Annotated in this window: 112 protein-coding genes and 4 pseudogenes (2 of these 116 running past the window's edge); 52 read left to right on the forward strand and 64 right to left on the reverse strand. The window is 68.0% G+C overall.

What is annotated here, in order from left to right; all coding sequences use genetic code 11:
- From BN2156_RS08265 to BN2156_RS08335, 16 genes are all read right to left on the reverse strand, one after another.
- Positions 1-901: the 5' portion of a hypothetical protein gene (locus tag BN2156_RS08265; RefSeq protein ID WP_090512248.1), read on the reverse strand. Its footprint begins 584 nt before the window's first position; 901 of the gene's 1,485 nt are visible here — the first part of the coding sequence; it begins with the start codon at positions 899-901; the stop codon falls past the left edge of the window.
- A 3-nt stretch (positions 902-904) separates the two neighbouring features.
- Entirely contained in the window at positions 905-1,858 is a 954-nt protein-coding gene (locus BN2156_RS08270; protein ID WP_090512251.1) for a hypothetical protein, read from the reverse strand.
- A gap of 28 nt (positions 1,859-1,886) precedes the next feature.
- Entirely contained in the window at positions 1,887-2,390 is a 504-nt protein-coding gene (locus tag BN2156_RS08275) for a hypothetical protein (RefSeq protein ID WP_090512253.1), read from the reverse strand.
- A 14-nt stretch (positions 2,391-2,404) separates the two neighbouring features.
- Positions 2,405-3,673 (reverse strand): hypothetical protein, encoded by a 1,269-nt coding sequence (locus tag BN2156_RS08280; RefSeq protein WP_090512256.1) that lies wholly within the window; start codon positions 3,671-3,673, stop codon positions 2,405-2,407.
- Complete coding sequence (locus BN2156_RS08285) at positions 3,670-5,394, reverse strand: baseplate J/gp47 family protein (RefSeq protein WP_090512257.1); 1,725 nt, start codon at positions 5,392-5,394, stop codon at positions 3,670-3,672. Before BN2156_RS08285 ends, BN2156_RS08280 begins: the two co-directional genes overlap by 4 nt.
- A complete protein-coding gene (locus BN2156_RS08290) occupies positions 5,391-5,936 on the reverse strand; it encodes a GPW/gp25 family protein (RefSeq protein ID WP_090512259.1) in 546 nt (181 codons plus the stop codon). The genes BN2156_RS08285 and BN2156_RS08290 overlap by 4 nt, the downstream gene beginning before the upstream one ends.
- A gap of 4 nt (positions 5,937-5,940) precedes the next feature.
- The gene (locus tag BN2156_RS08295) at positions 5,941-6,342 is read right to left on the reverse strand and encodes a PAAR domain-containing protein (RefSeq protein ID WP_090512261.1); all 402 of its coding nucleotides are present in this window, start codon (positions 6,340-6,342) and stop codon (positions 5,941-5,943) included.
- Entirely contained in the window at positions 6,342-7,670 is a 1,329-nt protein-coding gene (locus BN2156_RS08300) for a phage baseplate assembly protein V (protein ID WP_090512263.1), read from the reverse strand. The genes BN2156_RS08295 and BN2156_RS08300 overlap by 1 nt, the downstream gene beginning before the upstream one ends.
- Positions 7,670-8,347, reverse strand: a complete 678-nt coding sequence (locus BN2156_RS08305) for a hypothetical protein (protein WP_131725144.1) — start codon at positions 8,345-8,347, stop codon at positions 7,670-7,672. The genes BN2156_RS08300 and BN2156_RS08305 overlap by 1 nt, the downstream gene beginning before the upstream one ends.
- Positions 8,344-9,402 carry a hypothetical protein gene (locus tag BN2156_RS08310; protein ID WP_090512269.1) on the reverse strand — a complete coding sequence of 353 codons (1,059 nt, stop codon included), beginning with the start codon at positions 9,400-9,402 and terminating at the stop codon, positions 8,344-8,346. The genes BN2156_RS08305 and BN2156_RS08310 overlap by 4 nt, the downstream gene beginning before the upstream one ends.
- A gap of 8 nt (positions 9,403-9,410) precedes the next feature.
- On the reverse strand, positions 9,411-9,782 hold the full coding sequence (locus BN2156_RS08315) for a hypothetical protein (protein ID WP_090512271.1): 372 nt from the start codon (positions 9,780-9,782) through the stop codon (positions 9,411-9,413).
- Positions 9,783-9,803: 21 nt separating this feature from the next.
- Positions 9,804-11,498 (reverse strand): phage tail sheath C-terminal domain-containing protein, encoded by a 1,695-nt coding sequence (locus BN2156_RS08320; RefSeq protein ID WP_090512274.1) that lies wholly within the window; start codon positions 11,496-11,498, stop codon positions 9,804-9,806.
- A gap of 84 nt (positions 11,499-11,582) precedes the next feature.
- Entirely contained in the window at positions 11,583-11,807 is a 225-nt protein-coding gene (locus BN2156_RS08325; RefSeq protein ID WP_090512276.1) for a hypothetical protein, read from the reverse strand.
- 187 nt (positions 11,808-11,994) lie between these two features.
- Positions 11,995-12,762 (reverse strand): AfsR/SARP family transcriptional regulator, encoded by a 768-nt coding sequence (locus BN2156_RS08330; RefSeq protein WP_131725145.1) that lies wholly within the window; start codon positions 12,760-12,762, stop codon positions 11,995-11,997.
- A 162-nt stretch (positions 12,763-12,924) separates the two neighbouring features.
- Positions 12,925-13,065, reverse strand: coding sequence for a hypothetical protein (locus tag BN2156_RS30675; protein ID WP_159402828.1), 141 nt, complete (start codon positions 13,063-13,065; stop codon positions 12,925-12,927).
- Positions 13,066-13,094: 29 nt separating this feature from the next.
- On the reverse strand, positions 13,095-14,762 hold the full coding sequence (locus tag BN2156_RS08335; RefSeq protein ID WP_407661643.1) for an alpha/beta hydrolase: 1,668 nt from the start codon (positions 14,760-14,762) through the stop codon (positions 13,095-13,097).
- Positions 14,763-14,879: 117 nt separating this feature from the next.
- Between BN2156_RS08335 and BN2156_RS08340 the strand changes: the two genes are divergently transcribed.
- The 5 genes from BN2156_RS08340 (at position 14,880) to BN2156_RS08355 (ending at position 18,959) form a co-directional block, all read left to right on the forward strand.
- Entirely contained in the window at positions 14,880-15,446 is a 567-nt protein-coding gene (locus tag BN2156_RS08340; RefSeq protein ID WP_090512280.1) for a TetR/AcrR family transcriptional regulator, read from the forward strand.
- A 133-nt stretch (positions 15,447-15,579) separates the two neighbouring features.
- Positions 15,580-16,236, forward strand: a complete 657-nt coding sequence (locus BN2156_RS08345; protein ID WP_090512282.1) for a biliverdin-producing heme oxygenase — start codon at positions 15,580-15,582, stop codon at positions 16,234-16,236.
- A 239-nt stretch (positions 16,237-16,475) separates the two neighbouring features.
- Positions 16,476-17,930, forward strand: a complete 1,455-nt coding sequence (locus BN2156_RS08350; RefSeq protein WP_407661644.1) for a PPE family protein — start codon at positions 16,476-16,478, stop codon at positions 17,928-17,930.
- Positions 17,881-18,027: a PPW family C-terminal domain-containing PPE protein gene (locus BN2156_RS31510; protein WP_407661645.1), complete on the forward strand. Its 147-nt coding sequence runs from the start codon at positions 17,881-17,883 to the stop codon at positions 18,025-18,027. The genes BN2156_RS08350 and BN2156_RS31510 overlap by 50 nt, the downstream gene beginning before the upstream one ends.
- 119 nt (positions 18,028-18,146) lie before the next feature.
- Positions 18,147-18,959 (forward strand): hypothetical protein, encoded by an 813-nt coding sequence (locus tag BN2156_RS08355; RefSeq protein WP_090512284.1) that lies wholly within the window; start codon positions 18,147-18,149, stop codon positions 18,957-18,959.
- Here BN2156_RS08355 and BN2156_RS08360 read toward each other — a convergent pair.
- Entirely contained in the window at positions 18,956-20,014 is a 1,059-nt protein-coding gene (locus BN2156_RS08360; RefSeq protein WP_090512286.1) for a 3-deoxy-7-phosphoheptulonate synthase, read from the reverse strand. The two genes, BN2156_RS08355 and BN2156_RS08360, sit on opposite strands and share 4 nt — an antisense overlap.
- Positions 20,015-20,285: 271 nt before the next feature.
- On the opposite strand from BN2156_RS08360, the gene BN2156_RS08365 reads away from it, so the two are divergent.
- Complete coding sequence (locus BN2156_RS08365; RefSeq protein ID WP_090512289.1) at positions 20,286-21,233, forward strand: LysR family transcriptional regulator; 948 nt, start codon at positions 20,286-20,288, stop codon at positions 21,231-21,233.
- A 64-nt stretch (positions 21,234-21,297) separates the two neighbouring features.
- Here BN2156_RS08365 and BN2156_RS08370 read toward each other — a convergent pair whose 3' ends face one another.
- Together BN2156_RS08370 and BN2156_RS08375 are read right to left on the reverse strand one after the other, a co-directional pair.
- Positions 21,298-22,434 carry a TDT family transporter gene (locus tag BN2156_RS08370; protein WP_235625244.1) on the reverse strand — a complete coding sequence of 379 codons (1,137 nt, stop codon included), beginning with the start codon at positions 22,432-22,434 and terminating at the stop codon, positions 21,298-21,300.
- Positions 22,435-22,510: 76 nt separating this feature from the next.
- Positions 22,511-23,671, reverse strand: a complete 1,161-nt coding sequence (locus BN2156_RS08375; protein ID WP_162490832.1) for a CynX/NimT family MFS transporter — start codon at positions 23,669-23,671, stop codon at positions 22,511-22,513.
- A gap of 140 nt (positions 23,672-23,811) precedes the next feature.
- Here BN2156_RS08375 and BN2156_RS08380 point away from each other — a divergent pair, with 140 nt between their 5' ends.
- Positions 23,812-24,474: a FadR/GntR family transcriptional regulator gene (locus BN2156_RS08380; protein ID WP_090512293.1), complete on the forward strand. Its 663-nt coding sequence runs from the start codon at positions 23,812-23,814 to the stop codon at positions 24,472-24,474.
- 10 nt (positions 24,475-24,484) lie between these two features.
- Here the strand turns inward: BN2156_RS08380 and BN2156_RS08385 are convergent, their stop codons facing one another.
- A complete protein-coding gene (locus tag BN2156_RS08385; protein ID WP_162490833.1) occupies positions 24,485-25,828 on the reverse strand; it encodes a sensor histidine kinase in 1,344 nt (447 codons plus the stop codon).
- A 166-nt stretch (positions 25,829-25,994) separates the two neighbouring features.
- On the opposite strand from BN2156_RS08385, the gene BN2156_RS08390 reads away from it, so the two are divergent.
- Genes BN2156_RS08390 through BN2156_RS08405 form a run of 4 tightly spaced genes read left to right on the forward strand, consistent with a single transcriptional unit; the run spans position 25,995 to position 28,298 of the window.
- A complete protein-coding gene (locus BN2156_RS08390) occupies positions 25,995-26,750 on the forward strand; it encodes a Clp protease N-terminal domain-containing protein (protein ID WP_090512297.1) in 756 nt (251 codons plus the stop codon).
- A 28-nt stretch (positions 26,751-26,778) separates the two neighbouring features.
- Positions 26,779-27,204: a PPOX class F420-dependent oxidoreductase gene (locus tag BN2156_RS08395; RefSeq protein WP_090512299.1), complete on the forward strand. Its 426-nt coding sequence runs from the start codon at positions 26,779-26,781 to the stop codon at positions 27,202-27,204.
- Between the two features lie 45 nt (positions 27,205-27,249).
- Positions 27,250-27,783 (forward strand): hypothetical protein, encoded by a 534-nt coding sequence (locus BN2156_RS08400; RefSeq protein ID WP_090512301.1) that lies wholly within the window; start codon positions 27,250-27,252, stop codon positions 27,781-27,783.
- On the forward strand, positions 27,747-28,298 hold the full coding sequence (locus tag BN2156_RS08405; protein ID WP_090512304.1) for a GNAT family N-acetyltransferase: 552 nt from the start codon (positions 27,747-27,749) through the stop codon (positions 28,296-28,298). The genes BN2156_RS08400 and BN2156_RS08405 overlap by 37 nt, the downstream gene beginning before the upstream one ends.
- Here BN2156_RS08405 and zapE read toward each other — a convergent pair.
- Entirely contained in the window at positions 28,295-29,332 is a 1,038-nt protein-coding gene (gene zapE / locus BN2156_RS08410; protein WP_090512306.1) for a cell division protein ZapE, read from the reverse strand. The genes BN2156_RS08405 and zapE overlap by 4 nt on opposite strands.
- A 34-nt stretch (positions 29,333-29,366) precedes the next feature.
- Here zapE and BN2156_RS08415 point away from each other — a divergent pair, with 34 nt between their 5' ends.
- From BN2156_RS08415 to aftC, 3 genes are all read left to right on the forward strand, one after another.
- Entirely contained in the window at positions 29,367-30,134 is a 768-nt protein-coding gene (locus BN2156_RS08415; protein WP_407661646.1) for a pyrimidine reductase family protein, read from the forward strand.
- Positions 30,135-30,156: 22 nt separating this feature from the next.
- Positions 30,157-31,737, forward strand: coding sequence for an alpha/beta hydrolase (locus BN2156_RS08420; protein WP_210436586.1), 1,581 nt, complete (start codon positions 30,157-30,159; stop codon positions 31,735-31,737).
- 69 nt (positions 31,738-31,806) lie between these two features.
- Positions 31,807-33,072: an arabinofuranan 3-O-arabinosyltransferase gene (aftC, locus tag BN2156_RS08425; RefSeq protein ID WP_090512314.1), complete on the forward strand. Its 1,266-nt coding sequence runs from the start codon at positions 31,807-31,809 to the stop codon at positions 33,070-33,072.
- Here aftC and BN2156_RS08430 read toward each other — a convergent pair.
- Both BN2156_RS08430 and BN2156_RS08435 read right to left on the reverse strand, forming a co-directional pair.
- A complete protein-coding gene (locus BN2156_RS08430; protein ID WP_090512317.1) occupies positions 33,064-33,636 on the reverse strand; it encodes a class I SAM-dependent methyltransferase in 573 nt (190 codons plus the stop codon). The genes aftC and BN2156_RS08430 overlap by 9 nt on opposite strands.
- A 72-nt stretch (positions 33,637-33,708) precedes the next feature.
- Complete coding sequence (locus BN2156_RS08435; RefSeq protein WP_090512319.1) at positions 33,709-34,545, reverse strand: helix-turn-helix transcriptional regulator; 837 nt, start codon at positions 34,543-34,545, stop codon at positions 33,709-33,711.
- On the opposite strand from BN2156_RS08435, the gene msrB reads away from it, so the two are divergent.
- The gene (gene msrB, locus BN2156_RS08440) at positions 34,544-34,960 is read left to right on the forward strand and encodes a peptide-methionine (R)-S-oxide reductase MsrB (protein ID WP_090512322.1); all 417 of its coding nucleotides are present in this window, start codon (positions 34,544-34,546) and stop codon (positions 34,958-34,960) included. The genes BN2156_RS08435 and msrB overlap by 2 nt on opposite strands.
- A 9-nt stretch (positions 34,961-34,969) precedes the next feature.
- Here msrB and BN2156_RS08445 read toward each other — a convergent pair whose 3' ends face one another.
- The 4 genes and pseudogenes from BN2156_RS08445 to hemE all read right to left on the reverse strand — a co-directional run bounded on the left by BN2156_RS08445 (position 34,970) and on the right by hemE (position 39,003).
- The gene (locus BN2156_RS08445; protein ID WP_090512324.1) at positions 34,970-35,713 is read right to left on the reverse strand and encodes a class I SAM-dependent methyltransferase; all 744 of its coding nucleotides are present in this window, start codon (positions 35,711-35,713) and stop codon (positions 34,970-34,972) included.
- A gap of 199 nt (positions 35,714-35,912) precedes the next feature.
- Entirely contained in the window at positions 35,913-36,608 is a 696-nt protein-coding gene (gene hemQ, locus BN2156_RS08450; protein ID WP_090512326.1) for a hydrogen peroxide-dependent heme synthase, read from the reverse strand.
- Positions 36,609-36,612: 4 nt separating this feature from the next.
- Complete coding sequence (locus tag BN2156_RS08455; RefSeq protein WP_090512328.1) at positions 36,613-37,968, reverse strand: protoporphyrinogen oxidase; 1,356 nt, start codon at positions 37,966-37,968, stop codon at positions 36,613-36,615.
- A pseudogene (gene hemE, locus BN2156_RS08460) lies at positions 37,965-39,003 on the reverse strand (uroporphyrinogen decarboxylase). The gene BN2156_RS08455 and the pseudogene hemE overlap by 4 nt, the downstream one beginning before the upstream one ends.
- A gap of 111 nt (positions 39,004-39,114) precedes the next feature.
- Between hemE and BN2156_RS08465 the strand changes: the two are divergent.
- Positions 39,115-39,696, forward strand: coding sequence for a DUF3000 domain-containing protein (locus tag BN2156_RS08465; RefSeq protein WP_090512331.1), 582 nt, complete (start codon positions 39,115-39,117; stop codon positions 39,694-39,696).
- A 1-nt stretch (position 39,697) separates the two neighbouring features.
- Complete coding sequence (locus BN2156_RS08470; RefSeq protein ID WP_090512333.1) at positions 39,698-40,948, forward strand: HRDC domain-containing protein; 1,251 nt, start codon at positions 39,698-39,700, stop codon at positions 40,946-40,948.
- A 4-nt stretch (positions 40,949-40,952) separates the two neighbouring features.
- Here the strand turns inward: BN2156_RS08470 and BN2156_RS08475 are convergent, their stop codons facing one another.
- Complete coding sequence (locus BN2156_RS08475) at positions 40,953-41,852, reverse strand: alpha/beta fold hydrolase (protein ID WP_090512336.1); 900 nt, start codon at positions 41,850-41,852, stop codon at positions 40,953-40,955.
- Positions 41,853-41,910: 58 nt separating this feature from the next.
- Here BN2156_RS08475 and BN2156_RS08480 point away from each other — a divergent pair, with 58 nt between their 5' ends.
- A complete protein-coding gene (locus tag BN2156_RS08480) occupies positions 41,911-42,414 on the forward strand; it encodes a phosphate-starvation-inducible PsiE family protein (protein ID WP_090512338.1) in 504 nt (167 codons plus the stop codon).
- Here BN2156_RS08480 and dxs read toward each other — a convergent pair.
- Together dxs and nhaA are read right to left on the reverse strand one after the other, a co-directional pair.
- On the reverse strand, positions 42,411-44,324 hold the full coding sequence (gene dxs / locus BN2156_RS08485; RefSeq protein WP_090515670.1) for a 1-deoxy-D-xylulose-5-phosphate synthase: 1,914 nt from the start codon (positions 44,322-44,324) through the stop codon (positions 42,411-42,413). The two genes, BN2156_RS08480 and dxs, sit on opposite strands and share 4 nt — an antisense overlap.
- Positions 44,325-44,352: 28 nt before the next feature.
- Positions 44,353-45,645: a Na+/H+ antiporter NhaA gene (gene nhaA, locus BN2156_RS08490; RefSeq protein WP_090512341.1), complete on the reverse strand. Its 1,293-nt coding sequence runs from the start codon at positions 45,643-45,645 to the stop codon at positions 44,353-44,355.
- Positions 45,646-45,834: 189 nt separating this feature from the next.
- On the opposite strand from nhaA, the gene BN2156_RS08495 reads away from it, so the two are divergent.
- The gene (locus tag BN2156_RS08495; RefSeq protein ID WP_090512344.1) at positions 45,835-46,923 is read left to right on the forward strand and encodes a GGDEF domain-containing protein; all 1,089 of its coding nucleotides are present in this window, start codon (positions 45,835-45,837) and stop codon (positions 46,921-46,923) included.
- A gap of 20 nt (positions 46,924-46,943) precedes the next feature.
- Here the strand turns inward: BN2156_RS08495 and BN2156_RS08500 are convergent, their stop codons facing one another.
- Positions 46,944-48,167, reverse strand: a complete 1,224-nt coding sequence (locus BN2156_RS08500) for a class I SAM-dependent RNA methyltransferase (protein WP_090512346.1) — start codon at positions 48,165-48,167, stop codon at positions 46,944-46,946.
- Positions 48,164-50,167, reverse strand: a complete 2,004-nt coding sequence (locus BN2156_RS08505; RefSeq protein WP_210436587.1) for an APC family permease — start codon at positions 50,165-50,167, stop codon at positions 48,164-48,166. The genes BN2156_RS08500 and BN2156_RS08505 overlap by 4 nt, the downstream gene beginning before the upstream one ends.
- Before the next feature lie 97 nt (positions 50,168-50,264).
- Between BN2156_RS08505 and BN2156_RS08510 the strand changes: the two genes are divergently transcribed.
- Positions 50,265-50,939, forward strand: a complete 675-nt coding sequence (locus BN2156_RS08510) for a potassium channel family protein (protein WP_090512351.1) — start codon at positions 50,265-50,267, stop codon at positions 50,937-50,939.
- Complete coding sequence (locus BN2156_RS08515; RefSeq protein WP_090512354.1) at positions 50,939-51,607, forward strand: potassium channel family protein; 669 nt, start codon at positions 50,939-50,941, stop codon at positions 51,605-51,607. The genes BN2156_RS08510 and BN2156_RS08515 overlap by 1 nt, the downstream gene beginning before the upstream one ends.
- Before the next feature lie 14 nt (positions 51,608-51,621).
- On the opposite strand, the gene BN2156_RS08520 is transcribed toward BN2156_RS08515, so the two are convergent.
- Positions 51,622-52,215 carry a DUF3159 domain-containing protein gene (locus BN2156_RS08520; RefSeq protein ID WP_090515672.1) on the reverse strand — a complete coding sequence of 198 codons (594 nt, stop codon included), beginning with the start codon at positions 52,213-52,215 and terminating at the stop codon, positions 51,622-51,624.
- A gap of 98 nt (positions 52,216-52,313) precedes the next feature.
- Positions 52,314-52,685, reverse strand: a complete 372-nt coding sequence (locus BN2156_RS08525; protein ID WP_029111028.1) for an OB-fold nucleic acid binding domain-containing protein — start codon at positions 52,683-52,685, stop codon at positions 52,314-52,316.
- 134 nt (positions 52,686-52,819) lie between these two features.
- On the opposite strand from BN2156_RS08525, the gene BN2156_RS08530 reads away from it, so the two are divergent.
- A complete protein-coding gene (locus tag BN2156_RS08530) occupies positions 52,820-53,539 on the forward strand; it encodes an alpha/beta fold hydrolase (protein ID WP_162490756.1) in 720 nt (239 codons plus the stop codon).
- A gap of 12 nt (positions 53,540-53,551) precedes the next feature.
- Here BN2156_RS08530 and BN2156_RS08535 read toward each other — a convergent pair whose 3' ends face one another.
- Positions 53,552-54,355: a DUF3710 domain-containing protein gene (locus tag BN2156_RS08535; protein WP_090512359.1), complete on the reverse strand. Its 804-nt coding sequence runs from the start codon at positions 54,353-54,355 to the stop codon at positions 53,552-53,554.
- A complete protein-coding gene (gene dut / locus BN2156_RS08540; RefSeq protein ID WP_090512361.1) occupies positions 54,355-54,819 on the reverse strand; it encodes a dUTP diphosphatase in 465 nt (154 codons plus the stop codon). Before dut ends, BN2156_RS08535 begins: the two co-directional genes overlap by 1 nt.
- A 25-nt stretch (positions 54,820-54,844) precedes the next feature.
- Between dut and BN2156_RS08545 the strand changes: the two genes are divergently transcribed.
- Entirely contained in the window at positions 54,845-55,324 is a 480-nt protein-coding gene (locus BN2156_RS08545; protein ID WP_090515674.1) for a DUF3093 domain-containing protein, read from the forward strand.
- A 59-nt stretch (positions 55,325-55,383) separates the two neighbouring features.
- Here BN2156_RS08545 and BN2156_RS08550 read toward each other — a convergent pair whose 3' ends face one another.
- The gene (locus BN2156_RS08550; protein ID WP_019344626.1) at positions 55,384-55,686 is read right to left on the reverse strand and encodes a DUF4193 domain-containing protein; all 303 of its coding nucleotides are present in this window, start codon (positions 55,684-55,686) and stop codon (positions 55,384-55,386) included.
- A gap of 165 nt (positions 55,687-55,851) precedes the next feature.
- On the opposite strand from BN2156_RS08550, the gene cei reads away from it, so the two are divergent.
- On the forward strand, positions 55,852-56,502 hold the full coding sequence (gene cei, locus BN2156_RS08555) for an envelope integrity protein Cei (RefSeq protein WP_090512364.1): 651 nt from the start codon (positions 55,852-55,854) through the stop codon (positions 56,500-56,502).
- On the opposite strand, the gene BN2156_RS08560 is transcribed toward cei, so the two are convergent.
- Positions 56,476-57,309, reverse strand: coding sequence for an inositol monophosphatase family protein (locus BN2156_RS08560; RefSeq protein ID WP_090512365.1), 834 nt, complete (start codon positions 57,307-57,309; stop codon positions 56,476-56,478). The genes cei and BN2156_RS08560 overlap by 27 nt on opposite strands.
- Before the next feature lie 159 nt (positions 57,310-57,468).
- Here BN2156_RS08560 and ppgK point away from each other — a divergent pair, with 159 nt between their 5' ends.
- Both ppgK and BN2156_RS08570 read left to right on the forward strand, forming a co-directional pair.
- On the forward strand, positions 57,469-58,290 hold the full coding sequence (gene ppgK, locus BN2156_RS08565; RefSeq protein ID WP_090512368.1) for a polyphosphate--glucose phosphotransferase: 822 nt from the start codon (positions 57,469-57,471) through the stop codon (positions 58,288-58,290).
- 205 nt (positions 58,291-58,495) lie between these two features.
- Entirely contained in the window at positions 58,496-59,944 is a 1,449-nt protein-coding gene (locus BN2156_RS08570) for an RNA polymerase sigma factor (protein WP_235625245.1), read from the forward strand.
- A 98-nt stretch (positions 59,945-60,042) separates the two neighbouring features.
- Here BN2156_RS08570 and BN2156_RS08575 read toward each other — a convergent pair whose 3' ends face one another.
- The 3 genes from BN2156_RS08575 to BN2156_RS08585 form a co-directional block, all read right to left on the reverse strand.
- Entirely contained in the window at positions 60,043-61,482 is a 1,440-nt protein-coding gene (locus BN2156_RS08575; protein ID WP_235625246.1) for a histidine phosphatase family protein, read from the reverse strand.
- Positions 61,483-61,714: 232 nt separating this feature from the next.
- The gene (locus BN2156_RS30535) at positions 61,715-61,918 is read right to left on the reverse strand and encodes a hypothetical protein (RefSeq protein ID WP_159402829.1); all 204 of its coding nucleotides are present in this window, start codon (positions 61,916-61,918) and stop codon (positions 61,715-61,717) included.
- Between the two features lie 80 nt (positions 61,919-61,998).
- Entirely contained in the window at positions 61,999-63,651 is a 1,653-nt protein-coding gene (locus BN2156_RS08585; RefSeq protein ID WP_090512375.1) for a flavin-containing monooxygenase, read from the reverse strand.
- Between the two features lie 335 nt (positions 63,652-63,986).
- Here BN2156_RS08585 and BN2156_RS08590 point away from each other — a divergent pair, with 335 nt between their 5' ends.
- Entirely contained in the window at positions 63,987-64,763 is a 777-nt protein-coding gene (locus BN2156_RS08590) for an SDR family oxidoreductase (protein ID WP_090512377.1), read from the forward strand.
- 5 nt (positions 64,764-64,768) lie between these two features.
- A complete protein-coding gene (locus BN2156_RS08595; protein ID WP_090512379.1) occupies positions 64,769-65,560 on the forward strand; it encodes an SDR family NAD(P)-dependent oxidoreductase in 792 nt (263 codons plus the stop codon).
- 65 nt (positions 65,561-65,625) lie between these two features.
- Here the strand turns inward: BN2156_RS08595 and BN2156_RS08600 are convergent, their stop codons facing one another.
- A complete protein-coding gene (locus BN2156_RS08600; RefSeq protein ID WP_090512381.1) occupies positions 65,626-66,693 on the reverse strand; it encodes an acyl-CoA dehydrogenase family protein in 1,068 nt (355 codons plus the stop codon).
- 143 nt (positions 66,694-66,836) lie between these two features.
- Here BN2156_RS08600 and BN2156_RS08605 point away from each other — a divergent pair, with 143 nt between their 5' ends.
- Positions 66,837-67,727 carry an IclR family transcriptional regulator gene (locus tag BN2156_RS08605; protein WP_235625248.1) on the forward strand — a complete coding sequence of 297 codons (891 nt, stop codon included), beginning with the start codon at positions 66,837-66,839 and terminating at the stop codon, positions 67,725-67,727.
- Between the two features lie 9 nt (positions 67,728-67,736).
- Here the strand turns inward: BN2156_RS08605 and BN2156_RS08610 are convergent, their stop codons facing one another.
- Positions 67,737-68,834, reverse strand: a complete 1,098-nt coding sequence (locus BN2156_RS08610) for an acyl-CoA dehydrogenase family protein (protein ID WP_090512383.1) — start codon at positions 68,832-68,834, stop codon at positions 67,737-67,739.
- A 74-nt stretch (positions 68,835-68,908) separates the two neighbouring features.
- Here BN2156_RS08610 and BN2156_RS08615 point away from each other — a divergent pair, with 74 nt between their 5' ends.
- Positions 68,909-69,910 (forward strand): acyl-CoA dehydrogenase family protein, encoded by a 1,002-nt coding sequence (locus BN2156_RS08615; RefSeq protein ID WP_090512385.1) that lies wholly within the window; start codon positions 68,909-68,911, stop codon positions 69,908-69,910.
- Here the strand turns inward: BN2156_RS08615 and BN2156_RS08620 are convergent.
- Positions 69,860-71,296, reverse strand: coding sequence for a wax ester/triacylglycerol synthase family O-acyltransferase (locus BN2156_RS08620; RefSeq protein ID WP_090512388.1), 1,437 nt, complete (start codon positions 71,294-71,296; stop codon positions 69,860-69,862). The two genes, BN2156_RS08615 and BN2156_RS08620, sit on opposite strands and share 51 nt — an antisense overlap.
- Positions 71,297-71,444: 148 nt before the next feature.
- Between BN2156_RS08620 and BN2156_RS08625 the strand changes: the two genes are divergently transcribed.
- Genes BN2156_RS08625 through BN2156_RS08640 form a run of 4 tightly spaced genes read left to right on the forward strand, consistent with a single transcriptional unit; the run spans position 71,445 to position 75,646 of the window.
- Entirely contained in the window at positions 71,445-73,091 is a 1,647-nt protein-coding gene (locus tag BN2156_RS08625) for an AMP-binding protein (protein ID WP_090512390.1), read from the forward strand.
- Positions 73,088-74,065, forward strand: coding sequence for an alpha/beta hydrolase (locus BN2156_RS08630; RefSeq protein ID WP_235625249.1), 978 nt, complete (start codon positions 73,088-73,090; stop codon positions 74,063-74,065). Before BN2156_RS08625 ends, BN2156_RS08630 begins: the two co-directional genes overlap by 4 nt.
- A gap of 10 nt (positions 74,066-74,075) precedes the next feature.
- Positions 74,076-74,873: an SDR family NAD(P)-dependent oxidoreductase gene (locus tag BN2156_RS08635; protein WP_090512393.1), complete on the forward strand. Its 798-nt coding sequence runs from the start codon at positions 74,076-74,078 to the stop codon at positions 74,871-74,873.
- A complete protein-coding gene (locus BN2156_RS08640; RefSeq protein WP_090512395.1) occupies positions 74,873-75,646 on the forward strand; it encodes a glucose 1-dehydrogenase in 774 nt (257 codons plus the stop codon). Before BN2156_RS08635 ends, BN2156_RS08640 begins: the two co-directional genes overlap by 1 nt.
- 78 nt (positions 75,647-75,724) lie before the next feature.
- Here BN2156_RS08640 and BN2156_RS08645 read toward each other — a convergent pair whose 3' ends face one another.
- The 4 genes from BN2156_RS08645 to BN2156_RS08660 all read right to left on the reverse strand — a co-directional run bounded on the left by BN2156_RS08645 (position 75,725) and on the right by BN2156_RS08660 (position 79,116).
- The gene (locus tag BN2156_RS08645) at positions 75,725-76,777 is read right to left on the reverse strand and encodes an alcohol dehydrogenase catalytic domain-containing protein (protein WP_090512398.1); all 1,053 of its coding nucleotides are present in this window, start codon (positions 76,775-76,777) and stop codon (positions 75,725-75,727) included.
- The gene (locus BN2156_RS08650; protein WP_090512400.1) at positions 76,777-77,973 is read right to left on the reverse strand and encodes an LLM class flavin-dependent oxidoreductase; all 1,197 of its coding nucleotides are present in this window, start codon (positions 77,971-77,973) and stop codon (positions 76,777-76,779) included. The genes BN2156_RS08645 and BN2156_RS08650 overlap by 1 nt, the downstream gene beginning before the upstream one ends.
- 86 nt (positions 77,974-78,059) lie before the next feature.
- Complete coding sequence (locus BN2156_RS08655) at positions 78,060-78,698, reverse strand: TetR/AcrR family transcriptional regulator (protein ID WP_090512403.1); 639 nt, start codon at positions 78,696-78,698, stop codon at positions 78,060-78,062.
- A gap of 43 nt (positions 78,699-78,741) precedes the next feature.
- Positions 78,742-79,116, reverse strand: a complete 375-nt coding sequence (locus BN2156_RS08660) for a DUF952 domain-containing protein (RefSeq protein ID WP_090512405.1) — start codon at positions 79,114-79,116, stop codon at positions 78,742-78,744.
- Between the two features lie 159 nt (positions 79,117-79,275).
- Here BN2156_RS08660 and BN2156_RS08665 point away from each other — a divergent pair, with 159 nt between their 5' ends.
- Complete coding sequence (locus BN2156_RS08665; RefSeq protein ID WP_036444951.1) at positions 79,276-79,467, forward strand: DUF7455 domain-containing protein; 192 nt, start codon at positions 79,276-79,278, stop codon at positions 79,465-79,467.
- A 64-nt stretch (positions 79,468-79,531) separates the two neighbouring features.
- Positions 79,532-80,527, forward strand: a complete 996-nt coding sequence (locus tag BN2156_RS08670; protein WP_090512408.1) for a YihY/virulence factor BrkB family protein — start codon at positions 79,532-79,534, stop codon at positions 80,525-80,527.
- On the opposite strand, the gene BN2156_RS08675 is transcribed toward BN2156_RS08670, so the two are convergent.
- Positions 80,517-80,753 (reverse strand): DUF3039 domain-containing protein, encoded by a 237-nt coding sequence (locus BN2156_RS08675; RefSeq protein WP_003880577.1) that lies wholly within the window; start codon positions 80,751-80,753, stop codon positions 80,517-80,519. The two genes, BN2156_RS08670 and BN2156_RS08675, sit on opposite strands and share 11 nt — an antisense overlap.
- 77 nt (positions 80,754-80,830) lie before the next feature.
- Between BN2156_RS08675 and BN2156_RS08680 the strand changes: the two genes are divergently transcribed.
- The 3 genes from BN2156_RS08680 to BN2156_RS08690 all read left to right on the forward strand — a co-directional run bounded on the left by BN2156_RS08680 (position 80,831) and on the right by BN2156_RS08690 (position 83,250).
- On the forward strand, positions 80,831-81,259 hold the full coding sequence (locus BN2156_RS08680) for a DUF3099 domain-containing protein (protein ID WP_090512411.1): 429 nt from the start codon (positions 80,831-80,833) through the stop codon (positions 81,257-81,259).
- A 117-nt stretch (positions 81,260-81,376) separates the two neighbouring features.
- On the forward strand, positions 81,377-82,366 hold the full coding sequence (locus tag BN2156_RS08685) for a sigma-70 family RNA polymerase sigma factor (RefSeq protein ID WP_255376491.1): 990 nt from the start codon (positions 81,377-81,379) through the stop codon (positions 82,364-82,366).
- Between the two features lie 194 nt (positions 82,367-82,560).
- Positions 82,561-83,250 carry an iron-dependent transcriptional repressor DtxR gene (locus BN2156_RS08690; protein WP_036444961.1) on the forward strand — a complete coding sequence of 230 codons (690 nt, stop codon included), beginning with the start codon at positions 82,561-82,563 and terminating at the stop codon, positions 83,248-83,250.
- 3 nt (positions 83,251-83,253) lie between these two features.
- On the opposite strand, the gene BN2156_RS08695 is transcribed toward BN2156_RS08690, so the two are convergent.
- Positions 83,254-84,321, reverse strand: coding sequence for a DUF4192 domain-containing protein (locus BN2156_RS08695; RefSeq protein ID WP_090512414.1), 1,068 nt, complete (start codon positions 84,319-84,321; stop codon positions 83,254-83,256).
- Between the two features lie 168 nt (positions 84,322-84,489).
- On the opposite strand from BN2156_RS08695, the pseudogene BN2156_RS08700 reads away from it, so the two are divergent.
- The 4 genes and pseudogenes from BN2156_RS08700 to BN2156_RS08715 all read left to right on the forward strand — a co-directional run.
- Positions 84,490-85,467: pseudogene (locus BN2156_RS08700) on the forward strand (FAD-dependent oxidoreductase); the annotation flags it as partial.
- Positions 85,468-85,685: 218 nt separating this feature from the next.
- Complete coding sequence (locus BN2156_RS08705; protein ID WP_090512416.1) at positions 85,686-86,711, forward strand: proteasome assembly chaperone family protein; 1,026 nt, start codon at positions 85,686-85,688, stop codon at positions 86,709-86,711.
- Positions 86,712-86,747: 36 nt separating this feature from the next.
- Positions 86,748-87,770, forward strand: coding sequence for an alpha/beta fold hydrolase (locus BN2156_RS08710; protein ID WP_090512418.1), 1,023 nt, complete (start codon positions 86,748-86,750; stop codon positions 87,768-87,770).
- Between the two features lie 69 nt (positions 87,771-87,839).
- On the forward strand, positions 87,840-88,526 hold the full coding sequence (locus tag BN2156_RS08715; protein ID WP_090512420.1) for a PhzF family protein: 687 nt from the start codon (positions 87,840-87,842) through the stop codon (positions 88,524-88,526).
- 12 nt (positions 88,527-88,538) lie between these two features.
- Here BN2156_RS08715 and nrdR read toward each other — a convergent pair whose 3' ends face one another.
- Positions 88,539-88,994 (reverse strand): transcriptional regulator NrdR, encoded by a 456-nt coding sequence (gene nrdR / locus BN2156_RS08720; protein ID WP_019348288.1) that lies wholly within the window; start codon positions 88,992-88,994, stop codon positions 88,539-88,541.
- Positions 88,995-89,158: 164 nt separating this feature from the next.
- On the reverse strand, positions 89,159-89,578 hold the full coding sequence (locus tag BN2156_RS08725; protein ID WP_235625250.1) for a LysM peptidoglycan-binding domain-containing protein: 420 nt from the start codon (positions 89,576-89,578) through the stop codon (positions 89,159-89,161).
- A gap of 281 nt (positions 89,579-89,859) precedes the next feature.
- Here BN2156_RS08725 and lexA point away from each other — a divergent pair, with 281 nt between their 5' ends.
- Positions 89,860-90,582: a transcriptional repressor LexA gene (lexA, locus tag BN2156_RS08730; RefSeq protein ID WP_090512423.1), complete on the forward strand. Its 723-nt coding sequence runs from the start codon at positions 89,860-89,862 to the stop codon at positions 90,580-90,582.
- Between the two features lie 45 nt (positions 90,583-90,627).
- Here lexA and BN2156_RS08735 read toward each other — a convergent pair whose 3' ends face one another.
- Both BN2156_RS08735 and BN2156_RS08740 read right to left on the reverse strand, forming a co-directional pair.
- Entirely contained in the window at positions 90,628-92,970 is a 2,343-nt protein-coding gene (locus BN2156_RS08735) for an LGFP repeat-containing protein (protein WP_090512424.1), read from the reverse strand.
- Positions 92,971-93,150: 180 nt separating this feature from the next.
- Positions 93,151-94,311 carry an acyl-CoA dehydrogenase family protein gene (locus BN2156_RS08740; RefSeq protein ID WP_090512427.1) on the reverse strand — a complete coding sequence of 387 codons (1,161 nt, stop codon included), beginning with the start codon at positions 94,309-94,311 and terminating at the stop codon, positions 93,151-93,153.
- Between the two features lie 101 nt (positions 94,312-94,412).
- Here BN2156_RS08740 and BN2156_RS08745 point away from each other — a divergent pair, with 101 nt between their 5' ends.
- Positions 94,413-96,701 carry a molybdopterin-dependent oxidoreductase gene (locus tag BN2156_RS08745; RefSeq protein ID WP_090512429.1) on the forward strand — a complete coding sequence of 763 codons (2,289 nt, stop codon included), beginning with the start codon at positions 94,413-94,415 and terminating at the stop codon, positions 96,699-96,701.
- 108 nt (positions 96,702-96,809) lie between these two features.
- Positions 96,810-98,300 carry a PE-PPE domain-containing protein gene (locus BN2156_RS08750; RefSeq protein WP_090512432.1) on the forward strand — a complete coding sequence of 497 codons (1,491 nt, stop codon included), beginning with the start codon at positions 96,810-96,812 and terminating at the stop codon, positions 98,298-98,300.
- Positions 98,301-98,319: 19 nt separating this feature from the next.
- Here the strand turns inward: BN2156_RS08750 and hflX are convergent, their stop codons facing one another.
- The 3 genes and pseudogenes from hflX to BN2156_RS08760 all read right to left on the reverse strand — a co-directional run.
- Positions 98,320-99,729 (reverse strand): GTPase HflX, encoded by a 1,410-nt coding sequence (gene hflX, locus BN2156_RS08755; protein ID WP_090512435.1) that lies wholly within the window; start codon positions 99,727-99,729, stop codon positions 98,320-98,322.
- A gap of 45 nt (positions 99,730-99,774) precedes the next feature.
- Positions 99,775-99,909: pseudogene (locus BN2156_RS30370) on the reverse strand (diaminopimelate epimerase); the annotation flags it as partial.
- Positions 99,902-100,234: pseudogene (locus BN2156_RS08760) on the reverse strand (hypothetical protein); the annotation flags it as partial. The pseudogenes BN2156_RS08760 and BN2156_RS30370, both read right to left, overlap by 8 nt.
- 237 nt (positions 100,235-100,471) lie before the next feature.
- On the opposite strand from BN2156_RS08760, the gene BN2156_RS08765 reads away from it, so the two are divergent.
- Positions 100,472-101,827 carry a DUF349 domain-containing protein gene (locus tag BN2156_RS08765; protein WP_090512438.1) on the forward strand — a complete coding sequence of 452 codons (1,356 nt, stop codon included), beginning with the start codon at positions 100,472-100,474 and terminating at the stop codon, positions 101,825-101,827.
- A gap of 24 nt (positions 101,828-101,851) precedes the next feature.
- Here the strand turns inward: BN2156_RS08765 and BN2156_RS08770 are convergent, their stop codons facing one another.
- Positions 101,852-102,490, reverse strand: a complete 639-nt coding sequence (locus tag BN2156_RS08770) for an Rv2732c family membrane protein (RefSeq protein WP_090512440.1) — start codon at positions 102,488-102,490, stop codon at positions 101,852-101,854.
- Complete coding sequence (gene miaB, locus BN2156_RS08775; RefSeq protein WP_276021071.1) at positions 102,478-104,031, reverse strand: tRNA (N6-isopentenyl adenosine(37)-C2)-methylthiotransferase MiaB; 1,554 nt, start codon at positions 104,029-104,031, stop codon at positions 102,478-102,480. Before miaB ends, BN2156_RS08770 begins: the two co-directional genes overlap by 13 nt.
- A 158-nt stretch (positions 104,032-104,189) precedes the next feature.
- Here miaB and BN2156_RS08780 point away from each other — a divergent pair, with 158 nt between their 5' ends.
- The 4 genes from BN2156_RS08780 to BN2156_RS08795 all read left to right on the forward strand — a co-directional run bounded on the left by BN2156_RS08780 (position 104,190) and on the right by BN2156_RS08795 (position 107,446).
- Complete coding sequence (locus tag BN2156_RS08780; RefSeq protein ID WP_162490839.1) at positions 104,190-104,918, forward strand: amino acid ABC transporter ATP-binding protein; 729 nt, start codon at positions 104,190-104,192, stop codon at positions 104,916-104,918.
- A gap of 24 nt (positions 104,919-104,942) precedes the next feature.
- The gene (locus BN2156_RS08785) at positions 104,943-105,752 is read left to right on the forward strand and encodes a glutamate ABC transporter substrate-binding protein (RefSeq protein ID WP_090512448.1); all 810 of its coding nucleotides are present in this window, start codon (positions 104,943-104,945) and stop codon (positions 105,750-105,752) included.
- Positions 105,753-105,774: 22 nt separating this feature from the next.
- Positions 105,775-106,455 (forward strand): amino acid ABC transporter permease, encoded by a 681-nt coding sequence (locus tag BN2156_RS08790; protein ID WP_090512451.1) that lies wholly within the window; start codon positions 105,775-105,777, stop codon positions 106,453-106,455.
- A gap of 94 nt (positions 106,456-106,549) precedes the next feature.
- Positions 106,550-107,446: an amino acid ABC transporter permease gene (locus BN2156_RS08795; protein ID WP_090512453.1), complete on the forward strand. Its 897-nt coding sequence runs from the start codon at positions 106,550-106,552 to the stop codon at positions 107,444-107,446.
- Between the two features lie 27 nt (positions 107,447-107,473).
- Here BN2156_RS08795 and recX read toward each other — a convergent pair whose 3' ends face one another.
- The 5 genes from recX to BN2156_RS08820 all read right to left on the reverse strand — a co-directional run bounded on the left by recX (position 107,474) and on the right by BN2156_RS08820 (position 110,858).
- A complete protein-coding gene (recX, locus tag BN2156_RS08800; protein ID WP_090512456.1) occupies positions 107,474-108,037 on the reverse strand; it encodes a recombination regulator RecX in 564 nt (187 codons plus the stop codon).
- Complete coding sequence (gene recA / locus BN2156_RS08805) at positions 108,006-109,061, reverse strand: recombinase RecA (RefSeq protein ID WP_090512460.1); 1,056 nt, start codon at positions 109,059-109,061, stop codon at positions 108,006-108,008. The genes recX and recA overlap by 32 nt, the downstream gene beginning before the upstream one ends.
- A gap of 148 nt (positions 109,062-109,209) precedes the next feature.
- Entirely contained in the window at positions 109,210-109,413 is a 204-nt protein-coding gene (locus BN2156_RS08810) for a hypothetical protein (RefSeq protein ID WP_090512463.1), read from the reverse strand.
- 68 nt (positions 109,414-109,481) lie between these two features.
- Positions 109,482-109,676: a DUF3046 domain-containing protein gene (locus BN2156_RS08815; protein WP_090512465.1), complete on the reverse strand. Its 195-nt coding sequence runs from the start codon at positions 109,674-109,676 to the stop codon at positions 109,482-109,484.
- Between the two features lie 9 nt (positions 109,677-109,685).
- Positions 109,686-110,858 (reverse strand): glycosyltransferase, encoded by a 1,173-nt coding sequence (locus BN2156_RS08820; RefSeq protein WP_090512468.1) that lies wholly within the window; start codon positions 110,856-110,858, stop codon positions 109,686-109,688.
- Between the two features lie 41 nt (positions 110,859-110,899).
- Between BN2156_RS08820 and BN2156_RS08825 the strand changes: the two genes are divergently transcribed.
- On the forward strand, positions 110,900-111,287 hold the 5' portion of the coding sequence (locus BN2156_RS08825; protein ID WP_090512470.1) for a limonene-1,2-epoxide hydrolase family protein. Its footprint extends 47 nt past the window's final position; only the first 388 of its 435 coding nucleotides appear in the window; its start codon is at positions 110,900-110,902; its stop codon lies beyond the right edge, outside the window.

A 111,287-nucleotide genomic window follows, 5' to 3' on the forward strand; every position in this document is an offset into this window, starting at 1 on the left:
GCAGCTCACCGCGGAAGTCGGCGGCGGCGCTGCGGGCGGCCTGCACCGCGGACTGGGTCACCTCGTCGATGCGGGTACCGAGCTGGACCTGCATCGCCTCGGTCAGCGTCCGCGCACTGTCCTCGGCCTGGCGTTGCGCGGTGACCCTGGTCTCCTCCAGCAGCTCGGCTTTGACCGCGGCGGTCAGGCGCGCCGGCCGGCTCTTGATCGCGTCGGTGAGTTCCTGCTCGGTCACCAGAGTGGTCTGCAGTTCGGTGAGGCGGCGTTCGAATTCCGCGGCATCCAACAGCGACCCGGTCGGGGTGGTCAGGCGTTGCCGGAGCTGGTCGACCTGGTTCAGGCCATCGAGCAGGGCTGCCGGGGTGATGTCGCCGAGCCCGGTCGCGAACGAGCTGACCGCCGACACAGTCGCGCCGATGGCGTCCAGCGACGAGCGCAGCGCCGCGATCTCGTTGCGGGGGTCCTTCATTCCAGACACGGTGCGGGACAACACCGTCAGAGCCGAGGCCCGGTCCAGATCATTGGTCTCCTGCCGGCTGGTGACCGTCCGCAGATCCCGCACCTCGCGGTTCACCTCATCGAGCCGTCCGCTGACGAGGGCCGCCTGACGTTCGATCGACGTGACCCGCGCGGCAGCCACCGGGTCGGACAGCGGCCCGCCTTCGATCAGTGTCCTCAGCCGCGGATCCAGCCAGCCGAGCGTGACCTGGTCGGGATGGTCGTGGGCGGGCACCGCGGTCTCGGTGCCGTCGGCGACGACCGCGCGGGCGACTTCCAGCAACGCGCCGACCACGGTGTTCCAGTCGGCCGCGGCGATGACTTCGCCGCGCGCCCGCGACGACAGCGGCAGCAGCCGGTCCGTGAGGGCCTTCAGCCGTTCGATGTCGGCAACGCTGGCCATCGCCTAACTCCCCCCGAGCTTGGAGGTGCGCTGAAGGAGGCTGGTGCGCCGATAGGTGTCGAGTTCCTGGTCGGCACTCAGCGCACCGCCGCTGGCGGCGAAGGCCTGCGTGATACCGACCATGGTCTTGACGTTGTCGTTGTTCAGGAACGCGTCGGCGTCGGCGCCCTGCGCCTGCGCGATGTGCTGTACCTCGGCGGCCAGCACTGCGCCTGCATCGGCCAGTTTTGTCGAGTACTCCAGAGTGCTGCTCTGCCGGGCCAATTCGAGGTCCTCTACCCTCTGCAGGATCCGGTCGCGGTCGGCGCCGACGACTCCCCCGACGTCGAGCACCTTGGTGGTGACCCGGCGCAGATTCTGGCTTTCGATATCGCGACGCAATTCCAGCATGCTGTTGCCGAACGACGTGATGAAGCGGCGCAGGTTGCCCTGCACCTCGTCGATCTTGGCGGCGATCTCGGGGTGGTCATGTCCGCGCGGGCTGACCAGGGAGGTGAGCTCGAGCACCGCCCCAGCCACATCCGCCACCGCGTTCACCAACTGATTCCAGTCGCCGGCGCGGATCGCCTCACCGGGTGCCTTGCCGCCGACCGCCGTCGCGCTCGTGCGGGCCGCGGTGACGGTCTGCTGAACCGGTCCCAGATCGGCATCCGGCACATCCTGGATCGGAGTGTCGCGGAAGTCATCTGGCCGGATAGGAACCGGGACGAAGGTGGGCAGTGGCACCGGCAGCGTGGTGACCACCCCGGTGAACAACGGCGAGATCACATTGGGATGTTTGACCGCGATCTGCCACTGGCCCGGATCGAGGTCGCGGACCAGCAGGGTGCCGTCCAGGAACGGTTTACGTTCCAGCGTTTGGCCGGTGACCGGGTTGGTCAGCGTGACCACCGCGTCCCGGTTGGCCGGCGGATAGTTTTGCAGCCTGATGCTGAGGCTGCTCTTGGCGACTGGCATCAGCGTCTCCTTTGTCTCGGTCCGGCCCTCAGCGGGCCAGCCACTGCAGGTCTCCGAACGGGAACTCGACTTCCCAGAACAAGGTCAGGTCGTGGTCGGCCGCCTTGGTCACCGGCGTGAAGACGACCCGGTTGTAGAGCACGTCACCGCCGGCTCTCCGGGACATCAGCGCGGCCTCGCGCAGGGTTCCGACGCCGGCCGCATTGGGCAGGGTGGCCCGCACCTTGACCAGCACCCGGCTGCGCGTCTCGTCGACCGAGGTGGTGAACGCCTCGGCCGGAATCGCCGCGACGGTGTCGCCGGTGATCCCGGGTTGGCCGGTGCCGTCGTCGTTTCCGAGCGCAGCGACGGTTACGGCGGTGGGGTCGGCGTCACTGGTACCGACAGCCATGTGGGTGATGGGAGCGCCGGCGCCGGTGAACAACTCGGCGATCAGCTGGCCGCCGGTGCGCAACACCGTGTTGTGGGCTTGCCGGGTCTGCAGCACGGTCCCGTACCGGTCGACGAGCTCGACCTTCAACTGTGCTCGCATGTCGTCTCCTGTCCCTACTCGTAGGTGCTGTCGTCGTATGCCGTGACGCCGAACAGGCCGCCGGAGTCGGTCAGCCGATCGACGCCCACCGTCCCGATCTCGTGTTGCGCCATCCCGCTGATGCACGTCAGGTGATCGAGTTGGCGTTGGCTGTCGTGCAGCGGCCGGAACCGGACCTCGGCGTCCACCCCGGCCGCGGCCAGTTCGCGGATACCGGTGCCGACCGATCCGCACAGCTGTTCGCGGGCCAGGAGGGCGTCGTCGAGCCGACCGGCGTCACTGACCAGGGCGGTGGCGTCCAAGTCGACCCGGATGGTGGCCGGACGCCGCTCGAACCAGCTCAGGTCCAGGTAGGCGGCCGGATCCAGATAGAACAGTGCGTGATCGAATTGGGATGTGTCCCAACGCCCCTCGGTCAGATCAAGCCCGGCCAGCGCCAGCAGCGCGCGGTCCAATCCTGGGGCGTCGAAATGGGCGACCGGCAGGAACCACAGATCGTTGGGTCCGGGCCGCAGCGTCAGTGCCCGTGGCTCGCCGACATCGGCCGGCGTCCAGGTGGTGCCGGGGACGACCTGGCGGATGCCGTGCAGCTTGGCGGTGACGTCGGATCGGTTGAGCTGCGCGGTGATCGAGCCGTCGGGCCGGGCCCGCAGCCACAACCGATCACCGAGGCGCAGCTCGCCGAGGTAGGCCAGTCCCTCGCCGGTGGTCGCGTTGACCAGTACGGGCACGTATTCACTGTGTTCACCACCGACGCAAAGCACCGACAGCGCAGCTGGATCTAAGCCGCCGTGGCAGACCTGCCGGGTCAGTGGCTCGACCGCCCCGGGACCACCGAGCCGCACCGTGCGCAGCTGCGGCTGGTTCTCGATGAACGCATGCCCGCTGCGGGTGAATTCGGTGGCCCATGTCTCGAACGGCGGTAACACCTCGATGTCGTTCACCCTTTCGAACTCGTCGACGTAGTGCCGGGTGAACGCCATGAGTGCGGGAACGCTGACGGCCCCGTGTTCCAGCCGCGCGGTACGCAACGCATGCAGCCATCCGCGATACTCGCCGAGCCCCTGCCAGGGCTGCGGTGGGATGTCCAGCAACGCACCGAGCGCCGCAGCCTCCGACAGCTCGACCGTGGTGTCGAACCAGTGGGCGCGCTGGATGATCCGCGCGACCTCGTCGACGATGTCCAACTGCAGCCCGGACACTTCGGCCAGCCCGGTGACCAACTCCCCGTCCCGGTACAGGGTGGGCAGGCGGCCGGCGATGGCTTCGGCGTGCGAGGTCATGACAGCGCCTCGTGGACGTCCAGGGTCCGCTGCCGCAACTGCTCCCCCGCGGCCACGATGTAACTACCCTGGCCGTCCAGCAATTGGACGAACTGTCCCGACGACTCGACCACAATGCCGGCCTGTTCGCGGACCACGCCGAACAGCGGGCTGGACTGCAGCGCCGACGCCACCGCGGCCAGCGTCAGCGAGGTGCCGGGACCGAGCGTGGCCAGATAGGCGTCAACCGCCAGCCGGATGGCGATCGTCGCATCGTCGAGCGTGACGCCGGGCTGCAACTGCACCGGCAAGACCAGGTCGACGTCGCCGGTGGTCGCCACGACACCGGTCGGGGTGCGTTCGGCCTGCGGTGTCGGAAATTCGAAGGGACGCAACACATCGAGCACGTCGCCGGACTGCAGGACGACCGGCGCACCGGGTGCGGACGGGTCGGTCAGGGTGATCGCGGCGTCCACGACCAACGGGTCGGCGAGCGCTGCGGCGGTCAGAACCGCGGGTCGGATAACCGCACCGGGTTCCAGCGCGGCGAGCTTGGCCGCAACCCGTTCCTCGACACCTCCGGTCACCCGGTTGAGTTCGGCGCCGCTGACCCCGGTGCCCGCCAGCACCAGCGTGACGTTGACCCGCACGGAACGCCGTCCTGCCGCGCGGGTGTCGACTCGGATCCCGGCCGGTCGCAGCTCGTCGATACGCCGGCGAACCTCTTTCTCGACCGCCGGATCGGGCCGGTCGTAGGCAACGGCGGCCCGGACCACCCCGGCTTGGCCGTCCGGCCACTCGGTGAGTTCGACCGCCTTGACACCGGGGATCGACAAGATGCCGAACCGAAGTGCGTCCAGGGTGCCGCATACGCTGCCGTGCAGCGCGCCCTTGGCGCGGCGGCGCAGCGCATCGTCCGTTTCGGCCGCCGACTCCCGGTAGGCCGCAGCGGGATTGGTCACCGTCGAGATCCCGCCGATGGTGGTCTCCAACCGGTCGAGGGCACCGGCTGCGACCATGCCGGTGTCGACCGCGATTCCGGCGGCCGGCACGCTGCGGGACTGTTCGCCGGCCTCCAGCGTGAGATCGGAGATCGTTCGGTAACGCGCGGGCGGAGTCGCGGCATCGGTGATGACGGTGCCCGTGGGGATGGTGATCTTGCCACCCGTCGTCGCGTTGCGGCCGAACCGGACCTCCACCAGCGGATGGCGGGCGGGCAACCGGGTGACGCCGATGAGCGCCACCACCTTGTCCAGGGCCGCACCTTCGGCGGTGTCCAGGAACGCCGAACGGTAGATGAGATCGAGATACTGTTCTTCCTGGGCGATTTCACGGGCGAACGTCTCCAGGACGGTGCGCACCACCGAGCCGACATTGAGGTCGGTCAGCGGCACCGGCCTGGCGATCTGCACCGGGTAGTAGTTCACCGTCAGGGTGGTACCCGGAATCGGCTTGCGGCCGTTGTCACGGAATACCACGACGTCGGGTTTGCCGTCGTTGTCGGTGTCGGCGAGGTCGAAGTCGGCGTCGGTGAACCGCACCGGCACCGGTGTTCCGCCGACATCGGTGACCCCTTCGAGATGGGAGACGCGCCGAATCGGCCGCGACGCCAACCGGTCCAGCACCAGTGGGCCGGCTACCGGAGCGGTCACCGCTTCACGCACCGTCCCGCCGGTGAGCGTGGTCAGCAGGTCGCGGACGATGTCCGCATAGGGCCGCGGGGTGTACTCCAGGCCGCTCACAGTGTGACCTCCAGCCCCAGCGTGACAGGGTCACCACCGGCGACGGGCACCACCGTGATCTGGACGACGAAATCGTCGAGATGCTCTCGCGCCGGGTCGAATTCGATGGCCAGCGGCTTGTCTTGAACACGGGGTTCTTCACGAACCGCCTCGAGGATGTACGCGCGGCACAATCCCCGCAGGGCTTCGGTCTTGCGCTGCCCGACCAGTTCGCCGAGCCGCGACCCGTAGCCGGCATGGCCCAGGTCGGCCAGCGCCCCCTTGGGGGTCAGCAGTCGCAGAATCATTGCCTGCGCCAAGTTTTCGGGTCCGGCAATGGTGTCCAGATCGGTCAATTCCGTGACCCCGGCCGGTTCCGGCTGCCAACCCTGTGGTCCGGCCGATGCCGGCGTGGCTGCGGCGAAACTCGGCCGGGGCGCCACGCGTTGCACCGGCGTCGGACGGCTGCGCAGGTCCAGGCCGGCGGCATCGTGGGCAGCCATTCCGGGTGGCCCCATCACGACCCGCAGGTCGGTGCCGAGTACGGAATCGGTTGGAGTCATCGGATCAGCCGATCAGCACGGTGGGCACGGTGGCGACGATCTGACCGACCGGCGCCTCGGAGGGGTCGTTGCAGGTGCGGACGGGATCGCCGTTGCGGGCCGCCGGCTGCCCGCCGATCAGCACTCCGCTGCAGCCCATGTGAACGGTGCCGGTGTTGGCCGGCGGTGTCTGGAATGCGACGCCGGGCGGCGTCGGCAGGTGCGGCGGCTGGTTGACCGCGACGGAACCGACAACCGCGGCCGGTTGCCCCGCGATGAGCACGTTGTTGACGAGTCCACCGCAGAATCGCCCGCTGAACGGATGCGGCAGCGGTGTCGGGACGGGTCCGCCCGGTGTTGGCACCATCACGATGTGGGTGTCCACCGCCACGACCGTCGCGGCGCCGTTGGCTGCTGGCTGTCCCATCAGTTCACCTTCATTTGAGGGGCTGAAATGCTCACCGAGCCATCGCCTTTGATGTCGATGTCGGTGGCCCGCAAGCTCAACTTCCCCGACGTCTTGAGGGCGATGTCACCGCGTCCGGTCACCGTCAGGCTGGCATCGCCGATGGTCAGTTCGATGCGGCCGCCGCCCGCCGAATCGACGGTGGCCTCCGCATCGCCGGACTTGACGTGCAACTTCGTATCGTCCGCGGTCAGCTCCACCTCGCCCATGGTGATCGTGAGCACCGGGTCTCCACCGCGCAGCACGGCCCGGAAACTCGGATCCTGCGCGCCGGCCGGCAACGCGAAAACCACGTCGCCGTCGCCGTGTTCGGGTGGCGCGAGGTCGGCGTGATACAGCCTGCCGATCACCACGGGGGCGTTGATGTCGCCGTCGGCGAACACCACGACCACCAGGTCCCCGGCACTCGGGGTGGCGGCCTGTCCCAGGGCGGGCACCGCGATCGGCACTCGCGGCAGCACCAGCCCGGTTTCGCGAAGCTCCACGGTCACCGAATGATCGGCAGGTTCGGCAGTGCCGTCGAACACGTCGACGACCACACCGATCGCCGCGATCGATCGGGCGGCCGCGGCAACGCGGATCGTGTGGGCGTCGGGTCCGGGCGCGGAGTCGGGCAGCGTGCCCGTGGTCTGCAGCGGGGCACGTGCATCCGACGCGTTGCCGGACGGCCCGTTGCCGGTCCACACCACCGCCGACGTGGGTGCTGCGACAGTGACGCCGAGTTCGGCGATCTCGCGGCCGTAACGAAGCGCGACGTCGGCCGGTGGCGACGGAAACGGCCGTAACTCGACGGCGCCGTCGGCCGTGGTGGTGGCCAGTGCGCCCGCCCAGTCGGCGAGTCTGCTGATGTGTTCCCAAGTGGTGCGGCCCTGGTCGGCGGTGTAGCGGGCGAGGTCGAGATCGGCCTCGACGGTGCCGGTGGGCACTCCGGCCTCCTCGGCCAGCGCGGTGATGATCGCGCTGACACCTTGCTGTTCGAAGGTGCTGCCACTACGGGTGCCCGCCAACGCGGCGGCCGTATCGCCGCATTGCACGGTGTTCTGGTCCAGACTGCGGCGCACTCCGAGCACCGTTCCGGTGAATACCGTTGACGGCGTGGATGATTCGCCGGTGAGCGATATCGCCACCTCATCGCCGGGCGTTGCGTCGACGCGCAGGTCACGTGGCAGGCTGATCCGGGCCGAACCTACCCCGGGACCCAGCGACTGCACGATCCGGATCTGGGCGATTCCGGCGTCGTAGCGCAACGAGCCGATGGTGGCGGTGGCACCGAAACTGAGCACGGTCATCAGCCACCACCGAACAATTGACTCAGGGCTTTGGAAACCTCGGTGTAGGTACCGACGGCCGCATCCACACCGGAGACCGCCTTGGTGAGCGGTTGCAGCGGGCCACCCACGTCGATGTCGGCCATGGCGGCCAGTGCGGTGAGCTGGTCGGCCACCTCCATCACCGCGTCGACCGCCGCCGCGACATCGCCGGCCACCGCGGCGAGATCGCCCATGATGTCGGCGTCGAAGCCGAGGTCGCCTACCCCGAAGTCGTCGAGGCCGCCGAAGCCGCTGACTTCGGCGGGCGGTGGCAGCGGCGGACTTTCGACGAGACACAGCTCGTAGCCGACGATGCCGGTGGTCCCGGCGACAGCCTGCGCCCGCAGGTCGGTGACCACCACCTGCTCGAGTTCCAGGGCACTGGTGATGTCGGCGGAGAACGGCACCGGCGTGCCGTCTGCCGCCAGCTTCTGCAGCGCGCCCAGGTTGGCCAGTGCGGCCTCGCCCGAGAGAAGCCCGCGGATCCAGATGGCGTGCGATCCGCGGCCCGCCCGTTGCAGGACGTCGCCGTCCAGACCGGGTACCGCGATCCGCTGGAACCCGGCGCTCATCACATGGTCGATCTGCTGTACCGAACTCAGCGTGATGTCGCCGACGAGGGGCATTGGAGGTGGTGGTGTAGCGGGCGCGGTCATGGCAACAGGCCTCGCAGGTCGGATTCCTCATCCAGTAGTGCGGCAACGAGATTCGCCGTGTCGAACGGATCGGCACCGGTGGCCGCGGGGGCGGCCAGCCGCTCGGCCCGGGGTGCGGTGGGGTCGTCGCGCACGACGTTCGGCGCTTCGGTGACCGCCGCCGCGGAGACCCGGTGGGCCGGTGGTTCGGTTCGCTCGTCCGAGCGCTGATCGGCGTGACCGGTAGGTGGCACCGGGCACTGGGCGGCGTGGTTGTCGACGCCCGGGCCGGCAATCGGCGGCAACCACGGGCCCGCCGCGGGCCACCCGGTTGACCCGGTCGCGCGGATCGGCACCGGAAAGGCCGGCTCCGTGGCCGGATGCGAGGCCGGCCTCTCCCCCGGTTCAGTTGTCCCAGAATGGTTGTCGTCCCGGATTTTCGGCGCCGGCCCGAGGTTCGGAACGGCGGTGCCCGGTGGCTCCGCATCCGCGTGCCGCCCCGGGATCGGAGCCGCGGTACCGGTAGCCGCGCCATCGGCAGCGGCCCGCCGAGAGCCGAGCGGTGGAACTGACTGGGTCCCGGCGTCCGCGCCGGACGGGCACGCGCTGGGCACGTCGGGGTTTGACGGTTCATCGGCTTCGGCCGCAGCGAGCCGGCCCAGCAGGTCGCCTTCGAGAATGCGCAGCGCCTCCGCGGGCGAAACCGGCTCGGGTCCGGTGGTGAGCACGATGCTCGTCCACCCGTCGACGGCACCGCCGTCGGACGCCTCGGTGGTGAGCAGGTCGATCAGATCCGCGTCGGTGTCGAAGACGGCGCGGGAATCCCAGCCCGCCGCCGTCAGCGTCGCCGGGGCGGCCGGGGACTCGGTGGCCCAGGCCAACACCGTCGCGCCGATCCGGTTGCCCCCGTTGACCGCATCGTCGACCACCCGCCACCGTTCACCGAAGCGCAGCGGCCGGATGACACGGTCGCCGACTGCCAGTCCGCCTCCGGGCCGCGGCTGCACCGCCACGGCGACACCGGCGACCCAGGCCCGGCGCGTGGCCAGGTCGAGCGCAACGATCGGATCGGCCATACTCAGCCCTACCGCATCCTGGCAGCGCTGAATGCGTAAACCGCCGAGCCCTGACCGTTGACCGACAGGTCGAACGTCTTCTCGGTCAGGCAGCAATCGTCGAAGGTGACCGTCGCCTCGGTGTCGCCATGCCGCAGGTTGGCGATGATCTGAAACAGTTGCTCGCTGCCGAGCGCATCCAGTTTTGCGCTGGCGGACGTGACCCGGATGCGGCCCTGAACCTCGTAGGCACCCGACACCACACCGACCCGTTCGGTGCTGCCGAGGGCGTAGATGTTGGTGCGCTCGTGGCGGGTCCGGTAGTCGATTCCCTGCACTCCTTCGATGGGATCCCCGTCGACGAGGACGGTGCTCTCGGAGGCGGCGTAGATGGTCGGCATGGTGGAGTCCTCTCGGCCGATCTAGTTCTTGACGCGGATGGTTGCGTAGACGTAGTCGATTGCCCGGACCGGCCGGACCGCGATGTCGACGCGGACGATGCCCTGCGCGAAGTCCTGCTGGGTCGAGTACACGTCGACGATGAACGCCGGGTCGGACCCATCGGTACTCGGCACCAGCGCACCGGAGCGTTCCATTCGGGTGAAGGTCGCAATCAGCTGTTGCTTCAGGGCTTCTCGCGCGTCGGCGGAATTGAGCCGGCCGATGAAGTTCTCGCTGATCGCCTTGGTCTCCCGGATGCAGCGATCGGCCACGCGGGTGACCGAGATCTGGTCACCGATCGTGTTGATGCCCTTCAGGACGATCACCCCGCGCCCCGCACGTTGCTGTACGACGAGCAGGTTCACCGACGGGCCCAGCAGGACGTTCAGCTCGCTCTCGCGGTACCGCGACGGCGGGATTCCGAGTAGTTGCGCCGAGGAGAAGGTGGGCGATATCTCCGGGTTGAGCCGGCCGATGAGCCCGACGACCGCGCCGGTCGCGCCGGGTGGCGCCACCAGAACGAAGCGCCGGTTACGCACCGCGGCCGCGTGGTCGCGGATCGCGTCGAGGTTGGCGGCGTCGGCCGCGCGGATCGAACCGAACGCGATCCGTGGCGCCCCGGCGTCGCTCGCCACCAAGGCGTGCGCGAGCAGAGCCTGGTGAATCGCGATCACACCGGATGTCTCCAGCGCCGGGTCGAAGCTGGCCATCACCAGATCGATACGGGGATCGTCGGCGAGCAGGTCGATGGCGTTGCGGTAGGCGGTGATGTTGGGCGAGGATCCACCGGCGAAGGCGACGGGCGCAGGGGTGGCTCGGGGCAGCCGCAGCGCGGCAGGCAACGAACTGCGTGGCACGGCACGGATGTACCGGCTCTGCCTCGACAGCACGGCGGGCAGGTGGTTCGCCGAATCCGGGTCCATCGTGAGACTTTCGAAGATCTCCTGCCTGGCGCCGTTGCGCAGCACCTCGAGCGTGATCTCATCGTCAGCCCCGCTGATGCGCACCACCACGCCGTCGCCGCTCGCGCCGGGGATCAGCCGCAGATCCATCAGGACCGTGCCGGCGGCACCGTCCTGCTCCACCTCGGCGGTACCCGCGGCGTTGAGCGGATAGTCGCCGGGTGCCGGATCGTCGCCTTCGAAGCCGGGTTCGACCGCCACCACGTAGTTGGACTGCGCGTTGACGACCGAGAACAAGTCGAGCGGCTGGCCCGGTTCGACGATCAAGTCGTCGAATCGTTCCACTTCGGTGTTGTTCTGCAGGATCCGCAGGGTGACCCGGACGACGGCGCCGGTGGCGTTGGTCACCGTCCGCACGTCAGCGGTCAGTTGGTTTGCCCACGCCCCGGATGCCCTGGCGCGCAACCGAACCGCCGGATTGTTCTCGGAATTTACAAGGGTGGCGCTGGCCGCGGCCCCACCGGCCACCGCCGATACGACCAGCTCCCGTGCGCCGGTCGACAGCGCGGCGACGGCATCGGGCATGGACGCCAGGGTTCCGGGGCCGCAGAGATCCTGCAGTTCCGAGACGCGGGTGACGCCGACCAGACGCGGCGCGACCGGGGCCCGATCGACGATGCCGACGACACCCACGATGCCGGCCGCGGCGGGTAGCGGTGGCAGCACATCGAAGTTGGCCTCGACGGATACTCCCGGGACAACTAGAACAGGCATGAAATCCTCCGTGGGGCTTGATGTTCCGCGGGATTGCGGCTCTCGGCGGGCGGCAAGGCGCGACCGGCGATACCGACCGGTCGGTCACTCGGTGCGATGCTGATCATCGATGGCCTTTCCCACGACGTCCTCAATCCAGTTGCGGACTTCATCGGCCAGAGCGGAAAGCTCGGTGAAGCGGCGGCGCTGCTCCGAGATCGGATCGACGAGCTCACCCGTCACTTCCCCGTTGCCCTCGATGGCGACACGCACCACGACGACGAACTGACGTGTGGCAGAAAGCTTGTCGGCCGGGTCACCTTCCGTCATATGTCCTCATAGGATTGATTTGGCAAGTCATTTGTAGCCGTGGGCACTCAGCGGCGGATGAGACTTCGGCGCCCGAGCGGTGAGCCGGCGATGAGGTTCGGCTGAGGTTTCACTGAGGTCCGGTCGGCTGCCGCACACAGCCGAGCCGCGCATGCCTGCGTGGCATGCGCGGCTCCGGTGAGATCGGCTAGATGGCGCCGGGGTCGGTGCGGATAACCGCGAACAACTGCTCGGTGGCCGGCTCGGGCACCGCGTCGAACTCGTCGGCGAGAAGCCGTCGACACACTGAGTATTGACGCAGCGCCTGCGAGCGGGCGCCCATGCGGACACAGGCCCGCATCGTCATCCGGTGAGCATCTTCGCGGCACGGATCGACCTCGAGCAGTCGCGTGGCGTACGCCAGCGCCTGCTCGTAGTTGGCCAATTCGAAGTGTGCGTCGGCCAACCGGGCCAGCGTCGCCAGGCACACCGTACGCAATCGCTCGCGCTCCAACAGGCCGGCAATACCCGACTCCGACGACAGGTCACCGCGATAGAAGTCGACCGCACGCTCGTACGCTTCGATCGCCGCTTCGGTCGCCCCGGTCGACAGCAGGCGGTGGCCGGTGTCGACGGCGGATTCGAACTCCAGCGAGTCGACTTTCAGCCCACCGTCCAGGTTCAGCACGTAGTGACCCTGCCGGTGCACCACCGGCGCCTGGCCGTCGAGCGCATCGGCGAACTGGGTCTTGAGCCCGTGAACCAGGGTGTTCAGGCACTGCGTCGACAGGTCCGGCGAGCTGTCCGGCCAGATCGTCTCGATCAGCGCCTCACGGCCGATGCCGGAGCGGTGCCGAATCGCCAAGCTGCTCAGCAGCTTCTCGGCCTTCCCCCCGGACCGCAGCGGTACCGGCCTGCCCCACTTGCACACCTGGAAGGGGCCCAGCACCCGTAGCGCAACACCGACGTTGTCCATGACCGTCACCCACCACACACGTCGCGAACAGGTGAATGAACCGCTCGACGGTCGGCCGCCCTCGCCACCTTCATCCGCCACCCCACTCGTAGGTACTGGTCGACTGTTCGAATCATCGTCCAATGGCAGCGGCCGCAATAGAGTAGTCGTCTACTCGGAAAATCAATCGTCACAGCGACAGGACCGTGCCGCCCCGTCGATGTGTACCGAATCGGACGCGTCCTCGATCGCCGCGATCTCATCGTCGCTGAAATCTTCGTCCTGCGCGGTGGCCAGGATTGCGTCGCGGTCGTCGGCGAACATCGCGCGGATCCTCCCGTATCCGCAACGGCTCAGCTTCCCGCGATCGCGTCCTGCACCCGCTGGGTCAGCGCGGGATCCCATCCGCGCGGCGCCAGGATGTCGATCCACAGGTCAGCGGCGTCCGGGCCGAAGGCATGCCCGTACCCGTAGGGCACGTCGGCGGAGAAGATCATGTCCAGCGTCACCTGCCAGAACGTCACGAACGGCAGCCAGCGCATGCCCGGGTCCACATCGGGGCCCAGCGGTTCCCGCAGCCAGTCCGGGCGGTGCAACAGCAGGTCGAAGGACCACCAGGTGATGGGGTCGCTGGCGTGCTGCCAGAACACCACGCGCGGAAACTCCCACGGCCCGGCCAGATTCACATCGGAGGTCCTGGATGCGAATCGGATGTGGCGACCCCCGTCGACCACCGGCAGCCGCTCGAGCGAACCAGCGTCCCGGTGGGCAGTGATCCTGCTCCAGGGCTGGGCGAAGTTGGGTGTGCCGACCAGCAGCGCACCGTCGGTGCGGGCGACCATATCGGCACCGGAGGCAAACGCCGACTGTCCGCCGAAGGAGCCCAGGCTCTCGCCGAACACCACGAGTTTCGGCCGCTGCACTTCCGGCAGGGCAGCCCAAACCCGGTGCACCGCCTCGAACAACGCCTGTCCGGCCTCCGGCGGGGTCTCTCGGTCGGCGATGAAAGAGAGGGCGCTGGGCAGGAATGAATACTGCATCGACGCGATCGCGGTATCCCCCGCGTTGACGTATTCGAGGGCCGCCGCCACATTCGGGTTCACCCATCCCCGGCCCGTGGTGGTCACCACGGCCAGCACCTTGCGCTCGAACGCTCTGGTGCGACGCAGTTCGGCGACCACCTGCTCGGCGATACCTTCGACGCTGCCGGCCGAGGTGCGGCCGGCGTACACCCGGATCGGGGTGAGCGCCGGGACGCCGGTCACCGCCGAGATCTGTTGGGCGCTCGGACCGCCGGCCACGAACGTGCGGCCTTCCCGTCCGAGGGTGTCCCACGCCTGCGCCGAGGCCGGCGAACCGGAACGCTCCGGCGCACCGGGCCGTACGACGCCGTCGGCGGTGCTCTTGTCGGCCACCTTCGCCGAACGTTCGGCCATGCTCAGCAGTCCACGATGCAATGCGCCGTCGAGCCCCATCACCGCCAGCACCACCACGATCACCAGCGCGGCCAGCCGTGCCGCTGGAGCGGGTACCACCCGCCCGCCGGTCTGAGCCAAACGATTCGTGGCCCAACGTAAACCGCGCCCGACCGCGAGCAGCGCCACCGCGATGACCACCGCGATCAACAACACCACCAGGTAGAACGACCGCTCGGTGCGCGGCATCCCGATCAGGTCGCGCAGGATCTGCTGCCACCACGACCCCAGCACCAGAAAGGCCGGGACCACCGCCGCGGTGGCGCCGGCCAACGTCCACCACCCGATCCGGCGGGTGCGTGCCGACCACTGCGGGTTGATCCCGCACCGGCACACCGCCCACGCCGTGGCGCACCCCAACCCGTACCCGATGCCGACACTGATGCCGGTGGCAACCGCCTGCAGATACCAGGGCCGCGGCAACAGTGACGGGGTCATCGACCAGGCGAAAAACAGCAGCGCGACGGACAGTCCGACCGGATGAAGGGTCCGCGCCGCCGACACGACGCTCGACGGGATGGGTAAGCCCCGCGAGGCTCGCAGCACGAGGTACCGCCCTTCGTTCAGTTGGGTATCGAGACTGTAGTGGACCGCATGATCGCCGGCCGATTGCTAAGGCTGGACTAACAGCTTCGGATTCCGCAGCGGGCGTTAGAGTCGAGCGTGCCCAGGATCAGTGCCTCATCGGTCGAAGAACACCGCGAGCTGGTCCAACAGCGCATCTTCGAGGCTTTCGCGACACTCATGGCCGAGCACAGCTTCGACGCGATCACGATGGCCAAGCTCGCCGCCGAAGCCGGCATCGGCAGGACCGCGATCTATCACCACTTCCCCGACAAGGAATCCGTGGTGATCGCCTTCGCCTCGCACGAGACGACCCGGTACCTCGACGGGTTGCGCGCCGCACTGTCCGAAGTCGACGATCCCGTCGGCCGCCTCGGGGTCTACATCCGCCATCAGCTCGAGGCCGGACAAGAGTTCCACATGGGCATGGGCATGCAGCTCTACGGCGCACTGTCGACCGAGACAATGCTGGCCATCCGCGACCATGTGGTGGCGGTCGAGGACGTGCTGCGCGACATCCTGGCCCAGGGTGTCGCCGCCGGACAGTTCGTCGTCGACGACGAGCCCGCCACCATGTCGTTGATTCATGCGTGCCTGGCGCCACGCCACCTGCCGGTCGCGGCGATCGAACGATTCGTCCTGCGTGCGCTGGGCGCCACGCCCTAGCCGCGACCAACCCGCCACACCGCGCGGGAAACGTAACCCCCCGAACCCGTCGGCACCGTGTTAGGTTTCCGACAGGTTGTCAGCATCATCCTGACAACCTGTCAAAGTTGAGCCCTACCAAGTGGAGCCGAGAATGCCGCCGAGCGCCGTCGCAACCGAGTCCGTCCGATCGCTGTCCGCGGCGATGCGCCAGGACTCGACCGATCAGCACGATGCCGCCGAGCAGTCGCCGTTCGTCACCGAACTTCTGAGCGGCCGGGTCAACGAGCAGGGCTACATCGACTACCTGTTGCGCTTGCGCGCGATCTACCACGCGCTGGAGAGCGCCGTCCGGGAACACCGCGACGACCCGCTCGTCGGCGCCGTGTACGACCCCGCCCTTGAGCGGTTGGGCGCCATCGACGCCGATCTGGCCCACTGGGCGCCCGGTGCGGATCGCGACGTCGACTCACCGGCGGTGCGCGCCTACTGCGCCCGGTTCACCGATTCGCCCTGGGGCGGAACACTTGTCGCGCATCACTACACCCGCTACCTCGGCGACCTCTCCGGCGGCCAGGTCATCGGCCGCATGCTGGGGCGCTCGTTCGATCTCGACGGTGCGGGGCTGGCGTTCTACGACTTCCCGATGCGCCCCAAGCCGTACAAGGACGCCTACCGCGACCGCCTCGACGGGCTGGACCTGGATGAGGACGAGGTTGATCGCGTGGTCGACGAGGTGAAACTGGCCTTCGGCCTCAACCAGCGAGTCTTCGATGAGCTCGCCGAGAACCTGCCCGCCTACCGGCGCTGAGCCAGCCCGAACCCGAATTGACGATTCCGGCAATACATAGGAAGTTCATACCCCAAATCGGTTGAAGTTAGCTTATGCTAACCATAGTTATTCGGTGGGGGAGCCAAGCGATCGAGAGGAGACGCCGGGCCGCCTGCATGCACTGCACCCCGGACAACGCCGATGAGAATCTGCACCCCGAACCCCAATGCAGCACATAGCGACACCCCGCCGTCGAGCGCCCGTTCAGGCGGTGCGCGATGACCGCCCCGGTCTGGATGGCCGTACCTCCCGAAGTGCACTCGGCGCTGCTGAGCAGCGGCCCCGGACCCGGACCGCTACTGGCCGCCGCCGGCGCCTGGAGCTCCTTGAGCACCGAATACTCCTCAGCGGCAACCGAATTGAGCGCACTGATGGGTACGGTGCAGGCCGGAGCCTGGGAGGGCCCCAGCGCCGAGCAGTACACCGCAGCACACCTGCCCTACCTGGCCTGGCTGAGCCACACGAGCGCCACCAGCGCCGGGGTGGCCGCCCAGATCGAAACCGCGGCTGCCTCCTATTCGGCCGCGCTGGCCGCCATGCCGACACTGGCCGAGTTGGCCGCCAACCGGACGACCCTCGGCGTCCTGGTCGCCACCAACTTCTTCGGCATCAACACCGTGCCCATCGCCGTCAACGAGGCCGACTACGTCCGCATGTGGATTCAGGCCGCGACCACGATGACCGTCTACCAGGCCGCCTCCGAGGTGGCGGTCACGGCCGCACCGCAGTCGACCGCAGCACCCGTGCTCCTGGCCCCGGGCGTCGGGGAAGCCGGATCCGGGTCGGCCACCATGATGCAGTCTGCGACCGTCGCCCGAGCCGCCGAATCCGGCTCATCCCTCAGCCTGAGCGACCTGATCAGTTCCTACGAGGAGTTCGTCAAATGGGTCGAGGCCAACGATCCGATCGGGAACTGGCTGGCCGGCCAATCTGAGCATTTCTATGGGATGTACGACCAGCTACGGGAATTCATCCTCGAGCCCTGGCGCATTCCGCAGGTCCTCGCCGAGATCATCGCCGACCCGTCGCTGCTGTTCACCACGTATATCAACGTGTTCTTCCTCGGTGCGTACGCAGCCGTCTTCGCGGTGCTGGGCACCCCGCTGTATGCCGCGGCGGTCGCAGCGGCCTCGCCGGCGATGCTCGGCCTGCTCGGCATCGTCGGACTGGCGCAGGCCTACGACATTCCGATCGACGCGCCCGCCCCCGAACCGGTCAGCCCGCCCGCCGAGCACCCGGCCCGCGGCGGCGCCGACACCCGGTGCCACACCGGTCACTCCGGCGCCCTCCCCCGCACCGATGGCCACCGGCGCCGAAACCAGCATGTATGCGGTCCCCGGCGCAGGTCCCGGTTTCGGCTTCGGCCCGACCATGCGCCACAGTGCCACCGCCCAGGCCTCGGACTCCGTCGGCGCATCCGCCGCGGCCGCCGCGACGGCGGCCGCGGTCGACAAACGACGAGCACAGGCCCGCAAGCGGCGCGGCGGGACGGCCAAGGACCGCGGTTACCGCTACGAATTCATGACGGCCGACCCAGACACCACCGCGCCGCCGCCCGGGCAACCCGCCGCCACCAGCGCCTCCGGCAGCGGTGCCGGCGACCTCGGGTTCACCGGCACCGCAGTGAAATCCGCTGTCGCCGGGCCGGCCGGGTTGACCACGCTGGCCGATGACACGTTCGGCAGCGGCACCACGACACCGATGATGCCGGGAAGCTGGCAGACCGAGGTCGATGACCGACCGGACCGCGAGCACGAGGCCGGCGTCTAACCGATCTGTGTTGAGGCCGTGAACAATTCATGAGAGTTGGCGTTAGCGGCCCGCCCGGCGCACCCGGTTCCCGGGGCCGCACGGCAATATTGGTGATTCCCGGCAGAAGGGAACACCGCATGACCAGTGACACCGTGCGACAGCCAGATTCATGGGCCGGCACGCTGCCGCAGTTCTCCACGGTGGAGAAGCACGGCCGCATCACGGTGCCGATCATCCGAATTTCGGAGACACTTCGGTTCTTCGCCGGGGTCACCTTCGTGCTGTGGGCGCTCGTCGCCGTCGGCGCAGCGTTCTGGTGTCACAGCATGCAGACCCTCAACCCATCGCCATGGCTGGGCTTCGCAACGGTCCTGGGCTCGTTCCTGCCCGCCATCCTCGCGACCATCGTTGCCGACAGGGCTCGCGACACGTTCGGGCAGCGGTGGACCGCCAACTGGATCGCTCTGATACCCGCATTGTCCGGCGTCGCGGTCGGGTTGCTCGGCGCCGCCCTCTGGTTCCGGGATTTCACCGGCGGAGTCATCGCGCTGGCCAGCGCCGTGTGCTCGGCCGGCACGGCGATCGCCGTACTCGCGGCATGGCGGGGCGTGCGTTACACCCGGCGGCGCCAAGCCTGGCTGGCGGCGCTGCGCAACCACGGCGTCCGGTCACAGGGCGAGCTGCGCGACGTGAAATTCCTGAAACGCTGGACCGCAGACGACCCGCAGTTCACCGTCACCGTCGCATTCGAGGCTCCGACCGGACGTCGGGTGGTGACCGCGAACATGGTCGCCGAGCACGCCCGCGTCCCTCTGGCGGGGTCACGCGTCGTCGTCTTCAGTGCGGCTCACGACCCCGGCGACGACGTCCTCATCGAGCTCGATCCGGCCTGCCCACCCGAGTTCGACCGTGATCCCGGCGGCCGGTACCGCAAGCCGAGTGGCAGTTAGCCGTTGCGACGGGCGAGCTCCCGCAGCACCAGATCGGTGGCATCCCAATCCATGCACTTGTCGGTGACCGACTGACCGTAGGTCAGCGGCCGCGCCTCAGGCGACTGGGCACCGGCCACCAGGAAGCTCTCCAGCATCACGCCGCTGATCGGCATCCCGTCACGAACCAGCTGCGCCACCTCTGCGGCCACCGAGGCCTGGCGAACATGGTCCTTGCCGGAATTGGCGTGGCTGCAATCGATCACGACGCGAGCGGGCAGCCCGGCACCGGTGAGCTTCGCCGCCGCATCGGACACCGAGTCGGCGCCGTAATTCGGCCCGTCGGTGCCGCCGCGCAGGATCACGTGGCAGTCCTCGTTGCCTTCGGTGCTCACCACCGCACCGCGGCCCATGTCGTCCATCCCGAAGAAGACATGCTCGGCGGCAGCGGCTTTCACACCGTCGACCGCGACCTGGATGTTGCCGTCGGTGCCGTTCTTGAACCCGACCGGCATCGACAGGCCCGACGCCAGCTGGCGGTGCACCTGCGACTCGGTGGTCCTGGCGCCGATCGCACCCCACGCCACGGCGTCGGCGATGTACTGCGGGCTGGTCGGTTCCAGGAACTCGCACCCGACCGGCAGCCCGATGTCGATGATGTCGAGCAGCAGTTGCCGGGCCACCCGGAGGCCACGTGCGACATCGTAGGTGCCGTCCATGCCCGGGTCGTTGATCAGGCCCTTCCAGCCGATGGTGGTGCGCGGCTTCTCGAAGTACACCCGCATCACGATCTTGAGGTGGTCGGACAGCTCGTCGGCGACCTTGACCAGCCGACTGGCGTATTCCAGCGCAGCCGCGGGATCGTGTACCGAACAGGGGCCGACGACCACCAGCAGCCGGTCATCACGACCGGCCAGGATGTCGGCGATCTCGTCGCGGTCGCGGGCCACCCGCTCAGCCCGGCGCTCCCCCAGCGGGAACTCCGTCAGCACGTCGTGCGGGCTGGGAATCGCGCTGAAACTGCGGACCCGTCGGTCCGATGTGGCGGGGACGTTGGCGATCTGCGCCAAGTTCATTTTTCAGGTGCCTTCCTGGTGGTGGGCACCTGAACAAAGGATCCGGCGCCCTGTAACGACGAAAGGCAGCGACCGATGGTCACTGCCTGGGCTCCGGGTGGATGCGTGCTTAGTGCTGCGCTTTATCGGCTCCGCCCGGAGCCTTGATAAAGCGCCAATAGCTGGCACACACACCGATAGTCACGTCGGCCAGGCTACACCACCGCCGATGCGGGGCCACAACCGGTGCGTTCACAACCGCGGATTGTGACCACGACCTACGATCCTGGACATGCCGCTCAGTACCCGGATGCCCGAGCTGGCAGCGTTCGAGGTGCTGCTGGCGATCGCGCGGACCGGCAGCCTCGGAGCCGCCGGGCGTGAGCTGGGTCTCACCCAGCAGGCGGTGTCTGCCCGGCTGGCCTCCATCGAATCGCAGACCGGAGTGAGGCTGGTGCAGCGCAGCCCCCGCGGATCACGGCTGACCGCCGCCGGCGCGGTGGTCGCCGAGTGGGCCGACCAATTGCTCGATGTGGCAGGACGCGTCGACGCCGGGCTGGCCGCGATGCGCAGCGAAAGCCACAGCCGGATCACCGTCGCGGCGAGTCTGACCATCGCCGAGCAACTCATGCCGAGGTGGCTGGTATCCCTGCAGGCTGAAGCGGCACGCCGCAATACGGTGGCTCCCCAGGTCATCCTCACCGCAGCCAACAGCGATCAGGTGATCGCCGCGGTGCACGACGGCTCCGCCGACCTCGGTTTCATCGAATCCCCCGGTACGCCGGCCGGTTTGCACAGCCGGGTGATCGCCCATGACGAACTGGTCACCGTGGTGCCCCCGGGGCACAAGTGGGCCCGCCGATCGGCCCCCGTCGACCCCGGCGAACTGAACGCTACCGCCCTGGTGTCCCGGGAAACCGGTTCGGGCACAAGGGAAGCCCTCAGCTCTGCGCTGCGGGGCGCACTGGGACAGTCGAGCCGGCAGGCCGACCCGGTGATCGAATTGTCCTCGGCGGCCGCGATGCGCGCGGCGGTACTGGCCGGCGCCGGGCCGGCCGTGATGAGCCGGCTTGCCGTCGAAGACGACCTCACCCTGGGCCGGTTGCGGGAAATACCCGTCGCCGGGCTGGATCTGCGCCGCGAGTTGCGCGCCATCTGGTCGGGTGGCCGCACGCCGCCGGCCGGTGCGGTACGCGAGCTGCTCAGCCACATCGCCTCGAACAACCATCGCCGAGAGTGACGCAAAGGTCGTTTCCACACCGGGTTGACGACCATGACGTCGCACTCGACGCGAGCGCCGAGCCTCAGCCGCGCAGCAGCCGGCCGGACCGCACACCGCGCACGGTGTTGGTGGCGACCGTCGCCCATGCGCCGAGCAACAACACGTACAACGCGACCGCCAGCCAGGAGATCGCCACCGCACCCGTGGCCGCACCCAACGCGGACGCACCCGTCACGCAGGTACCCACCGGAAAGGTGAAGCTCCACCAGGTCAGGCTGAACGACAACCCGCGCCGCGCGGCGTGCACGGTCAGTGCCGCGGCGAGGCAGAACACGAAGGCCCCGAATCCACCCATCACCAGGCCGTAGACGATGCCGAAGGCATGTAGCGCCGACACCGTCGCAGCATCGGCGAGCACCGAACCCGCATGCGAGGCCAGCAGATTGGCGGCGGTGATCGACTGACCGACGACACCGAGCACGATCCACACCGTGGGAATCGCCTGCACCTGGCTGAACCCGCCGTGCATCAGGCGTGAGTACACCATCGTGGTGGTGATCAGGCCGGCCAGCAGGCTCAAGCCGAACATCGCGTAGCAAGCCACCAGCAAGGTCGTCCCCGCCTGCCCCGGCCCGAGGTGTGACAGCAGCAGGGCGCCGGTGGAGGCCGACACCATGGGTGACACCACCGGCATCATCCAGGCCGGGACCGCCTCCACATCGGTGTGGTCCTCACGGGTGATCATCGCGAACGGAAGCCACAGGGCGACAACCAAACCCAGCACAGTACCGGCGGTCCACAGCACCACGTCCACGGCCAGCGCGGCCGACGGGCCGATGATCGGAGGCCCGAGCAGCAGCGCGCCCGCGCCGACCGTGAGCAGCGCCATGGCCGGGGCTCCGTAGAACTGACCCACCACCTGGTGCGCGGCATAGGCTTTCGCCTGGTCGCGGTGCCGGATCCAATGCGTGGCGAACGCCGCGGCGAGAACCACCAACACCGTGCCGGCCAAAATCCATACCGCAGTGGCGAATTCGTGCAATCCCGGCAGGTGCAGCGGCAGGGTGGCCGCGGCAGTCGCGACGATTCCGGTGCCCATCACCGAGGCGAACCAGTTCGGCGTGATGTGCCGGAAGGCCGAACCCGCACTGTCCAATTCGGCCAGCAGGGCGGTGTGGAACGGCCTCTGCGCCGTATAGGCGGCTGCGTAGGTGGTCACCTCACCAATGGTGGTGCGCTGCACCGGTCACCGGTAGGCGCCACAATGTTGTGGGGTCACAAGCCACGTTTGTGGCTCAGACGTAGCGGTTACGCCCGGCCAGCGCACCGGCCACCATCTGCACCAGGTAGACCACCAGCACCATGACAAACGGCGCAGTCCAGCCGGCGGTCATGTCGTGGAGCAGGCCGAACGAGAACGGGCCCACACCGGCGAGCAGATAGCCGAAGCCCTGCGCCATCCCGGACAGCCGCGCGGTGTCCTCGGCATTGCGTGCCCGCAGCGCGATCACCGTGAGCGCCAGAGAGAACACGCTCATCCCGATGCCGACGAAGAAGCTCCACAACAGCGGCGCCGCACCCGGATTGACCAGCAGGCCGATCATGCCGACCATCCCGATCACGCCGAGTCCGACGATCCATCCGCTCTGGTTCTTCTGCTTGGCGGCCAGCGGCGGCACGATCAGGCTGATCGGCACCGCGAGGATCGACACCAGCCCCAGCAGCAGCCCGGCGTCGGTCTTGCTGACCCCGCTGTCGATGAACACCTCGGGCAGCCAGCCCATCACGACGTAGGCCAGGAACGACTGGCAGCCGAAGAACAACGTGATCGTCCAGGCCAGCGGGCTACGCAGCAGGGACCGTCCAGATCCATCCGAGGTCGCCGCCTCGGTGCGGGCCTGGCTGATACCCCGAGCGCCCACCACCCAGAACAGCAGCGCGACGATGGCGACCAACGCCCAGGAACTCAGCGCCCCGCGCCAGCCGCCGAGCAGCGGCTCCAGCGGCGGAGTGACCGCGGAGCCGAGTGCCCCGCCGCCCTGCAGGGCCGCGGTGTACACACCGGTCATCAGACCGATCTGAGCCGGGAAGGAGCCCTTGATCACCACCGGGATGAGCACGTTGACCAGCGCGATGCCTCCCGTGGCCACCAGCGTTCCGCCGATCACCACATACGGGCCGTCCAACACCCGCACGACCAGGCCGATGCTCAGGATCACCAGGGCGACCGAGATAGCCCGGCCCAACCCGATCCGGCGGGCCAACCACGGCGCCGTCAGACCCGCCGCGGCAAAGCACAGTCCCGGCAGGGTGGTCAGCACACCGGCCCAGACTGCCGAGGCGCCGAGCGATTCACGCATCTCTCCGAGTACCGGTCCGATGCTGGTGATCGCCGGACGCAGGTTCAGTGCGGTCAGGATCACCGCCACGACCAGCAGGGCCCCGCCCGCCGCCATCGTCCCGGGACGGACCTCTACGGCACCGTCCAGCTCGAGCTCCAGATCGTGCTCGTAACCGTTCAGGGATTCGTTGCGCAGGGACCGACTCACCCGGCTATAGTGCCATACATCCCATGATTGGATGAAAGGACTTCAGCGTGCCGCTCGCCACAACGCGACGCACCGGCCTGGTCGACCAGGTCATCGAGCAGCTGCGCAGCCTGGTCACCTCCGGCGAGTGGCCGGTCGACAGCCGCATCCCCACCGAGCCCGAGTTGGTCGAGGCGCTCGGCGTAGGGCGCAACACCGTGCGCGAAGCGATCCGGGCGTTGGCCCACAACGGCATCTTCGAAGTACGACAGGGGGCCGGCACTTACGTGCGCGCCACCAGCGAGGTATCGGGCGCACTGCGCCGGCTCTGCGGAACCGAGCTGCGCGATGTACTCCAGGTCCGGCGCTGCCTCGAAGTGGAGGGGGCCCGCCTGGCCGCCGCCGCACGCACCGAGGCAGACCTCGCCGAACTACGCGCCCACCTGGCCCACACCGATACCACCGACCACGCGGAGTTCACCCGTTCCGACACCGAGTTCCACCTGGCCGTCGTCCGGGCATCACACAACCCGGTACTGATCGAGATCTACCGCGGGCTGCTCGAGATGATCACCGCCAGCGTCGCGACCATGAGCGCCGCGCCCGGCGGCATGTTCCCGCACGACGAGCTGGTCGAGGCCATCGCCGCCGGCGATGTGGAGCGCGCCGGCCGCGAGGCCGCGGGCTTCCTCGACGAGCTCCTGGCCAGGACGCCGGCGCCGGACTGCTGACGTCCCGAACCTAGAACGGCGCGTCCTCCATGCGCGCCCGGGTCAGCGGCAGCCGCAACAACAGCCGTGCTCCGCCGAGTGGACTTTCCGTCAAAGCAGCTGTGCCGCCGTGCAATTCAGCCTGCTGAGCAACAAGGGCCAGACCCAGACCCGACCCCGACCGCGACGCGGTCGACCCGCGGGCGAACCGCTCGAACACCTCGGCCCGTTCAGCCTCGGGTACGCCAGAACCGTTGTCGTCCACCACGATCTGCACGTCGTCGGCCGAACTGACCGCACTGAGCCGGATTTCGGTGGCACCACCGTGCTTGACCGCGTTGGCGATCGCGTTGTCGATCACCAGGCGCAGGCCGGCAGGCATACCGAGCATCAACACCGTCGGCGACGGCATCAGGGTGGCCCGCAAGCCCGGATAGGTGCGCAGCGCGTCGTGCGCCGCGCGGTCGAGCAGCTCGGTGACATCCATCGGCACGAAATCCTCGACCGTGGTCAGCTCCCCCTGCGCCAACCGCTCCAGGGCGGTCAGGGTGCCCTCGATCCGGCTCTGCGTACGCAGCACATCGCCGATCACCTCCTGCCGCTGCTCGGCAGTCATGTCGAGGGTGGACAGCACTTCCAGGTTGGTGCGCATCGCGGTCAGTGGGGTGCGCAATTCATGGGAGGCCACCGCGGCGAAATCGCGGGCCGACTCGAGCGCGGCCTTGGTGCGCTCCTGTTCATTTCCGATGCGCGCGAGCATGCCCTCGACCGCTTCGGCGATCTGCACGGCCTCGCGGACACCGCGCACCTGCACCTCGTCGGGCTTGGACTGGGCGTTGATGGCGCGGGCCTGCTGAGCCAGCAGGCGGAACGGGGTGATCATCACCAGCGAGATCATCCAGCCCACCACGATGGTGCTGCCGATGACGCCGCCGCAGATGAGCAACACCCGCAGGTGCAGCTCGTCGATCCGGCGTTGCGTCTCGGCCAGCGGCGCCCCGAGTGCGATGCTCGCCGGGCCCGCGGTGAAGGTGCGCACGCGGTACTCGACCCCGTCGATCGTGATGTTGGCGTAGCCGTTCTCCAGGCGCGGCAGGACGATGTCGCTGGGCACCGAGACACTGACGCCGCCGATGTGCGCGGTTCGGACCAGCCCGCCGTCATCGGGACTGGACTTGTCCGCCGCACCTTGTTTGGTGGCGCTGAGCAGCGTGCTCACGTCGCCGAGGCTGCTCAATGAATCCAGGCGCCGGTCCAGCTGGCTGTACTGGTCGTTGGTGACGCCGATCCACACCCAGGTGCCGAGCGTGATCACCGTGACCACCACCGACAGCGCGCCGACGATGACGATGGTGCGCAACGACAACACCCGCATCACCGGCCGCAGCACGGGCCGCAAGAGCTTGAGCACGCGCTCTTCGAGATTCACCGGCGCTATCTTGCCCGATCCGCACGGGTGGCCTCCGGGCACTCCGCCCCCGGTCGCGCAAAATCGTCAACTTTTGGTTGACGATGGAGCATCGTCAACTTAGAGTTGACGCATGAGCCAACCCGTCACCCTCACCAACCCGGTCCGCCTCGATGATCTCATCGGTGCGATCAAGAAGGCCCATACCGAACCACTGGAGCAATTGATCGACGCGGTGATCGCCGCCGACGCCCTCGGCGAGATCGCCGACCACCTCATCGGACACTTCGTCGACCAGGCCCGCCGCTCGGGCGCCTCCTGGACCGACATCGGCAAAGCCATGGGCGTCACCAAACAGGCAGCCCAGAAACGTTTCGTGCCGAAGGTTCCCGATTTCGACCCGGCCGCACTCGACCCCAACGCCGGGTTCGGCCGGTTCACCCCCCGGGCCCGCAACGTCGTCGTCGTCTCGCAGAACACCGCGCACGCCGCGGGCAACGCCGAGATCACCCCTGAACACCTGCTGCTGGCACTGTTCGCCGAGCCCGACGGAATCGGAGCCAAACTCCTTGTGAGTCAAGGCATCACCGCCGAAGCCGCCCGTGCCGCCATCACCCTGCCGCCGCCCGCCGAAAATGTCCCGGCATTGATCCCGTTCAACGGGGGCGCCAAGAAGGCGCTGGAACTGACCTTCCGCCAAGCACTTCGGCTAGGCCACAACTACATCGGCACCGAGCACATCCTGCTCGCCCTGGCCGAGGCCGAGGACGAGGACGGACCCCTGCACCGGCTCGGGGCCGACCCGCAGCGGTTCGAGACCGAGCTGGCCGCCGCCCTGGCACCGTTCATGGCCAAAGAGCAAGGAACTGCCACGGATTCCGGGGAATGAAAGCGGCCACGCATCCGTAGAACCAATCGTGAAACTCAATGACGCCGCACGCGAGTTGATCGGCGCGGGCGCCGACGCCACCCTGGTCACGCTGAATCCCGACGGCAGCCCACAGGTCACGCTGGTCTGGGTGGCGTTGCGGTCCACGCCGGACGGCGACGAGCTCGTCACCGCACATCTGGCCGAGCACAAGAAGGTCCGCAATGTACGCCGCGATCCCCGCGTCGCGGTGACGATCATCGAGCCGGGCCGGGTCGGCGAGGTGATGCGGCCGTACCTGGCGATCAACGGCACCGCGCGCATCGTCGAGGGCGGCGCGCCCGAACTGCTCAAGGAGCTGGCGCAAACCCTGGCCGCCCCGGATGTTCCGTTCCCGCCGAAGGGCGCGCCGCCCGGATGGCTCACCCGCATCCGGATCGACAAGGTCGGCGGCGTCGGGCCCTGGGTGTCCTGACCCAACCGGCTGTAACACGTTTCACTCTGTGCGATCATGCCTGGCATGCCTCGCTGGTTTGCGTTCATGTTCACGGCCGTGGTGGCGGCTGTCACCGCCCTCATGGCCCCACCGGCGGCCTCGGCCGATGTCACCCCCATCGGCAACATCGGCCAGACGCTCCGGGTGGAGACGGACAACGGCATCATCGCCGACGTCACCGTGCACGACGTGCTCGCCAGTGACGTCCCGCCCGGCTGGGGCTGGAACGGCTCGCCGCGCTGGCGCGCGCAGGGCGGCCCGTGGCGGGTCCCGATCACGGTGACCACCATCCAGGCGCCCAACCCGTACGCCATGGCACTGGCGTTCACCTTCAACGGCGTCACGCCGTACGCCGACGCGTACGCGCCCAAGCACACCGATGCGCCCAACCGCCTCGAAGCGGCACTGCGCAACGCCCCGCCGGGAGCCACCGTCAACGGCGACGTCTACTGGGACGTCTACCGCGCGCTGGTCACCAATGTGGTGTTGACCGACACCAAGTCCGGAAAGCACCTGGCGCAATGGAATCTGTGGCAGCCGGGCGCCCCCCTGCCTTGATCGGCCGCGCCACGGCAGCTGACGTTCCGGACCTCGCCGCGGTGGCAGCCACCACCTTTCCGCTGGCCTGTCCCCCGTCGGTGACGCCCGACAACGTCGCGGCGTTCATCGCCGAGACGCTGTCGGAGGAACGCTTCGCCGAGTACCTCACCGATCCGGACCGGATCGTGCTGGTGGCGCGGGATACCTCAATTACCGGCTACGTCATGCTGATTCACGGCGTCCCCGACGACGGTGACGTCCAGCGCGCCGTGACCCTGCGGCCCGCGCTGGAGCTGTCGAAGATCTATGTGCTGCCCGAGCACCACGGCAACGGGGTGGCCCAGGCCCTGATGACCGCTGCCTTGGACGCCGGGACCCGATCCGGCGCGGGTTGCGTGTGGCTTGGCGTCAACCAACTGAACCAACGCGCCCAGCGCTTCTACGCCAAGAACGGCTTCACCGTCAGCGGCACCAAGACCTTCCGGCTCGGCAGCCGCATCGAGAACGACTACGTGATGGTCCGACCGGTCTAGGCCGTTTTCTGCGCGGCGGCGGTCAGGGCCAGCAGACGCGACGTCGCCCGCAGGTACTTCTTCCGGAAACCGCCGGCCACCATCTCCGGGCTGAAAATGGTGTCCAGCTTGGTCCCCGACGCCAGCACGGGAACACCCGCGTCGTACAGGCGGTCGGTCAGCGCCACGAGCCGCAGCGCCACACTCTGATCCTCGATCGGGTGCACCCCGGTGATGAATACCTCGGTGACGCCTTCGATCAGGGCGTGATACCGCGACGGGTGCATGGTCGCCAGATGCGCACACAGCGCGTCGAAGTCGTCGAGGGTCGCACCGGCGACGCCCTCGGCCCGCTGTGCCACCTCGTCATCGGAGAGCGGCTCGGGAGCCGGCGGCAGATCGCGATGCCGGTAGTCGGGGCCCTCGATGCGGACCGTGGTGAAGATCTGGGCCAGCGTGTTGATCTCGCGCAGGAAGTCCTGAGCGGCGAACCGCCCCTCGCCCAGCTGTTCGGGCAGGGTGTTCGAGGTGGCCGCGATCGACACCCCGCGCTCCACCAACGCCGAGAGCAGCCGCGAGATGAGCGTCGTGTTGCCCGGGTCGTCGAGCTCGAACTCGTCGATGCACACCACCACGTAATCCGACAGCAGGTCGATGCACTCGTTGTAGCCGAACACACCGGCCAGCTGCGTCAGCTCGCCGAACGTGGCGAACGCCGTCGGAGCCTCGCCCCCCGACAGCGTGTAATACGTCGAGGCCAGCAGGTGGGTCTTGCCGACGCCGAACCCACCGTCCAGATACAACCCCACCCCGGGCAGGACCTCACGCTTGCCGAACAGCTTCTTCTTGCCCGCCCGTCGCAGCGCGGCCTGCTCACAGAAACTGCGGCAGGACTGCACCGCGGCGGCCTGCGACGGTTCGGCGGGATCCGGGCGGTAGCTGTCGTAGCTGACGTCGGCGAACGTCGGCGGCGGAACCAACTGTGCGACCAGCCGCTCCGGCGTGACGGTGGGATGACGATCGGCGAGATGAGCGACGCCGCTGGACCCGTGCATGGGGGCAGCGTAGCGACGTGCTCCAATGCAGTTCATGTCCGATGACACCGCCGGGCCCGACCTGACCGTGCTGGGAAACGTCGACAAAATCGCCGACGGCCGCCTGGCCGACTACTACGCCTACCCCGATGACCTGCAGCGATGTTGGGTAAGAGGCAATATGATCGCCAGCCTGGACGGCGGTGCCACCCAAGATGGCAAGTCCGGCGGGTTGGGTGGTCCGGGCGACCGGGCTGTGTTCAATCTCATGCGTCACGCTGCCGACGTCATCCTCATGGGCGCCGCGACCGTGCGGATCGAGAACTACTCCGGTGTGCAGCTGTCCGTCGCGCAACGGCAGGAACGCCAGCGTCGCGGGCAGGCGGAAGTCCCGCCGATCGCCGTCGTCACCGCATCGGCCGAGCTCGACCACGACGCCAAGTTCTTCACCCGCACCGCGGTGCCGCCGCTGATCCTCACCGCCACCAAGACCGTCGCCGACGCGCGGCACCGGTTGGGCGGGGTCGCCGAGGTGCTCGACGCCTCCGGTGCCGACCCCACCCGTGTCGACCCGGCGGTGGCGCTGCGAATCCTCGCCGGACGCAAGCTCTTCCGGGTGCTGACCGAAGGCGGCCCAGCCCTGCTGAGCCTGCTGATCGAAAACGACCTGCTCGACGAGTTGTGCCTGACCGTGGCTCCGATCCTCGTCGGCGGCGTGGCCCGGCGCATCGCCACCGGCGCGGGCCAGGCACACACCCGGATGCGGCCCGCACACCTGCTCACCGACGACGAGGGCTACCTGTACACGCGCTACGTCCGTTGAACGTGTCGCTACTGTGGTCAGCATGCGTCATCAGCTGGTGAAAGCCCTGAGAAGGTCGGCGGTCGCCGTGCCCGTTCTGTCACTTGGGCTGCTCACTGCATGCTCACCGCTGTTCGCCGCAGATCCGCGCTACGCCACCAACTCCGGTGCCCACCCGCAGGGGCAGCCGATCACCACCGCGGCCGCCCCGCCCGGGCCGCCCGGCATCGAAGCGCCCAAGAACGACCTGTCCTGGCATGACTGCACCCCGCGGTTGTTCGACGGGGCCGGCGTGCAGCCGCCCGCCGATGTGACGCTGGACTGCGCCACCTACGACGCCGACCTCGACTCCATCAACGGGGCCACCGGCACGATCAGCATCGGCGTGGTGCGGGCCCGGTCCAAGCAGACACCGGCCGACGCCGGTCCGCTGGTGATGACCACCGGCTCCGACGTTCCCACCTCGGTGCAGCTGCCGACCTGGCTGGCGCGCTCGGGCACCGACATCCTCAAGACGCATCCCATCGTCGCCGTGGACCGGCGCGGCATCGGCATGTCCGGCGCCCTGGATTGTCGCGATGTCTACGACCGCCAGGAAATGCTGGACCAGACGCAGTTCCAGGCCGGCGACGATCCGGTGGCCAACCTCGGTGAGGTCACCATGACGGCCACCACCAGCTGCACCGACACGATCGCCCCGGGCGACTCGGCCTACGACAACGCACACGCCGCCGAAGATCTGGAACGGCTGCGCAGCACCTGGGACGTGCCGTCACTGGCGCTACTGGGCATCGGCAACGGTGCTCAGGTGGCGCTGGCCTACGCGGGCTCACACCCCAACAAGGTGTCGCGGCTGGTTCTGGACTCCCCTCTGCCACTGGCCATCGGCGCCGAGGCCGCGGCCGAGCAGCGCATCAAGGGACAGCAGGCCGCGCTGGATGCATTCGCCGCGCAATGCGTGGCCACCAACTGCGCCCTGGCCCCCGATCCGAAGGGCGCCGTCGACGCGCTGCTGGCCGACGCCCGCGCCGGACGCGGCCCCGGCGGCGCCTCGGTGGCCACCCTGGCCGACGCGATCACCACCGGGATGGGCTTTCCCCAGGGCGACCGGGTGGCGGCCACCAACAACCTGGCCAATGCCTTGGCCGCCGCTCGCGCCGGGGACACCGGTCCGATCTCGGGCTTGATCACCCAGGCCGACAACCTGCGCCAGACCGACGGCCAGTTCGTCAACGCATGCAGCGACGCGCTCAACCGGCCCACCCCCGACCGGGTCCGCGAACTCGTCGTCGCCTGGGGCAAGCTCTACCCGCAGTTCGGCGCCGTCGGCGCGCTGAATCTGGTCAAATGCCTCAACTGGCCCAGCAGCACCGCACCGAAAGACCCGCAGGACCTCAAGATTCCGGTACTGCTGCTCGGTGTGCGCAACGACCCGATCGTCGGCAACGAGGGCGTCGCCGCCGTCGCCGCGACCATCATCAACGCCGGCGCCAACAACCGTCGGGTGATGTGGCAGGGCATCGGCCACGGCGCCAGCATCTACACCCCGTGCGCGCTGCCCCCGCTGACGGGCTACCTCGACAGCGGCAAACTGCCCGAGACCGACACGTACTGTCCCGCCTGACGCGGGGCCCGATCGACGTCGGTATAAGGTTCGCTGGTGGCTGCAGCAGAATCCCCGACAAATTCAGTCATGGTCGGTCTTCTGAACCCCTTCCGTCCCCGCACCTCCCCGCCGAGCACCGCCACGGTGCTGCGCTCGGTGCTGTGGCCGCTGGCGATCCTGTCGATCATCCATCGCAGCTACGTGCTGGCCACCAACGGCTACATCACCGACGACTTCGGTCCGGTGTACCGCGCGGTGTCGAACTTCCGGCGGCACTGGGCCATCTACAACGAGCACTTCAGCTACGTCGACCCGCACTACCTGTACCCACCAGGCGGCACCCTGCTGCTGGCGCCGTTCGGGTTCCTTCCCGAGTTCGCGTCACGCTTCTGGTTCGTCGCGATCAACGCGGTGGCCGTGATCATCGCGGCCGCGCTTCTGGTGCGCCTCTTCAAGTTCTCGCTCACCTCGGTGGCCCTGCCGGCTCTGCTGCTGGCCATGTTCTGCACCGAATCAGTCACCAACACATTGGTTTTCACCAACATCAATGGCTGCATCCTGCTCGCCGAGGTGCTGTTCTTCACCTGGCTGTTGTCGGGCAAGGTGAGCCATCAGTGGTGGGCCGGCGCGGCGATCGGGATGACGCTGGTGGTCAAACCCCTGCTCGGCGTGCTGCTGCTACTACCCCTGCTGAACCGGCAGTGGCGCGCATTGGTGACGGCGATCGCGGTGCCGGTCGTGTTCAACGCCGTCGCCTGGCCGCTGTCGGCCGACCCGATGGGCTTCGTGCGCAACACGTTGCCGTACATCATGCAGACCCGCGACTACTTCAACTCCGCCATCTTGGGCAACGGCATCTATTACGGGCTGCCGATGTGGCTGATCGTCGCGCTGCGGGTGACGTTCGTGGTGCTCGCCGCGGTCAGCCTGTGGCTGTTGTACCGCTACTACCGAGAGCGCGATCAGCTGTTCTGGATGCTGACTTCCTCGGGCGTACTGCTGATCACCTCGTGGCTGGTGCTCTCACTGGCCCAGGGCTACTACTCGATGACGCTGTTCCCGTTCCTGATGACGGTGGTGCTGCCGAACTCGGTGCTCCGCAACTGGCCGGCCTGGCTGGCGGTATACGGATTCATGACGATGGACCGCTGGCTGCTGTGGCGCTGGCCGACCACCGGACGGTTCCTCGAGTACATGAAGATCACCTACGGCTGGTCGCTCATGCTGGTCGTGGTGTTCTGCGTGCTGTACTTCCGCTATCTGGATGCCAAGCAGGACGGCAGGCTCGACGAAGGCATCGACCCGCCGTGGCTGACCCGGTCCAATGAGCCCAAGGAAGCCGAGTCAGTCTGAGGTGAACTGCATGACCTGCCCCGCCAGCCGGGTCCGGGTCTGCATCTGCAAGCCGTGACGCGCGCAGACCTCGTCGAGTTCGGCGGGATTCACCAGCCGGAACGGTGACCGGTCGAGCCGGTGGATCGCGGTCGCCATCGGGGTGCGGGTCAGGTCGTAGCCGGTGAACACCCCGCCTGGCCGCAACACCCGGGCGATCTCGGCGACGGCCTTCTCCCACTCCACGATGTGGTGCAGCATCAGGCAGCTGAGTACCGAATCGAACGAGTCGTCGGCGAACGGCAGATCGGTGGCGTCGGCCCCGCGCACGGTCACGTCCGGAAATACCTGCAGCCGACGGGCCGCGGTGCGCACCATGGCCGGGTCGAAATCGGTCGCGGTGATGGCCAGCTCCGGATGGGCCTGCCGCAGTCGCGCCGCGATATCACCACTGCCCGAACCGATTTCGAGACAGTCGCGACCCAGGCGTTCGATCGGGATGCTGCCGAGCACGGCCTGCCCGGTCCCGCCCCGCCACAGCGCTGTCTTGCAGAAGGCGCGCTCGATCTGTGACATTGCCGGCATGTGAGCTCCCGTCGTCGTAGGACCTCCAGCATCGCGCGGTGTCCGGCTCAGCGCTTGAACGGATCCGTCCGGTCAGCCCAATGCCCGCACCACGTCGCTGGGCGCGATACCGGTCAGCTCACGGCACACTCTGGTGGCATGCGCGCCGTCGGCGAATCCGGCCCGGTGCGCCGCATCGGTGATGGAGGTACCCGCGCTCAGGTGCTCCAACGCGGCCAGCAGTCGGGTCCACCGCGCCGTCGCCGCGAACGAGGTCCCGGTCTGCTTCCGGAAAAGCCGGCCCAGGTAGTCCGCCGACACCGCCACCTCCCCGGCGACCGAACCGAGATCGGTACGACTCGGTATCCGGGCGGTGACGAGTTCGATCGCCTGGCGCACCTGAGGGTGTACCGCGCCTGCGGTGACGCCGGCCCTGGCGAGCAGCGCGTCGACCACCATGCCTGCCGCACCGGACAGATCCTCGGCCCGCACGGCGGCCGCCACCGCCGAGGTCAGCGGCTCGGCGCCGTTGATCGCCCACAGGCCGGGACTGCCGCCGTGCGTCTGGATGGCGGCGTTGAGCGTTGTCGCCGTGTCTGTTTCGGGGCTCAGGTAGATCGACAGCGCTGCGCTCGCGCCGTCCGGCCGCATTGCGTGCCGGGTGCCACTGGCCACCGCCGCGATGCAGCAGCGCTCTTCGGCTCCGTCGCCGGCCACCACCGCGAGCGGGCCATCGATCCCCACCGCGAGCTGGACCGCGGGATGGTGGTGCACCTCGATGTCACCGAACGAACCCGCGACCACCGTCATGCCGGGTCCGGTGGTCCAGCTACCGCGCATACCGCAGGCTACCGCGGGCGCAGCGGCGCTGCGCTTGTGGATCCGTCGTACCTGGCGCACACCGGCGGACAGCACGTAATTTGGGTTCATGACGACCGACGGTCCCAAGCTGCAACTGACCGATGACGAATGGCGCGAGAAGCTGACCCCGGAGGAATTCGCGGTGCTGCGTCGGGCGGGTACCGAGCGGCCCTTCACGGGCGAGTACACCGACACCAAGACCGAGGGCGTCTACGAATGCCGGGCCTGCGGCGCCGAGTTGTTCCGCAGCTCCGAGAAGTTCGAATCGCATTGCGGCTGGCCGTCGTTCTTCGATCCGGCGGATTCCGCCGCGGTGATCCTGCGGTCGGACACCTCGCTGGGCATGCGCCGCGTCGAGGTGCTGTGCGCGAACTGCCACAGCCACCTGGGGCATGTGTTCGAGGGCGAGGGTTATCCCACGCCCACCGACCAGCGCTACTGCATCAACTCCATCTCACTGAAGCTGGTGCCCGCGTCCGAGTGACGGGCGGCCTCAGTCGAGCCGGGTGGCGTGCACTTCCCAGAACGGCATGTGCACCCGGCCCTCGACCAGCCAAGGTTCGATGACCCGCAGCCGCTCCAGCACCGGGGCCATCTGGTCGGCCATGTCGGGGTTGCGCGCGGCCATCGTCTCGAACGCCTCGACGCTGACGTTGCCCTGGTACGTGGTGGTGCCGAGGTAGGTGATCTCCCAGCCGCCGTCCGGAAGGACCTCACGGAAATCGTCGGCACTCATCGACCGCGGCATCTTGAAGCCGTTGACGTTGTGCTCACCGAATTCGTACATGTACAGCCGCGCACCGGGTTTCGTGGCCCGATGCAGTGCCCGCACGTACGACTTCTGCAGCTCGGGCTCACCGGTGAAAACGTGGTAGAAGGCGGTGTCGACGACGGTGTCGAACCGCCCCTCCAGCCCTTCCAGCTTGGTCGCGTCGGCCACCTGGAAATCGACCGTCACGCCGGCTTTCCGGGCATTTTCCCGGGCCCGCTCGATCGCAGACGGTGACGCGTCAACGCCCGTGGCCGACAACCCTTTTGACGCGTAGTGGATGGCGTGGTGGCCGGGTCCGGTGCCGGGGTCGAGCACCTCGCCCTTGACGGCGCCGAGGGCGACGAGCTGCTGCACCACCGGCTGCGGCCCACCGATGTCCCACGGCGTCGCGGCGGGCAGGCCGTGCGCTGTCCGCTCGTCGCGGTACATCTCTTCGAAGCGGTCGGATTCTTGCGGAGCAGTCATGCCCGCGAGGGTAGACCCGCTGACTGAAAGCTCAGGTCAATCCGCCTGCCACCAGTCACACCCACTGTCACGCTGGAGTGGCGGTCGACGGCCAGGGCCACTCTGGCGTGACAACGGGCACCGAACCAAACCTGCATTGTCACGCTGGAGTGGCTGTCGGGCTCGACAGCCACTCCAGCGTGACAAAACGAAGAGAATGCTAGGGCAGCTTGGCGACCAGATCCTCGACGCTGACCCGCGGCCCGGTGAAGAACGGGGTCTCCTCGCGGGTGTGGCGACGGGCGTCGGTGGCCCGCAGATCCCGCATCAGGTCGACGATGCGGTGCAGCTCGGGCGCCTCGAAGGCCAGGATCCACTCGTAGTCGCCGAGGGCGAACGCGGGCACCGTGTTGGCCCGCACGTCCTTGTAGCCACGGGCGGCCATGCCGTGCTCGCTCAGCATGCGGCGACGCTCTTCGTCGGGCAGCAGGTACCACTCGTAGGAGCGGACGAACGGGTACACGCAGATGTAGTTGCCCGGGTCCTCGCCCGCGATGAACGCCGGGACGTGGCTCTTGTTGAACTCAGCCGGCCGGTGCAGCGCCACGCTGCTCCACACCGGGTCACTGATCCGGCCCAGCGCGGTGGCGCGGCGGAAGTCCGAGTAGGTGGCCTGCAGCGCCTCGATGTTGTCGGCGTGGGTCCAGACCATGAAGTCGGCGTCGGCCCGCAGGCCGGCCACGTCGTACAGGCCGCGCACGACCACACCACGCTCTTCCTGGGTCTTGAAGAATGCCGCCGCCTCCTCGGTCACCTCGGCGCGATCCTCGCCGAGTTCACCGGGGCTCACCGCGAACACCGAGAACATCAGGTAGCGGATGGTGGAGTTGAGTTCGTCGTAGTCGAGCTTGGCCATAGGCCTATCGTGCCACGCCGCTGTACACCAGTTCCGCGGCCGCCCGGGTGGCGGTCCCCACACACGCCGGCACTCCGATCCCGTCCAGATAACCGCCCGCCACCGCCAGCGTCGGCGGCAGCCCCGCACGTAGTTCCGCGATCAGATCAGCGTGGCCGGGACCGTACTGCGGCATCGCGTCGATCCAGCGGTGGACGTGGCTGTCCACCGGCTCCACCGCGACGCCGAACAACGTGTTCAGATCGCGGGCCGACCAGGCCAGCAAGTCCTCATCGCCGGTGTTGGCGGCCATGTCGTCGCCGTAACGACCGAACGACAGCCGCACCATCTCGACGTTCCCGCGGCGGCCCCACTTGCGCGACGACATCGTGATCGCCTTGGCGTTGAGTCGTTCTCCTGCGGCGACGAGCACACCGGATTGCTGCGGCAACGGGGTGCCACCGGGCAGCGCCAAGGCCACCACGGCCGCCGAGGCCACGCGGATGCGCCTGGCCGCCGCCGCCGTGCGCGGTGCGATGTGTTCGATCAGCGACGGCAGGTGCGGCGCAGGCACGGCCAGCAGCACCGCGTCGGCGTACCAGCTCGCGCCCTCGTCGTCGAGCACCGACCAGCCGCGGCCGCGACGATCCACCCGCACCGCGGCGACCTGAGCCCACCGCACGTCGGCGCGGCGCCGCAACTCCTCCAGCAGCACGGTGTAGCCGCCGTCGACCGCACCGAACACCGGGGCGCCCGACGGTGGCGGCAGCGCCTCACGCACCGCATCGGTGAGGCTTCTGGCCCCACGGTCCAGGGCGGCCGCCAGCGAGGGCACCGCCGAACGCAACCCGATGGTGGCCGAGGACCCGGCATACACGCCGGTCAGGAGCGGGTCGACGGACCGGGTCACCACCTGCGGACCGAACCGGTCACCGACCAGCTCGGCGACCGACGGATCGGCGCCCCGGCTCCACTGCAGGGGGCGGGAACGCTCGTCGAGGATGCGGGCCACCGTCTCGTCGTCGACGAGACCGAGCAGCGACGACGCCTGCGCCGGGATGCCCTGCAGGGTCCCCTGCGGCAACTGGTGCAGCCGTGCCCCGCTGTAGATCAGCGGTCGCGTGCCGGTGGGACTGAGCTGACGGCCCGCCAGCCCCAGCTCGCCGAGCAGGTCCAGCATCTCGGGCCTGCGCACGATGAACGCCTCGGCGCCCACATCGAAGGGCTGCCCGCCGACCCGTTCGGTGCGCAGCACCCCGCCGAGCCGGTCAGCCGGGTCGAGCAGCGTGATCGCCGCGCGGGGGCCGGCCGCGAGCCGCAGCCGGTACGCGGCGACCAGTCCCGAAATACCGCCGCCGACAACGCAATAGGACGCACTCACAGCGAGTGCACCAGCGTCACCGCCTCGGTGATGATGCCGGGATCGGTTGCCGGCAGCACACCGTGGCCCAAGTTGAAGACGTGGCCGGCCGCCCCCGCGGCCACCGCGGCGCGCCCGTCCCTCGGCCACCGGCCAGCCGGCCAGCAGCACCACCGGATCCAGGTTGCCCTGCAGGGCAGTGCCCGGCTTGACCCGGGCCGCGGCGGCGACCAGCGAGGTGCGCCAGTCCACCCCGACCATGGTGGCCGGGGCGGCACCCAGCGCCTCGGACATGGCCCCCAGCAGCTCCGCGGTGCCGACGCCGAAATGGGTCATCGGTACGCCCGCGGCGGCCAAGGTGGCGAACACCCGCGTGGTGTGCGGGAGCACGTAGGTGCGGTAGTCGGCCAGCGACAGCGTCCCGGCCCAGGAGTCGAACACCTGCAGGGCATCGATCCCGGCGTCGACCTGGGCCTGCAGGAAGGCGATGGTCAGATCGGTCAGCGCGGTCATCAGCGCGTGCCAGGTGGCGGGCTCGCCAAGCATCATCGCCTTGGTGCGTTCGTGGTGACGGCTGGGGCCGCCCTCCACCAGGTAGGAGGCCAGCGTGAACGGAGCGCCGGCAAAGCCGATCAGGGGCACCTCGCCCAGCTCGCGCACCAGCATCGAGACGGCGTCGGTGACCGCTGAAACCTGCACCGGCTCAAGCGGCTTCATGCCCTCGACGTCGGCCACCGAGCGGATCGGGTGTTCGATCACCGGACCCACGTCCGGAACGATGTCCAGACCGATCCCGGCCGCCTTCAACGGGACCACGATGTCGGAGAACAGGATCGCCGCGTCGACACCGTGCCTGCGCACCGGCTGGAGGGTGATCTCGCAGACCAGGTCGGGGTCGAAGCAGGCCTCCAGCATGCGGTGCTGAGCACGCAGCGCGCGGTACTCCGGCAACGAGCGGCCTGCCTGCCGCATGAACCACACCGGCACACGGTGCGGGTTGCGGCCGCTGACAGCGGCAAGATATGGGGAATCGGGCAGCTCCCGGCGGGTATTCATCGGCTCCTATGGTGCCACGTGCCCGCGGGCGCGGACCGTTGCCGGTTCGTGACGCCGCGACTTCGGCGCGCCTGCGTCCTGTCCTGGGAGTATCCGCTAGCGTCAAACGCCGTGACCTCTGCCGAACCGGCCCAGTTCCGGACGGCGGTGGCGGCGATGAACGCCACCACCGTACGGCCGGAAATCGAACTGGGTCCGATACGCCCGCCACAGCGGCTGGCTCCTTACAGCTACGCGCTGGGCGCCGAGGTCCGACATCCCGATACCGCGGTCGTCCCGGAGCGCTCCGAGGGCGACGCGTTCGGCCGGCTGATCCTGCTGCACGATCCGGACGGGGCCGAGGCCTGGGACGGCACCATGCGGCTCGTCGCCTACATCCAGGCCGACCTGGATTCCAGCGAGGCCGTCGACCCGCTCCTGCCCGAAGTGGCCTGGAGCTGGCTGGTGGACGCCCTGGAATCACGTGCCGAGCACGTCACCGCACTGGGCGGCACCGTCACGGCCACCACGTCGGTGCGCTACGGTGACATTTCCGGCCCGCCGCGAGCACACCAGCTCGAGCTGCGGGCCTCCTGGACCGCCACCAACCTGGAGTTGGGGCCGCATGTGGAGGCATTCTGTGAAGTGCTCGAGCACGCTGCAGGGTTGCCCCCAGCAGGTGTTACCGACCTGAGTTCCCGTACTCGCGCGTGAGATGACTGACGAAGACCCAGACCCTGCCGAGGCCGAAGAGGCCGAATCGACACCGCTGCTGGCACCCGCAGAAGGGGTGCCTGAAGTCTGCGTCTCCGCAGGTGAGATCTCGTCGGCAGCAAAATCTCTGGCCGAAGGCAGCGGACCTTTCGCGATCGACGCGGAGCGGGCGTCGGGCTTCCGCTATTCCAATCGCGCCTACCTCGTACAGATCCGCCGGGCCGGTTCGGGCACGGCGCTGATCGACCCGGTCAACCACGGCGGCTCCCCCATCGACGCCATGGCCCCGGTTGCCGAAGCCCTGGCTCAGGACGAGTGGGTGCTGCACGCCGCCGATCAGGACCTGCCGTGCCTATCCGAGATCGGCCTGCGCCCGGGCAGGCTCTACGACACCGAACTGGCCGGCCGGCTGGCCGGCTTCGAGCGGGTCAACCTGGCGGCGATGGTGCAACGGCTGCTCGGCCTGCAACTGATGAAGGGCCACGGCGCGGCCGACTGGTCCAAACGGCCGCTGCCCGCCGATTGGCTCAACTACGCCGCCCTGGACGTCGAGGTGCTGCTCGAACTGCGCCACGCGATCGCCGCGGTACTGGAAGAGCAGGGCAAAACCGATTGGGCTACACAGGAATTCGAATACCTGCGCACCTATGTCGCACAGCCCACCCGCCGTGACCGCTGGCGGCGCACCTCCGGCATCCACAAGGTACGCAACCCGCAGGCACTGTCCGCGGTACGCGAGCTGTGGACCACCCGCGACACCATCGCCCGCGGCCGCGACATCGCGCCCGGGCGCATCCTGCCCGATTCGGCGATCATCAACGCAGCCACCGCCGACCCCAAGACGGTCGACGAGCTCATCGCGCTGCCGGTCTTCGGCGGTTCCAAACAGCGCAAGAGCGCCAAGGTCTGGCTGGATGCCCTGAACCGGGCCAGGGAGAACACTGACCCGCCCGAGGCCAACGACACCCAGAGCGGCCCGCCACCGGCCGCCCGGTGGGCCAGGCGCAAGCCGGAAGCCGCCGCGCGCCTCGAAGCCGCGCGGGCCGGCCTGGCCGAGCTGTCGGAGCGGGTGTCGGTGCCTGCCGAGAACCTCATCACGCCCGAGGTGGTGCGCCGACTGTGTTGGGACTGGCGCCCCGTCGGCGACGTGGCCACCGCGGTGTCGGAGTTCCTCGTCGAGTCCAACGTCCGCCCGTGGCAGCGGGAGCTCACGGTGCCGGTGCTGACCAAGGCACTCAGCTCCGCCGACTGACGTCTCAGCCACCCACCCGGTCGATGTGGGCCAGGAAATGCGTCAGCACCGCCTGCGGATCCTCGATCTGCGGCCAATGCGCGATGTCGTCGGCGAGCATCACCACGTCAGGATCGGGAACCACCTCGAGGTAGCGCTTGGCCATGTGCCGCCCCGAATTCGGGTCCGACGGCCCGTCGATCAGCCGCATCGGCACCGCGGTCTCGCGCATGGCCCGCACCCACCGATTCCGGTACGTGTAGCGGTCATTTACGAACCGGCCGACCTTGTGCAGGACTCGCTTGCCATCGTTGTACTCCAGGATCTGGTGGAACTTCTCCATCAGCTGCGGTGACGGCTTGGTGTTCACCCCGAACATCTCGTTGATCGTGGGCTCGACGAGCCGGCGCGAGAACCGGCTGCCCTGCAGCGGACTCATGATGTCGCCCAACGGGGTTCGCGACATCGCCTTCTGCACCAGCCGAGGTGTGTACGCCTCGTTGAACAGCCCGCCGTTGAGCCAGGTGATCGATTCGATGTCCAAGGCGCCGTAGGCGCGGCCGCCGAATTCGTGGCGGGCCAGCAACTCCTGGCCGACCGAATCGCCCAGATCATGCGCCAGGATGTGGGCCCGGCCGACGCCGAGGTGATCCAGCAGCGCCTCGTGCATGTCGGCATGGTCGGGCACCGAGTATCCGTAGGCGACGGGCTTGTCGGAGAAACCCATGCCGATCATGTCCGGCGCGATGACGGTGAACCGTTCGGTCAGCGTGGGCCAGATCAGCGACCAGTCCCACGAGCTGAACGGATAGCCGTGAATGAGAAGTAGGTTCGGTCCGCTTGCCTCGACCCGGTAGAAGATGTCGAAGCCGAGGTAGTCGAAGAACTGCCCGGCGTCCTTCCAGCTCTGCAATTCGGCATCCATGCCTGCAACCTAGTTGAGTTCACAACCCGACGCCCCCGACTGGAATATCGTCAGTGCGGTGGCACAGCGGCAGGAAACCGAAGGCGAGCAGGAACGGGAACGCTTCGCGGATCGAGCTCTGAGGATCGCCGAGGACACCGTCTACTGGTCGATCGCGGCACTGCTGCTCGCCGGGTCGATCGTGCTGATCGTCGCCCAGGTCAACACCATGTTGCGACTGGGAAGCACGCCTGCCGTCCCGGTCATGCTGGAACTGCTGGACGGCCTGCTGCTGGTCTTCATCTTCGTCGAACTGCTGTATGCCGTGCGGACCTCGTTGCGATCTCGCGAACTCGTGGCCGAGCCGTTCTTGATCGTCGGCATCCTGGCGTGCATCAAAGAAATCGTCGTGGTGTCGGTGGATGCGGCCAAGCTGTTCGACAAAGGACCGGAGTTCGCCCGGGCCATCGTTCAGGTCGGCGTGCTCGGCGGTTTGGTCCTGGTTCTGGCGGTCGCCATCTTCGTGCTACGGCTGCAGCGGCTGGGCGCAGATCACATGCAGGACAAACCGGACGCAACCTAGTCGACCTGTTGGCTGATCTCCTGATCGCTCACCGGCGTACCGATCGCGGCGATCCAACCGGTGATCTGACGGGCGATGTTCCGGTCGGTCAGACCGACCTCGGCGAGCACCTCCCCACGCGAGGCATGCTCCTGGAAAACCTGCGGAACGCCGAGATCTCGGCAGGGCACATCGATCTCGGCATGGCGCAGAGCCGCCGACACCGACGAACCGATGCCACCGTGCACACCGTTGTCCTCGACGGTGACCACCAGTTTGTGACCGCGGGCCAACTCACCGAGAGCCTGCGGCACCGGCAGCACCCAGCGCGGATCAACCACGGTGACACCGATGCCCTGATTGCGCAGCCGCTCGGCGACCGCCAGGGCCATCGACGCGAACGAGCCCACCGCGACCAGCAACACGTCGTCGGTCAGGCCGGCCGAGGGCACCGCGAGCACGTCGACGCCGCCGCGCCGCTCGACTGCCGGAATATCTTCGCCCACATCACCTTTGGGGAACCGGATGGCCGTCGGGCCGTCGTTGACGGCCAGCGCCTCGCCAAACTCCTCCCGCAGCCGCGCGCCGTCGCGGGGCGCCGCGACCCGGATGCCCGGGATGATGCCGAGGATCGAAAGGTCCCAAACGCCGTTGTGGCTGGCTCCGTCCGGTCCGGTGACCCCGGCCCGGTCCAGCACCATGGTGACCGGCAGCTTGTGCAGCGCGACATCCATCATCAGCTGGTCGAATGCGCGGTTGAGGAACGTCGAGTAGATCGCCACCACCGGATGCAGGCCGCCCATGGCGAGCCCGGCCGCCGAGGTCATCGCGTGCTGCTCGGCGATACCGACGTCAAAGAACCTGTCCGGGAACCGATCCCGGAATGCGCTCAGACCGGTCGGGCCGGGCATGGCCGCGGTGATCGCTACCACATCACGCCGCTTGGCGCCGATCGTGACCAGCTCGTCGGAGAACACCGACGTCCAACCCGGCGCCGAAGCCTTCGTCGGCAGCCCGGTCTCCGGGTCGATGACGCCGCAGGCGTGCATCTGATCGGCCTCGTCGTTCTCGGCGTGCGCATAGCCCATGCCCTTGCGGGTCACCACGTGCACGATCACCGGGGCCTTGAAGCCACGGGCATGGCGCAGCGCGTTCTCCACCGCGTGCTCGTCGTGGCCGTCGATCGGGCCGACGTACTTGATGCCGAGGTCGGTGAACATCACCTGCGGGGCGACCGCGTCCTTGATGCCGGCCTTGATGCTGTGCATGCACTGGTAGCAGAACTCGCCGACGACGGGCAGCCCGCGCACGGCCTTGCGGCCTTCTTCCAGGATCCGCTCATAGGCCGGCTGCAGGCGCAGGCCCGCCAGATGGTCGGCGAAGCCGCCGATGGTGGGCGCGTAGCTGCGGCCGTTGTCGTTGACGACGATGACCACCGGGCGGTTACCCGTGGCGATGTTGTTCAGCGCCTCCCAGCACATGCCGCCGGTGAGCGCGCCGTCACCGACGACCGCCACCACATGACGGTTGCGGTGGCCGGTCAGCTCGAAGGCCTTGGCCAGACCGTCGGCATAGGACAGGGCGGTGCTGGCGTGGCTGGACTCCACCCAGTCGTGCTCGCTCTCGCTGCGCGACGGGTAGCCGGACAGACCGTCCTTGCTCCGCAGGGTGTCGAAATCCTGTGCGCGGCCGGTCAGCATCTTGTGCACGTACGCCTGATGGCCGGTGTCGAAGATGATCGGATCGTGCGGCGAATCGAACACGCGATGCAGCGCCAAGGTCAGTTCGACCACACCCAGATTGGGGCCAAGATGTCCGCCGGTTGCAGCGACCTTGTGGATCAGGAACTGACGGATTTCCTTCGCCAGATCAGTCAGCTGAGACTGTGACAGGTGCTGCAGATCAGCGGGACCGCGGACCTGTTCAAGCATTCCGTCAGTGTACGCACGGATGCCGAAGTCAGTCCTGCCGAGGCTGATAGACATCGGGCACACCGTCGTGGTCGGCGTCGATGTTCTCCAACTGGTGAATGCGCCGATATGCGGCGTTGCGCGACACCAGGACCACCGAGGCGAGCAGCCCGGCCACCACCGATCCGGTGACCACCGCGATCTTCACGTCGTCGTCGGCCACCGTGCTGTGTCCGAACGCCAGTTCCCCGATCAGCAGCGACACCGTGAAACCGATGCCGGCCAGCAAGGCCACCCCCAGCACGTCCCGCCAGGCGAGATCCTCGTCCAGGGTCGCGTGGGTGAACCGGGCCAACAGATACGTGGTTCCCAGCACACCGATCGGCTTGCCGAGCACCAGGCCGGCGATCACCCCGATGGTCACCGGATGCGACACCGCCTCGGCGAAACCTGAGAAGCCACCCACGGTGACGCCGGCGGCGAAGAACGCGAACACCGGCACGGCGAACCCCGCCGACAGGGGCCGCACGAGGTGTTCGAAATGCTGGGCCGAGGCGTGGCGGCCCAGCACCGGGACGGTGAACCCGAGCACCACCCCGGCCACAGTGGCGTGCACACCGCTGGCATGCACCAGCGCCCACGCCACGACCGCCAACGGCATCAGGATCCACCATTGCCGCACGCCCCGCTGCACCGCGAACGCATACAGAGCGATCGGGATCAGTGCCCCCGCCAACGGCCCGAGCGCCACGTGATCGGTGTAGAAGATCGCGATCACCGTGATGGCCAGCAGATCGTCGACCACCGCCAGCGTCAGCAGGAAGATGCGCAACGCCGCGGGCAGGTGGGTGGACACCACCGCCAGCACCGCCAGCGCGAAGGCGATGTCGGTGGCGATCGGCACCGCCCACCCGTCGGTGTTCTCGGGGTGCCCGGCGAACAGATTGATTCCGATGAAAACCACCGCGGGCACCGCCATGCCACCCACGGCCGCGGCGATGGGCAGCGCCGCACGGGCCGGGTCCCGCAGGTCCCCCGCGACGAACTCGCGTTTGAGCTCCACGCCCACGACGAAGAAGAAGACTGCCAGCAGCCCATCGGCCGCCCAGGCCGACAAGCTCAGGTCGAGATGCAACGACTGCGGTCCGACGACGAACTCCGAAAGGCGGTGATAACTGCCTGACCACGGCGAATTGGCCCACACCAGCGCGGCGGCCGCGGCGGCCAGCAACAACGCCCCGCCGACCGTCTCGGTGCGCAACAGCTCCGAGACGCGCTGCCACTCCGGCCACGACCCGCGCGCCAGCAGACGTCGGCTGCTGTTTTCACGGCGATCACTCATCGGGCTCCTGGGGTCAGCATGCATCGAACGCCGACCAGACTTCCCGGCACACCTGCGGTTCACGCTAACAGGTGAGGGCCCCGAGCAAATACCGACGAAGTCCGTGGCAGCGGCTCAAACCGGCTACAAAATTCCGGCCCTCATGATTACGTAAGGTGTAGGCGAAGTCGATTACTTCCGGGGTGCGAGTTGAGTCCTTTCGATCACTACTACGCGCGTACCGCCCTGCTCGCGGCACAGGGCAAGCGCACCCGGATGCAGCGCCTCGTCGGGGTCACCATCGTCAGCCTGAGCCTGGTCCCCTTGCTGTTGCTGATCAGCCCGAAGGGTCCGCACGGCGGCCTGCAGTACGTGGCGGTGGCGGTGTCCGTCGGCGGTCTGACCCTGGCCCAGTGGTGGTGGCGGCGCCAGTGGCCCAGCCGCACCCAGTCGTGGATCGTCGTGTCCATCGGCACGGCCTGTATCGCGGCGACCTGCATCCTGCTGGTGGACCCGGTCGTGGGCCTCATGGGTTCCAGTTCGCTGAGCCTCATCACCGCCTACACGGCGTTCCTGCACAGTCGCCGGGTGCTGCACCTCACCTGGGTGGCCTCCGGTGCCGTAGTGGCCTTCCTGGGGGTGCGCGTGGCCCTCACAGACGTCTGGCTGGGGGTGGTGGGCAGCCTCGTGGCAGTGCTGGTGATCCTGAGCACCTCGGCGTTGTGCCGGATGGCCGTCGAGTTGGTCGAACCCGACCGCGTCCAGCACCCGGGTGAGATCGACCCGCTGACGGGTCTGCTCAACCGCGAGGGCTTCGACATGCACACCGCCACGATGCTGGGCTCCCACAGTCGCCACGACGATCAGTACCTGGTGGTCGTGGCGGTGGGGATCGATGACATGGCGCTGCTGAGCGACATGGACGGCAGCCACAGCACGCTGCACGCGCGCGTCGCCGTCGCGCAGGCCATCCGCGAGACCGTGCGCCACAAGGTCCCGCTGGCCCATGTGTCCGACAGCGAATTCCTGATCGCCGACGTGTTCAAGACCAACGATCCCTCACCGCTGGTCAACCGGATCCGCATGGCCATCACCACCACGCCCATGCGCCTGACGGCCAGCATCGGCACGGCCTGCAGCCAGTTGCGCCCGCTGACCGAGCTGCCCACCGAGCAGATCGTCGACGCCCTCGTGGCACTGGCCGACACCGCGATGAACCAGTCGAAGGCCGAAGGCGGCAACCGGGCCACCTACGCGCACTTCCCCACCCCGACCATGGGGCCCGACACCCCGGACTGAGCGGGCCCCTCGGCGACGGATCAGCGGGTCAGCACCGCGATGCACTCCACATGGTGGGTGAGCGGGAAGGAATCGAACACCCGCAGTTCCTCGACGCCATAGCCGTGCCCCAGATACAGTCCCACGTCCCGCGCGAACGACGCTGCCTCACAACCGATGTGTATGACCCGAGGCACCTCGGCGGCCGCCAGCGCATCGATCACCTCACGTCCGGCGCCGGTGCGCGGCGGGTCGAGAACCGCGACATCGGGGCGACCCGACTCGGCGGTCAGGGCTCGCCGCACCGAGTCGGTGACCACCGAGACCCAGGGCAGGTCGGCCAGCGCGGTGCGTGCCGCGCGTGACGCCCCGCGAGAGGTGTCGACGGTGAGTACGCGGCCCTGCGGTCCGACCTGGCCGGCCAGCGCCGCGGCGAAAACCCCGGCGCCGCCGTACAGATCCCAAGCCGTCATGCCCGGCTGCAGCCCGGACCATTCGGCCACCAGCCCGCTGTAGAGGGCGGCCGCGTCGCGATGTGCCTGCCAGAACGCCGTCACCGGCAGTAGCCACTGCCGCCCGCCGATGCGCTGCACGGCCTCGTAATCGCCTTCGATGACGCGCGTCGCATTCTTCGGGCCCGCCGCGCGGCCGCCTTTGCGGCCGCCGGCGGTCTTGGGGCCGGATTGCACGATGTGTCTGCGGCCATCGGAGTCGAGCACCACATGGACGTGTGCCCCGGGGGTCCAACGCATCTCGGCCAGGCCGTCGGTCAGCTCAGTGGGCAGTTGCCCGCAATCGAGCTCGGTGATCAACTCGGCGCTGTGGTAGCGGTGGAACCCGGCCCGGCCGTCGGCGTCGGTGTCGAGCCGCACGCGGGTCCGCCACCCACGGACCTCACCGGGGCCGACCGGTTCGGCGACGGCGGTCTCCTCGTCGCGCCAGGTGTATCCGCCCAGCCGTGACAGCTGGTTGGCCACCACCGACCCCTTGAGCCGCCGGGCGGCATCGGGTTCGACGAACGCCAGGTCGCAGCATCCGGCGCCGTCGACCCCGGCGATCCGGCACAGCGACGGCACCCGGTCCGGGGAAGCGTCGATCACCTCGACAACCTCGGCGTGCCAATACGATCCGCGTTCGTCGAACACATTGACCCGCACGGTCTCGCCGGGCAGGGCGTACCGGACGAACACCACCCGCCCGTCGTGGCGAGCCACGCAACTGCCGCCATTGGCCGCCGGGCCCGCCGTCAGAGTCAGTTCTGTCATTCCAGGAATCCCCGGCGCGCGTCACCCGGGGTGGCACGCGGTTGCAGCGCCTTCAACCGCTCCGAAGAACTCAATTGCCACGGAACCGATGTCACCATCACGTTGGGCATGAACAGCAGCCGGCCCTTGAGCCGCAAGGCGCTCTGGTTGTGCAGCACCTGCTCCCACCAGTGCCCCACGACGTACTCAGGGATGAACACCGTCACTACGGTGCGCGGCGATTCCTTCGTCACCCGTTTGACGTAATCCAGTACCGGCCGGGTGATTTCACGGTAAGGCGAGGCGATCACCTTCAGCGGCACGCTGATGTCGCTGTCCTCCCACTGGTGCACCAGGGCCCGGGTCTCGGCATCGTCGACGCTGACCGTGATCGCCTCCAGCACATCCGGTCGCGTCGCACGGGCATAGGCCAGCGCGCGCTTGGTCGGCAGATGCAGCTTGGACACCAGGACCACCGCGTGGTTGCGGCTCGGCAACACCATGTCGCCCGCTTCCTCGTCCTCCTTCTCGAGCTCGCGGGCCACGGTGTCGTAGTGCTTGTGGATCATCTTCATGATCACGAAGAGCGCGCCCATCGCCAGGATGGCGATCCAGGCACCGGCGACGAACTTGGTCACCACCACGACCACGAGCACCGCGCCGGTGGCCGTCAGACCGACCGCATTGATGACGCGTGACCGCATCATGTGCCGCCGCACCGCGGGATCGGTTTCGGTGCGCAGCAACCGGGTCCAGTGCCGGACCATGCCGATCTGGCTGAGCGTGAACGATACGAACACGCCGACGATGTAGAGCTGGATCAGCGCCGTCACCTCGGCGCGGAACGCCACCACGAACGCGATCGCGGCGAAGGCCAGGAACAGGATGCCGTTGGAGAACGCCAGCCGGTCACCGCGGGTGTGCAGCTGCCGCGGCAGGAACCGGTCCTGGGCCAGGATCGACCCCAGCACCGGAAACCCGTTGAACGCGGTGTTGGCCGCCAGCACCAGGATCAACGCGGTGACTCCCGCGATCAGATACAGACCGACCGGGAAGTCGTGGAACACCGCGTCGGCGAGCTGAGCGATCAACGTCTTCTGGTGATAGTCGGCCGGCGCACCGATCAGCTGCTCGTGGGGCCGTTCGGCGATCTGCACTCCCGTCGCCTTGGACAGCAGGATGATGCCCATGAACAAAGTGACCGAGATCACCCCGAGCAGCAGCAGGGTGGTCGCGGCGTTGCGCGACTTGGGTTTCCGGAAGGCCGGTACCCCGTTGCTGATCGCCTCGACACCGGTCAGCGCCGCCGACCCCGAGGAGAACGCCCGGGCCACCAGGAACACGAGTGCGAAGCCGAGTACCTCGCCGTGTTCGGGATGCATCTCGAAACCGGCAGATTCCGCGCGCAGCGGATGATCCAGGACGTAGATCTGGAACAGGCCCCAGCCCAGCATGATGTACATGCCGATCATGAAGGCGTAGGTGGGAATGGCGAATGCGGTGCCCGATTCTCGCAGCCCGCGCAGGTTCATCGAGGCCAGCAGCAGGATCGCCACCACCGCGAAGAGCACCTTGTGCTGCGCGACGAACGGCACCGCCGAACCGATGTTCGACATGGCCGACGACATCGACACCGCAACGGTCAGCACGTAATCCACCATCAGCGCGCTGGCGACCGTGAGCCCCGCGGTGGGCCCGAGGTTCGTCGTGACGACCTCGTAATCTCCGCCACCGGACGGATAGGCGTGCACGTTCTGCCGGTAACTGGCGATCACGATCAGCATGACGCCCGCCACCGCCAGGCCGATCCACGGCGTCAGGGAGTAGGCCGTCAGCCCCGCCACCGACAGCACCAGGAAGATCTCCTCCGGCGCGTAGGCCACCGACGACAAGGCGTCGGAGGCGAACACCGGCAGGGCTATCCGTTTGGGCAGAAGGGTGTGCGAGAGCTTGTCGCTGCGAAACGGCCGCCCCAGTACCAATCGGCGCGTTGCCGTCGAAAGCTTGGACACGAGAGCCAAGACTAAGCCCGAACACGAAATGCCGTCACAAAGCTGTAGCGTTCCGGGTGCACGGATAGAGCAATATTGCTTTTCTGCCACCGGAAAGGACCTTCGGGTGCGTGTAGTGGTCATGGGGTGCGGCCGGGTCGGCGCCTCCCTCGCAGACAGCCTGGCCCGGATCGGCCATGAGGTCGCGGTCATCGACCGCGACAGCACCGCGTTCCACCGACTCTCACCGGAGTTCGCCGGTGAACGTGTGCTCGGTATGGGCTTCGACCGCGACGTGCTGCTGCGCGCCGGAATCGAGGAGGCCGGCGCGTTCGCCGCGGTGTCCTCGGGCGACAACTCCAACATCATCTCGGCCCGGGTGGCCCGCGAGACGTTCGGCGTCGAGCGCGTGGTGGCGCGCATCTATGACGCCAAGCGTGCCGCGGTCTACGAACGCCTGGGCATCCCGACCGTGGCGACGGTGCCGTGGACCACCGACCGTCTGCTCAACGTCCTGACCAGGGAGACCGAAACCACCAAGTGGCGGGACCCGTCGGGCAACGTGGGCGTGGCCGAACTACCGCTGCACCAGGACTGGGCCGGGCATCTGGTCACCGACCTGGAAAGGGCCACGGGCGGCCGGGTGGCGTTCATGATCCGGTTCGGCAACGGGTACCTGCCCGAACCGAAGACCGTGATCCAGGCCGGCGACCAGGTGTACGTGGCCGCGGTGTCCGGCCACATCGCCGAGGCGCTGGCCATCGCGGCGCTGCCGCCGAGCGAGGACTTGGAGGCTCACTGATGAAAGTTGCCATCGCCGGGGCCGGGGCCGTTGGCCGTTCCATCGCCCGCGAATTGCTCGACAGCAAGCACGACGTGACGCTGCTGGAGCGCAATCCCGAACATATTGACGTCGACGCCATCCCGGCCGCGCACTGGCGGCTCGGCGATGCCTGCGAGCTCACCATGCTGGAATCGGTCAAGCTCGAAGAATTCGACGTGGTGATCGCGGCGACCGGTGACGACAAGGTCAACGTCGTGGTGAGCCTGCTGGCCAAGACCGAATTCGCGGTCCCGCGGGTGGTGGCCCGGGTCAATGATCCCCGCAATGAGTGGCTGTTCGACGAGAACTGGGGTGTGGACGTGGCGGTTTCCACGCCGCGCATGCTCGCCTCACTGGTCGAGGAGGCGGTGGCGGTCGGTGATCTGGTGCGCCTGATGGAGTTCCGTAAAGGACAGGCCAATCTGGTCGAGATCACGCTGCCCGACGACACACCGTGGGGCGGACGTCCCGTCAGGCGCCTGGACCTGCCCCGTGACACCGCGCTCGTGACGATCCTGCGCGGGGCCAGGGTGATCGTGCCCGAATCCGATGAACCCCTCGAAGGTGGCGACGAGCTGCTGTTCGTGGCCGTCACCGAGTCCGAGGATGAACTGCGGGAGCTGCTGCTGCACCCGGCGCCGCGCTGATCTGCGAACCGTCCTCAGTCGGCGGTTCGCGCGCCGTCCTGGGCGTGTACGGCGCGCTGCGCGGCCCGGATGGCCAGATAGGTGACCAATGCCGCGACGGCGGTCAGCGGCCAGCCCATCGCGATGCGCGCGACGCCCAGCCAACCGGTCTCGTCGGAGTCGTACAGATAGTGCTGTACCAGGAACCGCGACGCGAACACCGCGACCCAGGTGAGCGTGGCGACGTCGAACGCCAGCACCGCCTTGCGGACGCCGCGCCAGGCCCGGTCGTGTGTGTTGACCCAGCCCCAGATGTAACCGACCACCGGGCGGCGGATCACCACCGACACCGCGAACACCACGGCGTACAGCAGTGAGCTCCAGATACCAAGCAGGAAATAGCCTTTCGACTCCCCCACCAGGTAGGCGATCAGCGCGCTGATGCCGACGGCGAAGAATCCCGACACCGCGGGTTGTACGGATTCGCGGCGGATCAACCGCCAGATCAGGATCAATGTGGCCACGCCGAGCGCGGCGGCGATCGCGGGCATCAGCCCGAACAACGTGGAAACCGGGACGAACACCACCACGGGCAGTGATGAGTAGATCAGCCCGCTGATGCCACCCATCTGATCGAGCACCGCCCGGCCGCCGCCATGGGCAGGGGTGGGCTCCGGATCACTCTCGGGAGGTTGAGGTGTGTTGCCTGAGTTCTTTTCGGCCTGGCTCACTTCTGAATTTCGTAGCGGGGGTTGTAGATCGCCTTGGTGCCGTTTTCCAGCTTGCCGACCCGGCCGTGCACCCGCAGGGTGCAGCCCGACTCGATTCCGGGGATGCGACGCTGCCCCAGCCACACCAGCAACACCGTGTCGGTACCGTCGAACAGCTCGGCCTTGATGCCGCCGGAACACCCCTTGCCGTTACATTCGACGCTGCGCAGGGTGCCGACCATCGTCACTTCCTGGCCGCGCTGGGCGTCGATCGCCTTGAGCGCGCCGGTATTGGCGGCTTCGTCACTGAGCTCTTCTACGTCGAGTTGTTCGGGGTCTTCCGTCAGGCGTCGCGTAAGCCGGCGCAGATACCCTTCGGCCGTAGCCATGGCCTCTCCTGACCTTCTGCGGATCCACTGTGAATCCGCCCAACCAACGCCACGGTAGACCTCTTGTTCACCGAATGCCACGTGGGGTGCGGGTCGGCACGCCGAGGATTTGACGGGGCAGGCACGATCATGTGATGAGCGTCATTCTGCGCGATGTCCCAACCGTTCTGCTGCCAGGCACCGGGTCCGACGACAACTACGTCTACCGGGCATTTTCGGGTGCGCTGCACGCCGCCGAAGCTCTTGTCGTGACGCCGGCGCCGACTCCGGACCGGCTTGTCGAGGGTTACCTGCTGGCGCTCGACAACGCGGCCCGGTCGGGCCCGATCGCGGTCGGCGGAGTGTCCATCGGCGCCGTGGTGGCGGCCCGGTGGGCGTTGGACCACCCCGGACAGGCCGTGGCGGTCCTGGCCGCCCTGCCGCCCTGGACGGGTTCCTCCCAGCATGCCCCCGCCGCGTTGTTGGCCCGCCAGTCGGCGGAGCTGTTGCGCCGGGACGGACTGGCGGCCACGGTCGCGCAGATGCGTGCGTCCAGCCCGCCGTGGCTGGCCGACGAACTGGCCCGCTCCTGGGTGGGCCAGTGGCCCACCCTGCCCGAGGCGATGGACGAAGCGGCCGGCTATCGCGCGCCCGGCAGTGCCGAACTCGAACAGCTTCGGGTGCCCATGGGGATCGCGGTGGCCACCGACGATCCCGTGCATCCGGCCGAGGTCGGCTACGAATGGGTGGCCGCGGCACCGCAGGCGGCGCTGCGGTCGGTCACCCTCGAACAGATGGGGCTCGATACCGGTGTGCTGGGCGCCGCGTGTCTGGCCGCACTGCAGGAGGCGGTCAGCGACACCGTGGCCGGCTGAGGGGCGGGTTTCCTACCCGCCGGTGATGGTGCGCAGCTGCTGCATCGCCGAACCCTGCACGCTGCGGCGCGCCACCGGCTCGGCCGGCGGCTGATCCTGCGGGTGCGCCTGTGTCGTTGCGGCGAGCTGCTGGGCGGCCTGTTGCATCGCGGCCTGCTGAGCTGCGGCCCGCAGCTGGGCCGCCATCGGCTCGGGCAGCTGCACCGCTAGCGGAGTACGCACCGGCAGCGGCGTGTCACCGCGACGAATCACGCTGTCGGCCAAGGATGCCCGCGCCTCGTCGGCAAGAGCGTCGATCGTCTCGGGGGCCCCGTTGACCACACAGCGCACCATCCAGCGGTAGCCGTCGACGCCGATGAAGCGCACCACGCCGCCGTTGCCCGCGCCGACCACCTCGCGGCCCCACGGGCCGTCCTGGATGTTCACCGCGCTCGCGTCCTTGCGCAGCGATTCGGCGAGCTCGCCGGCCACCTCACGCCACAGGCCCGGGCTCTTGGGCGCGGCGTAGGCGGCGATGGTGAACCGCCCGTTGGGGGTCACCACCCACACCGCACTGGGCGCCCCGGCCTCGTTGAGCTCGACCTGGACCTGGCCGCCGTCGGGCATCGGGATCAGTACCGAGCCGAGGTCGAGCCGCCCCTGCGCCGCGACCGCGGGGTCGTCGAAGTCCTCGACGTCGAAGGGGCCGTCGTCCGAGCCCTCGTCGTAGTCGTCGGCCGCGTCCGCCTGGGTCGCTTGGTCGACAACCTTGTCGTCGTCGTTCTGACCGGCCGAATCGTCAGCCGGGTCATTGTGCTTGCGCTTTCCGAATGCCATCACAAACTCGCATGTCCGCCGGAGGAACCGTGGCCACCGTCGCCACGGGAGGTGTCAGCCAGGCCCGCCTCGTCGAACGACGTCACCTCGACCAACTCGGGCAGTTCTACCCGCTGAACCAACAGCTGGGCAATCCGGTCACCGCGGTGGATCACGATCGGCGTGTCGGGATCGAGGTTGATCAGTGAAACCTTGATCTCGCCGCGATAGCCGGCGTCTACGGTGCCCGGACTGTTGACGATCGAAAGACCCACGCGGGCAGCCAAACCCGAGCGCGGGTGGATCAGCCCCACCATTCCGTGCGGAATGGCCACGGCAACCCCGGTGGGCACGAGCTCTCGTTGCCCGGGGGCCAGCTCGACATCGCGCGCGCTGTAGAGGTCTACGCCCGCGTCCCCATCGTGCGCCCGGCTGGGCATCGGTAGTTCGCGGTCCAATCGGACGACCGCCAGAGAGGTGGACACGACGTCACAGATTACTCTGAGCCGCGTGTCAGACACGCGTGCAACCACCCAAAGCGTTCAGTACCGCGAACGTTTGTGGGTGCCGTGGTGGTGGTCGCTGCCCGCTGCGGTGCTGGCAGGGGTCATCGCGTTCGAGATCGGCCTGGCCGCGCCGGCCATTCCGGCGTGGTTGCCGTATGTCTTGCTCTTCGGCGTGGCGGGGGCCGTGCTGATGTGGTTCAGCAAGACCGAATTGAAGGTGGTCCGCCTCAGCAGCGGCGTCACCGAGCTCTACGTCGGTGACGCGCACCTGCCGACGAGCGTCATCTCCCGCAGCGCGGAGGTGCCGCGGTCAGCGAAGTCGGCCGCACTGGGCCGCCAACTCGATCCAGCTGCCTACGTCGTTCACCGGGCCTGGGTGGGCCCGATGGTGCTGGTGGTACTCGACGATCCGGATGACCCCACCCCGTACTGGCTTGTCAGTTCCCGCCATCCGGATCGCGTCCTGGCCGCACTCCGCGGCTGAGCCGCGAATTCGATCACCGCGGCTGAGCCGCGAATTCAATCGCAGCGGCTGAGCCGCCGTCAGGCGGCGCAGTCCGTGCAGATCATCACGCCGTTCTTCTCGCTCGCCAGCCGGCTCCGGTGATGCACCAGAAAACAGCTGGAGCACGTGAACTCGTCGGCTTGCTTCGGGACCACCCGCACCGACAGTTCCTCGCCTGACAGGTCTGCACCCGGCAGCTCGAACGATTCGGCCGATTCTGACTCGTCGACATCCACCACGGCGGACTGCGCCTCGTTGCGCCGCGCCTTGAGCTCCTCGAGCGAGTCCTCAGAAACCTCGTCCGCTTCGGAACGCCTGGGGGCGTCGTAGTCGGTTGCCATCGTCTGTGTCCCCTCCCTTACCTTGCAGCAGAGCTTTGTACCAGCGTCGAACGCATTCCCCAAATGATTCGTGCCCGTATTGCCACACGTTTCAGTGTGATTTACATCACACTACCGTCTGAGCTCTGCTGCGTCAGCGAACACCATTGCCCTTAGAGTGCAGGTGTGGTCGCGCAAATCACCGATGGCACAGCTTTCGACCGGCACGGTCGTCCGTTCCGCCGGCGCAGTTTCGTTCCCGGCATCGTGTTGTTCGTCGCACTCGCGGTGGTGACGATGATCGTCTGGATCATCGCGCTCAACCAACCCGCAGATGTGCACGAGGCCACGGTGTGCAACAACCCGCCGCCGGCCGCCGATCCGGCAACTCCGAAGCTCGGCGAACAGGTGGCCCGCTCGGCGATGACCGACGTCACCCCGGCACCCCTGGCCGAGACCAGGATCCGGGTGCTCAACGCCAGCGGCCAGGGCGGCCAGGCCGGCGAGGTGGCGGGCGCGCTGCGCGATCTGGGCTTCGCCCAGCCCGAGGCGGCAAACGACCCCATCTACGCCAGCACGCGGCTGGAGTGCCAGGGCCAGATCCGGTTCGGCCCGTCCGGCCGCACCGCAGCAGCCGCACTGTGGCTGGTGGCCCCGTGCACCGAGCTGTACCAGGACGAAAGGCCCGACGCCACAGTCGATCTGGCGCTGGGCACCGAGTTCAGCGAACTTGCCAGCAACGACGACATCAACGCCGTGCTGGCCAGCCTGCGGCCCGATGCCACCGCACCGTCGGACTCCGCGCTGCTGTCAAAGATCCATACCGGCACCTGCTAACGCATCGTGCAGGGCGCCGGCGATGCCCGGTGCCGACGCGGCGACGTACTCGTCGCCGGGAGCCGCAGGCAGCCACACCGTCGCCCCCGCCTCCGCCGCGATCAGCGCGGCCGCGGCCCAGTCCCACACCTGGACGCCCTCTTCGTAGTAGGCGTCGAGGCGACCCGCGGCGACCATGCACAGATCCAGCGCGCACGAGCCGATGCGCCGGATGTCGCGCACCGCGGGCAGGACCCGGGCCAGCACGCCGGCCTGACGCGCCCGCCGGCCCGGATCGTAGGCAAAACCGGTACCCAGCAGCGCCATGGACAGGTCATCGACGGCACTGCATCGCAGCGCGGTCCGCACCCCGGCCCGCACCACCTCGGCGCCGTGCCCCAGCGCCGCCGAGTACACCTCACCGGCAGGCACATTCGCCACGGCACCGGCCACCGACCGTCCGTCGTACTGCACGGCCACCGACACCGCATAGGCCGGGATCCCGTAGACGAAGTTCACCGTGCCGTCGATCGGGTCGATCACCCAGCTCAGGCCCTCACGGCCGTCCTGCTGACCGCCCTCCTCCTCCCCCAGGATCGCCTCCGAGGGCCGCAGCACCGCCAGCCGCTCACGCAACCACCGTTCGGTTTCGGTGTCGATGATCGTGACGGGGTCGGTCGGGGTGCTCTTGGCCCGGACCGCGCCGGCGGCCGGCGCCACGGCGCCGAACACCTCGGCGCGGCGGCGCACGACGAACTCTGCGGCTTCGGAGGCCAGTTGCTCGGCCACCACCCGCAAGGCGGGAGCATCGAAACTGTTGTCGGTCACGGCCCTATCGCAACATCTTCTGACCGAAAAGTCGCTTCGCGACCGACTCCGGACCACCCGCGGCTGCGATGGTCAGCGACTAGGGTGGGAACGCGCCTTGGTTTGTCCCTCACCCTGTCCGACAGCCGCCACACGGCCTGTCCCACAAAAGGAGCACCCATGACGGCACCCGATGCGTCCGCAGCAGGCCCGGTGTCCACCGCCGACGCGCAACGCCGCGGATTCGGCGTCGACGTCGGCGGCAGCGGGATCAAGGGCGGCATCGTCGACCTCGAGACCGGGCAGCTCATCGGCGAGCGGTTCAAGCTCGACACGCCGCAGCCGTCCACCCCTGAATCGGTGGCGAAAACGGTGGCTGCGGTGGTGGCCGAGTTCGGCTGGACCGGCAGCGTCGGCGTCACCTACCCGGGTGTCGTCACCGACGGCATCGTGCGCACCGCCGCCAATGTCGACAAGGGCTGGATCGGCGTGAACGCGGCCGAGGTGATCAGCGCCGCGCTCGGCGGGCAGCCGGTGCGGGTGCTCAACGACGCCGACGCGGCGGGCCTGGCCGAGGAGCGGTACGGGGCGGGCAAGGACAACACCGGCGTCGTGGTCCTGCTGACCTTCGGAACCGGCATCGGCTCGGCAGTGATCCACAACGGTGTGTTGTTGCCCAACACCGAGTTTGGCCACTTGGAGGTGGACGGCAAGGAGGCCGAGCACCGCGCCGCGTCGTCGGTCAAGGAACGCAAGGAGTGGAGTTACGCGCGGTGGAGCGAAGAGGTGAACAAGGTTCTGGTGACGATCGAGAACGCGATCTGGCCGGACCTGTTCATCGCCGGCGGCGGCATCAGCCGCAAGTCCGACAAGTGGCTGCCGCTGCTCAAGATCCGCACCCCGATCGTCCCGGCGGCGTTGCTCAACACCGCCGGCATCGTGGGTGCGGCGATGGCCTGTCAGGGCCTGGTATCGTCCGGCACGGAACCTACCGCCGGGTAACTTTGCCGCTTTCGGCCCGCCACGTGCCGAAATTTGCCGCTCGGCACGGTGAACACCCACACTGTCGTTACAATGGTCCTCGGCGGCCGCCTACCGAATAGCGGTGAATATCCCAGCCGATAAGAACGCCAACATTCGATAGCAGACGCTTTCGGTGGAGTATGCCCATGCCCACCGAGAAATTCGTGAGACCGAAAGGGTGTACGTGGCAGCGACAAAGGCAAGCCCGGCGACCGACGAGCCGGTGAAGCGCACCGCTACCAAGACTCCCGCCAAGAAGGCCCCGGCCAAGCGGGCAGCCAAGAGCACCGCGGCCAAGGCCGAGGGCGGCACCGCCACCAAGCGCGCCCCCGCCAAGAAGGCGCCCGCCAAGCGGGCCGCGAAGGCAGTGGCGGGCAAGCCCGAAGACGTCAACGACGACATCGAGACCACCGACGACCTGGAAGCCGGTCCCGGTGACGAGCTCGACGTCGACGACGCCGACCTCGAGCTCGACGACGATCTCGACACCGACGACGACGTCGAGGAATCCGGCGACGAGGACGACGAGGACGACGCCGAAGCCGAGGAAAGCGCGGAGGCCAAGCCCGCCGCGCCGGCGGCGGCCAAGGGTGCCAAGGCCGACGAGGAGCACCCTGAGCCGTCCGAGAAGGACAAGGCCTCGGGCGACTTCGTGTGGGATGAAGAGGAGTCCGAGGCACTGCGGCAGGCCCGCAAAGATGCCGAGCTGACGGCCTCGGCCGACTCGGTCCGTGCCTACCTCAAGCAGATCGGCAAGGTCGCCCTGCTGAATGCCGAGGAAGAGGTCGAGCTCGCCAAGCGCATCGAGGCCGGCCTGTTCGCCACCCAGAAGATGGCCGAGTTCGCCGAGAAGGGCGAGAAGCTCACCACCCAGGTGCGCCGCGACTACCAGTGGATCTGCCGTGACGGTGATCGCGCGAAAAACCATCTCCTGGAAGCCAACCTGCGTCTGGTGGTGTCGCTGGCCAAGCGCTACACCGGCCGCGGCATGGCGTTCCTGGACCTCATCCAGGAAGGCAACCTGGGCCTGATCCGCGCGGTCGAGAAGTTCGACTACACCAAGGGCTACAAGTTCTCCACGTACGCCACCTGGTGGATCCGCCAGGCCATCACCCGCGCCATGGCCGACCAGGCCCGCACCATCCGTATCCCGGTGCACATGGTCGAGGTGATCAACAAGCTGGGCCGTATCCAGCGCGAGCTGTTGCAGGACCTGGGCCGCGAGCCCACGCCCGAAGAGCTGGCCAAGGAAATGGACATCACGCCGGAGAAGGTGCTGGAGATCCAGCAGTACGCGCGCGAACCCATCTCGCTCGACCAGACCATCGGCGACGAGGGCGACAGCCAGCTCGGTGACTTCATCGAGGACTCCGAGGCCGTCGTGGCCGTCGACGCCGTGTCCTTCACGCTGCTGCAGGATCAGCTGCAGTCCGTGCTGGAGACGCTGTCCGAGCGCGAGGCCGGCGTGGTGCGGCTGCGGTTCGGCCTGACCGACGGCCAGCCCCGCACGCTCGACGAGATCGGCCAGGTCTACGGCGTGACCCGTGAGCGCATCCGTCAGATCGAGTCCAAGACCATGAGCAAGCTGCGCCACCCGAGCCGCTCTCAGGTGCTGCGCGACTACCTCGACTAGTCGAGGTAACCGACACAACGAGATTGGCCCCCTCCGTTTGGAGGGGGCCAATTTCGTTACCGCCGGCGATGGCTTCTACGCCGGCATCGGTCTGCACATCAGCTGTCCGAGTCGGCAGAGGCCTTGTCGGAATCGGCGGAGGTACGCGAAGCGCTTGGCGCGCCCACACTCTCGGAGACCTTCTTGGCGGCATCGGTGACGCTGCCGACCGAGGACTTCACCGTCGACCTGAGCTGATCGGCGGCGTCCGAAACCGCTGTCTTGACCTGATCGCCGGTGCGCTTGGCATCAGCGAAGACCTTGCCGGGCCTGACCAGGTTGCCTGCGGTCAGGTCGGTGGCACCATTGCCCCGCACCGCGGAGGTGACCTTCTGGGTCACGCTGTCGCGATCGGCCCCGGCCGCGGCCGGTGTTTCCTTCGGGTCTGGCACCACCGCGTTGAGCGGCTTCAGCATGTCCGTGGCCGAACCGGACTCCGGCACAACGTCCTTGACGGTGTCGGACACCTTGTCGGTCAGCTCCGACACCGGATCGGACTCCGGACTGCGCACCGACTCGAGGGTCTTGCCGACCCGCTTGATGACCTCGGCGTTGACGGCCCGGCTGAACTTGGCCACCGAGAAGGACGCGTCGGCCACACTGCGGTTGATCGCGGTCGCCACCTTGATCACGTCACCGGTGGCGAACGAGTCGGTGACCTGCTTCATGGCGGCCTCGAGCTGGCGGGTCAGCGTGCGCATCTGCAACCCGACCTCGTGCTGGAAACTCGGTTCGGGGCTGAACCGCTGGCCGTTCCAGTCCACCAGTGTCCAACCGTCTTCGGGGTTGCCCTCGATGACGACGTAGTCGGTGTTGCCCAGCGCGTGCTGGCTCAGCAGCATGCCCTTCTCCGCGAGGGTGAGGTTCTTGGCGTTCATCATGGTCCAGAACATGATGGTGCCGCCGTGCGAGAACACGATGACGTTGCGGTCGCCCTTGTCGTACATCGTCTTCAACGCGCCGTCGACGCGCGCGTCGAACTCATTGCCGTCGATCGAACCGGGGATACGGGCGTCCAGCTGACCAGCGAACGCCCAGGCGATCGGGGCCTTGAGGTAACCGCCCAGTGCACCGCTCTCGGGCGTGCCTTCGTAGTCGCCCGCCTCGATCTCCTGCAGGCCGGGAAGCACCTGGATCGGTAGACCCAGGTATGCCGACATCGGTTCCGCGGTCTGCTGGGTACGGATCATCTGCGACGCGTAGATGGCGTCGTAGTTGTTGTCGCCCAGCCGGTCGACCACGGCCTCGGCCTGTTCGCGTCCCAGCGGGGTGAGCGACGGACCGGGCGTCGAGGTGTCGATGTTGCCCGACGTGTTGCCTGCGGACTGAGCGTGCCGCACGAAGGTGACCCGCATGTTCTCGGCGGCCCACGCGGGCAGCACGGACATCACGAAGAAGCCGAAGGCGGTCAGCACGATGCCCAGGCCTCTCCATGTCGTTCTCGAACGGCGACGCACAGCGGGTACGGCACCGTTGTCGAACTTGCTATGTCGGTCCATTTCCTCTCCATCTGTCAAGTTGTCGAGCACGCCGGAGTGACGGCCCAGGTGCCCGGTCGGATGCGACTCCCCGACTACGGATTTCGCCGAGGGTTGTCGCCGGTGTGTCGACCGCCTCACCACACCGGGCCATGTGATCGTGCGCACTGACCGCCCGCCCGGGAGCGACAGTCTCGCTCAGCGGTACAAGATGTCGGGTGGTGTGGTATAGCGGGGTATCCACCGCTGCCGTTCAGACCTCAATCGCACTGGGCGAGAGCTGGATTCCCCTCATCGCACTGCAGCCGAAGACGTGTACGCCGGATTGTGCCGGGTCGCGCGCAGGGGCGATGAACTCGGCGGGGACGCATCGAAGCTCGTCGTCGCGGGCGACGGCATCGCCCGGACTGCCGAAGCACTTGCGGCCCACGGTGTTCCGGTGGCGTACCACACTCATCCCGGCGCCATCCACGGGTTCATGAACCATGCCGCTGGCCCTGGCCGGCACGGCTAGGCAGCAGGCCCCCGCAGGGACCGCTAGGCGGACAGATCGTGGTGGATGTCGAAGCCCTTGTAACCGGCCGCCGCGACATCGGAGATGATCTCGCCGTACACGCCGAAGCCGCCGACGAACGGCATGAACACCCGGGGCTTGCCCGGGATGTTCGCGCCGAGATACCACGAATTGGCTTGGGGCATGAGCGTTTCAGCGGCGCGGCGGGTGCACTCGGCCACCCACTCGGCTGCGGCGTCCTCGCGTGCCTCGATCGCCGGAGCGCCCTGGGCGTCGAGGTAGGCGATCGCATCGGCCACCCAGTTCAGGTGCAGTTCCGAGTGCAGCACCATGTTGGCCAGCACCGAAGGGGCGCCAGGGCCGGCGATATTGAACAGGTTCGGGAAGCCCGGCACTCCGAGACCGAGGTAGGTCAACGGCCCTTCGGCCCACGCCTGGTTGAGGGTCCGGCCACCCCGGCCCACCACATTGAGCTTCTGGACCGAGCCGGTCATCGCATCGAACCCGGTGGCCAGTACGAGTGCGTCCAGGTCGTAGTGCGCATCGGTGGTGTCGATGCCGGACGGGTCGACGCGCTCGATCGGTGTCGCGCGCAGATTGACCAACGAGACGTTGTCCCGGTTGAAGGTCTGGAAGTAGTTGTCGTCGGTGCAGATTCGCTTGGCGCCGATCGGATGGTCCTTCGGGATCAGCACGTCGGCCACCGCGGGATCGTCGATCACCGCGCGCACCTTCTGTTCCCAGAACAGTCGCGCGGTGTCGTTGGCCTCGATGGTGAGCAGTTGGTCCGGGAATGCCTTCGAGAACAACACGCCACCCAACTCCCAGCGCCGCTCGTAGGTCTGTTGCCGTTCCTCGGCGGAGACGTCGAGGGCGGACTTGGGGTGTGGCTGGTGCGGCGAGCCGCCGCCGCTGAGCATTGACAGCCGGCGCCGCTCGGCGTACCCGGCCTTCTGCGCGGCGCGCGTGTCGTCGTCGAGCGGAATGTTGCCGGCCGGCACGCTGTAGTTCGGGGTGCGCTGGAAGACGTAGAGCTGTGCGGCCTCTTTGGCGATGTGCGGGATCGCCTGGATCCCCGAGGACCCCGTCCCGATCACGCCGACCCGCTTGCCGGTGAAGTCGACGCCTTCGTGTGGCCAGTGGGCAGTGTGGTACACCTCGCCGGCGAACGAATCGAGGCCCTCGATCGCCGGGATGTTCGCATTCGACAGCGGACCTACCGCCAGGATGCAGAAGCGGGCGGACACCGCGTCGCCGCGGTCGGTGCGGACCTCCCAGCGCAGGGTCGATTCGTCGAGCGCCATGTCGGTCACGCGGGTCCCGAAGGAGATGTCACGCCGCAGGTCGAACCGGTCGGCCACGTGGTTGAGGTAGGCCAGGATCTCCGGCTGGGTGGCGTACTTCTCGGTCCAGTTCCACTCCTGCTCAAGTTCGGGGTCGAATGAGTAGGAGTAGTCCACGCTCTCGACGTCGCACCGGGCGCCCGGATAGCGGTTCCAGTACCAGACGCCACCCACCCCGTCGGCGGCTTCGAACACCCGCACCGAAAGGCCTTGTCCCCGAAGGCGATGCAACGCGTACAGCCCGGCGAAGCCGGCTCCTACCACGACGACATCCACCACGGCGGAGGTTGGTTCGGCGGTACCTGACGGAGCTGGCTGGGCTGTCACTGTCATTGCCTTTCGCTTCACGGTTCGGCACGTCACGTTACGAACGACCGTGTGAGGTGGACAGCTGTTGTCTCACTCACCGGTACGAGGGCCTCCCGGGGCGTGCCAGCAAACCACGACGCGGAATATTGCGCGTGTTCTGCCCGCGGTCCCCGCCATGTTCGAGCGTTCACATCGGGGCGGTTGGCGAGCGAGGAACTCGGCTGGCGCCCGCCGCCGGCCGACCGGCATTCTCATTCCGCTGAATGGGACTTTCCACCACGCCATCAACACGGCGAATATCGTTGCGTCCAGGATCGAAACCGGATCCGCGAGATCAACCCTGAGAGGAAATTGTTGGGATGCAAGCAGATTCGGATAGCTTGTCGGACGTCGTAGCGATCGTCACCGGCGGCGCACGCGGCCTCGGCGCGTCGTTCGCCCAGCACATCGTCGCCCGTGGCGGCAAGGTGGTGATCTCGGACGTACTCGACGACGACGGCGCGGCACTGGCTGCCGAGCTGGGCGATGCGGCCCGCTACGTTCACCTCGACGTGACCGACGCGGCGCAGTGGAAATCGGCGGTCGAACTCACCATTTCGGAGTTCGGCAAGCTGAACGGCCTGGTGAACAACGCAGGCATCTCCACCGGCCAGTTCATCGAGCACGAGCCGCTCGACCACTTCCGTACGGTGCTCGAGATCAATCTCGTCGGCGTCTTCAACGGCCTGCAGGCGGTCATCGCTCCGATGCGGGCCGCCGGTGGAGGCTCGATCGTCAACATCTCGTCGGCTGCCGGCCTGATGGGCCTGGCGCTGACCGCCGGATACGGCGCATCCAAGTGGGGTGTGCGCGGGCTGAGCAAGATCGCCGCGGTGGAGCTCGGTCCGGACCGCATCAGGGTGAACTCGGTGCATCCCGGTATGACCTACACCCCGATGACCGCGCAGATCGGCATCGAACGGGGTGAGGGCAACTACCCGAACACCCCGATGGGCCGCGTCGGTGAGGCCGACGAGATCGCCGGCGCAGTCGGTTACCTGCTGTCCGGCGCATCAACCTACGTCACCGGCGCCGAGATCGCCGTCGACGGCGGCTGGACCGCCGGTCCGACCGTGAAGTACGTGATGGGACAGTGACAGACATGAAACGACTTGAGGGACGCCGGATCCTGGTGACCGGCGCGGGCTCCGGCATCGGCCAGGCCACCGCGCTGCGACTGCTCGACGAGGGTGCCGCGGTGGTGGGCGCCGACATCTCCACCGAGGGCCTGGAGAGCACCCGCCAGAGCGCGGAACAGGCCGGCACCGCTGCCCGCCTCACCGCGCTGACGATGGACATCGGCGACGAGGCTTCGGTGGTCGACGGCGCGCGTACCGCCGTCGAGACGCTGGGCGGGCTCGATGCGGTGGTCAATGCGGCGGGCATGCTGCGGGCGGTGCACACCCACCAGATGAGCCTGCAGGAGTGGAACCAGATCATCGCCGTCAACCTCACCGGCACGTTCCTGGTCGTCCGCGAGACGCTGCCGGCCCTGCTGGAGAATCCGCAGAGTGCGATCGTGAACTTCAGTTCCACCTCGGCCGCGTTCGCGCACCCCTACATGGCCGCCTATGCAGCCAGCAAGGGCGGCATCCAGGCGATGACCCATGCACTGGCCCTGGAGTACGGCAAGCAGGGGCTGCGGGCGGTCAGCGTGGCCCCGGGCAGCATCAAGTCCGGAATCACCGATGCCACACCGGGTCTCGTTCCCGCCGACGCCGACTGGTCGTTGTTCGCCAAGTTGTCGCCCATCATGCCCACCAACCTGGACTCCGGCGGCGCCGGGATGGGTGCCCCGTCCGCGGTGGCCGGCGTGATCGCGATGCTGGTGTCCGACGACGGCGCGTTCATCAGCGGCACCGAGATCCGCATCGACGGCGGAACGCACGCCTGAGGGCAGTACGGGACGAAGGTGGGCGGCGCTGACCTCAGCGCCGCCCACCTTCGTCTGACCGAGAATTACGGGGCCACGGCCTTCGACTCACCGATCACCGTGGCAAGCCCGACGTGCGCGTCGCGCCACAACCGCTGCACCGGACTGCCGCGGCGCAGGGCGTCGACGCTTGAGTGACAGACGATCTCATCGATCGCCCGCACCGCCCGCCGGGCCGCGGCGATCTGGTCGCGGCGCGCCCGGGCCCGCATCCCCGGGTCGATCGGCCCGTCCAGGACGCGGTTGAAGGACGCCGTCAGCGTGTCGAGCAGCGCCAGCCGCGACGCCCGGATCTCGGCGGCCGCGTGCTCGGAGACCGCACCTGCGGAGTCGGCCGTCTCGACATGGTGGGCCAGTGCCCCCTCGGCCATGCCGATCACCGCGGCCGTGATCCCCAGTGGCGCAATGGTGCTGAGCGGGATGTGATAGATGGGGCTGCGCAGACCCGCGCGGCCCGCCGCGGTGCCCTCGACGATGCTGTTGTGGTTGAGCAACCGGTGCCCGGGGATGAACACGTCATCGATGGCGATGCTCTTGCTTCCGGTACCGATCAACCCGATCGCGTCCCAGGACTCCTCGACAATGCCCAGATCCGTCCGCGGCACAAGGGAATACCCGAGCCCGGCGGTGTCGCCCGTCCCGACCACACGGGCACCGGCGACCACCCACTCGCAATGGTCGATCGCTGCGACCGACCGCCACTGGCCCGAGAGCCGGTAGCCGCCGTCGACGGGCAAGAGCACCCCGGCGGGCGTGTGGGCCGAGGCGATCCAGATGTCGGAATCGGCCTCCCACACCTCGTCGCGCAGGCGCCGGCCGGCCGAGGCCAGTGCCCACGGCGGCACGCCAACCGAACCGGCGACCCAGCCCGCCGAGCCGTCGAGGCGGGCGATCTCGAGGACCGCCTCGGCGAAGTCTCCGGGATGGGTCTCGATACCGCCGAACTCCTCGGGCTGCAGCATGTGCATCACCACGCACTCGCGCAGCGCGTCCACGGTCCGACTGTCGAGCCGGCCGAGCGTCTCGTTGGCGGGCCCGAGTGCCTGTATCCGATCGGCATTCTCACTGATGCCGTCCAGAACGTCCCTGGTCATTTCAACACCACGCATCCAAAACTCCCTGTTCGCGCATATCGCGTGCTGATCCCATGGTCGGGTACCGCGCTCAAGTGCTTGCGGCAGCATCCCGCTGAGTGAGATCGTGAGTGACCCACTGCTCGACGTCCTAGGGGGCGCAGGTGCCGGCATCCACCAGCAACGCGACATCACGACCACGCACCGAACAACGTGACACCGCCGTGTCGATGGTCGATCGGGTCGCCCTGATCCTCAACGTGTTCGACGAACCCGGCAAACACCTCAGGCTGGACCAGATCGCGGGCCGCACCGGTCTGCCCCGCTCCTCGGTACACCGGATCCTCAAGCAGTTGCACAGCGCCGGGCTCCTGCAACACCGTCCCGACGGGTACGCCCTGGCGGCCTCCCCGCTGCCGGTGACCAGGATGGTCGACCACTCGCAGTTGCGCAGCGTGGCTTCCCCGACCTTGTCCCGCCTCCATGCCGACACCGGGCTGGTGGTCCACCTCGGGGTGCTGTTCGGCGGTGACGTCGTCTACTTGGACAAGGTGGCCGGCCGCAACAGCGCGGTGGTGCCCACCCGCGTCGCCGGGCACACGCCCGCGCACGCCAGCGCGCTGGGTAAGACGATGCTGGCCCAGCTTCCCGCCGAGGAGGTGGACGCCGTCCTGGGGCCGCGGCTGGCCCGGTCCACCCGGTCCACCATCAGCGACCGGGAGACCCTGCACCGCGAACTGGCCCGGATCCGCTCCCGGCACGGACTCGCCTATGACAACGAGGAACTGGCGATCGGGCTGACCAGCGTGGCGGCCCCGCTGCGCTCGGCAGACGGCGAGGTGGCGGGCCTGTCCCTGACCGGCGCGGTGCCGCTGCACCGCCTGCAACGAACCGCCCCGTTCGTGATCCGCGCGGCCCGGCACATCTCCCAGCAACTGGGCTCCCAAGACACCGGCGCACGGGATTCCGCATCGCTTGCCCCGTCCCACGCGCAGGCCACCGACAACCTGCTGTCCCGCGTGCTGCGGACGCTGACGTCTGACGCGTGGGTCTGAAAGGGCCGGCTACCAGAGGATCTCGTCGACCTCCATACCGAAGGAGTGGCGACCGACCAGGGCCAGCACCTGCTCCACATTGCTGGCCACGTGGGTCTGCGCGGTCTGGACATCACGCCACACCCGCTCCACCAGAGGGTCGGCGGCATCGCGACCGCCAGAGTGCGCGATGAACGTCCGGATCGCGGCCACCGCGCGTTCGGAGGCCAGTACCTGGTCCCGGCGCGATCGAAGCACCAGGGCGCTGTCCGGGGCGAGATCGGCACGCACACAGTCCATGAGATCGGCGAGATTGCGCTCGATCTGCCTGACCGACAACTCGAGGTCGCTGCACGCCATGGCAACCGGATCCACCGGCGAGCCGGAGTGAGGCTGCAACGCCGACAGGATGTTGTGGGCCGCACCGAGCAGGGGAACCGTTCCGGTGTGGGTATACATGGTCGGTTGCGGCAGCCGGTACAGCGGCGCCAGCGTGCCGAGCTGCTCACCGCTGACCCAGCCGAACGTGCGGTACCGCGGCACCACCGCACCCGACACGACCACATCGTGCGCGCCGATACCGCGCAATCCCACGCTGTTCCAACTCGTTTCCACGACATAGTCGGCCCGCGGCACAAGCGCCACCAGGAAATCCTGGGCCGCGCCGTCCTCACCCACCAGCACCGCGGCAGCCATGAGCCACGACGCGTGCAGGATCCCGGTACATCGGCTCCACCGGCCCGACAACCGGAATTCGTCACCGACACGTTCGAGCCGGCCGGTCGGGGCATACGACTCGCACAGCAGGGTGCGCGGATCTCCCCCCCACACATCGCGTTGGGCACGCTCGTCGAACAGCGACAGGTGCCAGGTGTTGACCCCCAGCCACCCGGCCAGCCAACCGGTGGAAGTACACGCCGCGGACAGGTCGCGGGTGACCGCGAGGTAGTCGGCCGGTTCGGCCTCGATCCCGCCGAACGCCTTGGGTCGCAGCATCGCAAAGAAGCCCGCATCGTGCAGACCGGCGATCACCGAGGGGTCCACGGCCCCGGTGAGGTCGACATCGACGGCGGCTTCGGCGATCGCCGGCAGTGCCTGTCGCACCGCAGCGCGCACATTCTGCGTCATCCGTGCCGCCCAATCCTGCCCGTCGGGTATGTCACCATCGTGGATACCATTCGTCGCCCCTCCCAGGAGGTCATATGGCCGAGCCGACCGGTACACCCGGCGTCGATCCCAGCGTCTCGGCTGCTGAATCGATTACCGTCCTGCGTGATTCGGTGTCGTGCCGGTTGTTGCAGCCGGTCGGCTACGGCGGGCGTGCGGTGTCGCCGGCCGACTTCGTCGCGGCGGTGGCCGATCTCGCCGCGCGCGACGGGTCGGGCGGTTGGTTCGCCGCTGCGGTCAATGCCGCGGCCTACGCGGTGACCGGTCTGGGCGATACGGCCGCCGAACGGGTGTGGGGCGCCGACGCCGGTGCGCTGGTCACCGCTTGCGGGGATGCGACGGGACAGTTGACCGCCGAGGCCGGACAGTTTCGGCTGACCGGCCGCTGGGAAGCGGTGAGCGGTGCTGCACTCGCGGACTGGCTGCTGCTGAGCGCCCTCGACGGCGATTCGGTCCGCTGCGTCCTGCTGCCCCGCAGTGTGGTGCAGGTGGACCGGCACGTCGGTCGCCGCGGCCTGGACTCGGCGGGTATCGGCGACGTCACGGTGTCGGACGCGGCCGTCGACGCACAGTCCGTGTTCGAGCATCCTGATGACACTTCTTGTGACAGTGACGAATTCGATGCTGCGCGGCCTTCCTACCGGGTCCTCGCCGGAGCCGCTCGGGCCGCCGCCGTCGTCGGCGCCGCGTCCGGGGTGTGGCAGGCCCACGTCGGCCAGGTCCGCCGGCGACTGGCCACCTCGTACGGCAGCGAGGACACCACCGAACTGACTTCCTCGGCGGTCCTGGTGGCCAAGGCGGAATCCGACATCGACGCTGCACGGCTGCAACTCAGCGCGTCACTGAGCGCGGATGCACCCGCGGCCGCGACAGCGCTGAGCCAAGCCGTGACCCGCGCACGCAATGCCGCCGACCAACTCCTGAGCAGCGGGAGCCGCCATGCGCTCGACGCGGCGGATCCCGTGGCCCGGCTGTGGCTCGACGTCCTAGCCGGATACCGCCTGACGATCCGGAGCGAGCAAACCGGCCTCGGCTGAAGCCGCCCGCGCCGACAGCTCCGCCAGGGCCCGCGGCACCCGGTCGGCGATGCCGTACGGGTCGGGCACCTGATCACCGCAGGTGAGCACGCAGATCGCCATCTCGTCGCGGTAGCTCCAACCGGTGAAGTTCAACCCCATCGGAAACACGATCGGCCCGGAGGAGATGAGCTGCTCGATCGGCGCACCGCCCCAGTAGAGCGTCTTCTGCGGGCCGCGCATGTTGGAGGCGATCAGGCTGAACATCGGGCGGCGCTTCATCTTCGCCCCGAGGATCGGCAGCACCCGTGAGTACAGCCAGAACAGCGGCCAGTACTCCATCCAGTCGTGCTGCAGCCAGGCGTCACGCTCGGCCTGCACCTCCCGCGCGGTGCGGGTCGCCGAGGCGATCGCGGCCAGCCGCTCGACCGGGTCTGCGATGTGGGTGGCGAGGTCGACGTTCCACCGCGCCACCTTGTTGCCCCACTCGGCTTCGGTCTCGGCCGGGCGCATCGAGACGGGCACCACCGCGGTCATACTCTCGTCGGCGAGCTGTCCGTTCTCGGCCAGGTAGTCGCGCAGGGCACCGCCACAGATACTGAGAAAGACGTCGTTGATCGTGACGCCGAAAGCCTTTGACACCCGCTTGATCTCTGTCACGTCGCAACGCCGGTAGGCGAATTTGCGGCTGGCCGAGAACGGTTCGTTGAACGGCATGGCCGGTGCGGCGAATGCTTCTGCGTAACCGGGCTTTCCGGCCTTCTGGCGGCGGCGGATCACCCCGGTGACTGCGACGGTCCGGGCGATGATGCTCGGGAACCGGGCCAGGGCCGCGATTTGATGACGGACAACCAGCGGCCACCAGATCCACGGTGCCGGGCGCCGCTCGTTCGGCAACGGCGTCGACCGCGGCTTCGGCAGCGGTTTCGTGGGGTCGGTGCTGTACAGGGTTTCCAGCAGCCGCAGCGATGCGGTGCCGTCGGCGACGGCGTGGTGAATCTTGAGCACCAGGGCGACGCGGCCGTCGGCCAGGCCGTCGACGAACCACAGCTGCCAGGCCGGCCGGTTCCGGTCGAGGGCCACCTCGAAGATCTCACCGATGGTCGCGGCGAGCTCCTCATCGCCGCCGGGTGCGGGCGCAGTGGTCCGCTGCAGGTGGTGGTCGATGTCGAGCTGCGGCCGCGAAACCCACCACGGCCGGCCGAATCCGACTCGCGGGGAAAGCAACTGCCACTGGAGGGGCTCGATGTTGTCGACCCAGCCCTGCACCGCGGACTTGAGCCGGTCGAAGGTCAGCGGCTCGGCCATCTGGCTCGGATCGAGTACGACGGCCTTCATCGTGTGCTGCGGTTGGACCACGCTTTCCCACGCCAGGAAGCTGTTGTCCTCACCCTTCAAACGCCGCATTCTCAACCTCGCTTGTCCTCACCGCCGATACGGCACTGCCTGTGGCTGCCATCACTCTTATCCAATCGTGTGTCCCAGTAGACAAGCTGTCCCGCACAGCGAGACTCGGCAGCCCGCTGCCTGCGCGAGGCAACCTACGGTTTGCGCCATGAAGCGAGCCATTCCGCGCCCTGCCAGCCTCGCCGCCAGGGTCAACCGGTTCCGGGTGATCGCCCGCAGCATCGCCGTGCTCCGCGAGTCCGGACTGTCCGGCGGAGCCGCCGACGGCATCCGGCAGGCCAAGCTGGTCCGCCAGTTCGGCGGATTCGCCGCCGTCATCGAGAGTGCCGCCACCGGCGACCCCAACGCCATCGCCATCACCGACGAATGGGGCGACGTGACGTTCGCCCAGCTCAACGACCGGGTGAACGCACTGGCCCGGGCCTGGAACTCGCGGGGAATCGGCGCCGGCTCGGTCATCGCGGCGCTGTGCCGCGACCACCGCGGCCTGGTCACCATCCTGGCCGCGGCGGGCAAGGTCGGGGCACAGCTGCTGCTGATGAACACCGGCTTCGCCAAACCCCAGCTCGCCGACGTCGCGGCCCGCGAGAAGGTCAACGTGCTGGTGCACGACGAGGAGTTCACCGAGTTGGTCAGTGCCATCGACCCGGGCGTGCGGCGCTTCCTGGCGTGGACCGATGAACGCACGAGCTCCGATATCGAAGGTTCGCTGGAAGGTCTGATCGCCGCCACCTCGCCGGCCCCGGTGGCCGCACCCGCCAAGCCCGGCGGCATGACGCTGCTGACCAGTGGCACCACCGGCACGCCAAAGGGCGCCCCGCGCGGCAAGACCTCTCCCCTGTTCTCGGCACAGCTGCTGGACCGCGTGCCGCGCCGCCGCGGTCAGACCTGCATGCTGGCCGCGCCGATGTTCCACGGCACCGGACTCGGCCAGGCCGTGTTGTCGCTGGCGCTCGGTAACCGCCTGGTGCTGCGGCGCAAGTTCAACCCCGAGGAGACCCTGCGTGCGGTCCAGAACCACGGCTGCGACGTGCTGGTCGTCGTACCCACGATGCTGCAGCGAATCCTGGCTCTGCCCAAGGATGTCCGCGACGCCTACGACACCTCGTCGCTCAAGATCATCTTCGTCTCGGGGTCGGCCATGCCGCCCGACCTGGTCAAGCGCACCCTCGCCGAATTCGGCCCGGTGCTCTACAACCTCTACGGCTCAACCGAACTCGCGGTCATGACGGTGGCGATGCCCGAGGACCTGCTGCATGATCCGCGCACCGCGGGCCGGGCTCCGGTCGGATGCGCGGTGCGGCTGTACGACGATGCGGGCAGGGAGATCACCGAACCCGGCGTGATCGGCCGGGTGTTCGCCGGCAGCGACGTGAGCTTCGCCGGTTACACCGACGGCCGCATCAAGGAGTCGATCGACGGTCTGCAGAGCAGCGGCGACGTCGGCCACTTCGACGACACGGGCCGGCTCTACATCGACGGCCGCGACGACGACATGGTGATCTGCGGCGGCGAGAACGTCTATCCGCTGGAGGTCGAGAACCTGATCACCAGCCACCCGGAGGTCGACGAGGTCGCGGTGATCGGGGTCAGCGACGACGATTTCGGCCAGCGGCTCAACGCCTACGTGGTGCTGGTCGACGGCGCGGACCTGGCCGCCGACGACATCAAGGACTACGTGCGGGCGAACCTGGCCCGCTACAAGATCCCCCGGGATGTCGAGTTCCTGACCAAGCTGCCCCGCAACGCCACCGGCAAGGTGCTGCGGGGCGAGCTGACCGGGGGTGTCAAGTGAGCGATTCCGACACCATGAAGCGAGAGGTCGCCGGCCGGATGGGCGACGCGTTCGCCCCGATCCTCGAAGGCGACCTCGACCCCGTCGCTGCCGCGGCCGAGGTCCGGTCCCGGCTCAAGGCCAGCCGACGGCCGGCCAAACCCGTGGCCGTGGGCAGCGTGGAGGACCGTGCCGTTCCCGGTCCCGCCGGCGACATTCCGGTGCGGATCTACCATCCGCTCAACCCGGCCGACGCCGGCACACCCCTGCCCGTGTTGGTGTATTTCCACGGCGGCGGGTTCGTGCTGTGTGACCTCGACTCACACGATTCGTGCTGCCGCCGGCTCGCCAACGGCATTGGTGCCATGGTGGTTTCGGTCGACTACCGGCTGGCGCCCGAGCATCCGTATCCCGCCGCGGTCGAGGACGCCTGGGCCGCGACCGAATGGGTGGCCGCCAACGCAGGCGAGCTGGGCGGTGACCCGGGCCGGTTGGCGGTGGTGGGCGACAGCGCGGGGGGCAACCTGGCGGCCGTGGTGGCGATGACCGCACGCGACCGCAAGGGGCCGCCGATCGCATTCCAGGTGCTGATCTATCCGGTGGTCGATCAGCGCCGCAAATCGTCGTTGTCCAGCCCGCACACCCGTAGCGGGGTACTGACCGCCGAGCACATGCAGTGGTTCACCGCCCAGTACCTCGGCGACAGCGGCGCCCAGACCGAGGTGTCGGCATCGCCGATTCTCGGCGACATGACCGGACTTCCGGATGCCCACGTGTTGACCGGGGCCCTGGATCCGCTGTGCGAGGAGGGCGAGGAGTACGCCCGCATGCTCGCCGAAGGCGGGGCGAAAGTCAGTGTCCGGCGGTACGAGCGTGGCTTCCACGGCTTCTTCAACCTCGCCGACCACCTCCCGGCCGCCGCCGAGGCCAGCGACGATGTGTGCGCCGCCGTCCGCGCCGCCCTGAGTTCCCCGACCACATCAGACAAAGACTGAAAGGCAACCCATGAAGCTGAGGAATTCCCGCGCTCTGGTCACCGGCGCGAGCCGCGGACTGGGCAAGAGCATCGCCGAAGTCCTGGCCGCACGTGGTGTCGACGTCGCCGTGGTGGCGCGTGACGCCGAGTCCCTCAACCTGCTCGCCAAGGAGTTGAACGGCAAGGCTTACCCGACCGATCTGGGTGACCCGGAAGCTGTCGAGGGGCTCATCGACCGCGTCGAGGCCGACGGCCCCGTGGACATCGTGATCAACAACGCAGGTGTCGACCACGTCGGCCGGTTCCACCAGGTCAGCCCCGAACAGATTCGTAACCTGTTGCAGGTCAACCTGGCGGCACCGATGGAGATCTGCCGTCAGGTGATGCCGCGCATGGTGCAACGGGGGCGTGGCCACATCGTCAATGTGTCGTCGATGGGCGCGATCTCGCAGGGGCCCGGCCTGACGTTGTACGGCACGTCCAAAGCGGGCCTGAGCCACTTCACCGCAGGTATCCGCGGTGAGCTGCGCGGCAAGCCGGTCGGCACCACGCTGGTGCAGATCGGCGAAGTCAAGACCGACATGATCGATCACATCCGGGCGTTCGGCCCGGCGCGGCGCACCATCGAACGGTCCATCCGGTGGCGGATGATTCCGCGCGAATCGCTGGACCCGGCAGCGGTTTCGGTGGCAATCGCCGAAGCCGTCGAACACAACCGCCGCCATGTCATCCTGCCTCGCAACATCGTTCCGATGGCGAAGTTCACCGAGTTCCCGCGCCGTGTCTCCGAACTCATGCTGACCGGCATCGACCAGGACAACGACTGATGGCCGGCGTCGACCTGTCGGGCAAGGTCGCGATCATCACCGGCGCCGCGCGCGGCCAGGGCGAAGCCGAAGCACGGTTGTTCGCCGCACTCGGTGCCCGGGTGGTACTGACCGACGTGCTCGTCGAGGAAGGTGAGCGGGTCGCGGCGTCCATCGGCCCCGCCGCCCGCTTCGTCCGACTCGATGTTGGCAGCGAAACCGATTGGCGCGCAACGGTGGATACCGCGATGGCCGGGTTCGGGCGGATCGACGTCCTGGTCAACAACGCCGCCATCTGCAAGGTGGTGCCGCTGGCCGAGCAGGACACCGCCGGATTCGAGCAGATGCTGCGCGTCAATCTCATCGGCGCCTTCCTGGGCATGCAGGCCGTCACCGAACCGATGACGGCCGCCGGTGGCGGCTCGATCGTGAACATCTCGTCGCAGGCCGGTGTGCAGGGCCTCGCCGGCTACACCGCGTACGGCGCATCCAAGTGGGGCCTGCGCGGCATGTCTAAGGTCGCAGCAATCGAGCTGGGCCCGTTGGGTATTCGCGTCAACACCGTCTATCCGGGCATGATCGACACACCGATGATCGCCCATCTCGAGGTGGAACGCGGTCTCGGCGGCCATCCCGGTGCACCGCTCACCCGGGTCGGCACCCCCGACGAGGTCGCCGAGGTCGTCGCATTTCTGGCCTCGGACGCGTCGTCATACATCACCGGCGCCGATCTGACGGTCGACGGCGGCGCCAGTGCGGGCCGGATCCCGGTGACCCCGGTCCACTCGCACTGAGCCGCTGCGAAACCTCCGGGCACCGACCCCGGCCCGCGCTGTGTATCCGTCGCCGCACAGCGCGGGCCGGGGTCGGCCTCACGCCCCGGGCAGCACCAGAATCTTGACGTGCGCCTCGGGGTCACGCAGCGCCTCGAATGCGTCACCCAGGCCATCGAGGCCGACCCGCCCCGTGATGATGGCCTCGGCGTCGATCTCCCCGTCGGCCAACCGCTTCAGCACGGTGTCGTAGGCCTCGTGGTAGGGACCGTGACCGAAGTTGATGGCGATCTGCCGGAACTGCGCGACCACCGGAATGATCGTCTCGTCACCGAAAGGTGAAGCCACGACCTGGATCCGGGATCCGAACGGCAAAGTATGGGTCAGCGTGTTCAGGGTGCCGACCCGGCCGCTGCTTTCGTAGGCGATCAAGATGCCCCCCCCGCCGCGGCCCGCCATGAGCATCGAATTCCACAGCTCGATCGGATCCTGCTCGTTGGGGTCGACCACCATGTCGGCGCCCATCTTGGCGGCCAGCTCCCGGCGCTTGGGCGACGGCTCGGCGGCGATCACCGTGTGTGCCCCGTGCGCCTTGGCGGCCAAGATCGTGCCGAGACCGATGGAGCCGCAGCCGATCACCAATGCGGCGTCGGCCTCGGTGAGCCCCGACTGCTGCACATGCATCTCACCGACATGCAGCGGTTCGGCCAAGGTCGCGTGCTCGAGTGACAACCCGTCGGGCACCTTGCGGACCCAGAATCCGTCGACGACGATGAATTCGCCGAAGGCCCCGTGGTATTCGTTCGAGTAGCCGATGATCGTCGGGATGCCGGTGCCGGCCTCGGTGGCCACACCGATCCCCGCCACCCGATCACCGACCTCGAAATCAGATACTCCCGGGCCACATTCGACGACCGTGCCGGCGTACTCGTGCCCGAGCACGATGGGCTTGGTGTGGTCGAACACCGCAAGCGGAAAACCCCCGGCCGCCGCGACCGACACGAACCGGCAAGGGTCTTTCGACATGCTCAGATCGCTGCCACAGATGCCGCAGGCCGCAACCTTGATCCGCAGCTGTCCGGGTCCGGCGGCAGGTGGTCCGCTGACATCGGTGACGGTGAAGCTGCCGTCGAAGTACTCCGCCGCGCGCATCACGCCCCCTGTCCGGCGAGCTGCTCGGCGGGCTGGCCGTAATAGTCGGTGTGCGCCTTGGTGATGGCACCGATGAGGCCGCCGAGGAGGTACTCGGAGTTGTCCTCGGCGAACTGCAGGCTGGCCTGCCGGCCCACGTTGCGTTTCTTGAAGTGCGGGATGACCTCGGAGGCGAACAGCTCGTAGCTGCGTTTGGTGTCCTCCCAGCCGGCCATGTCCACATGCATGATCAGCAGCGTGCCGAACCCGCCGGTCTTCTCGATGAGCCGCTCGATCTGGGCGATCGCATCCTCCGGCGTGCCGATGATGACCTGCCCGAACTCGCCCAGGTTGTCGGTGCGCCACTGGTTGATGATGCCCGCGGGGGTCTGCGCCCAATCGGGGTTGATGCCCTGCTGCCGGTTGACGTATTCGGCGATGGCGTGGATGCGGCGGCTGACCGCCCGCTCGGCGTCGGCCCGGGTCTCGGCGAGGAACATCGGGTTGACCAGCCGCCAGGTGGCGCGGTCCGCACGGTGCCCGTTCTCGGCTGAAATCTTCTCGTACACACCCCAGTTGCGGTCGAGCACATCGAATCCGCCCGGCGAGCTGGCGGCCAGGGACAGCAGTGACAACCCGTGTGTGCCGGCCAGCACCGACCCGTTCGGCGAGATGGTCGAGGCGGTCGCCACCTCGATGCCCGCCGGATCGTAGGTGGGCAACTGGGCCCGCGCATCGCGCAGGGTGAACCAGTCGGTCTCCATGTCGACGACCTCGCCGCGCAGCAGCCGCAGCACCGCCTCCAGAGCCTCACCCTGCATGCGGCGCTGATCGATCGGATTGATACCCATCATGTGCGCATCCAGGGGGATCTTGCCCGGGCCGGTGCCGACGATCAGGCGGCCGCGGGTCTGCAGGTCGAGTTGGGTGATGCGGTCCGCGGTGATCAGCGGGTGGTGGTACGGCAGCGACATCACGCCGGTGCCGAACCGGATGCGCTCGGTGCGCTCGGCCGCTGCGGCGATGAACATGTCCGGCGCCGGGACGATTTCAGACCCGGTCGAGTGGTGCTCACCCATCCACGCCTCATCGAATCCGAGATGGTCGAGGTGCTCCATCAGGTCGATGTCACGTCGCAGCTGCAGGGCCGGGTCGGCATTGAGGGGGTGATAGGGCGCCAGGAACGCCCCGAACTTGATCGAACTCGAATTCCACATGCCCGGGACGCTATATGGATCGAATGATTGGATCAAGTGATCCATAAATTTCGGCGTGAAAGCTCCCGCTGGACAGGATGGATCGGTCAGGAACCGAGCAGGCGGTCGACCCCGCCGACGACGAAACTCACCAGGTCGTCGTAGAAGTCACGCAGTTCCGCTTCGTCCAGCCGGCCGCCGTTGCGGCGCCATTCGTCGGCACGGCTCAGCGCCTGGATGAAGTTCATGATCGAGATGGCCCAGCGCAGTTCCAGGCGCGCCGGATCGGAATCCGGAAACGCCCGCTGCACCTGGGTGAACAATTCGTCGGGAAGGTGCTGCTCGGTGTCGAGCAGGACCGGATTGTTGTCCTGGGAGATCTGCGCGATGATCTTGATCCATCGCATGCCCCGGACCCGATGGCGCAGTAGCAGTTTCAGATACGGCTCGGTGACCGCCCGGACGAGCGCGTCGGCGCTCGGCGCGACCGGGTCGGCCGCGAGCACCGCCACGTTGGCCGCGATCTCGTCACGCACCGGCGCGCCCACATCGGTGAGCACCGCGCGCAGCAGATCGTCCTTGGATCCGAAGTGGTAGTGCACCGAGGCGGCACCGAGCCCCGCGGCGGCATTGACCGCCCGCACCGACACCGCATCGACCCCCTGGGCGGCGAACAGCCGCTCGGCAGCCTTCACCAGACGCAGCCGGGTGGCCGCGCCCTGCCGATTGTGGGCCGCGCCGGACACGTGACGAGCATGTCACGCGCCGCGCCGGCTGCTGAGCTGCGCTCTACCCCGACGGCGTGTCGCCGGAGAGCGGCGCAAACCGTCCGTGGCCGTCGGGCGCGTAGGCCGTGGTGGTCGTCACAGCGCCGGTCGGCAGCGGACCGTACAGATGCGGGAACAGCATCGCTTCCGGATCCGTGGGAACCCCCGGCTCCCAGCGCACGGGATCCGTCAACTTCGCCGGATCGATGTGCAGCAGCACGAGGTCGTCGCGACCGGAGTAGAGCCGGTTCGCCGGCAGATGCACCTGCTCGGGCGCCGAGAGGTGGACGAACCCCTGCGCGCTCAGCGAGTCCGGGCGGTGCTCGCCGGTACGCTGGGCCGTCCGCCATTCCTCGACGCTGCACAGGTGAACGAGGACACGCGGCGACGGATGCATACCGCCAGCTTGCCTGTCCAGCAACACGGCGGCCAAGTGAGACACGACACACCGGTGAACCCTTGGGGAACAAGGCCGGAATCCAAAACGTCTGACAGAGTAGACATACGCAATCGAGGCGCCTTTGCCGAGATGCGCAGAGCAGAAGACGGAGGAGCCATGAACGCAACTCTGACAAGCCCGGAGCTAACCAGAGCCGATCGCTGCGATCGTTGCGGTGCGGCCGCGCGCGTGCGCGCGAAGCTGCCCTCAGGAGCCGAGTTGCTGTTCTGCCAGCACCACGCCAACGAGCACGAAGCCAAGCTGGTCGAACTGGCCGCTGTGCTGGAAACCAGCACGGCAGACGCCTGATCGCCGACCTCCGACACGACCCGCCTGGGCAGGAGCACGTTTCGTCAGTAATGCTTGACTGGTCATGACTGGCCAGCCGCTTCCAGTACCACCATCACGCCACCACATCTGGCACATCACTCGACGCACATTGTCGAAGAGCTGGGACGACTCCATCTTCTCGGAGTCGGCACAGGCGGCGTTCTGGTGCGCGCTGTCGTTGCCTCCCCTACTGCTGGGGATGCTCGGCAGCCTGGCCTACATCGCACCGTTGTTCGGGCCGGACACGCTGCCGACGATCCAGGATCAGCTGATCAACGCGGCGAACAGCTTCTTCTCCCCCAACGTCGTCAACGAGATCATCGAACCGACGATCCGCGACATCGTCAGGGGCGCCCGTGGCGAGGTGGTGTCGGTGGGTTTCGTGATCTCGCTGTGGGCCGGGTCGTCGGCGGTGTCGGCTTTCGTGGACTCCATCGTGGAGGCCCACGATCAGACGCCGCTGCGGCATCCGGTGCGGCAGCGCTTCTATGCGCTGGGCCTGTACGTGATCATGCTGGTCGCCGCGATCGGCATGGCGCCGCTGCTGGCGCTCGGGCCTCGGGCCGTCTCCGAACACATCCCGGACAGCTGGGACAACGTACTGCGGTACGGCTATTACCCGGCGCTGTTCCTGGCGGTGTTCGTCGGCGTGACGATCCTGTACCGGGTCTCGTTGCCCGCGCCGATCCCGACGCACCGCCTGATGCTGGGCGCGGTACTGGCCACCGTGGTGTTCCTGGTCGCGACGTTCGGGCTGCGGATCTACCTGACCTGGATCACCAGCACCGGCTACACCTACGGGGCGCTGGCCACGCCGATCGCGTTCTTGCTGTTCGCATTCTTCCTGGGTTTCGCCATCATGCTCGGCGCCGAACTCAACGCGGCCATTCAAGAGGAATGGCCTGCGGCGGACACGCACGCCAGGAGACTGCGGGAATGGCTGGAGGTAAAAGCCCTCAACGGCTCCCAGAATGACGAAGCTCAGGCACCGGTGGAATCACCAGCGCCCGAGCCCGCCGAGCCGCCGCCTACTTCTTGAGCTGCTCGTAGATCTTCTTGCAATCCGGGCACACCGGAGAGCCCGGCTTGGGCGACTTCGTCACCGGGAACACCTCGCCGCACAACGCGACCACATGCGTGCCCATGACGGCACTTTCGGCGATCTTGTCCTTCTTGACGTAATGGAAGAACTTGGGGCTGTCGTCGTCGGTCCCGTCGTCGACGCGTTCGTCGGTGTCCGGGCGCTCGATGGTCTGGGTCTGCATAGTTTTATTGTGCCTGGCTGCGGGGTATAGCGAAATCCGCCTGTCACCACCGCGGGAAGGTGTGGAACAGTAGAAGCATGAAACAAAGCCACGAGCTGAGTTTCGACGACGATTTCGGCGACGATTTCGGCAAGGAAGCCCGCCCGGTTCTCATCACCAAAGCCGCACCCGCCTACGAAGTGCAGCACCGCCAGCGCGTCCGCAAGTACCTGACGTTGATGGCCTTCCGCATACCCGCGCTCATCCTGGCCGCGGTTGCCTACAACATCTGGCAGAACGGGCTGATCTCGCTCGCGATCATCGTGGTGTCGATACCGCTGCCCTGGATGGCGGTACTGATCGCCAACGATCGGCCGCCCCGCAGCGCCGAGGAGCCCCGGCGTTACGCCGGCCGCGGCGAGCGCATTCCACTGTTCCCCACCGCGGAGCGGCCGGCGTTACAGAAGGAGCCGTTCGTGCCACCGCAACCGGACGCAGCGCGATCCGGTGACGATGACCCCAGCTGAGCGGCTTCTTTAGCCATTCTCAGGACATTCTCAGGTCGCTTCGGAAAAACTGCAGCTCAACGGGCATGAATCCGAGGATCGGCGGGAACTCTCAAGGCATCTACGACGTTGTAGTGCATGACAGTTCGAGCCGATCAGGAGGCCGTCATGGCAAATGCCACCACAAGCCGCGTCGACAGCGATCTGGACGCCCAGAGCCCTGCCGCCGACCTCGTGCGCGTGTATCTGAACGGCATCGGCAAAACGGCGTTGCTCAACGCCGCCGATGAGGTAGAGCTCGCAAAGCGCATCGAGGCAGGCTTGTACGCCCAGCACGTGCTGGACACCAAGAAGCGTCTGGGCGAGAACCGCAAACGCGACCTGGCCACCGTGGTCCGCGATGGCGAGGCAGCGCGCCGGCATCTGCTGGAGGCCAACCTGCGCCTGGTGGTGTCGCTGGCGAAGCGTTACACGGGTCGCGGCATGCCGCTGCTCGACCTGATCCAGGAGGGGAACCTGGGCCTGATCCGCGCGATGGAGAAGTTCGACTACACAAAGGGCTTCAAGTTCTCCACGTATGCCACGTGGTGGATCCGCCAGGCCATCACCCGCGGAATGGCGGACCAGAGCCGCACCATCCGGCTCCCGGTCCACTTGGTTGAGCAGGTCAACAAGCTGGCCCGGATCAAGCGTGAGATGCACCAGAACCTCGGCCGCGAGGCCACCGACGAGGAACTGGCCGAGGAGTCGGGCATCCCGGTCGAGAAGATCAACGACCTGCTGGAGCACAGCCGCGATCCGGTGAGCCTGGACATGCCGGTCGGCACCGACGAGGAAGCCCCGCTGGGCGACTTCATCGAGGACTCCGAGGCGATGTCGGCCGAGAACGCCGTCATCTCCGAGCTGCTGCACACCGACATCCGCCACGTGCTGGCCACGCTCGACGAGCGCGAGCAGCAGGTGATCCGGCTGCGGTTCGGCCTCGATGACGGCCAGCCCCGCACCCTGGACCAGATCGGCAAGCTGTTCGGTCTGTCCCGCGAGCGGGTCCGCCAGATCGAGCGTGAAGTTATGGCCAAGCTCCGCAACGGCGAGCGTGCGGATCGGCTCCGCTCCTACGCCAGCTAGTCCCCCTCCTGTCGAGGTGCCCCGCCGGTTACCGGTGGGGCACCTCGCATATTCAGGGGTTTCCTGGTGTTTCCACCCGCTTGGCCTGGGGTTTTCGACCAGGATGTGACCTGCCCGACGCCCCGATGTTGCGCCGCAGTTCAAACGCCGGAAACGGTAGACTGTGCGGTGACGTTTGGGCTGGGAAGGCGCGCATGAACGATCTGGTCGACACCACCGAGATGTACCTACGGACGATCTACGACCTCGAGGAAGAGGGCGTGGTGCCGTTGCGTGCCCGCATCGCCGAACGGCTCGACCAGAGCGGTCCGACGGTGAGCCAGACGGTGTCACGCATGGAGCGCGACGGCCTGCTGCACGTGGCCGGTGACCGGCACCTGGAATTGACCGACAAGGGCCGCGCCCTCGCGGTCGCCGTGATGCGCAAGCACCGGCTGGCCGAGCGGTTGCTCGTCGATGTGATCGGCCTGCCGTGGGAGGACGTCCACGCCGAGGCGTGCCGCTGGGAGCACGTGATGAGCGAGGACGTGGAGCGCCGTCTGGTCCAGGTGCTCGACAACCCCACCACCTCGCCGTTCGGCAACCCCATCCCGGGCCTGTCGGACCTCGGCGTCGGCGCGGCGGGCTTCGACGATGTCAGCCTGGTCCGGCTCACCGAACTCCCGGTCGGACTGCCGGTGGCCGTGGTGGTGCGCCAACTCACCGAGCACGTTCAGGGCGACACCGAGCTCATCGGCCGGCTCAAGGATGCCGGCGTCGTGCCGAACGCGAGGGTCACCGTCGAGGCCAACGACCACGGCGGCGTGATGATCGTGATCCCCGGACACGAGCAGGTCGAGCTGCCCCATCACATGGCACACGCGGTCCGCGTCGAAAAGGTCTAGCACTCAGCAGGCCCGGCGTCCCCATGGCCGGCGCGGCGGCAACTGCACGCCGAGTTGCTCGGCCAACCGGTACCCGGTGAGCGCCAGCTCGCGGATCCGCGCCGGGTGCATCCCCGCTTGCAGTGCGGTATCGAGCATCCCGGCCATCCGGTGCGTCGGGCGCGCCCGCAGCGCGGCGTCCAGCGATACACCGGCCAGTGGACCGTCGCCGCGCGCATACGCCGAGAAGGCCAGGAGCACAAGGGCTTCCACCCGCCACGGATCGGGCAGATTGCGGGCCAGCAGGGCCCACAACGCTTCGGCCTGATCTGCGCACTCCCCGACCGCCAGCGCATAGAGCGTGTCGCGGACCCGCGGATCGGCCAGGCCGACAGCCAGCCGCGCCACCTCGGCACCAGCGGGCACCTCGCCCTCGGCCACGCGCATTGCTGCCGTGAGCGTCGCTTCGACATCACCGCGCACCTCGGCGTCGGGCCGGGTGTCCGCGCACCCCGGGCGCTGCGTCGCGAGCGCCAACGGGCGTTTCATCGAGTCGGTGGCGACCGGGTCCGGCCGGATCACCTGGAGCAACTCGTCGCGGCTGGCGTAGAGCCGACGGCCGTCGAGCACCGCGGCGGCCGCCAGCGGCGAGGCCCCCGGATCATCCACCGGCCCATGTTCGCCACAGCCGTCCGCGCAGTGCCAGGACCCTCCGGCAGCCACCTTGTCCACGACGTGCGCGGCACAGAGTTCGATGCCGTCGGCTGCCAGCGCCTGGTCGAGCACCGAGGCCAGATCGCGGTAACGGTCATCGCAGGCGCGGCAGTCCGTGCTGTGCTCGTCCACCACCACGGCGATCACCGCGCTCGCGCCGGACGTGGCCGCGAGGTCGACCAGGTGCCCGATGCGGCCGGTCATGTCGTCGGCCAGATCGGCGCGCATGACGCAGCCCAGCTCGCCCCGGTCAACGGTGACCAGGACGAGGCTGCGGTGCGGGACGAATCCGAGTACCGCGGGCAGCGCGGCGATCAGCGCACCGGGATGGCTGAGTCGGAAGTCGAAATCGGGCGAGGATGGCGATGGTGTGGTCATGGCTCGACGGTTCCAACCGGCCCCGTCACGAACCGACGCCCGAACCGGCCGGTTGCGGGTGTCTGGGGATGAATTCCGCGCTGGGGATAACTCGGCAGCCATTTGTTCACCCGGTATTCGGTGCCGCCGACATGCGGGCGACCGGCAACCGGCGTAGATATTTGTGCCATGGGTTCGATGCAGGAGTATGACCTCGTCGTCATCGGTTCGGGTCCCGGCGGTCAGCGCGCCGCCATCGCCGCAGCGAAGCTCGGCAAGACCGTCGCGGTGATCGAACGGGGCATGATGCTCGGCGGTGTGTGCGTCAACACCGGCACCATCCCGTCCAAGACACTTCGCGAGGCGGTCGTCTACCTGACCGGCATGAGCCAACGCGAGCTGTACGGCGCCAGCTACCGCGTCAAGGACAAGATCACCCCGGCCGATCTGCTGTCGCGCACCCAGCACGTGATCGGCAAGGAGATCGACGTCGTGCGGTCCCAGCTGATGCGCAACCGCATCGAGCTCTATACCGGGCACGGCCGGTTCCAAGACGACCACACGATCGTCGTCGAAGACCCCACCCGAGCCGAATTGGTCACCGTCCGTGGCCGTTTCATCGTCATCGCGACCGGGACCAAACCCGCCCGACCGGCCGGGGTGACGTTCGACGAGGCCCGTGTCCTCGATTCCGACGGCATCCTCAATCTCAGCAGCCTGCCCACCTCGATGGTGGTGGTCGGCGCCGGGGTGATCGGCATCGAATACGCCTCGATGTTCGCCGCGCTGGGCACCAAGGTCACCGTGGTGGAGAAGCGCACCGACATGCTCGAGTTCTGCGACCCCGAGATCATCGAATCACTTCGCTTTCATCTGCGAGACCTGGCAGTGACGTTCCGGTTCGGCGAGGAGGTGACCGCCGTCGACATCGGCACCTCGGGCACCGTGACCACGCTGGCCAGCGGCAAGCAGATCCCCGCCGAGACCGTGATGTACTCGGCCGGGCGCCAAGGCCAGACCGACCACCTCGACCTGGCCAACGCCGGGTTGGAATCCGACAACCGCGGCCGCATCTACGTCGACGACAACTTCACCACCAAGGTGGACCACATCTACGCGGTCGGCGACGTCATGGTGCCCGGCCCGGCGCACGCCGCCGCGGCGGTCATTGCCGCCGCCGCGACTGTGAGCTTCGCCATCCGGGTCGCCTGCATCATCACGATCTTGCCTGATCGCGGGGATGGCCGCCGGAATGCCGGACCCACCCCGGCGCGTTCGAACGCACAAGCGGGGCGGACCGAACCCACGACCCGGGTATGCGAGACACTAGATGGCACGGTGGTGGGCCGTCACAGCGTCCTACCGCAGCGAGGAGACGAAGCGAGATGACCGACAGCAGCGACACCCCAGACCAGCACTACCAGCCCGATCAGAGCGGCATGTACGAGCTTGAGTTCCCGGCGCCGCAGCTGTCGTCGTCGGATGGCCGCGGGCCGGTGTTGATCCATGCCCTGGAGGGGTTCTCCGATGCCGGCCACGCGATCCGGCTGGCCGCCGAGCACCTCAAGGACACGCTCGACACCGAACTGGTGGCATCGTTCGCCATCGACGAGCTGCTCGACTACCGGTCGCGGCGGCCGCTGATGACGTTCAAGACCGACCATTTCACCAGCTACGAGGAACCCGAGCTGAACCTGTACGCCCTGCACGACGGGGTCGGTACGCCGTTTCTGCTGCTCGCCGGCCTGGAGCCGGACCTGAGGTGGGAACGTTTCATCACCGCGGTGCGGCTGCTGTCCGAGCAGCTCGGGGTGCGCCGGGTGATCGGGCTCGGCACCATCCCGATGGCGGTGCCGCACACCCGCCCGGTCATGCTCACCGCGCACGCCAACGACAAGGAACTGATCGCCGACCACACGCCGTGGGTCGGCGAGGTCCAGGTGCCGGCCAGCGTGTCCAACCTGCTCGAGTTCCGGATGGCCCAGCACGGCCATGAGGTGGTGGGCTACACCGTGCACGTGCCGCACTACCTGGCCCAGACCGCCTATCCGCCTGCCGCCGAGGCGCTGCTCGCCGAGGTGGCCCGGACAGGTTCGCTACAACTGCCACTGGAGAAACTGTCCGAGGCCGGCGCCGAGGTCTACAGCAAGATCAACGAGCAGGTAGAAGCCAGCGCCGAGGTCGCCCAAGTGGTCACCGGGTTGGAGCGCCAGTACGATGCGTTCGTTGCCGCACAGGAGAATCGGTCCCTGCTGGCGCGTGACGAGGAACTGCCCAGCGGTGACGAGTTGGGTGCCGAGTTCGAACGGTTCCTCGCCCAGCAGGCCGGTGACAAGTACAAGGACGACAAGTACAAAGACGGACGTGACGGCTTCGGCGACGGATTCCCGAACGGCGACAACCACTCCTAGGAGCCCGATGCCGGGCCGAGAGCGAGGTTGACCAGCATGACCGAGCGCAAACCCCACCTGCGGACCGTTCGCGAGCTCACCCCGACGCTCGAATACCGCACGATCCACGGATACCGGCGGGCCTTTCGGGTGGCCGGATCCGGCCCGGCGATCCTGCTGATTCACGGCATCGGTGACAACTCCACCACCTGGCACACCGTGCAATCGGCGCTGGCGCAGCGGTTCACCGTGATCGCCCCGGATCTGCTCGGCCATGGCAGCTCCGACAAGCCGCGCGCGGACTATTCGGTGGCGGCCTATGCCAACGGCATGCGCGACCTGCTCAGCGTCCTCGACATCGACCGGGTGACCGTGGTCGGGCATTCGCTGGGCGGCGGTGTGGCCATGCAATTCGCCTACCAGTTCCCGCAGTTGGTGGACCGCCTCATCCTGGTCGGCGCCGGTGGGGTCACCAAGGACGTCAACATGGCGTTGCGGGTGGCCTCACTCCCGATGGGCAGTGAGGCGCTGGCCCTGCTGCGGCTGCCCTTGGTGCTGCCGGCGTTGCAGCTGGCCGGCCGGGCCGCGGGCGCGGTGTTGGGCTCAACCGGCCTCGGGCACGACATTCCGGACATGTTGCGCATCCTGGCGGATCTTCCGGAGCCGACGGCATCGTCGGCCTTCGCCCGGACCCTGCGCGCCGTTGTGGACTGGCGTGGCCAGGTCGTCACCATGCTGGACCGCTGTTATCTGACCGAATCCGTTCCCGTGCAGCTGATCTGGGGCGACTCCGACTCGGTGATCCCCGTCAGCCACGCCCGGATGGCACATTCGGCAATGCCCGGTTCCCAATTGGAGATCTTCTCCGGATCCGGGCATTTTCCGTTCCACGACGATCCCGACCGCTTCGTCGAGGTGGTCGAACGCTTCATCGACACCACCGAACCATCGGTCTATGACCAGGATCGGCTCCGCAGCCTGCTGCGCAGCGGACGGACCGAATCGGCGATGAGCGGGCCGTTCGACACCCAGATCGCGGTGCTCGACGCGATGGACGCCGACGAGCGCAGCGCCACCTGATCCTCTGGCCCGCACGGCTGCCCGGGCAGTCCGCCCGAGCGGCCACGGCATGCGACGTAGCATCGGTTTATGGCCATCGACGTCACCGTGTTGCGTGTGTTCACCGACTCCGAGGGCAGGTACGGCAATCCGCTCGGGGTCATCGACAACAGCACCGTCGCCCCCGGCGACCGGCAGCGGATCGCCACCGAATTGGGTTACAGCGAAACCGTATTCATCGATCTGCCGCAGCCCGGCGGTAATTCGGCCAGTGCCCACATCTTCACCCCGGTCGCCGAGTTGCCGTTCGCCGGGCATCCGACCGTCGGCGCGTCGTGGTGGCTGCGCGAAATCGGGTTTCCGGTCCACACCCTGCGGGTGCCTGCGGGCATCCTCCAGGTCGACTATGACGGCGATCGTGCCGTCGTGAATGCCCGCTCGGAGTGGGCGCCGGAGTTCGCCATCTACGACCTGGCCTCGGTCGACGAACTGCTCGCCGCCGACCCCGACGATTTCGACGAGGCCGAGGAGAACTATCTGTGGGCCTGGATCGACAAGGAGAAGGGCACGGTGCGATCCCGGTCGTTCGCACCGCATCTGGGCATCCCCGAGGACGAGGCCACCGGGGCGGCTGCGGTTCGGATGACCGACTATCTCAGCCGGGACCTGACGATCGTCCAGGGAAAGGGATCGGTGATCGAGACCCGCTGGAGTCCTGAGGGCTGGGTTCGCCTGGCCGGCCGCGTCGTCAACGACGGCACTTCCCAGTTGGACTGAGGAGGGACCGGACTACGCCTCGGCGCGGTGGGCCCGCAGCGCCTCGATCTCACGCTCGAAGTCTTCGGCCGAGGAAAACGACCGGTACACCGAGGCGAACCTCAGGTAGGCCACCTCGTCCAGTTCACGCAGGGGACCGAGAATCGCCAGGCCGACCTCGTGGCTGGGGATCTCCGGTGTGCCCAGGCCGCGGACCGCGTCCTCGACCTTCTGCGCCAGCACGTTGAGGGCATCGTCGTCGACCTGACGGCCCTGACAGGACCGGCGCACCCCGCGGATGACCTTCTCGCGACTGAACGGCTCGGTCACCCCGCTGCGCTTCACCACGGCCAGCACGGCCGTCTCAACGGTGGTGAACCGCCGACCGCACTCAGGGCAGGACCGCCGGCGCCGGATGGCCTGACCCTCATCGGTCTCTCGGGAATCGACCACACGCGAATCAGGATGACGGCAGAACGGACAATGCATTACCGCTCCTTCGTCATGCCGTCGGACAACTAGTTCGAGCGCCCTTGAGCGTACCCGCGATGCCCGCGGCAGACTCACCGCCGGGTCCAGTGGGGTGTAGGTGCTCATGCCGACGCCGGCCAGTGTGGCTGACTGCCAGGACGATTCAGCGGACATCGCGCTGCTCAGCCAACCGGCGCGAGCAACGTCTGCCCGGCATCGACTGCCGCGGAATCGAGCTGGTTGAGATCACGGATCTGCTCGACGACCCGCGCCACCGGGGCGTCCGGGGCGACCCGCCGGGCCACCTGCTGCAGCGTCTCCCCTGACTTCACCTGAACCACCGCAAGTTCGGTCGGGCTCGGCGTCTGTGCGTCGGCGCCCAGCACGCCGCCGAACTGGGCAACCAACCCCAGCCACACGGTGATGCCGGCCGCGACCAGCGCCAGCAAGACCGTTGTCAGCGGCGTGATGGGCCGGCTGCGGTGCGATGCCCGCGACATCAGCACGCCGGTTCCGCGGTAGTGGACCGAACCACCGCCGGGCCGGCCGGGCGCGGGCGGCGCGCGGCGGCGAGTTCGGCGTGACGGGGACCCGGACAGCACGGGAACGGCTTTCGGCGGGGATATCGATGATCGCCATCTGACTGCCTTTCGGTGGGACGGATTCGCTCCTGTGTTCGAACATAGTCGCTCAAGTGTTCGATGGATAGAACATGTGATCGAACTGTTGCCAAACGATAGAACAGGGCACCGACAAGTACGGCCGGGCGAAGCCCGCGCGGACCCCGGCCCGGGACCCACAGGGCCTCCACCAGCGGACAAGCCCACGACACGCGTCGAACACATGTTTGATTAATGTTCAAGCAGCGACTACATTCGGCCACATGAGCGACGACCGCAGCAGGGACGGCAGCACCGACAACCCGGCCGGATCGGACGACACGGGCCCACGCCGGGCCGAGGGCGGCCTCACCGACCGGCAACGGACGATTCTGGACGTGATCCGCGCGTCGGTGAACAGTCGCGGTTACCCGCCCAGCATCCGAGAGATCGGCGACGCGGTCGGCTTGACCTCGACTTCGTCGGTCGCCCACCAGTTGCGCACCCTGGAACGCAAGGGCTATCTACGACGCGACCCCAACCGGCCGCGCGCGGTCGACGTGCGGGCCGCCGACGATCCGGCGGCCGCCGCCGTGGTCTCCACCGACGTGGCCGGCTCCGATGCGCTGCCCGAACCGACCTTCGTCCCGGTGCTCGGCCGGATCGCGGCGGGCGGTCCGATCCTGGCCGAGCAGGCCGTCGAGGATGTCTTCCCGCTGCCCCGCGAACTGGTCGGCGAGGGCTCGCTGTTCCTGCTCAAGGTCGTCGGGGACTCGATGGTCGACGCCGCCATCTGCGACGGCGACTGGGTGGTGGTGCGCCAGCAGAGCGTGGCCGACAACGGGGACATCGTGGCAGCCATGATCGACGGCGAGGCCACCGTCAAGACGTTCAAGCGGACGCGCGGTCAGGTCTGGCTCATGCCCCACAATCCGGCGTACGACCCGATCCCCGGTAACGACGCCGCGGTGCTCGGCAAGGTCGTCACCGTGATCCGCAAGATCTGACCGGCCGGGATCGTCCCGGCCGCGGACGGCGGCCGGGACAAGACTTCAGTCCGTTCGGACGAAACCGTTGGTACGAGCGAATTCCTCACTGGCGAACCAGATCTCGGCCACCGCGTCGTCGTACTCACTGCTGTCGGGTGCCCAGTACCGGCCGGACTTCGTGTCTGCCTTGATCGGGTAGCCCTCCGGCGCGCGGTTCGGGTCTTCCAGCGGTAGGTGGATTGCCGTGGCGCTGGGGATCTCCTCGAGTTCGATGGCCGCGTGACGCCCGCTGTGCGTCTCGCTGCTGTACGCCTCGGCCTCGGTGATGACGCGGGTCGGAGCGGTGTCGACATTGTCCTGATCGTTCGGCGCGGCAAAGCCGCCCAGCGCCGCGAAAGCTGACGCCCCGCTCACGCCGCCCGGCGGACTGACGAGCGCCCCGGTGTCGGCCAGGTCCTCATCCGCGAGCTCCGCTTCGATCTCGACATCGGCGTCGTCGCCCTCGGCGACCTCCTCGAAGTCCGCGTCGATGGGGGTGTCGAGGTCCTCGTCGTCGAAGTCCTCGTCATCGAAGTCATCCTCTTCGAAGTCGTCGTCCTCGAAGTCGTCATCGTCTTGATAGCCGTCGTCTTCGTAGCCGTCGAAGCCGCGGTCCGGCGCCGGGCCGGCCAGGCGCGGGGAATCCTCGGGCGGCTCATCGTCCTCACCCGGCGATCGGTACCCGCCGGCCGAACCCTGTGGAGCGGCCCACTGACTGACCGGCATGGCGATGTCGGTGGGACCGTCGTACGGGGACGCCGCAGCCCCGGACTCGTCGGCCGGTCCGGCGAATCGCGCCGTCGTGGCTTCACCGGCACCGTAAGCGCCACCCGGCCGGTAGCCGCCCACCGCCTCGCCGCCGCCCTCATCTTCGAATTCGTCGCGGTCGTACCCGCGCGATTCGTAGCGCGCCTCGTCGTAGCGGCTGTCGTCATAGCGTGAGTCCCCGGGCCCGCCGTCGTCGTAGTCATCGTCGAACGGATCGCGGTCGAAATCGTCATCACCACCGGCCCGGCGGCGGTGCCACAGCGCGGCCCCGACGATCAGACCTGCCAGCAGCAGCACCGGGACCACCGCGATCAGCCACCACCAGCTCCAGTGCCAGGTGAACGGCTTCTTGGTGTCACCGGTCGAGGGTTGCGGACCGCCGGCATGCGGCTGTCCGAGACCCGGAATCTGCAGGCCGCTCAACTCGGAGGCGAGCTTGGAGGGTTCGGTGGTGAACTTGTTGGCCTCGCGATCCCAGGAGATCGCTCCCCCGCTGAACCGCTGACTGATCACCGAACCGTCTTCGGTCTGGTCGGCCATCGGGGCGCCCAGTGCACCCTTGGCCCCGCCCAGCTTGTCCCAGGCCGCCTTCATCGCGCCTCGGACGATCACTGCGCCGTAGTCGGGGGTCCAGAAGATGACGGGTTCGTCGGCCGCGGCGAAGGTGCTGATCCGGCTGTTGGGTCCGAGGCCGCCCTCGGACTCGCTGGCGGTCGGGAAACCCAGATCGCCTTCGGGGCCGCCGACGCTTTCGTACTTCTCCAGCAGTTGACCGGTGACGGCGTTGGCCCCGGTGGCCGGACTGTAGAAGATCTTGCCGCCGGCGTAGTTCTGGCCCAGCCCGTCGTTGCCGATCGGATATTGGTCACCGTCCTTGGCGCCCAGCGGGCCCATCGGCCCGCCCGCCGCGCGGCGAGCCGCGGCGATCGCCGCGGCCGGGTCCGAAGGGACGTCCAGACCGGCGAGCTGATCGGCCAGTTCCGGCGGCACCGTGGTGAACGCCTTGGTCTTGCGGTTCCAGGAAATCTCACCGCCGGTGAACTTCTGGGAAATCACATCGCCGTCGAACGACTCGTCGTCGGCCGGGACGCCCAGCACTCCGGCGGACCCGCCGAGCTTGTCCCACGCGGCGTTGATCGCACCCCGGACCACCCGGGCACCGGTGGCCGGGGTCCAGAAGATGACGGGGTTGTCAGGCGCGCTCAACGTCGAGTTGCGGCTGTCGGCAGCCCGGCCCGCGCCCTCGTCGATGGTGGGGAATCCCAGATCGCCGTCGGCGGCGCCGCCCAACGACTCGTACTTCTCCAGAATCGCGCCCTGCATGAAGTGGGCGCCGGTCGCCGGCGTGAAGAACATCTTGCCGCCGGCGAAGTTCTGCGCGAAGCCCGAACCCACTGCGTACACGCCGCCCTGCCGCGGTCCGAGCGGCCCGCCGTCACCGCCGTTGGCTTCCCAGGCGGCGACGATCGCCGCGTCGGCATCGGACTCCGGGGTGGCCGAAGCCACCGCCGGCACCGTCAAAGCAGCGACCACGAGTGCGAGCAGGCCGACCGCCAACCGCCACACGGCCGCGTTCAGCCTCGCTCCAGGCCTAGTCATGCGCCCTCCCCGCTCGTTCGGCAAAGTTTCCTCAGAAGTGTCCCGCCCCGACAACTTTGCTTCAGCAGGTGACGATAACCAAGGAACGTGGCCGATCATGGCCAAAAAACCCGCAATATCCGGGTGTTCTGACCCAAAATCGGGCTTTCCCGGGTGTTACCCGCGCAATATCGGGGGTGCCTAGACGCCCAGACTGCGTCCGATGATCTCCTTCATGATCTCGGTGGTGCCGCCGTAAATGGTCTGCACCCGAGCATCGAGGTAGGCCCGCGCCACCGGATACTCACGCATGTAGCCGTAGCCGCCGTGCAGCTGTAGGCAGCGGTCGATGAGGTCGACCTGCTTCTCGGTGGAGTACCACTTGGCCATCGCGGCCTGCTCCACGGTGAGCTTCTCGTCGAGGTGCAACCGGATGAACTCGTCGACCATCATGCGCACCACGGTGGCCTCGGTCGCGAGTTCGGCCAGCAGGAACCGGCTGTTCTGGAAGCTGCCGATCGGCTTGCCGAATGCCTTGCGTTCCTTGGTGTACTGCACCGTCTGCTCCAGCACGGCCTCCATCGCCGCGGCAGCCATGATGGCGATCGAGATGCGCTCCTGCGGCAGGTTCTGCATCAGGTAGACGAAACCCTGACCTTCCTCACCGAGCAGGTTCTCGACCGGCACCTTGACGTCGGTGAACGACAACTCGGCGGTGTCCTGGGCCTCCAGGCCGATCTTGTCCAGGTGCCGGCCCCGTTCGAAGCCCTCCATGCCGCGCTCCACCACCAGCAGGGAGAAGCCCAGCGCGCCCTTCTCCGGGTCGGTCTGGGCGACGACGATCACCAGGTCGGAGTGGATGCCGTTGGTGATGAACGTTTTCGATCCGTTGAGCACGTAGTGGTCGCCGTCGCGGACCGCACGGGTCTTGATGCCCTGGAGGTCGCTGCCCGTACCGGGTTCGGTCATTGCGATCGCCGTGATCAATTCACCGGTACAGAACTTGGGCAGCCAGCGCTGCTTCTGCTCCTCGTTGGCCAGGCGCAGCAGATAAGGCGCGACGACGTCGTTGTGCAGGCTGAAGCCGATGCCGCTGTAGCGGCCGGCCACGGTCTCCTCGCAGACGATCGTGTTGTACCGGAAATCGTCGTTGCCGCCGCCGCCGTACTCCTCGGGCACCGCCATGCCGAGAAAGCCCTGCTTACCCGCCTCGAGCCAGACTCCGCGGTCAACGATCTTGTCCTTCTCCCACTGGTCGTGGAAGGGCGCGACATGCTTGTCCAGGAATGCGCGGTAGGACTCGCGGAACAACTCGTGCTCCGGTTCGAACAACGTGCGGTCGTATTTCACAACACTGCCCATGGTGTGACCTCCGGTACTGGTTACGGATTTGGGGCCAACCTATACCAACCGGGTGGTTGGTCAGCTCCGGGGAGGGTGGGTAGCGCCCGTAAACTCTGGTCATGCCCCGGTCCCCCATGAGCCTTGCGCACTGGGGCGCCTTCACCGCGGACGTCGCCGACGGCGACATCGCCGCCGTCACCGCACTCGGCAGTGACACCGACCCCTCACCGTTGCTCGGAAACCTCCCCGGCTCCATCCGGCACCGCTCCCGCGTCGCCGGGCCCGCGGTGCGCCGCGGCTGGCTGCGTGACGGCCCCGGTCCCAGCGCCGAACGCGGCGCCGACGAGTACGTCGCGGTGTCGTGGGACGAGCTCACCGAACTGCTGGCCGACGAGTTGCGGCGCGTCGTCGACAGCTACGGCAACGAGGCGATCTACGGTGGGTCCTACGGCTGGGCCAGCGCCGGACGCTTCCACCACGCCCAGAGTCAGGTCCACCGCTTCCTGAAAATGCTTGGCGGCTACACGTTTTCCCGCCATTCCTACAGCCTGGGCGCGACCGGGGTGATCATGCCGCGGGTGGTCGGGACCCATGACGACCTGTTCAAACGCTCCACCGACTGGGATGTCATCGCCGACCACACCGACCTGCTGGTCTGTTTCGGAGGTGTCGCGCTGAAGAACACCGGCATCAATCACGGTGGCACCACGGCACATCCGGCCCGCGACGCGCTGCGCCGGATGCGGGAGCGCGGCGGACAGGTCGTGTCGTTGAGCCCGCTGCGCGATGACGTCGACGGCGACTGCCGCTGGCTGGCCCCGGTGCCCGGCACCGATGTGGCGGTGATGCTCGCCCTGGCCTATGTCCTGGCCACCGAGGGGCTGGCCGATCTGGATTTCCTGGAGACACATTGCACGGGGTATCCGCGGTTCGAGCGTTACCTGCTGGGTCGCGACGACGGTGTCGCCAAGAGCCCCCGGTGGGCGTCGGCGCTCAGCGGTCTGCCCGCCGGCGAGCTCACCGCCCTGGCCCGGCAGATGGCCGCGTCGCGCACCCTGGTCACTGTCAGCTGGTCCCTGCAGCGGATCCGGCACGGCGAGCAGGCTCCGTGGATGGGCCTGACCCTGGCCGCGATGCTCGGCCAGATCGGTGTTCCGGGAGGTGGTTTCGGGCACGGCTACGGGTCGATGAACGAGCCGGGGCTGCCGCCGCTGCGCTGCGGCCTGCCCGCCCTGCCGCAGGGGCCCAACCCGGTGCAGACGTTCATCCCCGTCGCGGCGGTCGCCGACATGTTGCTGCACCCCGGTCAGCCGTTCGATTACAACGGCATGCAATTGACCTACCCCGACATCAAGTGCGTGTACTGGGCCGGCGGCAATCCGTTCCACCATCACCAGAACATCCCGCGATTGCGCCGGGCCCTGTCGCGGGTGGACACCGTCGTGGTGCACGACCCGTACTGGACGGCGATGGCCAAGCACGCCGACATCGTGGTGCCCTCGACCACCGCCTATGAGCGCGAGGACTATTCGGGATCGCGCAACGACCCGCTGCTGGTGGCCATGCCCGCACTGGCGCGGCCGTATGCCGACTCCCGCGACGACTACACCACGTTCTCGGCACTGGCCGAACGGCTCGGCTTCGGCCCACGGTTCACCGAGGGCCGAACGGCGCGGGAGTGGCTGGTCCACATGTACGAAAAGTGGTCAGCCGGGCTGGATTTCGAGGTTCCTGGGTTCGACGAGTTCTGGGCGGACGGGCAGCTGCGGCTGCCCACCGAACCGGGCCTGACCCTGCTGGCCGATTTCCGGGCCGATCCGGTCGGGCGCCGGCTGGCCACCCCGAGTGGTCGCATCGAGATCTTCTCGCAGGCCATCGACGGGTTCGGCTACGACGACTGCGCCGGCCACCCCCGGTGGTACGAGCCGACGGAGTGGCTGGGCGGCAAGCGTGCGCAGACCTATCCGCTGCACCTGCTGGCCAATCAGCCCGCGACCCGGCTGCACAGCCAGCTCGACGGTGGCGCCACCAGTCAGTCGTCGAAAGTCCAAGGGCGTGAACCGATCCGGATCCACCCGGATGACGCGGCCGCGCGGGGTCTGGCCGAGGGCGACGTGGTGCGGGTGTTCAACGATCGCGGGGCCTGCCTGGCCGGGGTGGTCATCGACGACCAGTTGCGCCCGGCGGTGGTGCAATTGTCGACCGGGGCCTGGTTCGACCCGGCAGATCCGGCCGACCCGGATTCGATGTGCGTACACGGCAACCCCAACGTGCTCACCGACGATGTCGGCACCTCCGCGCTGGCGCACGGTTGCACGGGGGCGCATGTGCTGGTGCAGGTCGAGAAGTTCGATGGAACGCCGCCCCCGGTGCGGGCGCACGAACCCCCGGTGATCCGGAACCGCTGAAGCCGTTGGGCGGCAACCACTTCGGCCGTTTGCCCGGTAGCGGTTCCGTGACGGTGCAAAGATCCCCTCAGCGCTGACGGCGGCGTCAGCAGAAGGAGATCCGGGCCGATGCGATTCTCACCCCGTTCTGCTGCCAGGTCACTGCTGGTCGGCGCCGTGGCCATATCCGGTTCGGTGGCCATCGGCCTGACACCTGTCGGCACCGCGGCGCTCGGCCTGGTGGTGGCGGCCACCCCGCTGATCGTGCCCGGCACGGGGACCCCGGATCCGCAGAACTCGAACAACTACATGAGCAACGCCGTCGCCTATTACGTACAACCCACCGGTAGTTGTGGTGCCGCCGACTGTGCCGAACCGGTGCCGGTCCCCTATATCGCCCAGTTCTGGCCGTTTCCGTTCGCCGGGTGGGGCGGCCTGGAAGGCGCCAAATGGAACGTCTCGGTCGCCAGCGGGGTCACCCGGCTGACCAGCGAACTCGTCGGGGACAACAATCCCAGTGCCGCGCACCCCGTGGTCGTCTTCGGGTATTCGCAGGGCGCCACCGTGGCCAGCATCGTCAAGGGCAATCTGGCCGATCTGACCGACGAGCAGAAACAGAATCTGAGCTTCGTCCTGATCGGCAATCCGAACCGCCCGGACGGCGGGCTGTTCGAACGGCTGGCGATCCTGGGAACCGTGCCGATCCTCGACGCGACGTTCGGCCAGCCCACTCCGACCGACACGGGCATCCAGACCTACGACATCGCGCTGCAGTACGACGGCGTCGCCGACGCTCCGTCATGGGTGCTCAATCCGCTCGCCCTGGCCAACGCACTGGCCGGCTTCCAATACGTGCACGGCACCTACCTGGACCCCAGGGGCGACGATCCGGCCACCGCCACTCCCTACGGCTACACCCCCGAGCAGGTGCAGGCCGCCATCGAGAACGCCAAGGCGAACTGCAGTGCCGAAACGCACTGCCAGAAAGTAGACGGCAGCGACACCTACTACATCACGCTACCGGCGAAGACGCTGCCCATCATGCAGCCGTTCCTGGATCTGGGTGAGGCCACCGGCACTTCGGCCCTGGTGATCCCGCTCGTCGACCTGGCCTCGCCGATGGCGCAGACTCTGATCGAAACCGGTTACACCCGAACCGATTACAGCCAGCCCACACCCTTCCAGGTGCTGCCGCGGTTCAATCCGGTCAAGTTGGCAGGCGATCTCGTCAACGACATCCCCGAGGGCATCCAGGCAGCACTCAACCCCGGCCTCGATCCGCTGCCCGGGTGGACCGACCCGACCGAATCGGCCGACACCGCGACAGTTCAAGACAGCGACGATGTTTCGATCACCGCCGCGAGCCCGGCAACGGATATCCCGACGAAGGTGGCAGCCAAGGCACATCCCAAACCGCTGCTGCGGCTCAGCGCCGTCGCCAAACCGAAGGAGGGGCTGTCCACCCCGGCCGGCACCATCTCCCCCCAACGTCCGTCTTTGCCGAAGGCGGAGGGCATCAAGGGACATCCGGTGCGCGACTTCACCAAGTCACTCGGTAAGACCGTGCGCAAGGCACTCGGTCAGGAGGATGACGCCAAGAAGTCCGAGCCCGCCGCCTGACGTCCGGGCCGAGAAGCGCTCAGAAGGTGGCGAACTCGTTCAGGCTGGCCGCCAGCGCCATCGGCACCCGTGCCTTGATCCGGGTTCCGTCGGCGGTGTGCTCGGTGGCGTCCACCCGCCCTTCGGCGTGCACGCGCGCCACCAGTTCTCCACGGTCGTAGGGAATCGTCACGTCCACCGTCGCGTCGGTGGGCGGGATCATCTCCGCCATCCGGGACCTCAACCGGTCCAGCCCGTCACCGGTGCGCGCCGAGACGAACACCGCGTCGGGCAGGGCGCGCCGCAGCGCGGCCAGCCCGAGATCCGTGGCTGCGTCGATCTTGTTGACCACCAACAGTTCCGGCGGCTGGGCGATGTCGTATTCGGCGACCACGTCGTTGACCACCTGGCGGACCGCGTTGATCTGCGCCAGCGGATGCTCGTCAGAGCCGTCCACCACATGCACGAGCAGGTCGGCGTCGACCACCTCTTCGAGGGTGGACCGGAACGCCTCGACCAACTGGGTGGGCAGGTGCCGGACGAAGCCGACGGTATCGGTCAGCACGAACGGCCGTCCGTCGTCGAATTCGCCACGGCGGGTGGTGGGTTCGAGCGTCGCAAACAGGGCGTTCTCCACCAGTACACCGGCCCCGGTCAGTGCGTTGAGCAGGCTGGACTTGCCGGCGTTGGTATAGCCGACGATCGCCACCGAGGCGGCGTCGGAGGACAGTCGCCGGCTGCGCTGGGTGTCGCGGATCTTCTTCATGTCGCGAATCTCACGGCGCAGCTTGGCCATGCGCTCACGGATACGGCGGCGGTCGGTTTCGATCTTGGTCTCGCCGGGGCCGCGGGTTCCCACGCCCCCACCGGCCCCGCCGGCACGACCACCAGCCTGACGCGACATCGACTCACCCCAGCCGCGCAGCCGGGGCAGCATGTACTCCATCTGGGCCAGCGACACCTGTGCCTTGCCCTCCCGGCTCGTGGCGTGCTGGGCGAAGATGTCCAGGATCAGCGCAGTGCGGTCGATGACCTTGACCTTGACCACCTTCTCCAGCGAGTTGAGCTGCGCGGGTGACAGCTCGCCGTCGCAGATGACGGTGTCGGCGCCGGTGGCCAGCACGATCTCGCGCAGCTCCTGCGCCTTGCCCGAGCCGATGTAGGTGGACGGATCCGGCTTGTCCCGACGCTGGATGAGGCCCTCGAGCACTTCTGAGCCCGCGGTCTCGGCCAGCGCCGCCAGCTCGGTCAGGCTCGCGTCAGCATCGGCCGCGCTGCCCTCGGTCCACACCCCGACCAGGACCACACGCTCCAGCCTCAGCTGGCGGTATTCGACCTCGGTGACGTCGGTGAGTTCGGTGGACAGCCCGGCGACGCGGCGCAACGAGGCGCGGTCTTCGAGGGCCAGCTCACCGGTGCTGGGAGTGACGGGTTGTTCTGGATGAGTCATATGTACTTCCAGGGTGTCACGCGGATCGGGCCACGCGCACCCCAATTACGCGTGGGCAGCGTTCCACCATTCGTCGGACAGTTCCCCGCGGGCCACCAGCACCGAAGGTCCGCGCAGATAGCTGGTGGATTCGGTGATCGTCACGGTGACCTCCCCGCCTGGGATACGGACCCGCAGCGTGGACCTCGACGGTGGCGCCGGGCGCCGCCTGTCCGCGAATCCACCCGGTGACCAGCACACACAGCGGAAGTTCGACCGGCTCGCCCACGCCTGCGGGGCCGAGTGCCACCGGGACGTCGACGCCGTAGCCGGCGAAGGTCCCGGCACAGTCGGGTCCGTACACCTCGTCGCGGGGGCCGACACCGACCGCCAGCCAACGCGGCGGCAACGAACCCGCGGCAGTGATCACCGCCTCGCGCAACCCGGCCACCTCGGCGGCCGCCGCACCCACGAGTTCGGGCACGAGAACCGGCGTGGCGGGGACGATGGCGATGGCGCTCAGCACGTCACCAAACTAGTGCGCCGCCCCTGCTGCGCTGCGCGGAGTGCTCGTGAACGACGCCCACGACACCGCCGGATCCGGCCGATCGGCGGCCGCCCGGTGCAGTTTGTCGGGGCGTTGACCCGAAAGCCATGGGCACGGCACAGCACGACCTGCTTGAATAGCGGACAAGCGACAGCATCAGGCGCCGCGTCGCGCGGCAGATGCGCGGGCGAACCGCGCGGAGTACGAGGAGCGGATATGACAACCAGTGAGCCAGGCGGTGCCACCCCCCAGCCGACGTCCGGGCCCACGCCGAGGCCCACTCCTTCGTCCGTTCCGAGGCCGGGGCCGCCCCGCCCCGTCCCCCGCCCCAGCCGGGTCGCCCCGGTGGTCGCGGTGGCGCCGACCAGCGATCCGCACCGCTTCGGACGGGTCGACGATGACGGCACAGTGTGGTTGATCAACGGATCCGGTGAGCGCGTCATCGGCTCCTGGCAGGCCGGTGACACCGAGGCGGCGTTCGCCCACTTCGGCCGGCGGTTCGACGATCTGCACACCGAGGTGGCCCTGCTGGAACGTCGGCTGTCCTCCGGCACCGGCGATGCCCGCAAGATCAAGTCCGCGGCTGCCGCCCTGGCCGAAACCCTGCCCACTGCAGCGGTTCTCGGCGACGTCGACGCGTTGAGCGCCCGTCTGACCGCGATCCTGGAACATGCCGATGAGGCCGCCAAGAACGAGCGGGCCCAGCGTGACGAGCACCGCGCCGCGCAGACCGCGCGCAAAGAGGCGCTGGCCGCCGAGGCCGAGGATCTGGCCGCGAACTCCACCCAGTGGAAGTCCGCCGGTGACCGACTGCGCGAGATTCTCGACGAGTGGCGCACCATCACCGGGCTCGACCGCAAGCTCGACGATGCGCTGTGGAAGCGCTACTCCACCGCCCGGGAGACGTTCAATCGCCGCCGCGGCTCGCACTTCGCCGAACTCGACCGCGGCCGCGTCGGGGCCCGCCAGGCCAAGGAGGCGCTGTGCGAACAGGCCGAGCAACTGGCCGGGTCGACCGATTGGGGTGCCACCGCCGCGGCCTTCCGGGACCTGCTGACCCAGTGGAAGAGCGCCGGACGCGCCGCCAAGGACCTCGACGACGCGCTGTGGCACCGGTTCAAGGCGGCCCAGGACACGTTCTTCGGAGCACGTAACGCCGCGAACGCCGAACGCGACGCCGAGTTCAAGGCCAACGCCACCGCCAAAGAGGCGCTGCTGGCCGAGGCCGAGAAGATCGACACGACCGATCTGGACGCCGCCCGCGCCGCCTTGCGCGTCATCGGCGACAAGTGGGATGCGATCGGCAAGGTTCCCCGCGAGCGCGCGGCCGACCTGGAACGACGGCTGCGCGCCGTGGAGAAGAAGGTCCGCGATGCTCCGGCCGGTGGCGTCGATCCCGAGGCCCAGGCTCGTGCCGATCAGTTCCGCTCACGCGCCGAACAGTTCGAACGGCAGGCCGAGAAAGCCGAGGCCGCTGGCCGGGCCAAGGCTGCTGCCGAGGCCAGGGCCAGCGCCGAGCAGTGGCGTCAGTGGGCCGACGCGGCGGCAGCCGCGCTCGGAGACCGCAAGTAGGACCTGCGGCCGGGCCGAGACCGGCTAGGCCTGGTCCGGCTGGTCAGGCTTCTCGCCGGCCGGGTCGGTCTCGGTGGCGTCGGTTTGCTTCGGGACATCGGGCGTCGGCGGGTCGAGGATGCCGCGCTGCTGATGCTGCGCGGCTTCGCGACGACGATCCTCTTCGGCCGCCAACTGCAGTGCGGTGCGCGACCACACCACCCGCGCCCAGTGGAAGGTCAGCACGATCACCGCCAGCCAGCCGATGATCAAGCCGATGCCGGGACCGGGGTGGCCGGCTGCGGTCTGACGCGACCACACCGCGAGCATCCCGAGCGCACTGGCCACCGCGGAACCGGCGAGGGCCACCCACGCCAACGCCCAGCGGCGGGTGATCAGCGCCAGCGTCGAGAATCCGACCGAGAACACCAGGGCCAGCCAGGTGAACACCCGCGATGGCAGCGAGATGCCGTCGGCGACGGCGGTGGCATCACCGACCAGGACGTCGAAGCCCTTGCTGGAACCGGTGTGCGGCAACACGAACGACAGCAGCACCACGAACACGAGGATCGCCACCACCATCGCGCGCGGGCCCGAGTCGAACTCCCGGGTCACCTTGCGTTCGACGGCGGCGAGGTCGTCCTTGAACCGGTCGAAGTCGCTTTCGTTGCTCAACAGCCACATCCTCCTGAGGACGCCGAGGTCTCGGGGGCGCCGACGCGCGGCAGTCCCAGTCCGACGCCGGTACGGGGGCGCTGCCCGGCCGCGTGGGCGTCGCCGGCGCGGGTACGTCGATGACCGGCCAGCGCGGCATCGGCGATCAGATGGTGTGGCGCAGCGCCGGTCACGGTGGTGGTGACGATGTCGCCGGGCCGAATGTCGTTGTCGCCCGGGGTGAAGTGCACCAGCCGGCCGTCGCGGGCCCGGCCCGACATGCGGGCGGTGCTGGCGTCCTTACGCCCCTCTCCGGTGGCCACCAACAGCTCGACTTCCCGGCCGACCTGAGCCTGGTTCTCCGCCAAGGAAATTCGCTCCTGCAGCTCGATCAGCCGCTGATAGCGTTCGGTGACAACCGCTTTCGGTAGCTGATCGAGCATCACGGCAGCCGGGGTGCCGGGCCGGATCGAGTACTGGAAGGTGAAGGCGCTGGCGAACCGCGACTGTTCGACCACATCGAGGGTGGCCTGGAAATCTTCTTCGGTCTCGCCGGGGAAGCCCACGATGAGGTCGGTGGTGATCGCCGCATCCGGGATCGCGGACCGGACCTTGTCGATGATGCCCAGGTAGCGCTCGGCCCGGTACGAGCGGCGCATCGCCTTGAGGATGCGGTCCGAGCCCGACTGCAGCGGCATGTGCAGCGTCGGGCAAACGTTGGGGGTCTGTGCCATCGCCTCGATGACGTCGTCGGTGAACTCGGCCGGATGCGGTGAGGTGAACCGGACCCGCTCGAGCCCGTCGATGTCGCCGCAGGCGCGCAGCAGCTTGGCGAACGCACTGCGGTCGCGGGGCACCTCGGGGTCGGCGAACGACACCCCGTAGGCGTTGACGTTCTGCCCCAACAGGGTGACCTCCAGCACGCCCTGGTCGGCCAGGGTCTGCACCTCGGCCAGGATGTCGCCGGGGCGCCGGTCCACTTCTTTGCCGCGCAGCGACGGAACGATGCAGAACGTGCAGGTGTTGTTGCAGCCCACCGAGATCGACACCCAGGCCGCGTATGCGGACTCGCGGGTCGCGGGCAGGGTGGACGGAAACTCCTGCAGGGCCTCGACGATCTCGACCTGGGCGGCGCGGTTGTGCCGGGCGCGCTCCAGCAGCGTCGGCAGCGACCCGATGTTGTGGGTGCCGAAGACCACGTCGACCCATGGGGCGCGGCGCAGCACCGAATCACGGTCCTTCTGCGCCAGACACCCGCCGACGGCGATCTGCATGTTCGGATCGGCCTGCTTGCGCGGGGCCAGGTGACTGAGGTTGCCGTAGAGCTTGTTGTCGGCGTTCTCCCGCACCGCGCAGGTGTTGAACACCACGATGTCGGCGTCGGCACCGTCTTCGGCCCGCCGGTATCCGGCGTCCTCCAGCAGGCCGGACAGCCGCTCGGAGTCATGCACGTTCATCTGGCAGCCGTACGTGCGGACCTGATAGGTGCGCGAGAGCTCACCAGAAGCCGGGTTGTGCGCTGTCGGCTCCTCGCGCGAGCGCCCGTCGGCAGCCGCTCCCCGGTTCACCATCGTCGTCACGGCCTCAATGGTACGGAGCCGCCCGAAACGTTAACGCGGCGGATTCACGAGATCCGGGCAGGCTGGACATTCCCTGGGTAAGGTCACCTGCCATGGGGAGCCCCGGCGCGCAGCCGCAGGTCGATGATGCAGCACCGGCAGATGTGCCGATGATCTCACTGTCGGGAGTCAACAAGCACTTCGGAGCACTGCACGTTCTCAAAGACATCAACCTCGATGTGGGCCGCGGCCAGGTGGTGGTGGTCCTCGGGCCCTCGGGTTCGGGCAAGTCCACGTTGTGCCGCACGATCAATCGGCTGGAGACCATCGACTCCGGCAGCATCGCGGTCGACGGCGAGACGCTGCCGGCCGAGGGCCGCAAGCTGGCCCAGCTCCGCTCGGACGTCGGCATGGTGTTCCAGTCCTTCAACCTGTTCGCGCACAAGACGATCCTGGAGAACGTCACGCTCGCGCCGGTGAAGGTGCGCCGGAAGTCCAAGGCCGAAGCCCGGGAGAAGGCGATGGCCCTGCTCGACCGTGTCGGGGTGGCCAATCAGGCCGACAAGTACCCGGCGCAGCTGTCCGGCGGCCAGCAGCAACGCGTCGCGATCGCCCGGTCGCTGGCGATGAACCCGAAGGTCATGCTGTTCGACGAGCCGACCAGCGCCCTGGATCCCGAGATGATCAACGAGGTTCTGGCGGTGATGACCTCCCTGGCCGGCGAGGGCATGACGATGGTGGTGGTCACCCACGAGATGGGGTTCGCCCGGCGTGCATCGGACCGGGTGGTGTTCATGGCCGACGGCACCATCGTCGAGGACGCGCCGCCGGCCGAGTTCTTCGACAATCCGAAATCGGATCGCGCCAAAGATTTTCTCGGCAAAATCCTTCATCACTGACGCTGTCCCGAAAGGAACCCGAACATGCCCGTGCCGTTCAAGTTGGTCGGTGCCCTCGCGCTCGCGATCGCCCTTCCCTTCGCCGCGACAGCCTGCGGCGGGGGTGACGACGGCAACAAGATCGTCATCGGAACCAAGTACGACCAACCCGGTCTGGGCCAAAAGAACCCGGACGGCACCATGTCGGGATTCGACGTCGATGTGGCCCGGTACGTCGCCAAGGAACTCGGCTACACCGACGACCAGATCGAATGGAAGGAAGCGCCGTCCGCCCAGCGCGAGACGCTAATCCAGAACGATCAGGTCGACTACATCGTCGCCACCTACTCGATCACCGACGCCCGCAAGGAGAAGGTCGACTTCGCCGGGCCGTACCTGTTGACCGGGCAGAGCCTGCTGGTGCGCGCCGACAACACCGACATCACCGGTGCGGCATCGCTGGAGAACAACAAGAAGCTGTGCTCGGTGTCCGGTTCGACGCCGGCGCAGCGGATCAAGGACGAGTACCCCAAGGTGCAGTTGCAGCAGTACGACACCTACTCGCTGTGCCTCGAGGCACTCAAGAACGGCAACATCGATGCGCTGACCACCGATGAGGTGATCCTGGCCGGGTATGCCGCGCAGAGCCCCGGGACGTTCAAGATCGTCGGCGACACCTTCTCCGAGGAGCGCTACGGCATCGGGCTGAAGAAGGGCGACACCGAGTTGCGCAACAAGATCAACGACGCGATCGAGAAGATGGAGTCCAGCGGCGCCTGGAAGGAAGCGTTCGACAAGAACCTCGGGCCGGCCGGCATCCAGGCACCGACGCCGCCGTCGGTCGACCGCAACTGAGCGGCGAGGTAACGCTCCGGCCGTGGAGATCTTCACTCAATACCGCGACGAGATATTCGCGGCGTTCTGGACCACCATCCAGCTGACGGTGTACTCCGCGGTCGGCGCACTCATTCTGGGTACCGTGCTGGCCGCCATGCGGCTCGCGCCCGTGCCGGTGCTGAACTGGCTCGGCACCGCATACGTCAACATTGTTCGCAACACCCCACTCACCCTGATCATCGTGTTCTGCTCGCTCGGGGTGGGACAGACTCTGCAGATCACCTTCACCGACCCGGACTCACCAACCTCCATCGTGGACACCAATTTTCGGTTGGCTGTGCTCGGATTGACGGTCTACACGGCGTCATTCGTCTGTGAAACGATCCGGTCCGGGGTCAACACGGTCCCGTTGGGTCAGGCCGAAGCTGCGCGGTCACTCGGGTTGACCTTCGGGCAGAATCTGCGATTGATCCTGCTGCCCCAGGCATTTCGGGCGGTGATCATCCCGCTGGGTTCGGTACTGATCGCGTTGACGAAGAACACCACGATCGCCTCGGCGATCGGCGTGGCCGAGGCGGCACTGTTGATGAAGGAGATGATCGAGGACACCGCCGCGGTGCTCACCATCGGCGTCATCATGGCGGCCGGATTCATCCTGCTGACGTTGCCGCTGGGCTTGTTCTTCGGGTGGTTGGGTAAGCGAATGGCGGTGGCGCGGTGATGAGCGCTTGCGCGAAGAACAGACAAGCACCGATGAGCGCTTGCGCGAAGAACAGACAAACACCGATGAGCGCTTGCGCGAAGAACGGACAAGCATGACGGGCGCCTCGGTCCTGTTCGACGCCCCGGGCCCGCGGGCCCGGGTCCGTAACCACGCGTTGACCGCGCTCACGGTCGTCGCCGCCGGCGCGGCGATTGCCTTCGTGCTGTACCAACTCTGGGCCAAGGACCAGTTCCAGGGCGCGAAGTGGAAGCCATTTCTCACCTCGAACCTGTGGACCACCTACGTCCTACCGGGTGTGCAGGGCACGCTGACGGCGGCGGGCATCTCGATCGTGTTGGCACTCGTGCTGGGCCTGCTGCTCGGGGTCGGCCGGTTGTCGCCCATTCCCCCGCTCCGGTGGCTCTGTGCGGTGATCGTGGAGTTCTTCCGCGCGGTGCCGGTGCTGGTCATGATGATCTTCGCGTACTTCCTCTACGGGATGTACGACCTGTTCCCGTCCAAGCACATCGCGCTGGCGGGCGTGATCACCGGCCTGACGCTCTACAACGGCGCCGTGATCGCCGAAATCGTCCGGGCCGGCGTCAACTCTCTGCCCCGCGGCCAACAAGAAGCCGCGTGGTCACTCGGGATGACGTGGACTCAGACGATGCGGCTGATCCTGTTGCCTCAGGCGATCACGGCGATGCTGCCGGTGCTGGTGTCGCAGCTGGTGGTGGTGCTCAAGGACACCGCGATCGGCTATCAGATCACCTTCGTCGAGATGGTGCGGCAGGGCACGAATATCGGGTCTGCGTATACGAACATCCTGCCCGCACTGATCGTCATCGCAATCCTGATGATCAGCGTCAACTTCGCACTGTCGGTATTGGCCACGCGGATCGAACGCCGGTTGCGCCGCTCCAGTCGTGGGCCCGCACCGTTGGAGGCCGAGGCCGTCGAGCAGGAAGGCGCACCGGGCGCGCAGGTATTGCACACCCAACGGGACTGACCCGGTTATAGCGACACAATGCGGCCGCTATACCCGGCGCCGCTCCCGCTCACTCGCCAGCTCCACGCTGACGACGTCGAAGGCCATCGACTGGTTGTAGCCGCGGCGGGCCAGCATGCCGACCAGCCGCCGGGTCACCTTGACGTCGCCGTCGTCGTCCGTGAGCCGTTCGCGACGCAACTTGTCCCGGACCAGTTGCTCGGCCCGCTGCCGTTCGGCAGCCGGGTCCAAATCGGCCAGCGCCGACTCGATGACGTCGTTGTCGACACCCTTCTTACGAAGCTCGACAGCCAAGGCGCGCTTGCCTTTTCCCGCGTTGGCGTGCCGCGAGCGCACCCACTGCTCGGCGAAGTCCTCGTCGTCGATCAGCCCGACCTCGGCGAGCCGATTGAGCACCTTGGCACTGAGGTCGTCTTCGTAACCCCGTTTGGTGAGCTGTTCGGTCAACTCGGCACGGGTGCGGGCCCGCACAGTGAGCAGGCGCAGGCAGACGTTCTTCGCCTGCTCCTCGCGCTTGCGCGGATCCTGCGCCTGCTCCCCCTCGGGCCTACCCGACGGCTCAGAAATCAACCGGGGCGGGAAGGACGTCATCAGGCTTTGCCTCGGCCGTCACGACAGCACCGATACCGAGCTTTTCCTTGATCTTCTTCTCGATCTCGTTGGCGACATCGACGTTCTCCAACAGGAACTTGCGGGCGTTCTCCTTACCCTGACCCAGCTGCTCACCCTCATAGGTGAACCAGGACCCGGACTTGCGGATGAAGCCGTGCTCGACACCCATGTCGATGAGTGAGCCTTCGCGGCTGATGCCGTGGCCGTACAGGATGTCGAACTCAGCCTGCTTGAACGGCGGCGACACCTTGTTCTTGACGACCTTGACGCGGGTGCGGTTACCGACCGCGTCGGTCCCGTCCTTGAGTGTCTCGATGCGGCGCACATCCAGGCGGACCGAGGCGTAGAACTTCAAAGCCTTACCACCCGTGGTGGTTTCGGGCGAGCCGAACATCACACCGATCTTCTCGCGGAGCTGGTTGATGAAGATCGCAGTGGTACCCGAGTTGTTCAGCGCACCGGTCATCTTGCGCAGCGCCTGGCTCATCAGGCGGGCCTGCAGACCGACATGGCTGTCACCCATCTCACCCTCGATTTCGGCCCGGGGCACCAGCGCGGCCACCGAGTCGATCACCAGGATGTCCAGCGCGCCCGAGCGCACCAGCATGTCGGCGATCTCCAGCGCCTGCTCACCGGTGTCCGGCTGGCTCACCAGCAGCGAGTCGGTGTCCACACCGAGCTTCTTGGCGTACTCGGGGTCGAGGGCGTGCTCGGCGTCGATGAACGCCGCGATGCCGCCGGCGGCCTGGGCGTTGGCCACCGCGTGCAGTGCCACCGTGGTCTTACCCGAGGATTCCGGGCCGTAGATCTCGACAACGCGGCCGCGCGGCAGGCCACCGATGCCGAGCGCCACATCCAGGGAGATCGAACCGGTGGGGATCACCGAGATCGGCTGGCGCACCTCCTCGCCGAGGCGCATCACCGAGCCTTTACCGAAGTTCTTGTCGATCTGGGCCATCGCCAGTTCGAGCGCTTTTTCGCGATCAGGGGCCTGCTGCGCCATGATGGTGCCTCTCCAAGTAGTCGTGTTGACCGGTGTTCCGATCGGTTGGCCGTGACGCTAGGCCAGGGCACCGACAAGTCGGTCGAACACAGCCCAGACTAGACGAACATCTGTTCGATTCAAGAAGACACGCCGGAGCGGATCGCGGTCAACGACGCCAGTTCGGAAAGTTGTCGAGATCCCGCAGCGTCATGACGAACCCGAAGGCGCCGACGGCGATGGCCAGGAAATATCCGATGGCGGCCGGCCATCCCGACAGGGTCGACGCGACCAGCCAACACAGCAGAACCGCTGCGATTACCAGCAAGACACCGTAGAGCGGTGTTCGCATCGGATGGTCACCGAGCCCCATGACTCCGGTATACGCCGAAAAAGCGCCCAGGAAAAGACGTCACCCACCGCGGATCCGTCGTCGGCAATTCACCACTGGTCACGCGGAACGTCGAAGTCCGAACACAACGCCCGCCACACATCGCGCGGGTCCACGCCGTCCTCGATGGCCTGCGCGGCCGTGCGGCCGTCGAGGGCGCTGAGCACGTGGTCCACGAGCAACGAGCGACCCCGCATCGCGCCGAACTGGCCGTCTACGAGCTCATGGAATTCCGTCAACCGCACGGGCCCAACCTACCCAGTGGCCGCGACTGCGTCATGGCACACCCGTACCGGATCTGCCACCTCGCTCAGCGACGAGCCGGCGCGCTGCGCGGCCGCACGGTAGGAGGGCGACCCGAGCACGGTACCGACCGCGGCGGCCAGCGAATCCGCGGACAGCGGCCGCACCAGCCGCCCACTGCCCTGGCGCACAATACGATTGGCGATCTCCCACTGATCACCGCCGCCCGGTACCACCACCATCGGCACGCCGGCCAACAGCGCCTTGGACACAAACCCGTGCCCGCCGCCGCAGATCACCAGATCGGCATGTGACAGCAGCTCGTCCTGGCGGCCCAGGCCCACCGCGGCCCACGGAGGCACCTCGACATCGGCGCCGCCCAGCCGCGACACCACCACACGGGCACCTTCGGGCAGTATGTCGCCCGGGCGCAGCGACTCCAGGACCAGTTCGGTCATCCCCTGCGTCCCGGTGGTCGCGGTGGACGGTGCCACCATCACGACCGGCCCCGACCCCGGCGGCACGGCCAGCACCGCATCGGTCGGCTCGAAGTGCAACGGACCCACCACCACGGCCTCGGCGGGCCAATCCGGGCGCGGCACCTCCAGGGCCGGCAGGGTGGCGATCAACCGGCGCACGGGTCCGGGGTCGAGGGCCGGCAAGCCGATCTGGGCCCGCACCTCGGCCCGCTGCGCCAGGCCGGCCCGCCAGGAGCGTGCGGTCAGCGCGCGCATGACGGTGTCGCGCAGCCGTCCGCGCAGGCCGACACCGGGGGCCAACCCGCTGCCGATCGGCGGCAACCCCTTCGACGGCAGGTACAGCGGATGCGGATTGAGCTCGACCCACGGCAGCCCCAGCAGCTCGGCGGCCATCCCGCCACAGGCGGTGATCACGTCGGAGACCACGAGATCCGGGTGCAGCTCCCGAAGCACCGGAACGTTCAGGCCCGCCATCCGCGCGGCGCGTTGGTGGATCTTGGCCCCGGCATCGGCATCGTCGTCGTCATCGGTCACATCGAGGCCGATGAGTTCGACTGCGTCGATACCGGCCGCCCGCGCGGTATCGAGCCATTCGACGCCGGTCAACAGCGTCGGGACATCCCCCGCGGCCAGGAACTTCAGACACAATGCAAGGGCCGGGAAGGCATGTCCGGGATCGGGTCCGGCGACCACAGCTACGCGCACCGGCCTACCCTGCCATAGGCCTTCCCCACTAGGCTGCGGGCATGGCTGACCAATCCACCACCGCAGCTGCGTCCCAGACCGGCACGGTCGAGACCTTCCTCAACGCACTGCAGGCGCAGGACTTCGACACGGCCGAGAGCGCGCTGGCGCAGAACCTGGTGTACCAGAACGTCGGTTTTCCGACCATCTACGGACGCAACCGCGCGATGAAGCTGTTCCGGTCGATGCCGGGCCGGGTGGGCTTCGAGGTGAAGATCCACCGGATCGCCGCCGACGGTGCGGCCGTGCTGACCGAGCGCACGGACGCGCTGGTGTTCGGGCCGCTGCGCCTGCAGTTCTGGGTCTGCGGGGTGTTCGAGGTGCACGAGGGCCGAATCACGCTGTGGCGCGACTACTTCGACATGTTCGACATGCTCAAGGCGACGGTGC

The organism is Mycolicibacterium neworleansense (assembly GCF_001245615.1).
GTDB classification, from domain to species: Bacteria; Actinomycetota; Actinomycetes; order Mycobacteriales; family Mycobacteriaceae; genus Mycobacterium; species Mycobacterium neworleansense.

Excerpts from the sequence above, each read along its gene's own strand:
- BN2156_RS08270 (WP_090512251.1), bottom strand. The coding sequence starts at position 1,858 with ATGCCAGTCGCCAAGAGCAGCCTCAGCATCAGGCTGCAAAACTATCCG.
- BN2156_RS08275 (WP_090512253.1), bottom strand. The coding sequence starts at position 2,390 with ATGCGAGCACAGTTGAAGGTCGAGCTCGTCGACCGGTACGGGACCGTG.
- BN2156_RS08280 (WP_090512256.1), bottom strand. The coding sequence starts at position 3,673 with ATGACCTCGCACGCCGAAGCCATCGCCGGCCGCCTGCCCACCCTGTAC.
- BN2156_RS08290 (WP_090512259.1), bottom strand. The coding sequence starts at position 5,936 with ATGACTCCAACCGATTCCGTACTCGGCACCGACCTGCGGGTCGTGATG.
- BN2156_RS08295 (WP_090512261.1), bottom strand. The coding sequence starts at position 6,342 with ATGGGACAGCCAGCAGCCAACGGCGCCGCGACGGTCGTGGCGGTGGAC.
- BN2156_RS08300 (WP_090512263.1), bottom strand. The coding sequence starts at position 7,670 with ATGACCGTGCTCAGTTTCGGTGCCACCGCCACCATCGGCTCGTTGCGC.
- BN2156_RS08305 (WP_131725144.1), bottom strand. The coding sequence starts at position 8,347 with ATGACCGCGCCCGCTACACCACCACCTCCAATGCCCCTCGTCGGCGAC.
- BN2156_RS08310 (WP_090512269.1), bottom strand. The coding sequence starts at position 9,402 with ATGGCCGATCCGATCGTTGCGCTCGACCTGGCCACGCGCCGGGCCTGG.
- BN2156_RS08315 (WP_090512271.1), bottom strand. The coding sequence starts at position 9,782 with ATGCCGACCATCTACGCCGCCTCCGAGAGCACCGTCCTCGTCGACGGG.
- BN2156_RS08320 (WP_090512274.1), bottom strand. The coding sequence starts at position 11,498 with ATGCCTGTTCTAGTTGTCCCGGGAGTATCCGTCGAGGCCAACTTCGAT.
- BN2156_RS08325 (WP_090512276.1), bottom strand. The coding sequence starts at position 11,807 with ATGACGGAAGGTGACCCGGCCGACAAGCTTTCTGCCACACGTCAGTTC.
- BN2156_RS08330 (WP_131725145.1), bottom strand. The coding sequence starts at position 12,762 with ATGGACAACGTCGGTGTTGCGCTACGGGTGCTGGGCCCCTTCCAGGTG.
- BN2156_RS30675 (WP_159402828.1), bottom strand. The coding sequence starts at position 13,065 with ATGTTCGCCGACGACCGCGACGCAATCCTGGCCACCGCGCAGGACGAA.
- BN2156_RS08345 (WP_090512282.1), top strand. The coding sequence starts at position 15,580 with ATGCCGCCGAGCGCCGTCGCAACCGAGTCCGTCCGATCGCTGTCCGCG.
- BN2156_RS08350 (WP_407661644.1), top strand. The coding sequence starts at position 16,476 with ATGACCGCCCCGGTCTGGATGGCCGTACCTCCCGAAGTGCACTCGGCG.
- BN2156_RS08355 (WP_090512284.1), top strand. The coding sequence starts at position 18,147 with ATGACCAGTGACACCGTGCGACAGCCAGATTCATGGGCCGGCACGCTG.
- BN2156_RS08360 (WP_090512286.1), bottom strand. The coding sequence starts at position 20,014 with ATGAACTTGGCGCAGATCGCCAACGTCCCCGCCACATCGGACCGACGG.
- BN2156_RS08365 (WP_090512289.1), top strand. The coding sequence starts at position 20,286 with ATGCCGCTCAGTACCCGGATGCCCGAGCTGGCAGCGTTCGAGGTGCTG.
- BN2156_RS08375 (WP_162490832.1), bottom strand. The coding sequence starts at position 23,671 with ATGGCGGCGGGCGGGGCCCTGCTGGTCGTGGCGGTGATCCTGACCGCA.
- BN2156_RS08385 (WP_162490833.1), bottom strand. The coding sequence starts at position 25,828 with ATGCGGGTGTTGTCGTTGCGCACCATCGTCATCGTCGGCGCGCTGTCG.
- BN2156_RS08390 (WP_090512297.1), top strand. The coding sequence starts at position 25,995 with ATGAGCCAACCCGTCACCCTCACCAACCCGGTCCGCCTCGATGATCTC.
- BN2156_RS08400 (WP_090512301.1), top strand. The coding sequence starts at position 27,250 with ATGCCTCGCTGGTTTGCGTTCATGTTCACGGCCGTGGTGGCGGCTGTC.
- BN2156_RS08405 (WP_090512304.1), top strand. The coding sequence starts at position 27,747 with ATGGAATCTGTGGCAGCCGGGCGCCCCCCTGCCTTGATCGGCCGCGCC.
- zapE (WP_090512306.1), bottom strand. The coding sequence starts at position 29,332 with ATGCACGGGTCCAGCGGCGTCGCTCATCTCGCCGATCGTCATCCCACC.
- BN2156_RS08415 (WP_407661646.1), top strand. The coding sequence starts at position 29,367 with ATGTCCGATGACACCGCCGGGCCCGACCTGACCGTGCTGGGAAACGTC.
- BN2156_RS08420 (WP_210436586.1), top strand. The coding sequence starts at position 30,157 with ATGCGTCATCAGCTGGTGAAAGCCCTGAGAAGGTCGGCGGTCGCCGTG.
- aftC (WP_090512314.1), top strand. The coding sequence starts at position 31,807 with ATGGTCGGTCTTCTGAACCCCTTCCGTCCCCGCACCTCCCCGCCGAGC.
- BN2156_RS08430 (WP_090512317.1), bottom strand. The coding sequence starts at position 33,636 with ATGCCGGCAATGTCACAGATCGAGCGCGCCTTCTGCAAGACAGCGCTG.
- msrB (WP_090512322.1), top strand. The coding sequence starts at position 34,544 with ATGACGACCGACGGTCCCAAGCTGCAACTGACCGATGACGAATGGCGC.
- BN2156_RS08435 (WP_090512319.1), bottom strand. The coding sequence starts at position 34,545 with ATGAACCCAAATTACGTGCTGTCCGCCGGTGTGCGCCAGGTACGACGG.
- BN2156_RS08445 (WP_090512324.1), bottom strand. The coding sequence starts at position 35,713 with ATGACTGCTCCGCAAGAATCCGACCGCTTCGAAGAGATGTACCGCGAC.
- hemQ (WP_090512326.1), bottom strand. The coding sequence starts at position 36,608 with ATGGCCAAGCTCGACTACGACGAACTCAACTCCACCATCCGCTACCTG.
- BN2156_RS08470 (WP_090512333.1), top strand. The coding sequence starts at position 39,698 with ATGACTGACGAAGACCCAGACCCTGCCGAGGCCGAAGAGGCCGAATCG.
- BN2156_RS08475 (WP_090512336.1), bottom strand. The coding sequence starts at position 41,852 with ATGGATGCCGAATTGCAGAGCTGGAAGGACGCCGGGCAGTTCTTCGAC.
- dxs (WP_090515670.1), bottom strand. The coding sequence starts at position 44,324 with ATGCTTGAACAGGTCCGCGGTCCCGCTGATCTGCAGCACCTGTCACAG.
- nhaA (WP_090512341.1), bottom strand. The coding sequence starts at position 45,645 with ATGAGTGATCGCCGTGAAAACAGCAGCCGACGTCTGCTGGCGCGCGGG.
- BN2156_RS08500 (WP_090512346.1), bottom strand. The coding sequence starts at position 48,167 with ATGACAGAACTGACTCTGACGGCGGGCCCGGCGGCCAATGGCGGCAGT.
- BN2156_RS08515 (WP_090512354.1), top strand. The coding sequence starts at position 50,939 with ATGAAAGTTGCCATCGCCGGGGCCGGGGCCGTTGGCCGTTCCATCGCC.
- BN2156_RS08520 (WP_090515672.1), bottom strand. The coding sequence starts at position 52,215 with ATGGGTGGCATCAGCGGGCTGATCTACTCATCACTGCCCGTGGTGGTG.
- BN2156_RS08525 (WP_029111028.1), bottom strand. The coding sequence starts at position 52,685 with ATGGCTACGGCCGAAGGGTATCTGCGCCGGCTTACGCGACGCCTGACG.
- BN2156_RS08530 (WP_162490756.1), top strand. The coding sequence starts at position 52,820 with ATGAGCGTCATTCTGCGCGATGTCCCAACCGTTCTGCTGCCAGGCACC.
- BN2156_RS08535 (WP_090512359.1), bottom strand. The coding sequence starts at position 54,355 with ATGGCATTCGGAAAGCGCAAGCACAATGACCCGGCTGACGATTCGGCC.
- BN2156_RS08550 (WP_019344626.1), bottom strand. The coding sequence starts at position 55,686 with ATGGCAACCGACTACGACGCCCCCAGGCGTTCCGAAGCGGACGAGGTT.
- ppgK (WP_090512368.1), top strand. The coding sequence starts at position 57,469 with ATGACGGCACCCGATGCGTCCGCAGCAGGCCCGGTGTCCACCGCCGAC.
- BN2156_RS08575 (WP_235625246.1), bottom strand. The coding sequence starts at position 61,482 with ATGGACCGACATAGCAAGTTCGACAACGGTGCCGTACCCGCTGTGCGT.
- BN2156_RS30535 (WP_159402829.1), bottom strand. The coding sequence starts at position 61,918 with ATGAGTGTGGTACGCCACCGGAACACCGTGGGCCGCAAGTGCTTCGGC.
- BN2156_RS08585 (WP_090512375.1), bottom strand. The coding sequence starts at position 63,651 with ATGACAGTGACAGCCCAGCCAGCTCCGTCAGGTACCGCCGAACCAACC.
- BN2156_RS08590 (WP_090512377.1), top strand. The coding sequence starts at position 63,987 with ATGCAAGCAGATTCGGATAGCTTGTCGGACGTCGTAGCGATCGTCACC.
- BN2156_RS08595 (WP_090512379.1), top strand. The coding sequence starts at position 64,769 with ATGAAACGACTTGAGGGACGCCGGATCCTGGTGACCGGCGCGGGCTCC.
- BN2156_RS08600 (WP_090512381.1), bottom strand. The coding sequence starts at position 66,693 with ATGACCAGGGACGTTCTGGACGGCATCAGTGAGAATGCCGATCGGATA.
- BN2156_RS08610 (WP_090512383.1), bottom strand. The coding sequence starts at position 68,834 with ATGACGCAGAATGTGCGCGCTGCGGTGCGACAGGCACTGCCGGCGATC.
- BN2156_RS08615 (WP_090512385.1), top strand. The coding sequence starts at position 68,909 with ATGGCCGAGCCGACCGGTACACCCGGCGTCGATCCCAGCGTCTCGGCT.
- BN2156_RS08620 (WP_090512388.1), bottom strand. The coding sequence starts at position 71,296 with ATGCGGCGTTTGAAGGGTGAGGACAACAGCTTCCTGGCGTGGGAAAGC.
- BN2156_RS08625 (WP_090512390.1), top strand. The coding sequence starts at position 71,445 with ATGAAGCGAGCCATTCCGCGCCCTGCCAGCCTCGCCGCCAGGGTCAAC.
- BN2156_RS08635 (WP_090512393.1), top strand. The coding sequence starts at position 74,076 with ATGAAGCTGAGGAATTCCCGCGCTCTGGTCACCGGCGCGAGCCGCGGA.
- BN2156_RS08640 (WP_090512395.1), top strand. The coding sequence starts at position 74,873 with ATGGCCGGCGTCGACCTGTCGGGCAAGGTCGCGATCATCACCGGCGCC.
- BN2156_RS08645 (WP_090512398.1), bottom strand. The coding sequence starts at position 76,777 with ATGCGCGCGGCGGAGTACTTCGACGGCAGCTTCACCGTCACCGATGTC.
- BN2156_RS08650 (WP_090512400.1), bottom strand. The coding sequence starts at position 77,973 with ATGTGGAATTCGAGTTCGATCAAGTTCGGGGCGTTCCTGGCGCCCTAT.
- BN2156_RS08660 (WP_090512405.1), bottom strand. The coding sequence starts at position 79,116 with ATGCATCCGTCGCCGCGTGTCCTCGTTCACCTGTGCAGCGTCGAGGAA.
- BN2156_RS08665 (WP_036444951.1), top strand. The coding sequence starts at position 79,276 with ATGAACGCAACTCTGACAAGCCCGGAGCTAACCAGAGCCGATCGCTGC.
- BN2156_RS08670 (WP_090512408.1), top strand. The coding sequence starts at position 79,532 with ATGACTGGCCAGCCGCTTCCAGTACCACCATCACGCCACCACATCTGG.
- BN2156_RS08675 (WP_003880577.1), bottom strand. The coding sequence starts at position 80,753 with ATGCAGACCCAGACCATCGAGCGCCCGGACACCGACGAACGCGTCGAC.
- BN2156_RS08680 (WP_090512411.1), top strand. The coding sequence starts at position 80,831 with ATGAAACAAAGCCACGAGCTGAGTTTCGACGACGATTTCGGCGACGAT.
- BN2156_RS08685 (WP_255376491.1), top strand. The coding sequence starts at position 81,377 with ATGACAGTTCGAGCCGATCAGGAGGCCGTCATGGCAAATGCCACCACA.
- BN2156_RS08690 (WP_036444961.1), top strand. The coding sequence starts at position 82,561 with ATGAACGATCTGGTCGACACCACCGAGATGTACCTACGGACGATCTAC.
- BN2156_RS08695 (WP_090512414.1), bottom strand. The coding sequence starts at position 84,321 with ATGACCACACCATCGCCATCCTCGCCCGATTTCGACTTCCGACTCAGC.
- BN2156_RS08705 (WP_090512416.1), top strand. The coding sequence starts at position 85,686 with ATGACCGACAGCAGCGACACCCCAGACCAGCACTACCAGCCCGATCAG.
- BN2156_RS08710 (WP_090512418.1), top strand. The coding sequence starts at position 86,748 with ATGACCGAGCGCAAACCCCACCTGCGGACCGTTCGCGAGCTCACCCCG.
- BN2156_RS08715 (WP_090512420.1), top strand. The coding sequence starts at position 87,840 with ATGGCCATCGACGTCACCGTGTTGCGTGTGTTCACCGACTCCGAGGGC.
- nrdR (WP_019348288.1), bottom strand. The coding sequence starts at position 88,994 with ATGCATTGTCCGTTCTGCCGTCATCCTGATTCGCGTGTGGTCGATTCC.
- lexA (WP_090512423.1), top strand. The coding sequence starts at position 89,860 with ATGAGCGACGACCGCAGCAGGGACGGCAGCACCGACAACCCGGCCGGA.
- BN2156_RS08735 (WP_090512424.1), bottom strand. The coding sequence starts at position 92,970 with ATGACTAGGCCTGGAGCGAGGCTGAACGCGGCCGTGTGGCGGTTGGCG.
- BN2156_RS08740 (WP_090512427.1), bottom strand. The coding sequence starts at position 94,311 with ATGGGCAGTGTTGTGAAATACGACCGCACGTTGTTCGAACCGGAGCAC.
- BN2156_RS08745 (WP_090512429.1), top strand. The coding sequence starts at position 94,413 with ATGCCCCGGTCCCCCATGAGCCTTGCGCACTGGGGCGCCTTCACCGCG.
- BN2156_RS08750 (WP_090512432.1), top strand. The coding sequence starts at position 96,810 with ATGCGATTCTCACCCCGTTCTGCTGCCAGGTCACTGCTGGTCGGCGCC.
- hflX (WP_090512435.1), bottom strand. The coding sequence starts at position 99,729 with ATGACTCATCCAGAACAACCCGTCACTCCCAGCACCGGTGAGCTGGCC.
- BN2156_RS08765 (WP_090512438.1), top strand. The coding sequence starts at position 100,472 with ATGACAACCAGTGAGCCAGGCGGTGCCACCCCCCAGCCGACGTCCGGG.
- BN2156_RS08770 (WP_090512440.1), bottom strand. The coding sequence starts at position 102,490 with ATGTGGCTGTTGAGCAACGAAAGCGACTTCGACCGGTTCAAGGACGAC.
- miaB (WP_276021071.1), bottom strand. The coding sequence starts at position 104,031 with ATGGTGAACCGGGGAGCGGCTGCCGACGGGCGCTCGCGCGAGGAGCCG.
- BN2156_RS08780 (WP_162490839.1), top strand. The coding sequence starts at position 104,190 with ATGATCTCACTGTCGGGAGTCAACAAGCACTTCGGAGCACTGCACGTT.
- BN2156_RS08785 (WP_090512448.1), top strand. The coding sequence starts at position 104,943 with ATGCCCGTGCCGTTCAAGTTGGTCGGTGCCCTCGCGCTCGCGATCGCC.
- BN2156_RS08795 (WP_090512453.1), top strand. The coding sequence starts at position 106,550 with ATGACGGGCGCCTCGGTCCTGTTCGACGCCCCGGGCCCGCGGGCCCGG.
- recX (WP_090512456.1), bottom strand. The coding sequence starts at position 108,037 with ATGACGTCCTTCCCGCCCCGGTTGATTTCTGAGCCGTCGGGTAGGCCC.
- recA (WP_090512460.1), bottom strand. The coding sequence starts at position 109,061 with ATGGCGCAGCAGGCCCCTGATCGCGAAAAAGCGCTCGAACTGGCGATG.
- BN2156_RS08810 (WP_090512463.1), bottom strand. The coding sequence starts at position 109,413 with ATGGGGCTCGGTGACCATCCGATGCGAACACCGCTCTACGGTGTCTTG.